A 111,751-nucleotide genomic window follows, 5' to 3' on the forward strand; every position below is an offset into this window, starting at 1 on the left:
TCTTCAACTCGGTCCACGAGGCGATGGACAAGACCGGCGCCAATGCGAGCGTCATCTACGTGCCGCCGCCCTTCGCCGCGGATTCGATCCTCGAGGCGCTGGATGCCGAGATGCCGCTGATCATCTGCATCACCGAGGGCATTCCGGTGCTCGACATGATGAAGGTCAAGAAGGCGCTCGAAGGCTCCTCCTCGCGCCTGATCGGGCCGAACTGCCCCGGCGTCATCACCCCCGGCGCCTGCAAGATCGGCATCATGCCGGGCCACATCCACAAGCGCGGCAGCGTCGGCGTCGTATCGCGCTCCGGCACACTGACCTACGAGGCGGTGAAACAGACCTCCGACAGCGGCCTTGGCCAGTCAACGGCGGTGGGCATCGGCGGCGACCCGATCAAGGGCACCGAGCATATCGACGTGCTCGAGATGTTCCTGGCCGATCCCGAGACCGAAAGCATCATCATGATCGGTGAAATCGGCGGCTCCGCCGAGGAAGACGCGGCGCAATTCCTCGCCGACGAAAAGAAAAAGGGCCGCTGGAAGCCCACCGCCGGCTTCATCGCCGGCCGCACCGCCCCTCCGGGCCGCCGCATGGGCCACGCCGGCGCGATCGTCGCCGGCGGCAAGGGCGGTGCAGACGACAAGATCGAAGCGATGAAGAGCGCCGGGATCGTCGTCGCCGACAGCCCTGCAGGGCTCGGCGAGGCAGTGCTCGAAGCGATCGCAAAGGGGTAACACGTCACGTTCCGCAACAGGGTGGGCATCATGGGACAGACAGAACGGTACTGGCACCGCGCCGCACGGCGCATTTCGACCCTCGGCAAGGGTCTTGGTCTGGCTGTCGCCACCCTGATGCTCGCTTCGGCGGCCGGGGCGCTGGAAATGGGCGCGCTCAAGGGGGCGGTCTACGGCTCCGGCAACCGGAACCTCGTGGTGTTTCTGCACGGTGACAGCGGGCCGGGATACATGGACCGCTTTGCCGCGAGCGTCGCGCAGCGCGCCCCGGGCACCACCACGGTCGCGCTGACCCGTCCCGCCTTTGCCGGCGCGACCGGGCGCAGCCCCGGTCAGAACCCCGACAGGGACCATTATACGCGGTCCAACAACAAGGCGCTGGCGGACTCGCTGGCGACGATGAAGCGCGCCGTCGGGGCCGCGAACCTGATCGTCGTCGGGCATTCCGGCGGCTCTGCGCAGCTTGGCACCGTGATCGGCAAATATCCCGGCATCGTCGATGTCGCCATCCTGGCCGCCTGCCCCTGTGACGTGCCGAACTGGCGCAAGCACCGGCGCGGCAACAACAGCTGGACCCAGAGCGAAAGCCCCCACACTTTCGCGCGCAAGGTTTCTCGGGCCACGCGGGTGATCGCCGTCACCGGGTCGCGCGACGACAACACCTTGCCGCGCTTCGCGGAATCCTACATCGGATTGGCGCGGCAGGCCGGAGTGCCCGCGCAAATGATCGTGCAGTCCGGTGCCACCCACGATTGGTCCAGCCTGCAAGGCACCGTGGACGCGGTGCTGCGGCAAACCCTCCGGTAACCCACCGGCCCAGATTCCTAGCGGGAGCCTTCCTATGACTGACCAAAGCCCCAACGACCAGTTCCACGCCTCCAGCTTCATGCAGGGCCACAATGCCGCGTATCTGGAGCAGATGTACGCCCGCTACGCCAACGACCCCGGCGCCGTGGACGAGGCGTGGCAGGCCTTCTTCCAGGCGCTTGGGGATGACGGCGTCGAGGTCAAGAAAGAGGCTTCCGGTCCCTCGTGGGCGCGCGGCGACTGGCCGCCGCAGCCCGCCGACGACCTGACCGCCGCGCTGACCGGCGAATGGGCGATGCCCGCCATGGCGCCCGAAGCCAAGGCCGCCGGCAAGAAGATTGCCGACAAGGCCGCGGAAAAGGGCGTCAGCCTGACCGACGACCAGATCAAGCGCGCGGTGCTGGACAGCATTCGGGCACTGATGATCATCCGCGCCCACCGCATCCGCGGCCACCTGGCCGCCGACCTCGACCCGCTGGGCATGCGCGAAAAGACCCATCACCCCGAGCTCGACCCTAAATCCTACGGCTTCACCGAGGCCGACATGGACCGCCCGATCTTCATCGACAACGTGCTGGGCCTGCAGATCGCGAGCCTGCGCGAGATCATCGAGATCGTGAAACGGACCTATTGCGGCACCTTCGCGCTGCAATACATGCACATCTCCGACCCCGAGCAATCCGCCTGGCTCAAGGAACGGATCGAGGGCTATGGCAAGGAGGTCAAGTTCACCCGCGAGGGCCGCAAGGCGATCCTGAACAAGATGGTCGAGGCCGAGGGCTTCGAAAAATTCCTGCACGTCAAGTACATGGGCACCAAGCGCTTTGGCCTGGACGGCGGCGAGTCGCTGATCCCCGCAATGGAGCAGATCATCAAGCGCGGCGGCGCTCTGGGCGTCAAGGAAATGGTCATCGGCATGCCGCACCGCGGCCGCCTGTCGGTGCTGGCCAACGTCATGGGCAAGCCCTACCGCGCCATCTTCAACGAATTCCAGGGCGGGTCCTTCAAACCCGAGGACGTGGACGGCTCGGGCGACGTGAAATACCACCTCGGCGCCAGTTCCGACCGCGAATTCGACGGCAACACCGTGCACCTGTCGCTGACCGCGAATCCCAGCCACCTCGAGGCAGTGAACCCCGTGGTGCTGGGCAAGGTCCGCGCCAAGCAGGACCAGTACGGCGACGACCGGCGCACGCAGGTCATGCCGATCCTGCTGCACGGCGACGCGGCCTTTGCGGGCCAGGGCGTGGTGGCGGAATGTTTCGCCCTGTCGGGCCTGCGCGGCCACCGCACCGGCGGCACCATGCATATCGTGGTGAACAACCAGATCGGCTTTACCACCGCGCCGCACTTCTCGCGCTCTTCCCCCTATCCCACCGACAACGCGCTGGTGGTCGAGGCGCCGATCTTCCACGTCAACGGCGACGACCCCGAGGCGGTGGTCCACGCCGCCAAGGTCGCGACCGAGTTTCGCCAGAAGTTCGGCAAGGACGTGGTGCTCGACATCTTCTGCTACCGCCGGTTCGGGCATAACGAGGGCGACGAGCCCATGTTCACCAACCCGGTGATGTACACCAAGATCAAGAAGCAGAAGACCACGCTGACGCTTTACACCGAGCGGCTGGTCAAGGACGGCCTGATCCCCGAGGGCGAGATCGAGGACATGAAGGCCTCGTTCCAGGCCAAGCTCGGCGACGAGTTCGAAGCCGGCAAGACCTACCGCCCGAACAAGGCCGACTGGCTCGACGGGCGCTGGTCGCATCTCGACCGGCAGAAGCAGGGCAAGTACCAGCGCGGCAAGACCTCGATCAAGCCCGAGACCATGGCAGAGATCGGCAGCGCGCTGACAACGGCGCCGGATGGCTTTCCGCTGCACAAGACCGTCGGCCGCCTGCTCGAGGCGCGGGCAAAGATGTTCGAAACCGGCGAAGGCTTCGACTGGGCGACGGCCGAGGCGCTGGCCTTCGGGTCGCTGCTGACCGAAGGCTACCCGGTGCGCCTGGCGGGTCAGGACAGCACCCGCGGCACCTTCTCGCAGCGCCATTCGGGCCTCATCAACCAGGAGACCGAGGAACGCTACTACCCGCTCAACAACATCCGCGAGGGCCAGGGCCGCTACGAGGTGATCGACAGCGCGCTCTCGGAATACGCGGTGCTGGGTTTCGAATACGGCTATTCGCTGGCCGAACCCAACGCGCTGACCCTCTGGGAGGCGCAGTTCGGAGATTTCGCCAACGGCGCGCAGATCATGTTCGACCAGTTCATCAGCTCGGGCGAAAGCAAGTGGCTGCGCATGTCGGGCCTCGTCTGCCTGCTGCCGCACGGCTACGAGGGCCAGGGGCCGGAGCATTCCTCGGCCCGCCTGGAACGGTTCCTGCAGATGTGCGGCCAGGACAACTGGATCGTCGCCAATTGCACGACGCCCGCAAACTACTTCCACATCCTGCGCCGGCAGCTGCACCGAAGCTTCCGCAAGCCGCTCATCATGATGACGCCCAAGTCGCTGCTGCGGCACAAGCTGGCGGTGAGCAAGGCCGAGGAATTCCAGACCGGGTCGAGCTTCCACCGCGTGCTCTGGGACGATGCCCAGCAGGGCAATTCCGACACCAAGCTGGTTGCCGACGACAAGATCCGGCGCGTCGTCATGTGTTCGGGCAAGGTCTATTACGACCTGCTCGAGGAACGCGACGAACGCGGCATCGACGACATCTACCTGATGCGGTTCGAGCAGTTTTATCCTTTCCCCGCCATTTCCGCCGTGAAGGAGCTGGAACGCTTCCCCAATGCCGACATGATCTGGTGCCAGGAAGAGCCCAAGAACCAGGGCGGCTGGTCCTTCATGGAACCGAACCTCGAATGGGTGCTGGGCCGCATCAAGGCCAAGTCGCCGCGCCCGGTCTATGTCGGCCGCGCCACCTCGGCCTCGCCGGCGACGGGTCTCGCCAGCCAGCACAAGGCACAACAACAGGCGCTCGTCGACGAAGCGCTGACGATCGAAGGAAAGTAACGCCATGACCACCGAAGTACGCGTCCCCATGCTGGGCGAATCCGTGACCGAGGCGACTGTTGCCACCTGGTTCAAGAAACCCGGCGATAGCGTCGCGGTCGACGAAATGCTCTGCGAACTGGAAACAGACAAGGTGACGGTCGAGGTGCCCTCGCCCGCCGCCGGAAAGCTGGCCGACATCGTCGCGCAAGAGGGCGAAACGGTCGGCGTCGACGCGCTCTTGGCCAATATCGCCGAAGCGGGCGATGCCGGCGCCACCACCCCCGAAAAGCGTCCCTCCGAAGCGAAAAAGACCGAAGAGGCCTCGAAAGGCTCCGATGAGGCCCCCGCGTCTGGCGGCGGCGGCAGCACCGACGTGATGGTGCCCACCCTGGGCGAGTCGGTCTCCGAGGCGACGGTCGCGTCGTGGTTCAAGAAGGTCGGCGACACCGTCGCGCAGGACGAGATGCTTTGCGAGCTCGAGACCGACAAGGTTTCGGTCGAGGTGCCCGCGCCCACGGCCGGCACGCTTTCGGAAATCCTCGCCGAAGAGGGCAGCACCGTGCAGGCGGGCGGCAAGCTCGGGGTGATCTCGGGCGGCGATGCCAAGCCAGCCCCGGCCCAAAAGACCGAAAGCGCCCCGGAAGGCACCCAGTACAGCACCCCCGAAGCCGGTAACGGCGGCCCGGGCAAGGACATCGAGGACGCGCCCTCGGCCAAGAAGGCGATGGCCGAGAAGGGCCTGAGCCGCGACCAGGTGACCGGCTCGGGCAAGGACGGCCGGGTGATGAAGGAAGACGTGGCCAAGGCCGCGGCCTCCGCGACATCCGCACCCGCCGCCGCGCCCGAGGCCAAGCAGGCGCCGCGCGCGCCCGTGCCCGCCGATGACGCCGCGCGCGAGGAACGGGTCAAGATGACCCGCCTGCGCCAGACCATCGCCCGCCGTCTCAAGGACGCGCAGAACACCGCCGCGATCCTGACCACCTACAACGAGGTGGATATGACCGAGACCATGGCGCTGCGTTCGCAATACAAGGACCTCTTCGAGAAGAAGCACGGCGTGCGCCTGGGCTTCATGTCCTTCTTCACCAAGGCCTGCTGCCACGCGCTGAAAGAAGTGCCCGAGGTCAACGCCGAGATCGACGGGACGGAAATCGTCTACAAGAATTTCGTGCACATGGGCATCGCCGCCGGAACTCCGCAAGGCCTCGTCGTGCCGGTGATCCGCGACGCGGATTCGATGTCCTTCGCCGAGATCGAGAAGGCGATCAACGAAAAGGGCAAGCGCGCCCGCGACGGCAAGCTTTCCATGGCCGAGATGCAGGGCGGCACCTTCACCATCTCGAACGGCGGCGTCTACGGCTCGCTCATGTCCTCGCCGATCCTCAACCCGCCGCAGTCGGGCATCCTCGGCATGCACAAGATCCAGGACCGCCCGATGGTGGTGAACGGCGAGATCAAGATTCGCCCGATGATGTACCTGGCGCTCAGCTACGACCACCGCATCGTCGACGGCAAGGGCGCCGTGACCTTCCTCGTGCGGGTGAAAGAGGCGCTCGAGGACCCGCGCCGGTTGCTCATGGACCTTTAAATGGTGGGTTGAAAACCCACCCTACGCCCTGCCCGATCCTCGGGCGGGGCCAAAGCCAGTTTCGACAGGCCGAATATGTCAACGCCAGATAGCACCGCCCTCACCGCCCGCCGCGCCTTCGCCCCCAAGGGCTACGCGACGCTGGTCGACGTGGGGCTCGACCTCGACATGGTGTCGCCCTACCAGATCGCCTGCGGCAATCCCGACGGGCCGGTTTTGATAACCTACAACTACCTTGATGAGCCGACCGCGCGCAGCAACGCCCACCTGCTCAAGACGCTGGGCTACCTGCCCGACATGCTCTTCAACCGGGTGCTGGACCGCGCCCTCGGCGTGGCCGGAATGCAGCGCGCCGACCTCTACGTCACCCATGCCTTCCACGCCCTGCCGCCGAAGCGTTCCTCGACCGTGCCGCAGCGGCTGGTCGAGGAAAGTTTCGACGCCATCACCCGCCACGAGATCGGCGACCGACCGGCGATCGCGCTCGGCAAATCCGCGGCGAAAGCCTGCAAACGCTTTGACATCCCGCATGTGGCGGTTTTCCATCCCAGCGCGCGCGGCCTGACCATCGCGGAAAAGGCGCAGCGCATCGCCACGGCGCTGGCGCCCCACACCGCCTGATCAGAGGATCCGACCATGACCCAGCAACTGCTTGTCCGCTACGACAGCTTCGACCGCGCCGCTTTCGACGGGGATGCCGAGAACCGCAGCAACGCCGGGGTGTCGCTCCTGCAACTCTGGCGCGGCGACGGCAGTCACTGGGCGCTCTTCGGGATCAACGACGCCGACAAGGCGCGCGACTGGCTCGACAAGACCGCCGCCCTCGGGCACGGCCCGTCGGAACACCACTTCCTGGAGACCGCATGACGCCCGAGCTCACTGCCCTCACCTTCGCCGCCCTGCTGCAGGTCGTGCAATTCGCGACCTTCGCGATTCCCGCCAACCGCGAACTGGGCGTGGGCTATACCTCGTCGGCCCGCGACAGGCCCCCGTCGCGCGCGCTTTCCGACAGGACCGCCCGCCTGCAACGGGCGATGAACAACCATTTCGAAGGGCTGATCCTCTTTTCCATCGCGGTGCTGGTCATCACCTTCTCGGACCAGGGCAGCCTCGTGACCGCCGCCTGCGCCGCGGCCTACCTCGTCGCCCGGGTGCTCTACATCCCGGCCTACTACTTCGGCTGGCGGCCCTGGCGGTCGCTGATCTGGTTCGTGGGCTTCGGCGCGACCGTCCTCATGCTTCTGGCGGCGCTCGTCTGATGTGTCTCCGGTTTCAAAATACCTCGGGGGAGTCGCGCACCGCGCGACGGCGGCAGCGCCCCCTCCCCCTTCATCGAAAGGACCAAACTCATGGCTAGTTACGACGTCATCGTCATCGGCTCCGGCCCCGGCGGCTACGTGGCCGCGATCCGCTGTGCCCAGCTGGGCCTGAAAACCGCATGCGTCGAAGGGCGCGAGACCCTGGGCGGCACCTGCCTCAACATCGGCTGCATCCCGTCCAAGGCGCTGCTGCACGCGACCCACCAGCTGCACGAGGCCGAGCACAACTTCGCCAAGATGGGCCTCAAGGGCAAATCGCCCTCGGTCGACTGGAAGCAGATGCTGTCCTACAAGGACGAGGTTATCGGCCAGAACACCAAGGGCATCGAGTTCCTGTTCAAGAAGAACAAGATCGACTGGCTCAAGGGCTGGGGATCGATCCCCGAGGCAGGGAAGGTCAAGGTCGGGGACGAGGTGCACGACGCCAAGAACATCATCATCGCCAGCGGCTCCGAACCCAGCAGCCTGCCGGGCGTGGAAATCGACGAGAAGGTCGTCGTGACCTCGACCGGCGCGCTGGAGCTGGGCAAGATCCCGAAAAAGATGGTGGTGATCGGCGCGGGCGTGATCGGGCTCGAGATGGGGTCCGTCTACGCCCGGCTCGGCGCCGAGGTGACGGTGGTGGAGTTCCTCGACACCATCACCCCCACGATGGACGGCGAGGTGCAGAAGAGCTTCCAGAAGCTGCTGCAGAAACAGGGGCTGAAATTTATCCTCGGGGCCGCGGTTCAGGGCGTGGAGGTCAGCAGATCCAAGGCCAAGGTCACCTACAAGCTGCGCAAGGACGACAGCGAGGAAACGCTCGACGCTGACACGGTTCTGGTCTCGACCGGCCGCAAGCCATTCACCGACGGTCTGGGTCTCGACGCGCTCGGGATCGAGATGACCGACCGCGGCCAGATCAGGACCGACGATCGCTGGCAGACCAACGTCAAGGGCATCTACGCCATCGGCGACGCCATCGAAGGGCCGATGCTGGCCCACAAGGCCGAGGACGAAGGCATGGCCGCGGCCGAGGTGATCGCGGGCAAGCATGGCCACGTGAATTACGGTGTCATCCCCAGCGTCATCTACACCCATCCCGAGGTGGCCAGCGTCGGCCAGACCGAGGAAGAGCTCAAGAAGGCGGACCGCGCCTACAAGGTGGGCAAGTTCTCCTTCATGGGCAACGGCCGGGCCAAGGCGAACTTCGCCGCCGACGGCTTCGTCAAGATCCTCGCGGATAAGGAAACCGACCGCATCCTCGGCGCGCATATCATCGGGCCGATGGCCGGGGACCTCATCCACGAGATCTGCGTCGCGATGGAATTCGGCGCGGCGGCAGAGGATCTGGCGATGACCTGCCACGCGCATCCGACCTATTCCGAAGCGGTGCGCGAGGCGGCGCTTGCCTGCGGCGACGGTCCGATCCACATGTGAGCGCCGCGTCGGGGCGGGTGCGTTTTCCTTGAGGAAAACGGATCGGAAAATTCGAATTTTCCGATCAAGGATGACCCGTCATCCTTGCCAAGAGTTTTCGTGAAAACTCTTGGCCGCCGCGCCGGTGACATGCGTCAGACCCTCCCGGGACGGGCCGGCACCGCGCCCTCCCCGGTTTACCAGAGCGTTTGCGCCGCGCGGTCCGGATAGCTCGTGTCCCAGTCCGTCGCGTCGATCTCGCCCTCGGTCATTTCAGACAGGATATCACCAAGGCTCGGCACGCCGTCACTATCGTCGCGCCGCCAGAGCCCCGAGCGCAGCAGCGCCTTGGGACATTGCGCATAGACCTCGCCCACCTCGATCACCATCACCGTGGCGGGCTGGGTCTTGCGCTGCACGAACCGCGCGCGCATCTCCGCATCGTCGGTCAGCGCCGCGCGGCCGTTCACCCGCACCACCACGTTTTCGCCCGGCACCATGAACATCAGCGACACGCGCCCGTCGGTCACGATATTGCGCAGGGAATCCAGCCGGTTGTTGCCGCGCCAGTCCGGCATCAGCAGCGTGCCGGGGTCCAGGATCTCGACCACCGGGCCGTCGTCGCCGCGCGGCGTGCCGTCGGTGCCGCTGTCGCCCACCGTGCTCAGGACGCAGAACCGCGACGCTTCGATCCAGCGCCGGTACATCGGGGTGATGCGCTTGGCCACCTTGCGGATCGCCGCCTCCGACGCCTCGCCGTACAGCGCCTCGAGCACCGCGATATCGTCAATCTTTCGCATGAAATCCCGCCTCCGCGTTGAGCCTGTCCGAGGCCGTTTCTATCTGCTCCTCGAGCAGCGAAAGAAAGGCGCGCGGATCCATCCCCGCCTTGATCCGCGGCAGGAATTCGACCACCGCCAGTCCCGGTTTGCGATAGATACCGCGTTTCGGCCAGAAGAGGCCGACGTTGGTAGCCACCGGCACGCAATCCTGGCCCAGCTGATCGTAGAGCACCGCCGTACCGACCTTGTAGGGCGCCTTGACGCCCGGGGCGGTGCGGGTGCCCTGCGGATAGATGATCAGCTGGCCGGGATGGTCGGCGCCGTCGCGCACCGCCTCCACCATCTGCTTGATCGCCTTGCCGCGCTTGCCGCGGTCGACCGGAATGCACCCGATGCGCAGACCGTACTGCCCGACGATGGGCGACCACATCAGCAGGCGCTTCATGATGAACCGGCCGGCGGGCAGGGCGCTGAAGACCACGAAGACGTCGAAGAAGCTCTGGTGTTTCGAGGCCACGAGGCAGGCATCGGTGGGCGGCGTACCGCGCACTTCGCTGCGCAACCCGATCATCCAGGCCGCCGACCAGCGCACGTAGCGGCAGACGCTGGAACAGGCCACCCAGGCGCCGCGCCGCGACACCAGTGCCCAGGGGAAAAGCAGGATGCCGACCACCGCGATCGACACGTAGACGTTGACGATGAAGATCAGCGACCGGACCCATTGCACCGCATATGCCATCAGGCCAACTCCTCGAGAACGCGGCGCGCGGCCATTTGCGTGGACAGGAACGCCACACCGGCGGCCATCGGCGGCACCAGCAGCGGAATGATCCAATGCCAGCCCTCGAACCGCAGCCCGGTAAGGAAACCGCCGGTCTCTCCGCCCGAGGGCATGAGCAGGATCGCCACCAGCCCCAGCGCCGCGCCGGTCGCCGCCCCGCCGAAGGCGCGCAGGGTAAAGCGCCGGACGAAGGCGCCGGCAATATAGGCATCGGTCGCCCCCACCAGCCGCAGCACCGCGATGACCTGCGCGTTGGCCGCCAGCGCCGCGTTGGCTGCCAGCGTCACCATCGCGCCCGTGGCCAGTGCGATGAGCGTGATCGACACCCAGCCCAGAAACCGCAGCCGGTCCGCCGCCGCGATCAGCGGCCGCCGCCAGCGGGTGTGATCGTCGAGCACCGCGCCCGGCACCTCGGCCGAGAGCCGCAGCCGCAGGCCCGCAGCGTCATAGCCCGCGTCGGTTTCGATCACGTCGATCAGCTGCGGCACCGGCAGGTCGGCCACCGGCAGGTCCGGGCCGAACCACGGCGCCAGCAGCGCCTGCTGTTCGTCGTCGCTGAGCGCGCGGGCATCGGCAATTCCGGGCGTCGTCTGCAGGACCCGCAGCGCCGCCGCGGTCTGCGCCGCCATCTGTTCCGCCGGGGCCGAGATCCGCACCGTCGAGGACCGCGCCAGCGCCTCGCCCCAGCTGTCCGCCAGCCGCCCCGCTGCCAGCGACAGGGCGAGCGCAAAGACCGCGAGAAAGGCCATCGCCGCCGCGGTGAACAGCGTCAGCCGCACGGTGAAGCCGGCGGGCGGCACCACCCGGTCGGCGCCCGCATCGGTCTTGAGCAGGCGTTTCAGCGTCGCGAGATCGGGTTTCATAGGTCCGCTCCCGCCAGTTGCAGGCGCCGCTGCGAAATCCGCAGCACCCGTGCCTGCACCTGCGCCTTGGCGGCGCGGATGAGGCTCAGGTCATGCGTGGCGATCATGATGGTCTTGCCCATGCGGTTGAGCTCCACCAGTAGCCGCAGCAGCCGCTGCGACATCTCCCAGTCGACGTTGCCGGTGGGTTCGTCCGCCAGGATCACTTCGGGCGACAGGATCAGCGCGCGGGCCAGCGCCGCACGCTGGCGTTCGCCGCCCGACAGCTCCGGCGGCAGCGCATGGGCACGGTTGGTCAGCCCCACCCAGGTCATCAGCTCTGCGAGGTTCTCCTGCTCGTCGGGGCTGGCCTGGCCCGACGCGATCAGCGGCAGCGCCACGTTTTCGTCCACCGGCAGGTGATCGAGGAACTGGCAGTCCTGGTGGACCACGCCGATCCGCCGCCGCGCAAGCGCGATGGCATCGCGGTCCATCTGCGTAACGTCCCGGTCGAACAGCCGCAGGTGTCCTCCGGTGGGTCGCAGCGCGCCGTAGCAGAGCTTCAGAAAGGTTGTCTTTCCCGCGCCGCTGGGGCCGGTGAGAAAGTGAAAGGACCCCGGCGCCAGCTTGAGCGAGATGTCGGTCAAAAGCTCGCCCCCGCCATAGCTGTAGGCCACGTTTTCCAGCTCGATCACACCTGCACCGCCCCGCCCCGGTTTCCGACTTGCCTTGTTGTGCAGCAGCATCGCACCGGATTCAATGCAAGGCTCCCGGATATTGGCCTTTTCCAAGCCTGCAGCGCAGCTTATGGTGGCTTCAGAGGTCCGAGCGGGACACAAAAGGCGATACAGGGTGGCAAGATGCGGCTGATATGCCCGAATTGCAGCGCGCAATACGAGGTTCCGTCCGAGGTCATTCCGACCGGCGGACGCGATGTTCAATGCTCCAACTGCGGGAACACCTGGTTCCAGAACCACCCCGACGACGATCCGGTCCTGGCCGAGGAGCTGAACCAGCCGGTGCCCGATGCCGAATGGCAGCCCGAAATCGAAGAGGCGGAGCCGGAACCCGATCCGGACATCGCCGCGCGACCTGAACCGGCCGCGGCTCCCGAACCGGAACCGGCGGCCGAACGGCCCCCTGCCGACGCCGAACCGGTGCGCCGGCGCGAACTCGATCCGTCGATTGCCGACGTGCTGCGCGAAGAGGCCGAGATCGAGGCGCGCGCCCGGGCCGCGGAAAGCGGCAGCCTGGAAAGCCAGCCCGAGCTGGGATTGCAGGCGCCCGACGAAGACGAGGCCGCCCGCCGCGCCCGCGAGGCCCGCGAGCGCATGGCGCGGATGCGCAGCGCTCAGACCGAGACTCCGCCGCCGCCTGCCGCCGCTGCCGCTGCCGCAGCCGCCAGTTCCCGGCGCGAGCTGCTGCCCGATATCGACGAAATCAACCAGACCCTGCGGTCCTCGTCCGAGCGCCGCGCGGTTGAAACCCCGCAGGGCCGCGCCCCGATCCAGGACACCGGCGGTGGCTTTGGCCGCGGCTTCGTTACCGTCCTGGTGATCGTCATCCTGCTGGCGACGCTCTATGTCTTCGCCCCGCGCCTCGCGGCCATGGTGCCCGCGCTCGAAGCGCCGCTCGGCGCCTATACGGAGGCGGTCGACGGCGCGCGGCTCTGGCTTGACCGGCAGGTCACCGGCCTGCTCACATCGCTGGACGGGATGAGCTCCGAAGCAGCGCCAGAAACCGAAGCGGACATCGCACCGCAGGATGGCAGCTAGGGCGGCCGGTACGCGCTACCGGATCGTCAGGGTCAGGCGAAAGGTCTCGGCCCCCGGCCTGCGAAAGAGCTGGAACACCCTCACCTGGTAGCTTTGCGCCCGTGTGCGAAAGCTGAAATCCTCCTGGCAGTCGACGATGCCGCCGACCGTAAAGCAGGTGTTGTCGCTGCCCGAAAGCTGAAGCCGCGCGGTCTGGCCATTGCCTGACCCGAAGCTGAAGCACAGCGGCGCGCCGTCCGAAACCTGTCCAGTGACGGACCCGGACACCGCACCGCGGTCGAACCGGATCTCGGAACAGGCCTGGGCGGCGGCTTGTCCGGCCCAGAGCGTCAGTGCGGCGGCGATCAGAAGGGATTTCATCGGCAATCTCCTTTGTGGCAATGACCGCAGCCTAGCATCCCGCGCGCGCCCTGCCGACAGGATTCATGCGGCGCCCTGCACGCTCCCGAAGGCGGCGGCCCGACAAAAGAAAGCCCCGGACCGACGGCCCGGGGCGTTCCCCCTTTCCGGCTGACCGAAAAGTCAGGACATCTCGTACCAGTCGCCCATCTTGACCTCGATATCGCCTTCCAGCATCGACGCGAATTCCGCCGGGTCCTGGGTGCCACCGTCGCGGCCGCGGTAATGGTAGGGATAGACGTAGGTCGGCGCGAATTCCGCCACGGCCGATGCAGCGGCTTCGGCATCCATGGTGAAGGGCAGGTTCATGCAGACGAAGGCCAGGTCGATGTTCTCCAGCGCGCGCATTTCGGGGATGTCCTCGGTATCGCCCGAAATGTAGACGCGGAAGCCGTCGAAGCTCAGCACATAGCCGTTGTCGCGGCCTTCGGGGTGAAAGTTCTTGCGCTCTTCGGTCAGGTTGTAGGCCGGGATCGCGTCGATGGTCAGGCCCGCCAGTTCGGTGCCGTCGCCGTTGGCGAGGCTGGTGGTCTTCGCCTTCACCTCTTCGGCCATCATGTCGTAGACCGCCGGGTTGGCGACCAGCTGGGTGTCCTCTCCGACCAGTGCGGCCAGCGTTTCGGCATTGTAATGGTCGCCGTGTTCGTGGGTGATCAGGATCATGTCCGGCGCCGGGAAGTCCCCGTATTGCCCGGCATCGCCGACCGGATCGACATAGATCACGCCCAACGGTGTCTCCATCACGAAAGACGCGTGGCTGATCGGATGTACGGTGATCGCGCCGGCGGGGGTTTCGAACATGTCTCCTCCGTGGGCCGCGGCGCGGGCGGTGAACGGCAGGAGCGTGACGGTGCCCGCGGCGGCGGCGCCCGTCAGGAAAGTCCGGCGAGTCGGGGTCATGGGGGTCTCCTTTTCATGATCTCTGTCTGGCAGGGCAGATAGGCCGGGCCGGCGGCCTGTCCAATGCCGCGTGCCGGCGTCAACGACCTGCTGCGGCGTGACCTATCCGGCTCTGGATTGCCATTTGTTTCCAGAATGGGTCATAATATCAACAAAGTTGGTGCTTAGGTCAGAGCCAAGCCCTAATCCGGGGTATAGTGTCAGTGCCAAAGGGCCGGGTATGCTCGAATTCGAGAACGTCAGCAAAAGCTTCTGGACCGGATCGCACCGCAAGGTGATCCTGGACCGGGTGTCGATGCGCGTGCCCCTGGGCGAGTCCCTTGGCGTGCTTGCCCCCAACGGCACTGGCAAGACCACCCTGATCCGGATGATGGCCGGCCTGGAAAAACCCGATGAGGGCGAGATCCGGCGCACCTGCCGCGTGTCGTTCCCGCTGGGCTTCATGGGCGGCGTGGTGTCCAAGCATTCGGCGATGGAAAACGCCCGCTTCATCGCGCGGCTCTACGGGCTCGACCCGGATTACGTGGAATCGTTCTGCCGCTGGCTCTGCGACCTGGGCGAGTATTTCGATCAGCCGCTCGGCACCTATTCGCAGGGCATGAAGGCGCGGTTCACCTTCTCGCTGATGCTGGCGCTGGATTTCGACATGTACCTGATCGACGAGGGCATGCCGGGATCGACCGACGTGAACTTCAACCGCAAGGCCGGGGACATCCTGGCCGAGCGGCTGCGCACGACGACGATCATCATCGTGTCCCACCAGCCGGAGATCCTGGCGAAATTCGCGCGCAAGGCGGCGGTCCTGATGGACGGCAAGCTGCACATGTTTGAAACCTTGGAAGAAGCGAAACAGCTGTATGACTACGAAACCCAAGGCTAAGAAATTCCGCATCCGCCGCAGCAGCGCCGAAACGGTGCCGCCGCCCGCGCCGGAACAGCACAGCGCCGCGCCCTCCGCGGTCGCGCGACCGCAAGCGGTGCCGACCCAGCCGGCCGCGCCCGATGCAACGTCCGGAAGCCAGTCCGTTCGGTCCGGAGAGGTGTCTTCGGCCGCGCAGGTCGCCGGTGAGACGGACATGCAGGCGATCCGGCAGGAGGGGCTGACCGGCCGCCAGCTGCGCATGGCCCGCCGCGTGGCGCAGAAGCATGGGCTCGCGCCGACCTCGGATTTCGACGCAGTGCGGCTGCTGCGCGCCCGTGGCATCGACCCGTTCCAGCGCACCAACATGCTCGAACTCGTGGTGCCGGAGTCCGACGCGCCCCAAGGACAGACGGCGCAATCGCCAGCCCAGGTGCCCGCACGCACCGATGGCGGCCGCGTGCAGCTGCCGCAGACCATCGACCCGAAAAAGCAGACCCTGCCATCGACCGAAACCGCGAGCCCGGCCGAACGCCGCGCCGCCGAGATCAGCAAGATCCAGCAGGACCTTGCCAAGCGCCGGCGCAAGAAATCGCTGCTGCTGCTGACACGGCTGGCCTTCTTCGTGTTCCTCCCGACGATCCTTGCGGGGTACTACTTCTACTCCGTGGCGACGCCGATGTATTCGACCAAGTCGGAATTCCTGATCCTCAAGGCCGAAAGCTCGGGCGGCGGCATGGGCGGCCTGTTCTCGGGCACGCAGTTCGCCACCAACCAGGACGCGATCGCGGTGCAAAGCTACCTGACCTCGAAGGACGCGATGCTGCGGCTGGACGAGGACGAAGGCTTCAAGGCGCATTTCACCCAGGAACAGATCGACCCGATCCAGCGCCTCGGCGACGATCCGTCCAACGAAGAGGCCTACAAGCTTTACTCGCGCAACATCGAGATCGGCTACGACCCGACCGAGGGCGTGATCAAGATGGAGGTGGTCGCCGCCGATCCCGACACCGCGGCAGAGTTTTCCCGCGCGCTGATCAGCTATGCCGAGGATCGCGTCGACAACTTGTCGCTGCGCAAGCGGTCGAACGCGGTGACGGACGCGCAGGCCGGGCTGCAAGAGGCCGAGGACGCCCGCCAGGAAGCGCAGGAGCGGCTGGTGCGCCTGCAGCAGGAGGGCGCCATCGTCGACCCCGAGGGCCGCATCGCCGCACTGCGCGGGCAGATCAACAACGTCGAGGTGCAGCTTCAGGAAAAGAACCTGCAACTGCAGGCGCTGCTGGACAACGCCCGCCCCAACCAGTCGCGTGTCGAAGGCGCCGAAGGCGACATCCGCCGGCTTGAAGCGCTGCTGGCCCAGCTCAACGGCGAAATGACCACCGCCGCCTCGGGCGAAAACTCCCTGGCCGAACTCGCGGTGCAGATCCAGCTGGCCCAGGCCGACCTCGCCACCCGCGACCTGATGATGCAGACGGCGCTGGAACGGCTCGACCAGGCCCGCCGCGACGCCGACAGCCAGGCGCGCTACCTGACCACGTCGGTGGTGCCGGTGCCCTCCGAAGACCCCAGCTATCCGCGCAGCTTCGAGAACACGATGCTGGCCTTCCTGATCTTCTCGGGCATCTACCTGATGATCTCGCTGACCGCCTCGATCCTGCGCGAACAGGTCTCGTCCTAGGTCAGTCCGCCTTCATGCGCGAACGGGGGCCCTCGCGGCCCCCGATTCGCTCTTGATCCGTCCCCCGCTCCTGCCTATACCCCGCCCATCCGGGGCTCTGACCGAGTCGACCGGACCTTTTTCTGTTGGCTGGCGCGGTTTTCTTCGGCCCGCATCCCGGCCCTGGAAAAGGCTCATAAAGGCAAAGACGACCTGAACTCTGGCGGGCGCCGCGGCGGACCCGGAAGAAGACCGAGAGCTCTGAGGACGCGACACACACTTTGCGGACCAACCGCAAGCAGCATTAGGAGATGATCAGATGGACCTGATCGCACAGCTGGAGGCCGAACAGATCGCCTCCCTCGGGAAGACCATTCCCGACTTCAAGGCCGGCGACACCATTCGCGTCGGCTACAAGGTGACCGAAGGCACCCGCACCCGTGTGCAGGCCTACGAAGGCGTCTGCATCGCACGCAATAACGGCAAGGGCATCGCCGGGTCGTTCACCGTCCGCAAGATTTCCTTTGGCGAAGGCGTGGAGCGCGTGTTCCCGCTCTACTCGACCAACATCGACAGCATCGAAGTGGTCCGCCGCGGCAAGGTCCGCCGCGCCAAGCTATACTACCTCCGCTCGCGTCGCGGCAAATCGGCGCGTATCGCGGAAGTCACGAACTACAAGGCCCCCAAGGGCGCCGAAGCGTAAGGACCGGACCGATGAAAAAAGACATCCATCCCGATTACCACACGGTGACCGTCAAGATGACCGACGGCACCACCTTCGAGACCAAGACCACCTGGGGCAAGGAAGGCGACACGCTGTCGCTCGACATCGACCCGACGGTGCACCCGGCCTGGACCGGCGGCTCTTCGCGCCTGATGGACGCCGGCGGCCGCGTGTCGAAGTTCAAGAAAAAGTACGAAGGCCTGGGCTTCTAAGAGCCATCAGCCTTTCCGAGACCGGAACGCCGCCCCATCGGGGCGGCGTTTTCGTATGCGAAGTATGAAGACGTATTCGCTCCAGCCTATGGCATCGCCCCCCATAGCGGGACGCCCGCCGGGCCGCTCGCAACGAACGCGACTGACATCGAGGCCTGCTATACGGACAAAGCCTCCCGAAACCCTTGCAGCGAAAACCACCTCCGCGTGGGTGCCGAGTATCCAAAAAAACGGCCGCGACGGTGCTGCAGGGTCCTTTGCGGACGTCGTGCGAACATCGCCAAATGTGCCAGAGCGGAAACAGGTTACGTCCCGGCCGACGTCCAATCCGCAGCTCGGCGCGGCAATCGCAGGGGCGACATTCAATCGGCGCGATCTTGCTCAGCCGCCCTTCCTGTGAATGCAAGTCTCGACAATCCGCCGAAAATGCAGCGAAGCAGGTCGGAGGACAACGCCCAGAGCGTGAGTCAGGAGCACACTGCTTCCCTCTTCCTCACCGGCCGATCCGCACCCCGAAGAAGGACCCCCCTGATGCGACCGCAATTTGTTCATCTGCGCTGCCTTTGCGGCCTTCTCGCCGCAGTCGCCCTCGCGGCCTGCGGCACCGACACCTCGCGGTTCGATCCGTTGACCGATGCCCTGACCCCGCTTTCCGGCGTCGGTGCCGAGACACAGGCGATGTATGCCGCTGTTCCGGACGGGGATATAACCGTTCCGGCAGTGCCGCCGGAGTACCTGTCCGAAGACAAGGCCCGGCAGCTTGTGGATTATGCGACCTCCGAGCCAACCGGTACCATCATCGTCGATCCATATGCCCGGCGGCTCTACCACGTGCAGGACGGCGGCAAGGCGATGCGCTATTCCGTCGCCGTCGGGGAGGCGGGCTATGGCTTCTCCGGCACGGCGCGGGTCGCCTATGTGCGGAAATGGCCGGGCTGGACCCCGACGCAGAACATGATCCGCCGGGAACCCGAAAAATTCCAGCAATATGCGGGGGGCGTGGAAGGCGGACTGGAAAACCCGCTGGGTGCACGGGCTCTCTACCTTTACAGGGGCGGTCGCGACACGTTCTACCGCATCCACGGCACGCCCAGTCCCTGGACCATCGGCCACCAGGCCTCGTCGGGATGCATCCGAATGTTCAACCAGGACGTGATACACCTCGCGGAGCGGGTCGAGAATGGAGCGCGCGTCGTGGTTCTGACCGAAGCGCAATCCAACGCGGGCAACACGGTGGGCCTCTGAGGTTCCGGCACGTCGAACTCCCCTCTCAGGAGTCACGCAAGGCGACTCCTGCAAGGCATTCATCCGGGCCGGGTAGAGCCAATCCGCCATAGGGCTTGGATCATTCGCTGGGTGGGGCCAACGCCGTTCTGTATATGCAAGTGACTGGGAAAGACGACGTCCGCATCGGGCTCGTAGCACACCTTTGCCACGATCAGACCTGTCGCAGCCGAAACGCGACCGTGCATCGACAGCCGCACACCATCCAAGGTCCACACCTGCGGCATGCACATCACAACGGACCGCATCCCGCACCCCCGGTCTTTTCATGGACACGCGCCCAAGATACTGTATGCCGAAACGCACCACGGACAAACATGTGGGCATCGCGGCTAGGGGCGAAGGGGTCGGCAGTTGGCACATATCATCGTTGTCGGAAACGAAAAGGGCGGTGCGGGCAAGTCCACCGTGTCGATGCACGTCGCCACGGCGCTGGCGCGCATGGGGCACCGGACCGGCTGTCTCGACCTCGACCTGCGGCAAAAGACGATGGGCCGCTATACCAACAACCGCACGCGGTTCCTTGCCGCCGAGAACATGGACCTGCCCAGCCCCGTCTACATGGAGTTGCCCGAGGTCGATCCCGGCACGCTCGGCCCAGGCGAGAACGTCTACGACCACCGCCTGTCCGCCGCGGTCGCCGCGCTCGAGTCGCAGAGCGACTTCATCCTGATCGACTGTCCCGGCTCGCACACCCGGCTGAGCCAGGTGGCCCACAGCCTCGCGGACACGCTGATCACGCCGCTCAACGACAGCTTTGTCGATTTCGACCTGCTGGCGCATATCGACGCCGAGGGCGAAAAGATCTCCGGCCCCTCGGTCTATTCCGAAATGGTCTGGAACGCCCGGCAGCTGCGCGCGCAGGCGGGATTGCAGCCGATCGACTGGATCGTGCTGCGCAACCGGCTCGGGGCGCAGAACATGGTCAACAAGATGAAGATGGAAAAGGCGCTGGAACGGCTGTCCAAGCGCATCGGCTTCCGCATCGCGCCGGGGTTCAACGAACGGGTGATCTTCCGCGAGCTGTTCCCTCGCGGGCTGACCCTGCTCGACCTCAAGGATATCGGGGTCAAGCAGCTCAACATCTCCAACATCGCCGCGCGGCAGGAGCTGCGCGACCTGATCAAGGCGCTGAACCTGCCCGGCGTCACGGTCAAGTTCTGACCCGCCCGTTGTGCGGGACGTGATCTGCGTCTAGCCTGATCCGGCGCCGATCCGGAGGGACAGAGATGCAAAAGGGCCCCGACCGTTCCGAACACTGGTTCCGGTTTCTCTTCAGCCTCGCGGGGCTGGCCCTGCTGATCGTGGCCGTCGCGATCCGGGGCATCCCGAGCGGCCCGGCGCTGTTCGAGGTGATCGGCATTGCGGGGCTCTTCTTCGGGGCGAGCGCCGTTTGGTCAGGGCTGAAGCTCTTTCGGCGCAGCGACGGCGACAGCTGAGATGAGCGTGTCGGGCATCGTCTTCCTGTCGCTCGGCGGGCTGATCTTCGCGGCCTGGGCCTTCCAGATGTTCGCCTTGCTCTTTGCCATGCGCCGCCGGGTCGCGGCTCGCACCGGCAGGATGTTTCCCGGGGTGGGCGACAGCTTGGCCGGATGGCGCGAGTTCCTGACCGCACCGGAGCATCGCGTCACGCGCAGGCGGCTGGGGCTGACGACGCTGGCGCTCTTTGCCTGGATCGCGCTGAACGCGCTGGCCCTGCGGCCGTGAAGCCAGGCGCGGCAACGATTTGTTAACCATGATTGCCGCAGAGTCGGGGCATGCGCCTCATCCCGCTCCTTCTAATTCTCTCTGCCTGTACGGTCGCCGGACCGGGCTTTCGCGGCATCGACCCGGTGCCGCGCAGTCTGGGCGGCAATGATTTCCTGATCCGGCAAAAGGGCACCGTGGCCGAGGTGATCCGCACCGACCGCAAGATGCTGCCGCGCTTCGTGCCCATCGCCACCCGCGCGGGCCTCGTGGTGCAGGAACTGACCGGCTGTTCGGCCGACTGGATCGTCGGTGACGTGTCGATGCTGCTCGTGGGGGTGCGCTGCGATGGTGCGCCGGTACCAAAGAAACCCAGGCGCCCGAAAAGCTATTCCTGCGACGTGCTGGATGCATACCGGGGGGCCGGTGGCATCGACCTCGCGCTGGATTGCACGCAGACCTGACGGCCTGCCCTTGCACTTGGCAAACGCGCAATATCTTGTGGATATCCGCCCGCACTCATCCATATGAAGCGCAAATGCGTTGACTCGGGTCCGGCCCGGCCAGCACACTCGGGTTCAGAGCAGAATCACGAGGCCCCACAGGTGCGCTTTTCCAAACTCCGATTGACCGGCTTCAAGAGCTTCGTCGACCCGACCGACCTGATCATCGCGGACGGGCTCACCGGCGTCGTTGGCCCCAACGGCTGTGGCAAGTCCAACCTGCTCGAGGCGCTGCGCTGGGTGATGGGCGAAAACCGCCCGACGGCGATGCGCGGCGGCGGGATGGAAGACGTGATCTTTGCCGGCGCCGCCTCGCGCCCGGCCCGCAACTTCGCCGAGGTCAGCCTTCAGATCGACAATACGGAACGGCTGGCACCCGCGGGGTTCAACGATCAGGACCAGCTCGACATCGTGCGCCGCGTGACCCGCGACATCGGGTCGAGCTACAAGGCCAACGGCAAGGACACCCGCGCCCGCGACGTGCAGATGCTGTTCGCCGATGCCTCCACCGGCGCGCATTCGCCCGCGCTGGTCCGGCAGGGCCAGATCGCCGAGCTGATCAACGCCAAGCCGAAAAGCCGCCGCCGCATCCTCGAAGAGGCCGCCGGCATCTCGGGCCTTTACCAGCGCCGCCACGAGGCCGAGCTCAAGCTCAAGAGCACCGAGGCGAACCTGACCCGCGTCGACGACGTGGTCGAACAGCTGGCGGCGCAGTTGGCCACCCTGGCCCGGCAGGCCCGCCAGGCGGCGCGCTACCGCGCCATCGGCGAGGACCTGCGCCGGGCCGAGGGCATGCTGCTCTACCGCCGCTGGCGCGAGGCCGACGAGGCGCGCGCCAGCGCCGAAGAGGTGCTGCGCACCCGCACCACCGCCGCCGCGCAGGCCGAAACCGCCGCGCGCACCGCCACCAAGGCGCGGACCGAGGCGGAGGAGAAATTGCCCCCCCTGCGCGAGGAAGAGGCGATCGCCGCCGCGGTGCTGCAACGGCTCACCGTGCAGCGCGACACGCTCGACGCCGAGGAAAAGCGCGCCGCCGAGCTGATCGAGACGCTGAAGCGCCGGATCGACCAGCTGAGCCACGACATCGAGCGCGAGACCGGCCTCAACCGTGACGCCGGAGAGACGATCGAACGGCTGGAATGGGAAGCGCGCGAGCTGGAAAAGGCGGGCGAGGGCCATGACGACCGGCTGGCCGCCGCCGCCGAGGCCGCGCGCGAGGCTGCTGCCGTGTTGCAGGAACGCGAGGGCGATCTGGCGCAGCTGACCGAAGACGTCGCCCGGCTGGCCGCGCGGCATCAGTCGGCGCACCGTTACCTCGCCGACACCCGCAAGACGCTCGAGAAATCCGAAGCCGAGGCCCGTCGCGCCCGCGAGGCCGTCGCCACCGCCAAGGCCACCGTGGCGGAGGCTGGCGAGGCGATGCAGGCCGCCGAACGCGACGCCGCCGCGGCGCAGACCATGGCCGACCGCGCCGAAAAGGTTCTGGCCGATGCCGAAGCCGCCCGCGCCGAGACGCAATCGCGCGAGGCCGATGCCCGCGCCGAACGCTCCGAGGCCGAAGGCGAGGCCAACGCCCTGCGCGCCGAGGTCTCGGCCCTCGCGCGGCTTCTGGAACGGGACACCGCCGAGGGCGGGCAGATCCTCGACCGGTTGCAGGTCGAACAGGGGTTCGAGAAGGCGCTTGGTGCCGCGCTGGCCGACGACCTGCGCGCCCCGCAGGTGGACGAGGAAGGCCCCTCGGGCTGGACCGTGCTGCCCGCCTATGACACCAGCCAGCCGCTGCCCGAGGGCGTCACTGCGCTGTCGCATCACGTCTCGGTGCCAGAGGTTCTGGAACGACGGATGAGCCAGATCGGCCTGATCGACCCCGAGGATGCGGCGCGTCTGCAACCGCTGCTGCGCCCCGGCCAGCGGCTGGTGAGCGTCGAAGGCGATCTCTGGCGCTGGGACGGCTACCGCGCCTGGGCCGAGGATGCGCCGTCTGCCGCCGCCCTGCGGCTGGAACAGCTCAACCGGCTGGAGGCGTTGAAACAGGAGATGTCCCGCGCCACCGCGCGCATGGACGGCGCCCGCGGCGCGCATGAGGCGCTGACCGCGCGGCTGGCAGAGCTGACGCGCGCCGACAAGGCAGCCCGCGACGCGCGGCGCGAAGCCGATGCGGCGCTTACTCAGGCGACCCGTGCCCTTGGCCGGGCCGAGGCCGACCGCAACATGGCGCAGGGCAAGCTGGAGAGCCTCGGGATGGCCGTGACCCGGCACGAGGATGACGCCACCCAAGCTCGAAAACAGGTGCAGGAGGCCGAGCGCGCCGTCGCCGACCTGGGCGATCTGGACAGCGCCCGCGCCGGGGTCGAGGACATCAAGATGACCGTCGAAGCCGCGCGCATGACCATGATGGCGCGCCGGTCGGCCCATGACGAGCTGCGCCGCGAAGGCGACGCCCGCACCGCCCGCGCCCAGCAGGTGACCAAGGATCTCAGCGGCTGGCGCCACCGGCTCGACACCGCCAAGACCCGCAGCGGCGAACTGCTCGAACGGCGCGACAGCACCGAGGCGGAGCTGGCGGAGGCTTCCAGCACACCCGCTGAGCTTTCCGCCAAGCGCGCCGAGCTCAACCAGTCGATCGGCGCGGCCGAAGCGCGCCGCGCCACCGCCGCCGACGCGCTGAGCCAGGGCGATTCCGCCCTGCGCCAGGCCACAGACGCGGAGCGCGAGGCCGAACGCGCCGCGGGTGAAGCGCGCGAAGCCCGCGCCGCCGCCGGCGCCCGTGCCGAAGCCGCGCGCGAAGCCGTGACCGCCGCCGCCGAGCGCATCGAGGACGAGTTGGAAAGCACGCCTGCGAAACTGCTCGACGCGCTCGATGCCGATCCCGAGAAGATGCCCGGATCGGACGAGATCGAAGCGCAGGTAAGCATGCTCAAACGCCAGCGCGACGCGCTGGGCGCGGTGAACCTGCGCGCCGAGGAGGACGCCCGCGAGGTGCAGGAAGAGCACGACACGCTGGTCAATGAAAAGGTCGACCTCGAAGAGGCGATCAAGACCCTGCGCGCCGGCATCGCCTCGCTGAACCGCGAGGGGCGCGAGCGGCTGCTGACCGCCTTCGAGCAGGTGAACGCCAACTTCAGCCTGCTGTTCACACACCTTTTCAACGGTGGCGAGGCGAAGCTGGTGATGGTGGAATCCGAGGACCCGCTCGAAGCGGGGCTGGAACTGCTCTGCCAGCCGCCGGGCAAGAAGCTGTCGACCCTGTCGCTGCTTTCGGGTGGGGAACAGACGCTGACCGCCATGGCGCTGATCTTTGCGGTGTTCCTGGCCAACCCCGCCCCGATCTGCGTGCTGGACGAGGTCGACGCGCCGCTGGACGACGCCAACGTCACACGCTTCTGCGACATGCTGGACGAGATGTGCCGCCGCACCGACACGCGGTTCCTGATCATCACCCACCATGCCGTCACCATGAGCCGGATGGACCGCCTGTTCGGTGTCACCATGCAGGAGCAGGGCGTGAGCCAGCTGGTGTCGGTTGACCTGAAACGCGCCGAAAAGCTGGTCGCCTGACCGCCGGATACTCCGAACGGTTTGTTAACTCATCGCACCTAGGGTGGGAAAGCGTCGGCGAAGCCCGATGTGGAATCCGGGGCTGTGCGCAGAAACGTCCGCGCCTCGCGAAGTAACCGGAGCGATCATGGCGTTCTTCCCCATCGTGACGGGCAGCGGCCTCAACGCTTGGGCCTTTCTGACCGGCACGCGCGAAAAACAGATGGCCGCGTTCGAATCCTCGCCGCTCATTGCGCGGGATACCGAACGCTTTGCGGCGCGGATCCAGTCGGTGCAGACCTCCGAACAGCTGATGAGCGATCGCGCCCTGCTGCGCGTGGCACTCGGCGCCTTCGGGCTTGACGACGACATCGACAACCGCGCCTTCATTCAGCGGGTACTGGATTCGGACCTGACCGATGACCGGTCACTGGCCAATCGGCTGGCCGACAAACGCTACCTCGCGCTGGCGCAGACCTTCAACTTCGCCGGTCCCGGCGGTCCCCAGATGGGCGGTTCGGACTCCGCTTCGATCCTGTCCGACAAGCTCGCCGCGATACAGACCGCCGACGACCTGCTGTCGGACCCCGGCCTGCTGCGCGCCGCACTCAAGACCTTTGGTCTGGAGTCCGACCGTGGCAACGTCTTCTTCCTGCAAAAGGTGCTCGAGTCCGATCTCGAAGACCCCGCCTCCTTTGCAAATCGTCTGTCGGACACGCGCTATGCCGACATGGCGCGGGCCTTCGATTTCCAGACGAGGGCGCAGTCTGCCAGCGGCGTTCAGGGTTTCGCCGCCGTTTTTGCCGATGTCCTGCCAGACCTGGAGACCGCGCAGGACCTGCTTGACGCGCCCGAATTGCGCGAGGCGGCGCTCAAGGTCTTTGGTCTCGAAAAGGATTTCGTCAATATCGACCGGCCGGATTTCCTGCTCGATATGCTGTCCTCGGATCCCTATGACGCGGAATCCCTCGCCGCGCAGCAGGACGACCCGCGCTACCTCGCCCTGTCGGGCGCTTTCGCCTTCGGCGACCCGGACACCGCAACCGTGGACAGCCCCGCGGGCCAGATGATCGCCGCGCTGACTGGGCGCGCGGCGCCGGTCGAGACGGCCGCCGACCTCTTCGACGATGTATCCCTGACCTTGAAGGTCATGGAGTTCTTCGACCTGCCGCAGGGTCCGGGAAAGATCGACACCGCGCGCCGGTACATCGAGTCCGACCCCGAGGACCCGATTTCCCTGCGCAACGCCTTGCCGGAACCGCGCTACGAGGCCTTCGCCAACGCCTTCAGCTTTGCCGAACCGTCGACGGGAAGGAGCTATTCACCGGACTTCGTCGACACGATCACCCGCAACTACGTCGAGCGCCAGTTCGAAGCCGGCGTCGGCGAGAGCGACCCGAACATGCGCATCGCCCTGTCGATGGAACGCGAGATCACGCAGCTGGTCGCGCGGGTGCAAAGCACGGATTCCCAATGGTTTTCAGTGATGGCCTCCGCCCCGCTGCGCGCGGCCTTCGAAGGGGCATTCCGCCTGCCGTCGAGCTTTGGGTCGCTCGACGTGGACCAGCAGCTTTCGATTCTCAAGGACCGGTCGGAACGCTTCTTCGGCACCGACCGCGTCTCCGACTACACCGATCCGGATCGGCTCGAGTCTCTGCGCCGGAGTTTCCTCGTGAACAGCAATCTGTCCGGCAGCGGCGGGCCGCTGACCAGCGCCGGGATCGTCTTTACCCTCTTGTCGGCAAGCGGTTGAGACACACGAAAAGCCGGTCAGGGTGAGAAATCCTGGCCGGCTTCGTGAGCAATGCGACGGTGTCTACGGTCACCGGTATCTAGTTCAAATTTTACCGGTCACGCAACGCAAACCGGTCGACATGATTAACGCGCCAGTCGCGCCAGAAGTTCGGGCGTCGGCCAGGCATCGGCCGGCAGGCCAAGCTCGCGCTGGACATCGCGCACGGCCGAGCGCGTGCCCGCGCCCAGGATGCCGTCGATCTTGCCCACGTCGTAGCCGCGCGCCTGCAGCAGCCGCTGCAATTCCTTCATCTGCGCGTCGTTCAGCCCGGGCGCCGGGCTGCCTGCATCGTACACCGGCGCACCTTCAAGACGGGTGGCGAAATAGGCGGCGGTCAGCACGTAGGTAAAGCTCTGGTTCCACTCGAAATAGACCCGGAAATTCGGGTAGGCGATAAACGCCGGGCCGCCGCGTCCCTGCGGCAGCAGGATCGACGCCTCGAGCCCCTGCTCGAGCGACCCGTTGCGGGCCGTGACACCCAGCGCCTGCCATTCCGACGCCGGTTTCCTGGTCTCGAGCCCGGTCAGGTAGAGATCCAGATCCTCCGGCAGAACCACTTCCTGCAGCCAGGGCTCGTTCGGGCGCCAGCCCAGCTCCGACAGCATTTTCGCCCCCGACAAAAGCGCATCCGGCGCCGATGTCTTGAGGGAAACATGCCCGTCGCCATCCCCGTCCATGCCGTTCTCGAGGATGTCGCGCGGCAACATCTGCACCATGCCGATTTCCCCCGCCCAGGCGCCGGTCGTGGTGCGCGGATCGAAGTCGCCGCGTTCGAAAAGGGTCACGGCCGAAAGCACCTGCGGCCGGAACAGGTCGGGCCGGCGGCAGTCATGGGCCAGTGTCACCAGCGCGTTCGCGGTGTTGAAATCGCCCTGGAAGCTGCCGTAATCGGTTTCGAACGCCCAGAAGGCCAGCAGGACACCGCGGTCGATGCCGTAATCCGCTTCGATCCGGTTGAACACGCTGTCCCACTTTTCGGCCATCGCCCGGCCCCGGTCGATCCGGTTCTGGCTAATCAGCTTGCGCGAGAATTCGATGAAACCGGACTGGAAAATGCCCTGATTTCGGTCGGCACGCAGCACCGACTGGTCCTGGCTGACGCCCGAAAAGAATCGCTCCGCGACCTCGGGCGCGCGTCCTTCGGCGACCGCTTCGGCCTCGAGCGCTTCGACAAAGGCACCGAAATCGCCGCCGCAATTTTGCGCACTCAGCACAGTTGGCACGCTGAGCGCCATAAACAGACACAAACCTGATGTGGGAAACCGCATGAGAATGCCTTAAAATGATGTGATCGAAGGCGCTTATGCAGAGTCGGCGCCGCTTCCGCAAACATGACGGGCAACTTTTCGCCTGTCTTTACCCTTGAATGACCTACGTTACCGTAAACTTAACTTTCTGTTATATGTTCACGCCAGTCGCCTCTAAGACTGCGTTTGTGCATTCGTTAACGAATACCGGAGCCCGGATGAACGTCCTCATCGTCGAAAGCCGCGCCGAACTCGGCGCTCTTTGGAAGCGCCACCTGGAGCGCCATGGGACAATTGTGACTCTCGTTCACTCGCAAGACGATGCCATCGAACGGCTGGGCGTCGACAGCTTCAACATCATCATTCTGGACCTGGTCCTCGAAGGCGGCAGCGCGCTGGCAGTGGCGGATTTCGCCAGCTTCCGCCACCCTGAGACGCGGGTGATCTTTGTCACCAACACCAGCTTCTTTTCTGACGGGTCGATCTTCCAGCACTGTGCCAACGCCTGCGCGTTCCTGCCCTCGGCAACGGCGCCCGCGGACCTGGCCGCCATGGTCGAGCATTATGCGACCCCGCCGGAGAGCCGCCGCCGCAACACGAACTGACGAAACGTCAGGCCGCCTTCAGCGCCTCGCGCCCGTGCGGCGCATCGAGCTCCAGGTCCGGTCCGATCGGCAGGATCCGGTGCGGATTGATGCTTTCGTGGCTGCAGTGATAGTGCCGCTCGATATGGTCGAAGTGCACGGTGTCCGACACCCCCGGCCATTGGTACAGTTCCCGGGTAAAGCCCCAGATGTTCGGATAGTCGACGATCCGCCGCTTGTTGCATTTGAAATGGCCGTGGTAGACCTTGTCGAACCGGATCAGCGTGGTGAAGAGCCGCCAGTCCGCTTCGGTGATCCGCGCGCCCATCAAGTAGCGAGAGCCCGCCAGCCGGTCCTCGATCCAATCCAGAGACTCGAAGAGCGGCACGACCGCCTGGTCATAAGCCTCTTGCGAGGTGGCGAAGCCGGCCTTGTAGACGCCGTTGTTGACCGTGTCGTAAATCCGCGCGTTCACCGGCTCGATCGCCTCGCGCAGGTCTTCGGGCCAATAGTCGTCGTGGTTGCCGGTGATCCCGTCGAAGGCCGAATTCAGCATCCGGATAATCTCGGCGCTTTCGTTCGACACGATGGTCTCGCGCTCCTTGTCCCAGAGGATCGGCACCGTCACGCGGCCCGACACCTTGGGATCGGCGCGCAGATAGATATCGCGGGCAAAGGGCAGGCCATAGAGCCTGTCACCGGTGGCCCCGTCGAAATCCGTGTCGAAGGTCCAGCCGTCGCTCAGCATGTCGGGATGGACAACCGAAACGCCGATGTGGTCCTCGAGCCCCTTGAGCTTGCGGAAGACCAGCGACCGGTGCGCCCAGGGGCAGGCATAGGAAACGTAGAGGTGATAGCGCCCGCTCTCGGCCTTGAACCCGCCCTCACCTGACGGGCCCGCGCTGCCGTCCGCGGTGATCCAATTGCGAAATCCGGCTGTGGAGCGTTCGAATTTCCCGCCGGTGGACTCGGTGTCGTATCCCTTGTCCTGCCATTCTCCGTCGACCAAGAGGCCCATCTGCTGTCTCCTTCTCTCTTGGAGAAACAGCTAGCCTCGGGTCGCGAATTCTCAATACACCGCTGCCGCGCAGCCCCCGCGCGGAGACGCACAACTTAGCCGCCGCGTATCCGCCGCCAGATCCAGATCAGCAGCATCGCGCCCAGAACCGCCCCCACAAGGCCGCCCACCAGCGACCCCACAGTCAGGAGAAAGCGCAGCACCAGCCCCCCGATCACCGCCCCCGCCATGCCAATCGCGACGGTCTCGACGATGCCCGTCTCCAGGCGCATCAGCCGCGTGGCGAGAAACCCCGCCGCGGCGCCCACGATCACCAGCCAGAGGATCGGCATGTCTGTCCTTTCCGCGGCTCAGCGCCGCCGCCAGTGGGTGGGCACGATGATCAACGCCCCGATAGACGAGGCAATGGCGTTCAGTCCCGGCGACCCGAAGCCTATGCCGAACATCAGCCGAACGAAATAGGCCAGGAACGCGCCGCCGATACAGATGATGATGCTCTGCAAGATGCCGTTGCGGGTGAACCCCGTGCGCTCCGAGACATAGCCGACGATGCCCGCGATCACGATGGTGCCGATCATAACTGGAAACATCGCCTAGCCTCCCAGTACCGTGCCCGCAGGCACCGGCAGACCGTTCAGGAACACCGCCGCCGCCTGCGCGCCCTTGCCGGCCCGCTGCGCCCGTGTGATCTCGACCGCGCCTTCGCCACAGGCGATGCGCAGATCTCCGGTCAACGCCTCGCCCGGTTGGCCTCTGCCCTCCGCCAGACGCGACCCCAGAAGTTTGACCCGCTCGCCCCCGATCAGGGTCCAGGCGCCGGGAAAGGGCGACAGCCCGCGGATTTGCCGGTCGACTTCGATCGCCGGGCGCGTCCAGTCGACCGCCGCCTCGGCCTTGTCGATCTTCGCGGCATAGGTCACGCCCTCCTCCGGTTGCGGCTCCGGCGTCAGGCTTTCAAGCCGCGCCAGCGCCTCGACAACCGCTTCGGCGCCCAGCACGCTCAGCCGGTCGTGCAATGCTCCGGTCGTCTCTTCCGCGCCGATCTCCATCTCGCGGCGCAAGAGCACGGGCCCGGTGTCCAGCCCCGCCTCCATCTGCATGATGCAGACGCCGGTACGCGAGTCCCCGGCCATCACCGCCCGATGGATCGGCGCCGCCCCGCGCCAGCGCGGCAACAGCGAGGCATGGATGTTGAGGCAGCCGAGCCGCGGCGCGTCCAGCACCGCCTGCGGCAGGATCAACCCGTAGGCCACGACGACCGCAGCATCCGCATCGAGATCGGCAAAGGCCTCCTGCGCCTCCTCACCTTTCAGCGACACCGGATGCCGGACCTCAAGCCCCATCTCCAGCGCGCGCGCGTGCACCGGCGTCGGGCGATCCTTCTTGCCCCGCCCGGCGGGTCGGGGCGGCTGGCAATAGACCGCCGCGACATCGTGCCCCGCCGCCACCAGCGCCTCCAGCACCGGCACCGAGAATTCGGGCGTTCCCATGAAGATCAGCCGCATCCGCACCTCTCCCCTGCTTCTTCGGTTTCAAAATACCTCAGAGAGCGCGAGAGACTGGTCTCTCGCAGCCCGCATCGCGGGCTCACCCCTTACGCGCCCGGCGCAACAGCATGTCGCGTTTGACCTTGCTCAGCCGGTCGAAATACATCCGTCCCTCCAGGTGGTCGATCTGGTGCTGCACGGAGGTCGCCCAGAGCCCGACAAAATCGCGCTCCTGCACCGTGCCCTCGGCATCGAGAAACCGCACCGTCACCGCCCGTGGCCGCTCGATGCTGGCCCAGACACCGGGCAGGTTGGGGCTGCCTTCCTCGTGGGCGCGCAGCTCGACACTGGCATGCAGCACCTCGGGGTTGGCCATGCGCACCGCCTGCCCGCGTTCGCTGCTGGCATCGACCACGGCGAGCCGTTGAAGGACACCGATCTGCGGCGCGGCAAGGCCGACGCCCGGCATCGCCTCCATCGTGTCGATCATGTCATCCCAGAGCGCCCGGATCTCGTCGGTGATCTCGGTCACCGGTGCGGCGCGGCTGCGCAGCCGCGTATCGGGCCAGGGAATGCAGCGCCGCGCCGTCACGCAGGCATCCCGTAAGCCGCTTCGAGCGCGGCGCGCTGATCCGCATCGACGCGGTCGAAGGTGACGATCCCGTCGAGGTGGTCCAGCTCGTGCTGCGCACAGGCGGCGGCGAACCCCGTCAGCCGGGTCTCTCGCTGCCGTCCCGCGGCATCGGTATAGGCCAGTGTCACGGCATCGGGCCGGGTCACATCGGCCATAACGCCGGGGATCGACAGGCAGCCCTCTTCGCGGGTCACGACCGTTTCGCATGCATCGACGACTTCCGGGTTGATGCAGACCATCGGCGTCCGCGTCCCCTCTTTCCAGCCGACATCCATGACGAAGAGGCGCAGAAGCTTGCCCACCTGCGGCGCCGCCAGGCCCCGTCCGGGTGCGGCGTACATCGTGTCGAACATGTCGCCGATGAGCGCATCGACGGCAGCCACGTCGCACACGGGCGTGCAAACCTGCTGCAACACCGGGTCCGGCCAGCGCAGGATCTTCAGAACGCTCATACCCGCGCCCGGTCGCGCTTGAGCTTGACCATCTTGCGGGTGATGAGCTGGCGCTTCAGAGGCTTGAGGTAGTCTATGAAGAGCTTGCCATCCAGGTGATCGATCTCGTGCTGCACGCAGGTGGCCCAGAGCCCGTCGAAATCCTCCTCGCGCGGGGTGCCGGTCTCGTCGATCCAGGCCACGCGGACCTCGGCGGGGCGCTCGACATCGGCATACTGGTCGGGGATCGACAGGCAGCCTTCCTCGTAGACGTTGCGATCGGCCGAGGACTCCAGCACCTCGGGATTGAACATCACCAATGGCCGCGGCGTCGCGCCCTCTTCCTTGACGCAGTCGAGCACGATCAGGCGGCTCATCACGCCAACCTGCGGCGCCGCCAGCCCGATGCCCGGCGCGTCGTACATGGTCTCGAGCATGTCCGACGCCAGCGCGCGCAGCTCGTCCGTGAGGTCGGGCACGGGGGCGCAGACCTTTTTCAGGCGCGGATCGGGGTGCAGTAGGATGGGCCGTTTCATGGCCGTCCATGTAGGACATGCGACCCGGGCGCGCAATATGCCGCTTGGCCACCCTTGCACTCGGCGACCGCGTCGCTAGCGTGTCCAGCAACAGAAACAGGGGATTTCGCAGGCATGGTATTCGATTTCGAAACGCCCATCGACCGCCGCGGCACCGGGTCGAGCAAGTGGGACAAGATGGAGGCGCTGTTCGGCGTCTCGGCCGAGGACGGGCTGGCCATGTGGACCGCCGACAGCGACTATGCCACCGCGCCCTGCGTCATCGAAAAGCTGCGCGCCGCCGCCGAGCACGGCGTCTTCGGCTACATGCCGGAATACGACGGCTACCTGAACTCGGTGGCCTGGTGGATGACCAACCGCCACGGCTGGCAGGTGGAACCCGACTGGGTGCTGACGACACAGGGGCTGGGCAATGCCGTGGCGCTGTGCATCGACGTCTGGAGCGCGCCGAACGAAGGCGTCGTGACCTTCAACCCCGTCTACCACGAATTCGCCAACAAGATCCGCAAGACCGGCCGGCGCGTCGTCGAATGTCCGCTGGCGCGGGACGGTGACACCTATGTGCTCGACCTCGAGGATGCGCAGGAGCGGCTTTCGGGCGACGAACGGGTGCTGCTCTGGTGTTCGCCGCAGAACCCCTCGGGCCGGGTCTGGAGCGCGGAGGAGCTGCGCGCGGTCGCGGAGTTCGCCGAGCGCAACGACCTGATCCTGGTCTCGGACGAGATCCACCATGACCTGGTGTTTCCCGGCGCGGCCTTCGTGCCGATGCACGTCGCGGCACCAGAGGCGGAACACCGCATGGTGATCCTCACCGCCGCGTCCAAGACCTTCAACATCGCCGGGCTGCGCACCGGCAACATGATCATCCCCGACGCCACCCTGCGCGCCGCCATGCGCGCGCGGCTCAAGACCCTGGACTACCAGCCCGGCACCCTGGGCATGATGATGATCGAGGCCGCCTATTCGCCCGAGGGTGCGGCCTGGGTCGATGCGCAGATCGCCCATCTGGCGCGCAACCGCGACGCCTTTGACGCCGCGGTCAACGCCATTCCCGGCGTGCGGTCGATGCCGCTGCAGGGCACCTACCTCGCCTGGGTCGATTTCTCGGGCACCGGGATGAGCCAGGAGGAGATCACCCGCCGCGTCCACGAGGACGCCCGCATCGCGCCCAGCCCCGGCCCGGGATTCGGAACGGGCGGCGAGGGATTCCTGCGTTTCAATCTCGCCACCACGCACGCCCGGGTGGTCGAGGCCGGACGGCGGTTGCACAAGGCGTTTTCCGATCTGCAGTGACCATGGCTTGAGACTCGAGAGATCGGAACCGACGTCATGACGGGACCAACACCGGGGGGCCAGCCCCCCGGACCGCGCCATAACCGGGGGGCCAGCCCCCCGGACCCCCCGGAGGTTTATTGGCAAGATGAAGGGGGATCGTCACACCCGGGGCGGTTTGCGGTGCGCGCAGGATGGCGGCTGTGCAGTCTTTGACGGGTCAGGCGCGGGGCGGGCGGGATTTGTAGACCGGCAGCCGCCAGCCGAAGGACAGGGATCCGGCGCGCAGGCCGATGGTGACCGCGGCGCATGCGAGGGCCGCGAGGCCCGGAGTGGCACCGAGCGTCCAGGCCAGCGCGGTGGCGGCGGAGCCGGCGAAGGCGCAGGTGACGTAAAGCTCGCCCTGGTTCAGGATCAGCGGCACCTCGTTCGACACCACGTCGCGCATCAGCCCGCCCATGCAGCCAGTGATCATACCCATCACCAGCACCACGGCCACGCTGTGTCCCAGCGCCGCCGCGACACCCGATCCGGCGGCCACGGCGATGCCCAGCGCGCAGGCATCGAGCCAGAGCAGCACCCGGTATCGGCTCTCGAACCGGTGCGCGGTGAAGAAGACCAGCACCGCCGCGGCGCAGGCCACCGCGAGGTAGGCCGGGTCGGCGATCCAGAACACCGGGTTGCGGTCCAGAAGCACGTCGCGCAGCGTGCCGCCGCCCACCGCCGTGAGGCAGGCAAAGAAGAAGAACCCCACGATATCGAGTTGCGCGCGGCTGGCGACCAGCGCCCCGGTCAGGGCGAAGACCAGCACCGCGGCATAGTCGAGCAGGGTGAAAAGCGTCATGGTGGCCTCTAGTGGCTGTCGGTGCCCGGGGGCTTAGCCAAGCGCCGCGCCGATGTCACGCCCCGTTGGACTTGCCCGGCTTGAACGGCGCCATCCCGGTCCGCGCCAGTTCGTCGGCGCGCTCGTTCTCGGGATGGCCGGCGTGGCCCTTGACCCATTGCCAGGTGACGTCGTGGGTACGCTGGGCCTCGTCGAGGCGCTGCCAGAGCTCCACGTTCTTGACCGGCTTCTTCGAGGCGGTTTTCCAGCCGTTGCGCTTCCAGCCGTGGATCCAGCCGGTGACGCCGTTCTTCACATAGGCGCTGTCGGTCACGATGGTGATGCGCGTCGGGCGCGACAGGGTTTCCAGCGCGTGGATCGCCGCCAGAAGCTCCATCCGGTTGTTGGTGGTGCCCGCCTCGCCGCCGCAAAGCTCGCGTTCCTTGACGACCCGGTCGCCATCCATGGCGCGCATCAGCACACCCCAGCCGCCCGGGCCGGGATTGCCCGAACAGGCGCCATCGGTATAGGCGAAAAGCTCAGGCATCGGCGACAGCACTCAGGGTAAAGAAGGAGGCGACGCTGCCGTCGAGACCTGGCCCTTCGCCGCGGGTGGCGGGGCCGGGGCTGAAACCTGCGGCGCGCAGCATCGCCTCCATCTCCGGCAGGGTGAAATAGGTGTAGCGGCGGCCGAGGCTGTCGCGGGACTCGCCCGTGCCGTCCTTCACGCCGACGTGCAGCAGACCGCCCGGGACCAGCGCGCGGCGGATCGCCGCGAGGTGTCCGGGCACGTCGGCGCGGTCGGCGTGCAGGAGGCTGAAGTTGGCCCAGACGCCGTCGTATTGCGCCACCGCGTCGAGCGCGTCGAAGGACGCCTGCCAGGCCGTCACGCCGGGGTGCTGCGCGGCGAGGCCGACCATCGTGGCCGAGCCATCGGTGGCATCGACCCGCAGCCCCGCGCGCGCCATGTGCATCGCCGACCGGCCCGGACCGCAGCCGAAGTCGAGCACGCGGCCATCGGCGGGCATCGCGGCGATGAAGGCCAGCAGGGTGGCATCGGCCGCCTTGTCCGAGAACACTTTTTGATAGGTCAGCGCCATGTCGTCGTAGACGCGCAGGGTGTCGCGGTCGGTCACAGGAACACCCCGACAGAAAGGCAGGCCACGACGACGGCGGTGAGCAGGAGACGCAGGCGCATCCACCAGTCCGGCGCGAGGCCCCAGCGGGCGAATTGCGCATCGAGGATCAAGAGGCCCAGGAACCCGAAGATCAGGTTCATGCCGGCGCTGACCGGCCCGCCGCCGACCATGAAGAACGCCCAAAGCGCCGGGATCACCGACAAGGCATAGCCTGTCGCCGCCCGCGCACCGCCCGCGCGCGCGGCAAAGCCCCAGAGCACACCCGACATGAACGCCAGGATCACCGTGCCGTAGCTCAGCTGCACATAAGGCCCGACGAACCGCGGGCCGAGCACTTCGAGCCCGAAATCCGCAAGCGACGGCACCAGCAGCGTCAGCGCCCCCCATACAAAGGGGATCAGGCCGGCAAGGCCGAGGGTCAGGGCAGAGCGTGGGATCGGCATCAGGCGCGTTCGAGGGCCAGACGTCCCGCCAGCGCGCAGAAGAGCGCGGCAAAGGAGCGGTTGAGCCAGCGCATGATCCGCGCGCTCGACAGCAGCCAGTCGCGCGCCTGCGCGGCAAAGAGACCGTAGAGGACGAAAACCACGAAGGTCATGGCCATGAAGATCGCGCCCATCGCCACCATCTCGAGCGTCGCGGTGGCCGGGTTTCCCGACAGGAAGGGCGGCAGCAGGGCCAAGAAGAAGATCGACAGCTTGGGGTTCAGGATGTTGATCAACGCCCCGCGCCGCGCCGTGCGCCAGAAACTGTCCGCCTGACGGTCGGCGCTGACCGAAAGCGAACCGTCGGATTTCAGCGCCTGCCAGGCGAGGTAGAGCAGGTAGGCGACCCCGGCGAATTTCACCGCGTTGAAAAGCAGCGCCGAGGTGTGCAGCACCGCCGCGAGGCCCAGCGTCGCCGCCAGCAGGTGCGGCAGGATGCCAAGGGTGCAGCCCAGCGCCGCCGCCACGGAAGGCCAGCGCCCCTGCCCGAGGCCGATGGCCAGCGTGTAGATCACGCCGGTGCCGGGGGCGAGGACGACGACCAGGGCGGTCAGGAGGAAGTGCAGGCTGATCATCGGCGGTCCCTCATGTTGCCGGCCCCTTGTCGGGCAAACCGGGTTGCAGGGTCAAGAGCCCGCGCCGCCGTCGCGGGCCAGATTCGGGCCCGTGCGGAAATAGCTGACATCGTTGGTGAAGGTGCTGTCGGGCACCAGCCGGATCAGGCGGCCGTCGGGGGCGTCGATCCGGGCGACGGTCTCGATGAACCACGGATTCCAGGTCTCGGGCGCCCCGAGGTAGCGCGTCAGCAGACGACGGAAGAGCGCGGTGTCCATCGGCTCGACCGTGGCGGTGCCGTGCAGGCCGAGGTGGCGCAGGCGGCCGGCAGGATTGTCGTACTCCACGATCTCGACCGAGGCGCGGGCGTCGCGGGCCAGCCGCCGGGCCGAACTGGCACTCTCATCGGACAGCATCCAGAGCGCGTCGTCCTTCCAGGCGTACCAGCAGGGGGCGCTGCGTGGCGCGCCGTCTTCGGAGAGCGTGCAGAGGATCGCCATCAGCGGCAGGCGCAGGACCTCCTGCGGGTCGAAGCCCTGCGGCATCAGGCCGGTTCGCGCAGCACGCGGGGGACCTTGAACTCGACGTTTTCCTGCGCCGTCTCGACCTTCTTCACCGTCACGTCGTAGCGCGCGCGGAAGGCGTCGATCACCTCGTCGATCAGCACCTCGGGGGCGCTGGCCCCGGCGGTGATACCCACCGACGCGATGCCTTCGAGCGCCCGCCAGTCGATGTTCTCGGCCCGCATCACCAGCTGGCTGTAGGCGCAGCCGGCCTTGCGGCCGACCTCGACCAGCCGTTGCGAATTGGAGGAATTGGGTGCACCGACCACCAGCATGGCATCGCAGTCGGGCGCCATCGCCTTGACCGCTTCCTGCCGGTTGGTGGTGGCATAGCAGATGTCTTCCTTGTGCGGGCCAACGATCGCCGGGAACCGGTCCTTCAGCGCCGCAACGATATCGGACGTGTCATCGACCGACAGCGTGGTCTGAGTGACGAAGGCGAGCTTTTCCGGATCACGCACCTCGACCGTCGCCACGTCCTCGACGGTTTCCACCAGCAGCACCTCGCCAGGAGGCAACTGGCCCATCGTGCCGATGGTTTCGGGATGGCCCGCATGGCCGATCATGATCATCTGCAACCCGTTCTCGGCATGGCGCGCGGCCTCTATGTGGACCTTGCTGACCAGCGGACAGGTAGCGTCGACATAGACCATTTCGCGCTTCGCCGCCTCGGCGGGCACGGCCTTGGGCACGCCGTGGGCGGAAAAGATCACTGGCCGGTCCGGCGGACAGTCGTCCAGCTCCTCGACGAATACCGCGCCCTGGTCACGCAGGGCATCCACCACGAACTTGTTGTGCACGATCTCGTGGCGCACGTAGACCGGAGCGCCCCATTTCTGCAGCGCCATCTCGACGATCTTGATCGCGCGGTCCACGCCGGCGCAGAATCCGCGCGGTGCGGCAAGGTAAAGGGTCAGCGGTGGCTTGGTCATTTCTGGCCTCCTGAGTTCCTCCAGACCTAAGCAAAGCGGGTCCACCCGTCCAGAGGCATTGCCGGTCACGGCGATGTGAGTGGCCTGCCCCCTGCTGGAAGCTGCAAAGCTGCGTTGGTTCCAACCTCAGGAGTGACCATGCTGCGCCCGATCCTCGCCACCGTTGCGATTTTTGCCCCGTCCACCGTGCTGGCCCAGGGGCTTCTGCCCTATACCGATGCCGCGCGCGTGGCCGCCGGAGCGGAACTCTACGCAGAGAACTGCGCGTCCTGCCACGGCGCGGACCTGCAGGGGCAGCCGAACTGGAAGGTGCGCGACGCCGACGGCTACCTGCCGGCCCCGCCGCACGACGTGACCGGGCACACCTGGCACCATCCCGATACGCAGTTGATCGACATCGTGTCGCGCGGCACCGAGGCAATCGTCGGCAACGGCTACGCATCCCGGATGATCGGTTACGGCGAGATCCTGTCGGACCAGGAGATTCGCGACGTTCTGGCCTATATCAAGAGCACCTGGCCTGCCGAGGTGATCGAGATGCACAACGACATCAACGCGCGGTCGGGCAGCTGAGCCGTCAGGCACCCGAGGCCGACGCCGTGGCCCAGGCCACCGCGATATAGCGGCCGGTCTTGGCAAGGCTCACCAGCAGCACGAACAGCCAGACCGGCGTACGCATCATGCCCGCGACGACGGTGAAGGCGTCCCCAAGCGGCGCCCAGCTCAGCAACAGCGTCCAGACGCCCCAGCGGCGGTACCAGCCCTGCGCGCGGTCCAGCTGCGCCGGCGTCACCGGGAACCAGCGGCGGTCGCGGAACCGCTCTATCCCCGCGCCCATCACGTAGTTCACGCAGGCGCCAAGGATGTTGCCGACGCTGGCAAACAGTACCAGCAGCCACACCGCCGCGTCTTCACGCAACTGCATGGCCACGAACACGATTTCGGACTGGAACGGCAGCAGGGTGGCCGCGCCGAAGGCCGTTGCGAACAGCACCCCGAGCGCGGTCAACTCTGCCATCATCGCGGGAAACCCGCGTCAGGCCGGGCGATCAATTGCCGCCGCTGGCCACTTCGAAGTTACGCTCTTGCGGCACGTCGCGAGGCGGGCGGCCGATCACGTCCTTGAGCTCGTCGAGTTCGATGAAGTTGTCGGCCTGGCGACGCAACTCGTCGGCGATCATCGGCGGCTGGCTGCGGATGGTCGACACGACCGACACGCGCACGCCCTGGCGCTGCAGCGATTCGACCAGCGGACGGAAATCCCCATCGCCCGAGAACAGCACGATGTGATCGACGCGCGGCGCCAGTTCCATCGCGTCGACGGTCAGCTCGATGTCCATGTTGCCCTTGACCTTACGCCGACCCTGGCTGTCGGTGTATTCCTTGGCCGGTTTGGTCACCATGGTGAAACCGTTGTAGTGCAGCCAGTCTACCAGCGGGCGGATCGGAGAATACTCGTCATTTTCCAAAAGAGCCGTGTAGTAGAAGGCGCGCAGCATCTTGCCCCGACGCACGAATTCCTGGCGCAGAAGCTTGTAGTCGATATCGAACCCAAGCGCCTTGGCTGCGGCGTAGAGGTTCGACCCGTCTATGAACAGCGCCAGCCGTTCGTCCTTGTAAAACATCAAAATGTCCTTTCGATAAATAGGGAAAGCCGGGGGTCCGTGAGTGGCGATGTTCGTGAGTGAGTATTGGCCTTCCACTGTGGCGGAAAATAGGTAAAAGCAAATCCGCTTCAAGTAATCTAATGAGAAAAGGATACGCATATTCCACCCGACGGACAAGAAATTCTGATTGCCCTAGGGTCAAACCTTGGGGTGAGCGCAAGATCGCCGACACAAACACTGGTTGCATGCCTCGCGGCTTTTCCTGCGGCTGGACTGCGCTTGAGACGGCTGAGCCGTTTTTTTTCAACACCTTGCTTTCCGCCGGGCGCGGGCCCCGATTACGTGAACGCCGCGGCCGTGCTGACCGCTTCGGGAACCGCTGGCGAAATTCTGCGCAAATTGCATGACGTGGAGGCATCTTTTGGGCGGGAGCGCTGCGAACGATGGGGCATGCGGACGCTCGACCTCGATCTTCTGGGCGTCGGATCGCAGGTTTTGCCCGACCGCGCGACTTACGAATCATGGTCCAGCCTGCCCTTGGACCAGCAGCGGGAGCGCACGCCCGACCGGCTGATCCTGCCGCATCCGCGTTTGCACGAACGCGCATTCGTGCTTGTGCCCCTGGCCGATGTTGCGCCAGACTGGGTGCATCCGGTCTTGCACCGGTCCGTGTCGGCCCTGTGCGACGCGCTTCCTCCCGAAGCGCGCGCAGAGGTGGTGCCGAGCGCCGATATCGGCTTGTAAATCCGGCAGTCGCGCGTTAGGTATTCACCTTCTGACGGCGACCCGACTGATATTGGAGTGTTCCATGGCCCGCGTGACGGTAGAAGATTGCGTTGACAAAGTTCCCAACCGGTTCGAGCTGGTGATGCTTGCCGCGCACCGTGCCCGCGAAATTTCCTCGGGCGCCGCGATCACCGTGGACCGCGACAACGACAAGAACCCGGTCGTGTCGCTGCGCGAAATCGCTGACGAGACCCAGTCCGCCGACGAGCTGCGCGAGCGTCTGATCGAATCGAACCAGACCCAGATCGAGGTCGACGAACCCGAAGAGGACGCAATGGCGCTGCTCATGGGATCCGAACCCGACAAGCCCGCCGACGACGACATGTCCGAGGAAAAGCTGCTGCGCGCCCTGATGGAGGCGCAAGGCCAGGGGTGATCCCGCGCCGAGGCTCAGGTTGAGGACCTCCCATGATCGCGGCCGAAGACCTGATTGCCCTCGTACGCAACTACAATCCAAAGACCGACGAAAAACGCATCCGCGCCGCCTATGATTACGGCAAGCGGATGCACGAAGGCCAGCAACGCCAATCGGGCGAGCCGTACTTCACCCATCCGGTGTCGGTGGCGGCGATCCTGACAGAGCAACAGCTCGACGATGCCACGATCATCACCGCGCTGTTGCACGACACGATCGAAGACACCAAATCGACCTATGCCGAGATCGCTGAGCGTTTCGGCACCGAGGTGGCCGACCTCGTCGACGGCGTGACCAAGCTGACCAACCTGCAACTCTCCAGCTCCGAGACCAAGCAGGCCGAGAACTTCCGCAAGCTTTTCATGGCCATGTCCAAGGACCTGCGGGTGATCCTGGTCAAGCTCGCCGACCGGCTACACAACATGCGCACGATCAAGGCGATGCGCAGCGAAAAGCAGGTGCAGAAGGCGCGCGAGACCATGGATATCTATGCGCCGCTCGCGGGTCGCATGGGCATGCAGTGGATGCGCGAGGAACTCGAGGACCTGGCGTTCCGGGTGCTCAATCCCGAGGGCCGCGCGTCGATCATCCGGCGCTTCATCACCCTGCAAAAAGAGGCCGGCGACGTGATCCACCGGATCACCAGCGACATGCGCGCCGAACTCGACAAGGCCAAGATCGAGGCAGACGTCTTCGGCCGCGCGAAAAAGCCCTATTCGATCTGGCGTAAGATGCAGGAAAAGGACATGGGCTTTTCGCGCCTGTCCGACATCTACGGGTTTCGCGTCATCACCCGGACCGAGATGGACTGCTACCGTGCGCTCGGCACGATCCACCAGCGCTGGCGCGCCGTGCCGGGGCGGTTCAAGGATTACGTCAGCCAGCCCAAGTCGAACGGCTACCGCAGCATCCACACCACCGTGTCGGGCCGCGACGGCAAGCGGGTCGAGGTGCAGATTCGCACCCGCCAGATGCACGATGTCGCCGAAACCGGCGTCGCCGCGCATTGGTCCTACCGCGACGGCGTGCGGTCCAAGAACCCGTTTGCCGTCGACCCGGCGCGCTGGATCTCGTCGCTCACAGAACAGTTCACCGCCGAAGAGGATCACGAGGATTTCCTCGAGGCGGTCAAGCTCGAGATGTACACCGACCAGGTGTTCTGCTTCACCCCCAAGGGCGACGTGGTGAAACTGCCGCGCGGCGCGACGCCGCTGGATTTCGCCTATGCGATTCACACCCGCATCGGGTCCGCTTGCGTCGGCGCCAAGGTCGACGGGCTGCGGGTGCCGCTCTGGACCCGGATGAAGAACGGCCAGTCGGTCGAGATCATCACCGCCGAAGGCCAGACACCGCAGGCGACCTGGCTCGACATTGCCACCACCGGCAAAGCAAAAAGCGCCATTCGCCGCGCCCTGCGCGAGGCCAACCGCGAACGCTTCATCAAGCTGGGGCACGAACTGGCGCGCTCGGCCTTCGAACATGTCGGCAAGAAGGCCAGCGACAAGGTGCTGGAACGCGCCGCCCGCACCCTGCGGCTCGACGATGCCGACACGGTGCTGGCGCGGCTGGGCAGCGCCGAACTGACCGCGCGCGAGGTGGTGCAGGCGGTCTATCCCGATCTCGCGCCGCAGAAATCCGGCGACGTGGACATCAACCGCGCCGTCATCGGCCTGACCCACGGGCAGGGTTTCACCCGGGCGCGCTGCTGCCAGCCGCTGCCGGGCGAACGAATCGTCGGACTGACCCATCGCGGCAGCGGCGTGATCGTGCACACCATCGACTGCGCCGCCCTGGCCGAGGCCGAGGAACAGCCCGGCCGCTGGATCGACCTGCACTGGGCCTCGGGCAACCATCCGGCAGGCTACGCCGTGACCCTCGATCTGACCATCGGCAACGATGCCGGCGTCCTGGGACGGATTTGCACATTGATCGGAGAGCAGAAGGCCAATATCTCGAACCTGCAATTCGTGGACCGCAAACCCGATTTCTTCCGATTGCTGCTGGATGTCGAACTGCGCGACGTTGAGCATCTGCATTCGCTGATGTCGGCCCTGGACGCGGAGAGCGATGTCGCTTCGATCGAACGCAGGCGCGATCCGGCTCTGGCCCTGGGCGCCGCGGCCGCGGCCGAGTAGCGCGGGAAAGAAAGGACAGGGCACTTCGTGTTCAAGCGCCGGGACAGACGGCCCCTTTGGAAGGCACTCCTGCAAGCGCTCTGGCCGCGTGGCGGCTGGGGGCGTGCGGCGCGCTATGTCCAGCATCGGCTGCACCGGCTGCCCGATCCGCCGGAAAAGATCGCCCGCGGCATCTTCGCCGGCGTGTTCACCACGTTCACGCCCTTCTACGGCCTGCATTTCTTTATCGCCGCCGGGCTGGCCTGGATCATGCGCGGCAATATCGTCGCCGCCCTGCTGGGCACATTCTTCGGCAACCCGCTGACCTACGTGCCCATCGGCGTCGTCGCGATGAAGACCGGGCACTGGATGCTGGGGCTCGACCATCCCGAGGGCGTGCACCGGTCGATCGGGCGCAAGTTCGTCGAGGCCGGGCGCGACCTGACCGACAATTTCTACGCCATCTTCACCGACAAGACCGCCAATTGGCAGGACCTGTCGATCTTCTACTACGAGGTCTTCTGGCCCTACCTGGTCGGCGGCATCGTGCCCGGCATCGTCACCGCGCTGATCTGCTACTATGTCTCGGTGCCGCTGATCCGCGTCTACCAGAAGCGCCGCCGCGGCGCGATCATGGCCAAGTTCGTGGCGCTCAAGAAAAAGAAGAAACAGGCTGACGGCGGCGCCTCGTCGGACTAGGTTCGCGGCAAACCTCTTGAGGGCCGCCATGACTGAATTTGCCGGACGCCTGCGCCTGGGCGTCAACATCGACCACGTCGCCACCGTGCGCAACGCCCGCGGCAGCGCCTATCCCGACCCCCTGCGCGCCGCGAAGCTGGCCGAAGAGGCCGGCGCCGACGGCATCACCGCGCATCTGCGCGAAGACCGACGCCACATCTCGGATGCGGACATCGAAGGCTTGGTTGAGAGGCTGACCGTTCCGCTCAACTTCGAGATGGCCGCCACCGACGAGATGCAGAAGATCGCCCTGCGCCACAAACCGCACGCGGTCTGCATCGTCCCGGAAAAGCGCGAGGAACGCACCACCGAAGGCGGGCTCGAGGTCGCGCGCGAGGAAAACCGTCTGGCGCATTTTATCGCTCCCCTGCGCGAGGCCGGCTGCCGCGTCTCGATCTTCATCGCCGCCGATCCCGCCCAGATCGAAGCGGCGCACCGCATCGGCGCCGAGGTGATCGAACTGCACACCGGCGCCTATTGCGACTTCCACGCCGAGGGCGACTTTGCCGCCCGCGACGCCGAACTCGACCGGCTGAGCGACATGGCCGCCATGGCCCACGACCTCGGACTCGAGGTCCATGCCGGCCACGGGCTGACCTACGACACCGTCACCCCCATCGCAGCGCTGCCGCAGGTGATGGAGCTCAACATCGGCCATTTCCTGATCGGCGAATCGATCTTCCGCGGCTTGCAACCCGCCATTGCCGAGATGCGCCGCCTGATGGACGCGGCCCGCGCCTGAGCCATGTCGCTGACCGTCCTCGAACAGCAGGCGCTCGACGCGGTGATCGACATGGCCTGCGCCCGTTTCGTCCCGGGGCAGGGGCCGGTCTTCACCGCCGCCGTCGTGCAGGGCGACACCGTGCTGACGCTCGATGCCAACGAGGTCTCGGAAAGCTGCGACCCCTCGCGCCATGCCGAAGTCGCGGCCATCGCCCGTGCCGCCGAACGCCTTGGCCGGACGGATCTTTCGGGCTGCACGCTGATCGCCTCCATGCAACCCTGCGAGATGTGCCTTGCCGCCATGCGCTGGTCGGGCATCGACCGGCTGGTCTTCGCCATGCCGCAGGAAGACGCGCCCGCGTTCTTCCAGTTTCCCGGCCTCACGCTCGACGACTTCGCCCGCGCCGCAAAAACCCCGTTCCACTGGCATGGCGGCATCGGCAAGGACCGCGTCGCGCATATCTACAAGGACGCGCCATGATCCTCGGCATCGGCACCGATCTGGCGAACATCGACCGCATCGCCGCGACGCTCGACCGCTTCGGCGACCGCTTTCGCAACCGCGTCTTCACCGACACCGAGCAGCGCAAGGCCGAGCGCCGCGCCGACACGCCCGGCACCTACGCCAAACGCTGGGCCGCGAAGGAAGCCTGCTCCAAGGCCCTGGGCACCGGCCTGCGCATGGGCATCGCCTGGAAGGACATGGCGGTGAGCAACCTTTCCACCGGTCAGCCGGTGATGCAGGTCACCGGCTGGGCCGCCGACCGGCTGGCGGCCATGACCCCGCCCGGCCACGTTGCGATCATCCACGTCACGCTCACCGACGACCATCCCTGGGCGCAGGCCTTTATCCTGATCGAGGCGCGTCCCATCGCCCAGGCCCCCGACTGACCCCGTTTCCGCCCCCAAGACCCCTGCGCGCGCAGAAGACGCTGCATCGCCGCTGGACCGGTCGCCCGACACCCGCCGCCCCTTCATCTTGCCGATAAACTCCAGAGAGCACGAGAGACAGCGTCTCTCGTACCCGCGCGCCGCGCGGGTCACACTCGGCAAAATTCAACGATGCGATTTTCCTGCCACAGGTCCCCGAATCCAAAGCGTTTTTCTGGACGCCTGCCCACCCTTTGCGTATCCTGATCCAAAGCGGGACGGCCATGATCCCGCAATCTGAGGCAGTCGAATATGTTTCCCGAGCGGTTTTCGAACCTACCGGCCTATGCGTTTCCGCGCCTGCGGAGCCTTTTGGACGCCCATGATCCGGGCGGCCCTGTCACGCATATGAGCATCGGAGAGCCGAAACATGCCTTTCCGCCCTGGATCACCGAGATCATCGTGCAATCCGCGCAGGACTTCGGCCGTTACCCGACGAACGAAGGCACGCCCGAACTGCTGGACGCCATCGCCGCCTGGCTCCACCGCCGCTACGGCGTGACCCAGCCGGCCGAGCAGATCATGGTGCTCAACGGCACGCGCGAAGGGCTCTACAACGCCGCCATGGCGCTCTGCCCCGAAACCAAGCGCGGCAAGACGCCGGCGGTTCTGACGCCCAACCCCTTCTACCAGGTCTATGCGGTCGCCGCGGCCTCGGTCGGCGCCGAGCCGGTCTTTGTGCCCGCGACCGACGCCACCGGACACCTGCCCGACTACACCGGCCTCCCGGCAGAGGTGCTCGACCGCACCGCGCTGGCCTACATCTGTTCACCGGCGAATCCGCAGGGCGCCGTGGCCAGCCGCGCCTACTGGCAGGAGCTGATCGCGCTGGCCGAAAAGCACGATTTCCGCATCCTCGCCGACGAATGCTATTCCGAGATCTACCGCGACGACCCGCCGGTGGGCGCCCTGCAGGTGGCGCGCGACATGGGCGCGGACCCCGAGCGCGTGGCAATCTTCCATTCCCTGTCGAAACGCTCGAACCTGCCGGGTCTGCGCTCGGGCTTCGTCGCAGGCGGGCCGGAGACCATCCGCCGCATCCGCCAGTTGCGCAACTACGCCGGCGCGCCGCTGCCACTGCCGCTTCAGCACGTGGCGGAAAAGGTCTGGGCGGACGAGGCGCACGTGGTCGAGAACCGCGCGCTCTATGCCGAGAAATTCGCGCTGGCCGACCGCATCCTGGGCAACGTGCCGGGCTACCGTGCGCCGCAGGCCGGGTTCTTCCTGTGGCTGCCGGTCGAGGACGGCGAGGCGGCGGCGCTGAAGCTCTGGCGCGAGACCGGCGTGCGGGTGCTGCCCGGCGCGTACCTGTCGCGCGACGTGGGCGGCGGCAACCCCGGCGCGGGCTACATACGGGTCGCCATGGTGGCCCCCAAGGATGAAACGCAGCGCGGGCTCGAGACGCTCCGCGACTGTCTCTATGCATAAGAAGAAACGAGGCGAGGACGTAATGGCTTATCAGGCACGGGGGCGCGATCCCCTCTTCGACAGCAACATGCAGGCCGCGATCGAAAAGCGGGGCAAGGAACTGATGGGCCTTGCACTTGTGGTGCTGGGGCTGATGGCCGCCGCAATGATCGCCTCCTACACGCCCGAAGACCCAAGCTGGCTGTCGGCCACGGACGCACCTGTGCAGAACTGGATGGGCCGGCTGGGCGCCTCCATCGCGGCGCCGCTGTTCATGATCGTGGGGCTGGGCAGCTGGGGGCTCGCGCTGGTGCTGATGGTCTGGGGTGTGCGCATGGTCGTGCACCAGGGCGACGACCGCGCCCTGTCCTGCCTCATCTTCGCGCCGATCTGGGTCGCCCTCTCGGCGGTCTATGCCGCCGGTCAGCCGGTCGATGCGAGCTGGAGCCATTCCTTCGGACTGGGCGGCCTTTTCGGCGACATGATGCTGGGATCGCTCCTGAACCTGCTGCCGCTCAGCGCAAGCCTCGGCCTGAAAATGGCCATGCTGCTGCTCGGCGCCGGGATCGTCGCGCTGGGGGCGTTCGTGCTGGGCTTCACCAAGCCCGAGCTGCGCGCCATTGCACGGTTTCTCGTGCTGGGCGTGGTGATGGTCTATGCGACGCTGCTGTCTGTGCTGGGCCGCGGCGCGTCGGGCGCCGTGCAGGCAGCCATGTCGATGCAGGATGCTCATGCCGCGCGCCGCGAACGCCGCAAGGCCGAAGCCGCCGAAGCCGCCGCCTGGGCCGCGGCGCAAGAGGCGGTGCCGGCCCCGCCGGTGTCGCGCCGGCGCGTGCAGCCGAGCGTGACAGCCGCCCCCTCCCCTGCCCCGGCCGAGGACGATTATCCCGAGGCCCCGCGCGCCGAAAAGACCGGCTTCCTTGCGCGGATGCCGCAGCTGATCAAGCGCCCGGACCCGCTTCCCGAGCCGGAACTCGTGGAGGCAGAGACCTTTGCCGGCGAAGCCGAGATGCCCGGCGACGACCGCATCCGCGCCAAGATCGCCGATGTGATCAAGTCTCGCATCCGCCAGCCCGAGCCGCCCATCGAAGAGACCGCACCGCTCACCAAGGGCCGCGGCCGCCGTCCCGAGCCGCTGATCGTCCATACCACACGGGGCCATGCCCTGCCGCCCGAACCGCCGCTGACCGCGCGCCACGCCGCCGCACAAGCCACCCCGACGGCAGACGACCGTCTGGCTGCGCCGATGACGGCAGCGGGCGCCGCCACCGCTGCCGCCGCGACGGTCGCGCGCGCCGCGGCCCCCTCCCCTGCCCTGTCGCGGGTCGCGGCACCGTCCGCCGTCCCCCCTGCCCCGTCGATGCACGACCACGAGGATGGCCGCGACGAGGTGTTGACCGATTTCGAGGATGACGACGACGACGGCTATGACGTGCAGTCCTACATCGCCGACCAGGCCCAGGCGCCGCGCGTACCCGGGGCCGAGCCCCGGAAGGTGGTGCAGCAACCGGCGCGCAAACCCGTCCAGACCTCGCGCCGCGCCCAGGAAGAGGCGCAGCCGCGGCTCAAGTTCGAAGAGCCCGAGGTCGAATACGAACTGCCGCCGCTGTCGCTCTTGATGAACCCCGACACCATCACCCGCCACCACCTGAGCGACGACGCGCTCGAGGAGAACGCGCGGATGCTGGAATCGGTGCTGGACGACTACGGCGTCAAGGGCGAGATCGTCAGCGTCCGCCCCGGCCCCGTCGTCACCATGTACGAACTGGAACCGGCGCCGGGCCTCAAGGCCAGCCGCGTGATCGGCCTGGCCGACGACATCGCCCGGTCGATGTCGGCGCTGTCGGCGCGTGTCTCGACCGTGCCGGGACGCAGCGTGATCGGTATTGAACTGCCCAACGACAACCGCGAGATGGTGGGCTTCCGCGAGATCCTGTCGACCCGCGACTTCGGCGACGGCAACCAGAAGCTGCCGCTGGCGCTCGGCAAGGACATCGGCGGCGATCCGATCGTCGCCAACCTCGCCAAGATGCCCCACCTGCTGATCGCCGGGACCACCGGGTCAGGCAAATCCGTGGCGATCAACACCATGATCCTGTCGCTGCTCTACAAGCTGACGCCCAACGACCTGCGGCTGGTGATGATCGACCCCAAGATGCTCGAACTTTCCGTCTATGACGGCATTCCGCACCTGCTGTCGCCGGTGGTGACCGACCCGAAAAAGGCCGTCGTGGCGCTCAAGTGGGTCGTGGGCGAGATGGAGGAACGCTATCGCAAGATGTCCAAGATGGGCGTCCGCAACATCGACGGCTACAACGGCCGCGTCGCCGACGCGCTGAAGAAGGGCGAAATGTTCAGCCGTACCGTCCAGACCGGGTTCGACGACGACACCGGTGAGCCTGTGTTCGAGACCGAGGAATTCGAACCCAAGAAGATGCCCTACATCGTCGTCATCGTGGACGAGATGGCCGACCTGATGATGGTCGCGGGCAAGGAGATTGAAGCCTGCATCCAGCGCCTCGCGCAGATGGCGCGGGCGAGCGGCATTCACCTGATCATGGCGACGCAGCGCCCGTCCGTGGACGTCATCACCGGCACGATCAAGGCCAACTTCCCCACGCGGATCAGCTTCCAGGTGACCTCCAAGATCGACAGCCGCACCATCCTGGGCGAGATGGGGGCGGAGCAGCTTCTCGGCATGGGCGACATGCTCTACATGGCCGGCGGCGCCAAGATCACCCGCTGCCACGGGCCGTTCGTCAGCGATGAAGAGGTCGAGGAGGTGGTCAACCACCTCAAGGCCTTCGGCCCGCCCTCCTATGTCGGCGGCGTCGTCGAAGGCCCGGACGAGGAAAAGGCCGATGGCATCGACGCGGTGCTGGGACTGTCCACCGGCGGCAACACTGACGGCGAGGACGCGCTCTACGACCAGGCCGTCGCCATCGTCATCAAGGACCGCAAGTGTTCGACCTCCTACATCCAGCGCAAGCTGGCCATCGGCTACAACAAGGCCGCGCGGCTGGTCGAGCAGATGGAGGACGAGGGCGTCGTCAGCGCCGCCAACCACGTCGGCAAGCGCGAGATCCTGGTGCCGGAACAGCACTGAGCCGGGCGAAGACAGCTTTGGACATGCACAACGCCGGGCCCCTGGTCCGGCGTTTTCCGTTTGCAGCGCTGTGCCCGGGACCCGCATGTCGTGAAGGTCGAGATGAACCAAAGCCTCCGGCGGGAGTTTAGGGGCAAGATGAAGCCTGGAGCCTTGCGCGCGAGCGGTGGCGTGGACCCCGGAAAAGGCCGGGAGTCGCCCATGACACGGAGCTGCTATCGCATATCAGCGCCCCAGGCCCCATATGAAACCGAGACGACACGAGCAGACAGGACCGAATCCATGAGACTTGCCCCCCTTTTCGCCGCCGCGGTGCTGAGCATCGCCACTGCCCTTCCGGCCGCGGCCGCCAAGCTGTCGCTGAACGAGATTTCCGGCTATCTCAACCAGCTGCAATCGGCGACCGGCAGCTTTACCCAGATCAACGGCGACGGTACGATCAGCACCGGCACGATTTACATCAAGCGGCCGGGCAAGGTGCGGTTCGAATACAAGCCGCCCGAACAGGCGCTGGTCATGGCCAATTCCGGGCAGGTGGCGATCTTCGACAAGAAGCTGGGCGGCCAGCCCGACAGCTATCCGCTGAGCCAGACGCCGCTGTCGATCATCCTCGCGCGCAACGTCAATCTTGCACAGGCGGGCATGGTGCAGGGTCACAGCTATGACGGCACCGCGACGATCGTGACGGCGCAGGATCCGAAGCGGCCCGAATACGGGTCGATCCAGCTCAAGTTCACCGACAACCCGGTGGAGTTGCGCCAGTGGATCATCACCGATCAGAACGGCGGACAGACCACCGTCGTGCTGGGTGGCCTGAACCGCGGCGAGGTCAGCAACCGGATGTTCGACATCCGCGGCGAGATCGCCCGGCAGTGATGCAACCGGCGGGGCGCGCGTCGCCCCGCCAACTGCATTTCCGGATCAGCGCGCCGCGCGACAGGACGCAAGCTGCGCCTGGTAAAGCCGCGACCGGTTGTCGACCTCGCCGGCGACCCGAACCAGCCACGCCTTGCTGTTGTAGCTGCCGCGGGAATAGCCGGTCCGGCCCTCGTGATAGGCCAGGTAGTGGTTGCGCGCGTCGTACATCTGCAGGCCGAGGCTGTCGCGGCTCTTGGCCATATACCAGCCCATGAAATCGGTGGCGTCGCGGATGTCGTCCCGCTTGGCGCGCCGGTTGCCGGTTTCCTCCAGGTATTCGTCCCAGGTGCCGTCCAGCGCCTGGCTGTATCCGAAGGCCGAACTTTGCCGGCCCATCGGGATCACGCCCAGCGTATAGCGGAACGGCGTCCGGGCGTTGCCGATGAATTTGCTTTCCTGGTAGATCGTCGCCATCTGGACATGCATCGGTACGCCCCATTTGCGCTCTGCGGCACGGAAGGCGCGGGTGTAATGCGGGCGCTCGGTGAGAATCGCGCAGGCATTGTCCAGGTCGCGCGGCGCGGAAAAGTCTCCGCCGCCGCCCCCGCAGGACGCCGCCAACAACACGATCACCAATGCGCGAAGAGTTCTGCTCATCTGCCTCTCGCTCGTTTTCTTGGTTTTTTATTGCGAATACCCTACCTGATAAGAGCAGCCGGGGAAATCACAATTCCCGTGACCGGCGGGGCCTTGCGCGCCCGGACCGTCGTGGGATCGGGCTCAGACGCCACTGTGCCGTGCAGGTTCACAGAGTGTTTCCTCTGAATTATGTCCAAAAGTTGGACAACCGGCCATTGAAAGGTCTAAAACGGGGCTGTAGGGGCTCGAAATGATGAATATGCACAGTCAGCGCGCGAAATATCACCTCGGCCAGGTTGTCCGGCACCGCAAACATCCCTTTCGGGGTGTGGTCTTTGACGTCGACCCGGAATTCAACAATACCGAGGAGTGGTACGAGGCGATCCCCGAGGACAGCCGCCCGTCGAAAGAGCAGCCGTTCTATCATCTGCTGGCCGAGAACGATCAGAGCTTTTACGTGGCCTATGTGTCCGAACAAAACCTCGTCGCCGACTATTCCGGCGAACCGGTGGACCATCCGGACATCCCGGATCTCTTCGGCGCGTTCCACGACGGCAGCTACGAGCTTCATTTCCAGATGAACTGAGCCCATCGGGCGTAGGGTGGGTTTTTCAACCCACCATCCGGCTCAGCCCGCACGCGCTAGGTCAACGAATGCCTTCACCGCCGCCGGGTCCAGCGACCAGTCGCAGACCAGCCGCGCGGTGAGCATCTCGTCCGGGCCGTCGCCGTCGAGACTGTCCCCCCACAGGTGATACTGCGCCCCTCCCGCCAAAAGCCGCTTGTGCACCGCCCGCGGCATCGCGGCGAAGAGCATGTTCGCGCGTGCATCATTGCGCGGCTCGGCGATACCTTTCAGCCCGTCCACCAACTCTGCGCAGCGCGCATTGGCCCGCTCGGCGAGGTCGCGCCACAGGTCGTCCTGCAGATAGGCCGCCATCTGAGCCGCCAGGTAGCGGTGCTTGGAGAAAAGCTGCGCCCCGCGCTTGCGGCGGTAGCCGAAGGCCGCGGCCTTTGCCGGGTCGAAGAAGATCACCGCCTCGACCCCCATCAGCCCGTTCTTGGTGCCGCCGAAGACGGCGACATCGACGCCTGCCTTCCAAGTCATCTCGGCCGGGGTGCAGCCCAGCGCCACGCAGGCATTGGCGAACCGCGCGCCATCGAGATGCACCGGCAGGCCGAACTCCGACGCCACCGCCGTCAGGGCGCGCAGATCGTCAAGGCCGTAGACATTGCCGTATTCCGTCACCTGCGTCAGCGACACCGGCCCGCGCTGCGGTCCGTGCACGCCGCGGGTCTCTTCGCCAAGGATCGTGGCGCGCAATGCGTCGGGCGACATCCGGTCCGATCCGGGCACCAGCGTCAGCTTCGCCCCGCCGGTGAAGAACTCGGGCGCGTTGCATTCGTCCATGTGGATATGCGCCTGCGGCGAACAGAACACCGTCTGAAAGGGCTGGCACAGGGTCGAGAGCGCCAGCACGTTCGCCGCCGTTCCGGTCGCCACCAGGAACACCTCGGCCTCGGGCGCCTCGAACAGCGCGCGCAACCGCGCCGTGACCTCCTGGCTCAGCGCGTCGGCGCCATAGGCATCGGCATGGCCGGCATTGGCCGTGGCCAGACGATCCAGAACCTGGGGCGGCACCGGGCCGCCGTTGTCGGATGCGAAGTACATGGGCTCTCCTGCGTCTCAGACCGGCTCTTCGATGATGTGGTCTTCCCAGTCGTCCTCGTCGACCTCGAACTCTGCGACGGTGCGGTGCTGCATCGACACGCCCGCCGCGTGCACCGTGTCTGGCGTGCCCGAGATCAGCGGATGCCAGTCGTAAAGCGGCTTGCCCTCCCACAGCAGCCGGTAGGCGCAGGTGGCGGGCATCCAGTAGGCGTGATCGTCGATGTTGGAGGGTTTCAGGACGATGCATTCCGGCACGAACTGGTGACGGATATCGTATTGCGCGCAGCGGCAGGTGGTGTCGTCGAACAGGCGGCAGGCCACGCGGGTCAGCTCCACCTGCCCGGTGTCTTCGTCCTCGAGCTTGTTGAGGCAGCATTTGCCGCAGCCGTCGCAGAGCGCCTCCCACTCGGTCGGGCTCATCTTCGACAGCGGCTTGCGCTCCCAGAACCGCGGCGCGAGGCCGGTGCGGGGGATCGGATCGTCGCTCATGATGCGCTCAGGATCTCGCGCGCGCGGGCGCAATCCGCTTCCATCTGCGCGATCAGCGCGTCGAGGCTGTCGAATTTCTCTTCCGGCCGCAGGAAGTCGACCAGGGCCACCGACAGCGTGGTGCCGTAAAGATCGCCCTTGAAGTCGAAGAGGAAGGTTTCGAGGTTCGCGCGGTTTTCGCCGAACATCGGCCGCACGCCGATCGAAGCCGCACCGTGATAGGTGCCCCGATGCGGCCCCTCGGTCACGTCCACGAGTACGGCATAGACGCCAAAGCGCGGCGGATGCAGCCCGTCGATGGACATGTTGGCGGTGGGAAAGCCCAGCTCGCGCCCGCGCTGTTCTCCGCCGATCACCGGGCCTTCGATGCGGTGCCAATGGCCCAGCTGTGCCGCGGCATCCCGCGGCCGGCCGTCGCTCAGCGCCTCCCGGATCGAGGTCGAACTCACCTGCCCGCCCTCGCCTTCGACCAGTTCGGCCACGGTCACGCCAAAGCCCATCTCCCTGCCGAACCCCTGCAAATCCGAAACCGTGCCGGCACGGCCCTTGCCGAAGCAGAAATCCGCCCCCACGACGACGTGGCGCAGACCCAGCCCGTCGGTGATGACCCTCTGCGCGAAGTCGCGCGGGGTCAGGGCCGCCAAGGCCGCGTTGAAGGGCAGCTCGTACAACCGCTCGACCCCCAGCTTGGCCAGCCGCGACGCCCGCGCCTCGCGCCCCATCAGACGGAAGGGCGGCGCTTCGGGTGCAAAGACCTGGCGCGGGTGCGGCTCGAAGGTCAGCACGCCCAGCGGTGCATCGGGCATCGCCGCGCGCGCCTGCCGGATCACCGCTTGGTGGCCGATATGCACGCCATCGAAGTTGCCGATCGCGGCGCTGGCGCCCCGGTCCTGCGCTTCGACGAAATGGTAATCCCGAACGATCCTCATGCGCCGCAGCGTTAGCGCCTCCGGCGACCCGGCACAAGAAGATGGCCCGCTTCTGTGGTCTCAAAATGCAGCGGGCTGTTGGGCTGTGTTCGCTCCGGCGGAGGCCGCGGGCGAAAGGGTGGGGCTTGAGGACTGCGCGTGCAGGACTCCGCAGAAACGCGTGGCGTTTCCGCTCTGTCCTGCCAAGCGCGTTTCCACTGGAAACGCGCTTTAATCGAACTTCCTGGACGGGGCGAGCACCACGGCCTCGCCGATCAGCACCTTCTTGCCATCGACGGCACAGTGGCAATCCAGCTTCACCCGGCGTTTGGCCATGTCGATATCGACGACCTTGACCTCGGCATAGACCATGTCGCCCGGGCGCACGGGAGCCAGGAACTTCAGCGTCTGACCCATGTAGACCGTGCCGTGGCCCGGCAGCTGTTCCCCGATCACGGCAGAGATCAGCCCGGCGGTCAGCATGCCATGGGCGATGCGTCCTTCGAAAATCGTGTCCTGGGCATAGTCCTCGTCCAGATGCACAGGATTGCGGTCGGTCGAGACCTCGGCAAACAGTTCGATGTCGCGATCCGTCACCTCTTTGCGCAGGTACCGGGTCATCCCCATCTCGATATCCTCGATGCAGATGGTCCCGCGCGGCAGGTTGTCGAACATGTCAGCCTCCATGATGATCGGCCCGGTAATAAATAGCCGGGCACATGCCCGCTTCAAGCAACTTTATTACTTCGCAGGCGCAGAAAATCAAGTGCTACTTACGGACAGACGCCAATAGCGCGGGTTTCATGGCCGTTTTGTCGCAGGATGCACGGCGCACCCGCAAAGCGTGACCGAACCGGGCAGGCAATGACCACCCGCCGGCCCCCGAATCCCACCCGTGCAGGGGACGTTACCGCAGAAAACCCATGGCGAAGGAGGGGTACACGCCTTCGGCCGCAAGATACGCCGTCAGCGCATCGGGCTCGGGCTGGTCGGTCGTGCGGGTCTCGGCGGCGGCGAGTCCGCCGGTGATGAAGAGCGAGTCGACGTCCTCGCCGACGGCCCCTGCGATGTCGGTATGCACACCGTCGCCGATGGCCAGGATGCCCGCGCTCTCCACCTCCCGGCCCAGCGCCGCCAGCCTGCGGCGCGCCAGATCGTAGATCGGCGGATGCGGCTTGCCGAAATAGAGGCTCTCGCCGCCCATCTCGGTATAAAGCCGCGCCAGCGCCCCGGCGCACCATTCCCGCGCGCCGCCGCGGTCCACGACGATATCCGGGTTGGCGCAGAGCAGCTTCAGCCCGCGCTGTTTGGCCAACAGGAACTGCGGGCGATAGTGCTCCGGGTCGGCGTGCGGATCCTCGGGTCCGCAGCAGACGATGCCCTGCGCGTCGTCCAGCGGCACCTGGGTTATCTCGACAGGGTCCTCGACCACCTGCAGCGGATGAAAGAACCCCTGGTCGTGCGGCTGGCCGACGAACCAGACCTTTTCGCCCACCGCCCCGGTGAACATCGCCGCCCGCGCGGCATCGCCGCTGGTGGCGATGGTGTCCCAGGCGTCCTCGGCCACGCCGAAGCGCGCCAGCTGTTTCTCGACATTGACGCGCGGCTGCGGAGAATTCGTCACCAGCACCACCGTGCCGCCGCTTCGGCGATACGCCTGCAAGGCTGACACCGCTGACGGGATCGCCTTGACCCCGTCGTGCACGCAGCCCCAAAGGTCGACGAAAAGCGCGTCGTAACGGGCGGAAATCTCGGACAGGGACTGGATCAGCTGGGTCATCGGGGATCTTTCGCAGGCTTCGCAATGCCCCTGATATGCCCTGCTCGTGCGCGCTTGACCACAGGCGCTTTTCCTGTGCCGGCTCAGGCGGCGTTAACAGGCTGCCAATCTTTTCGCGGCAGAGTTTGTCCGAGCGAAGGGAAAGGTCCGCAATGAACGAACACACGAATGTCTTTGCCTGCGCGCCAATCGAGCGCAACCGCGACCAATTCCTGCGCGAATTGCTGCGCGAACTCTCGGCCGTACTCGAGAACACGGTCGGCCTCGACGAGGCGGAGGGATTCATTTCGCTGGTCGGCGCGCGGGTGGGCGAGATGATGAACGGCGAATATCGCGGCGCCGCGGGGCAAAGCCCGCTGACGCTGGAACAGGTCGCCGATGCGCTGGTCGATCTGAAACGCCGGATCGGCGGCGGTTTTTCGGTCGAAAGCCTGGACGAAAGCGGCATCACCCTCGTGAACACCGCCTGCCCCTTCGGCGCCTACGTCCGCGACCGGGTGTCCCTGTGCATGATGACCTCGAACGTCTTTGGCAGAATCGCGGCGGACAACCTGGGCTACGCGAACGTCGCCCTGGAACAGACTCTCGCCCGCGGCGATCCGGGCTGCCGGGTCGTCATCCGTTTCGACACCACCGGCAGCGGTCGTGACTATTTCGGATAGCCCCCAGGCAGCGCGCGTTCGGACCGACGCCGTCTTTGCCGCGCTGCGCCGGTCTGCGCTGATTCTCGACCGGGACGGCTGCGTGCTGGCGGCGAACCCGGCGGCGAAACGGATGTTCGGCGCGCAGCTTTCGCAGGCGGGGCGGCACGGACCGCATCTGGACGCGCTGTTCGAGGGGCCGCGCGACGGCCTGGCCCGCGACCTGCGCGCCGGTGCTTCGTTGGGCTTCATGACGCTGACGCACAAGGGCGTATCGGGAAAGGAACCGCGAACCCGCAGGTTTCAGGTCTCTGGCCTGCGCGGCGAGGCTGGACAGAACAACCAGTTCCTGATGGTCGAAACCCGGGCCGAACAGGTCAGCGGAAAGTTCCACGCGCTCAACCGCCAGCTTCATATCGCCAACAAGCGGGTCGAGATGCAGCGCAGGACGCTGGACGAACTGTCCAGCAGCTACGAGGAACTTGATCGCTTCAGCGCCTTCGCTGCCCACGACTTGCAGGCACCGCTGCGCGGCATTTCGAACTGGCTGCGGTTCCTGCGCGAGGATTTCGCAGATCTTCTCCCGCCCGACGGGGTGGAGTGCCTCGAGATGGCCGAAGGATCTGCCAACCGCCTGGGCGCCCTTATCTCGTCGCTGCTGACGCTGTCCCGGTCGGACCACGCCGAAATGCACCGCACCGAAGTGTCCTTGCCCACATTGATCGGCGAGGTCACCGCAACCCTCGCCGCGGATATCGCCGATACCGGCGCGCGGGTGATCAGGGAGGCCGGCCTGGGCACATTGCGGGCCGACCGCGATCTGTTGCTGCTGCTGTTGCAGAACCTCATCGGCAATGCGCTGCGGTACCGCAGCCCCGACCGGGCGCCGGTCGTGCGGATCACGCGCACCCCGACCGAAGACGGCGGCGAAGAGATTGCGGTGATCGACAACGGCCGCGGTTTCGAGAACGGCTACGCCGAACAGATCCTCAAGCCATTCCAGAGGCTGTATTCGGCATCGGAAATCCCCGGCAGCGGCATCGGCCTCGCGATCTGCGCCAACATTTGCGACCGTCACGGCTGGCGGCTGAGCGCGGCGGGCGTGCCGGACGTCGGCGCGACCTTCCGCATTTCTATGCCCGCGGCCCGGCAATCGGACCGCGAAGCGGCTGCACGGGCGCCGAACGCCTCCTGCATTCCGCGCCAGCCCCGCAGGGATGCCTCCCGGCCAATCAGACCTTGAGGTTCGGGATGATCTGCTTCTTGCGGCTCATCACGCCGGGCAGGACCACGATGTCGCCCTCGACCACGGCGCCAAAGCTCTTTTCGGCCACGCCCTTGACCATGTCGTTGGGCACCAGCAGCGTCGCCTCTTCCTTGAGGATGTCGACGACGAACAGCAGAACCTGGTCGGCGCCGTCCTCTTTCGCCACATCCTCCATCGACTTCATCAGGCTGTCCTTGCGGTCCAGCACGGTCTGCGGCGCGGTGGTCTCGAGCACAGAGACGCGGAATTCCTTGCCGTCGACGGTATATTCCTTGGAGTCCATGCGCAGCAGTTCGGCATCCGAAAACGCCGACACATCGGATTTCGCCGCGAACATCTCGGCGGCGTAGCTTTCGATATCGACGCCCAGATCCTTGGCCAGCCCGTGGGCGATGGCCTTGTCTTCCTGCGTGGTGGTCGGCGAGCGGAATTCGAGCGTGTCGGACAAGATGCAGGTCAGCATCGCGCCCTTGATGCTCTTCGGCGCCTGGGCGAGGTCGTCGCCGATCATCTTCCACATGATCGTGGCGGTGCAGGCGAGCGGTTCGATGCGGATGTCGATCGGGCCCTTGGTCTCCAGCCCGCCGACCAGCTTGTGATGGTCAATGATGCCCCGAATATCGGCCTCGTTGATGTTGTCGGGCAGTTCCGCCGGGTTGTTGGTGTCGACGATCACCACCGGCGCGCCGCTTTCGAGCTTGCCCAGAACGCGCGGCATGGTCAGGCCCCAGTGGTCCAGCATGAACTTGGCTTCGGTGTTGGGTTCGCCCAGCAGCACCGCCTCTGCCGGGGTGCCCTTGATCTCGGACAGGTACCAGGCCCAGATGATCGGGCTGCCGGTGCTGTCGGTGTCAGGGGATTTGTGGCCGAAAACCTGAATGGTCATGTGACTGTCCTCTTGTTCGAAATGGCGTTTTCGCGCGCCTTATAGGTCCGCACAAAGACAATGTCACCCCGCGTCGGCGGGGTCTTCAACACGGTTCGAAAGGGCGCGCGGCGCGCGCGATGCACGCCGCGCCCCAGTGGTCAGCGGATGCGCTGACCGTTGGCCAGAACGTGCCCCTGGTCATTGACCTCGATGGTGGATTCGAGCGCATCGTCCCCGGCCGGGACGGTGAACATGCTCATCATCATCCGCGCGCCCATCGCGTCCTCTTCGGCCAGAAGGCCCATGCCGATCAGCTTGTCGATCAGCGCATTGGCCCCGGTCAAAGACAAGTCGACCGACCCTTCGGGTTTGGGAAAGCCGTCGAAGGTCTCCCTGTCGCTGTTGTCGAAGGTGAAATCGCCCTCGCCGGTCAGCCGCGCCCCGACCGCCGCCACTTCGAGGCTTTCGAGCGTCAGCGCGTTGAGCTCCGCCGGCGGCTCGCCGCTGGTCTCGAGGTTCTCCATGGCCTGCGGGTCGAGGATATTGACGAAGGGCGTCGCCTCGCCGCTCAGCGCGATGGCGATGGTCGCCGGGTCGCGCGGCAGGTCGCCGTTCGGGTCGATCATGCCCCAAAGACTTTCCGAGGTCGTGAACCCGCCCAGCGTCAGGCCCAGGGCAAAGTCCTGCGGATCCTCGGAGGCGGCCACGGGCATGGCGATGTTGAAGCTCGACCGCTCCATCTGCCCGGTGATCGGAAACGGCACGTCGGGAGCGGTGATATTGACGTCAAGACCGGTGTTGCCAATCTCGTAGCTCAGCGCCTCGGGGCTGAGCGACACCGTAAGGCGGGCGCTGTCCGAGGACATCTTGCCGGTGGTGGTCTGCCCCTCTTCGGTGACGGTGAAATCGGTCTGGCCGTTCTCGTAGCTGATGCTGCCGTCGCCCGACAGGCCCGCGGCCATCATCGCCTCCATGTCGCTGGCGTCGAAATCCGCGGGGACAGAGCTGCTGCCCTCGAACCGCAGGTTGGCCATGCTGCCGGTGAACGACCCGGTGCCGCCGCTGTCGGGATCGGTGAACCCGAAATCGTAGGTCGCGCCGGCGGCCGTCATGGTCTGCGCGATCTCGCGCCCGTCGCCCGACGCCGCCGAGGTCGACTGCCCCACCAGGTCGCTGAGCGACAGGCTGCCGCGCGCCATGTCGCGGCTGACGGTTTCGCCGTCGACGACCAGCTCGCCCAAGGCGATCCGCAGGGTATCGGCGGTGTAGTCGTAGACCATGTCGTCCGGATCGCCGGACACGATCATTTCAAGCCCCGACTGTTCGTAGCTGAGCGCGGTGCTGACCTCTTCGCCTTCCGACCCGGTCATGTCGAAAACCATCGGCATCTCGGGCGGGAACGCGACAAGCACGCTGCCATCGCCGCGGTCGGTCAGAACGATCTCGTCCATCTGGATGCCAAAGCTGCCCTCTTCCTCGGGGATGTCCATCGCGATGGTCACGTCCGACACCACGAGGTCGGATCCGGTTTCGGTCTGGGTCGCCGTGACGGAATAGCCGAAGTTCTGCATGTATGCGCTCAGATCGTCCCAGACCTGCTGGGGCGTCACATCGGCCATCGCCGCCGGGGCCGAGACGGCCAGCAGGGCAACGGCGCTGGCGGCGGTTCTGGTGAAGCTCGACTGCATAATAAATCCTTTCGATTCCCAAACGAATTGGGCTCAGCATCATTCCGCAAACTAGTCCGGTCAAGGGGCTGGACCAGATCGATGTGAGGCTTTACCACCTGCTGCAAAGCAGCGAAGGAAGCAGGCCATGACGGATTTCAACGGCAAGACCGTGATGATCACCGGCGCCAGCCGCGGCATCGGTGCCTCGGCTGCGCGGCATTTCGCCGACGCGGGCGCGCGGGTGGCGCTGGTCGCCCGCAGTGCCGATGCCATCGCAGAGCTGGCGGGCGAGATCGGCCCGAACGCGGTCGCCATCCCCTGCGACATCTCGCGGTACTGGGAGGTCGAGCAGGCGGTCGAGAATTGCCTGACCGCCTTCGGCTCGCTCGACGTGCTGGTCAACAACGCCGGCGTGATCGAACCGATCTCGCACATGGCCACTGCCGATCCGGACGACTGGGGCACGGTCATTGACATCAACCTCAAGGGCGTGTTCCACGGCATGCGCGCCGCGCTGCCGGTGATGATCGAGGCGGGCGGCGGCACGATCCTGACCATCGGGTCGGGCGCCGCGCACGGCCCGGTCGAGGCCTGGTCGCACTACTGCGCGTCGAAGGCCGCGGCGCTGATGCTGACGCGCATGGCCGACAAGGAAAACCGCGACAAGGGCATCCGCGCCCTTTCGTTGTCGCCTGGCACCGTCGCCACCCAGATGCAACGCGAGATCAAGGCGTCGGGCGTGAACCCGGTCAGCCAGCTTGACTGGTCCGATCACATTCCGCCCGATTGGCCCGCCCGCGCGCTGCTTTGGATGTGCGGGCCCGAAGCCGACGACTGGCTGGGCGCCGAGATTTCCCTGCGCGACGAAGAGATTCGCAAAAAGGTCGGCCTCGCGTGATCGGCCTCGACCGCGCCGACGGCGTCTGGACGGTGACGCTAGACCGCCCCGACAAGGCCAATGCCCTGACCGAGGACATGTTGCGCCGCCTTGCAGAGATCGCCGAAGAGGCGCAGGAGGCGCGCGCTTTCGTGCTGACCGGCACCGGCCCGGTGTTCAGCGCCGGGGCCGATCTCGAGGCCGCCCGCGCCGGGCTGGCGCGCTCGCCGCTTTGGGAACGGCTCTCCGGCGCCATCGCGGCGCTGCCCTGCCTGTCCATCGCGGCGCTGAACGGCACGGCGGCGGGCGGATGCATGGGGATGGTCCTGGCCTGCGATCTGCGCGTCGCGGTGCCGTCGGCCAAGTTCTTCTACCCGGTGATGAAGCTCGGCTTCCTGCCGCAGCCATCGGATCCGGCGCGGCTGGTGGCGCTGGTCGGCCCGGCGCGGGCCAAGATGATCCTCGTGGCCGGTCAGAAGATCACGGCAGACGAAGCGCAGGCCTGGGGCCTTGTCGACCGCATCGCGGAACCCGAGGCGCTGATCGACACCGCGCTTTCGCTGGCCTCCGATGCCCGCGCGGCGACGCCCGAACATGCGGCAGCGGTCAAGGCGATGATCCCTGCCGGCTGAGCCGGACTTGCACCTCTCGGCCCAAGGGCGCACAACCCCCGCATTGGCCGGTGCGAGGATTACCATGGACAAACGCAGCTTTGCCTCCCCCCTGGCGGGACTGCTGCTCTGCGCCATCACCTTCCTGGTGATCTTCGACGAATGGGGCGTGATGGCCTGGACCGCGCCCGCCAAGCCGGTGTTGGTGCTGGCGGTGGTGGCGATCCTGACCGTGCAGGTGCCCCGGACCCGGCAGGCCTTCGTCGCCGTGGCCCTGGCGCTGACGCTGGCGCTGGCCCTGACCGATCCGGGCTGGACGGACGCGGTGCTGCGCGGACTGGGGTCGGCGGCATTCATTGCGGCCTTCTTCTCGGCGCTCTCGACATTGCGCAACGTCGCGCAGTCCTCTCCGGCGATCCAGGCGGCAGGCACCTTCCTGTCCGGCCAGAAGCCCGGCCGGCGCTACGTCGCGCTGACCGTCGGCGGGCAGATGTTCGCGCTGCTGCTGAACTACGGCGCGATCCAGTTGCTGGGGTCGCTGGCGCTGACCAACGCCCGGACCGAACCCAATGCTGAAATCCGCGGCCACCGCATCCGCCGCATGCTGCTGGCGATCCAGCGCGCCTTCATCTCGACCCTGCCGTGGTCGCCGCTGTCCTTTGCCATGGCGATCACGATCAGCGTCGTACCCGGCAGCAGCTGGGCACAGGCGCTGGTCCCGGGGCTCGTCACCTCGGCACTGCTGGCGGGGATCGGCTGGGCGCTCGACACGATCTTCAAACCACGGCTGAGCGTGCCGGCGCCGCGCAGCGAACCGGAGGGCACCTGGGCCACGATGGTGCCGCTGCTGGTGCTGCTGGGCGTGCTGGTCGCGGGCGTGGTCACGCTGCACGAGCTGACCTCGGTTCGCATCGTCGGGCTGGTGGCGGTACTGGTGCCGCTGATCGCTCTTGCGTGGCTGGTGATCCAGAACCGGGAGGGCGCCCCGCTGGCCGACACCGGGCAAAGGGTGCGCGACTACGTGCTGCGCGAATTGCCGGGCTATCGCGGTGAGTTGGTGCTGCTGATGATGGCGGGATACATCGGCACCATAGGGTCGCGGCTGCTGGGGCCGCTGATGGTGCAGGCGGGGCTCGACCTTGGCGGCATCCCGCCCTGGCTGATCCTCGTCTCCTTCGTCTGGATCATCCCGGCGGCGGGCCAGATCGGCATGAACCCAATCCTCGCCGTCACCCTGCTGGCCCCGCTCATCCCGGATGCGGCGAGCCTCGGCGTCACGCCCATCGCCATCGTCGCTGGGATCACCGCGGGCTGGGCGCTGAGCGGCGCAAGCTCGCCCTTCACCGCGACGACGCTGCTCATCGGCAGCTTCGGCAGCATCAGCGCCCTGCGCGTGGGCTGGGTCTGGAACGGCGTCTACACCGGGCTTTGCGCCGTGGTGCTGTCGGGCTGGGTGCTGGTCTACGCCTTCCTGTTCTAGGCCGGAGCCGCCGCTGCCGCCTTTTCCGCGCTGCGCTTGAGGAACAGCGAATAAAGCACCGGTGCCGCGATCAGCGTGAGGATGGTGGCAAAGGCCAGCCCGCCCATGATCGTCACCGCCATGCTGGCAAAGAACGCATCCGACAAGAGCGGGATCATCCCCAGGATCGTCGTCGCCGCCGCCAGCAGAACCGGGCGGACACGGCTGACGCAGGCATCGACCACCGCCTGGGTGAACTCCACCCCCTCGGCGCGGACAAGGTCGATTTCCTCGACGAGCACGATGCCGTTCTTGATCAGCATGCCCGACAGGCTGAGCAAGCCCAGAAGCGCCGTGAAGGTGAAGGGCAGCCCGGTGCCGAGAAGCCCGATCGCCACGCCGTTGACCGACATCGGCACCAGCAGCCAGATCACCAGCGGCTGACGGAGCCTGCCGAACAGGAAGATCGAGATCAGCACCATCACCAGGAAGCTGAGCGGCAGCTGCTGGCCAAGGCTCGCCTGCGCCTCGGTCGAATTCTCATATTCGCCGCCCCATTCGAAGCCGTAGCCCACCGGCAGGTCCATCGCCTCGACCGCGCCGCGGATCTCGGAATGCACCTGTGCGGCAGTGACATCGGCCGGGATGCCCGCCTCGACCGTGATCGTGGGCAGGCGGTCGCGGCGGTGGATCAGCGTGTCCTGCGGGACATGGCGGAATCCGTCGATGACCTGTTCGAGCGGCACAAAGGCCTCGGCGGCATCGGAATAGACCACCTGGCTGATAAGATCCGCCTCGTCCGGCTGTTCGCGCACGATGATCGGGATCAGACGCTCGCCCTCGCGGTATTCGCCGGCGCGGGTGCCGTCGGTGGCGAACTGCAGCACGTCGGCGATGTCCTGGCGTTCGATCCCCGCGGTCTGCGCCCGTTCGGTGGCAAAGATCGGCTGCATCACCAGCTCCTGCTCGCGCCAGTTGGTGCGCAGGTGGCGCAGGTTGTCGGACGCGTCGGACATGCGCGCCGCAGCCTCTTCGGCCAGCTGGCGCAGCACCACCGGATCGGGGCCGCTGAACCGCGCCGCGATGGGGGCGCCGCCGCCGGGGCCGAAGACCAGCCGTTCGGTGCGGAAGAGCCCCGCAGGCAGCGCCTCGGCGGCAAAGTCGATCAGGTCCTGCCGCAGCGCCGGGATCTCTTCGATCGTTTCGGTGCGGATGATCAGCAGGCCATAGCCCGGGTTGGCCTCTTCGGGGCCGTAGGTCAGCATGAAGCGCGTTGCGCCCTGGCCGATGAAACTGGCGACCGACACCGCGTCCTCGCGCTCGGCCAGCCACGCCTCGACCTTGGCCAGCTCGTCTGCCGTCTGGTGGATCGGCGTGCCCTGCGGCAGGGTCAGATGCGCGTAAAAGAGCGGCGTGTTCGAATTGGGAAAGAACTGCTGGCTGATCAGGCCAAAGCCGATGTAGCAGGCGACCGTCACGCCGATCAGCGCCGCCACCACAAGCAGCCGCACCCGCAGCGCACCGCGCAGGATCGCCGCATAGGCGCGGAAGAAAGACCCGCCGTAGGCGTCGTGCTGTCCGTCGCCGCTGCCGACCTTGAAGAGGTAATGCCCCAGAAGCGGCGTCGCGGTGATCGCAAGCACCCAGCTCAGCAGCAGCGAGATACCGATGACCGCGAACAGCGAGAACAGGAACTCGCCGGTGGCATCCGGGCTGAGCCCGATGCCCGCAAAGGCCATTATGCCGATCACAGTGGCCCCCAGCAGCGGGATCTGCGTCTTGCCGCCGACGTCGTCGGCGGCATCGCGCGACTTCATCCCCTGGGCCATCTTGATCTGCATGCCCTCGGCCACGACGATGGCGTTGTCGACCAGCATGCCCATGGCGATGATCAGCGCGCCAAGCGAAATCCGCTCCATCTCGATGGCGAAGATCGCCATGAAGAAAAGCGTCCCCACCACCGTCAGCAGCAGGGTCGTGCCCACCACCACCGCGGCGCGCCAGCCCATGGCGACGGCCAGCACCAGCACCACGATGGCCACCGACATGGCCAGGTTCACGAGAAAGGCGTTGCTGGCCTCGTCGACGACCTCGTGCTGCTGGTAGATCGGCATAAGCTCGACCCCCACGGGGATCTCGTCCTCGAGCGCGGCCAAGCGCGCGTCGACGCGCTGGCCGACCTCGACGATGTTCTCGCTCGACAGCCCCGCCACGCCGAGCGTGAACGCCTCCTGTCCGTTGAAGCGGATGATCTGCTGCGGATAGGCCTCGCGTTCGCGCACCACCTGGGCGATGTCGAACAGGTTCACCACCTCGCCGCCGACGCCGATGGACAGGCCCGCGATGTCGTCGACGCTGTCGGTGCCTTCGGGCGCTTGGATGTCGATGCGGCGGCCCTCGCGTTGGACCGACCCGGCCTGACTGACCATGTTGGCGTCGCTGACGGCCTGGGCGATGACGCCCGGCGGCACGCCAAGGTTGTAGGTCAGTGCCAGCGACGGTTCGACAAAGATCGCCTCGGGCGGCAGGCCCTGCGTTTCCACGTCGGCCACACCGTCCACGGCCAGCAGCTCGCGGCGCAGGAATGTGGCGATGCGGTGTTTCTCGGCGTCCGAAAAGCCTTCGGCGGTGATCGCGTAGAAGATGCCGAAGACGTCGCCGAAGCTGTCGTTGACCAGCGGCTCCTGCGCGCCCGCGGGCAAGTCGCGTGCGGCGTCCCGGATGCGGGCGCGCAGCTTGGTCCAGATCGCGGGCAGTTCGTCGCCGCCGAAGGTGGACTTGATCTCCACGTTGATGGTCGACAGACCGGGGCGGTTGGTGGAGCGGATCGTGTCGACCTCGCCCATCTGCTGGATCGCGGATTCCAGCGGCTCCGACACTTCGACCGCCACCTGCGCCGCAGACGCGCCGGGGTATCGGGTCACAACCACGGCTTCCTTGATGGTAAAGGCCGGGTCTTCCAGCCGACCCACGTCGAAGAACCCCCAGACGCCGCCCAGCAGGCAGCCCAGCATCAGGATCCAGGTGAGCAGCGATTTCTCGATGGACGCGCGCGCGATGCCCATGGGATCAATCTCCGAAGCCGGTAAAGCGGCGCACCGCCTGACCGTCGCTCAGCCGGTTGGCCCCGGCGACGACGATTTCCAGCGGCTCCTGCGGCGGCTCTGCCAGGGTCAGACTGCCGTCCTCTTCGGTATTGAGCGTGACCGGCATCCGGCGAATCGTGCCGGTGTCGTCACCATTCGGCTCGAACACCATGACATAGGCCTGCCGGTCCGCCCCGAACACAACGGCCGAGGCGGGCAAGGGCACGATGGCGTCTTCGCGCGGCTGCACCGCGATCACCGTGGCCGAGGCACCGGGGATGATCGTCGGATCCGCGGAGCCGTTGTTCAGCGCCAGTGTCACCGTGTAGGTCTGCCCCACCGACGAGGTCTGCGCCTGGAATTCGCGGATGCTCAGCGGGATCGACCCGTCGCGGCCCGGAAAGATCGCGCTCAGTTCCAGCGCGTCGGGGTCCTTCGCGCGCCGAAACAGGATTTCCGGCACGTCGATCTCGATCCGGGTTTCGGACATGTCGTGTAGGCGCACCACCGGGGTTCCGGCGCTGACGGTCGAGAAATTCGCCACCAGCCGTTCCGCCACCAGCGCGTCGAAAGGCGCTTCGAGCGTTGCGCGCTCCAGCGCCAGTTCCGCGTCGCGGACGGCGATCTGCGCCAGGTTGGCGGCGGTCTGCGCGTCTTCGAGCGACGCCTCGGACACCGCGGCGCGGCTCAGTGCCTGCTGGCGGTCCAGGCGCCGGTCGGCCTGCTGCTTTTCCAGCTGCGCCTGTTCCAGCCGCAGTTCGAACGGTTCGAGATCCAGTTGCGCAATGAGCCCGCCCGCGGTCAGCCGTTCGCCTTCGATCACCGGCAGCTCGACCACCTGACCGGCCACCTGGAACGCCAGATCGACGGTCTGGCGCGCCACGACCTGGCCGAAGAATTCACGCTCCATGGCGTTCTGTTCGGTGGCCAGGGTCATCAGCTTGACCGGCCGCGGCGCTTGATCCTGCGCGGCGAGCGCTGCGGGAAGGCACGACAGGATGAGAAGGATCGAAAGGGCAAGACGGGTCATGAACGCCTCCGGCGACACCAACCGCGCGGCACGACCCGCAGCGGCAAATTTCTAAACTGTTCGGTTCAGATTAATCACAGAAAGGGCAGCGGCACAAGACGTGCCGCTGCCCGAAATAAATGCGTTTTTTGAAAGGGTCTAGGCGTCAGGGCACATGGCGCCCGTGTCGATCCAGCTTTGCGTCAGCTCGCCCAGGATTTCCTGCGTTCCCGGCGCCGGGGTGCGGCCTTCGCCCGGTTCCCAACCCCAACCGACAAGCCCGTCTTCGGCCATGTGTTCATGCAACGCGGCAAGGTCCTTGCCGCCGTTGCGCTCGGGATCCTTGATCTGCGCGCAGATCTCGGCGGGCGATTTGCCGACCCAAGCCATTTCCACCGGCGCCAGCTGCCAGGGAGAATGGCCGGGAATCGACCCTTCGCCGGTGACGAAGGCAACGTTCTCGGACCCGTGGCAGGTGGTGCAATACATGCCCGGCGCGCCGAAATCGGCCTCACCGCGGATCACCGGCGGCATGTGCGGCTGCATCTCGTCACCCTGCAGGGGGGTATCCCCGGCGGGATGACAGTTGAGACAGCGCGGATGTTCGATCACCTTCAGCATCTCTTCGAAGAGCGCGACCGACCGCGCCTCTTCCTCTGCGATGCCGTCGAATTCATCGACGGTCTTCAGGCCGTTCACGGTCTCGGCCACGGCGGGGGTGACCATCAGCATCAGGGCTATCAGAAAACGCATGGATCACACTCCTGCCGAGGTAAAGGGAAGGCGGCGCACGGCGGTGCCTGTCAGCGCGCGCCAGGCATTGGCCACGGCGGGCGCGATGGGCGGCGTGCCCGGCTCCCCGATGCCCGTGGGGTCGGCGTCGCTCTGGATGATCGCGACCTCGACCTCGGGCATCTCGTTGATGCGCAGCATCCGGTAGGTGTCGAAATTGCGCTGCTGCACGACGCCGCCTTCGCCGAGCGTCAGCTCGTTGAAGAGCGCGGTGCCAAGGCCGTAGCCGATACCGCCTTCGATCTGCGCGCGGATGACGTTCGGGTTGACGGCAACGCCGCAATCCACCGCGACCCAGACCTTGTGCACGCGGGGCATGCCGCCCTCGTCCGACACTTCGGCGATCTGCGCGGTGTAGGTGCTGAAGCTTTCGTGCAGCGCCACGCCATAGGCGCGGTCGCCCTTGACCCGGTTGCCGTCCCAGCCGGCGATCTCGGCCACCTTTTCCAGCACGGCGCGGTCACGCCCCATGTCGGGCTTGAGCAGATCGAGCCGCCCCTGCACCGGGTCCTTGCCGGCCATCTCGAGCAACTCGTCGAGAAAGGTCTCGGTCGCATAGGCGGTGTGGGTGTGGCCCACCGACCGCCACCAGAGCACCGACACCGGGCTTTTCTGGCGCACCCAGTTCACCTTGAGCGCGGGCAGGTCGTAGGGCATCTTGGTCGATCCCTCGTAAGAGGTCGGGTCCTTCCCCTCGGAGTTGCCCTGGTCCATGAAGGTGTCGAGCATGATCGACTGGTTGACGATGGTGTTTTCCCAGCCGGTGATGTTGCCCTCTGCGTCCAGACCGCCGCGCAGGGTATGCACGGTCAGCGGGCGGTAATAGCCGCCGGTCAGGTCATCCTCGCGGGTCCAGACCAGCTTCCAGGCGCCGTCGCCGCCCGCAGCCTTCGCGATCTGCGAAACCTCGAGGCCGATCTGCGGCGAGGTCTGCGCGCGACGCCCGAAGGATCCGCCGGCAAGCATGACGTTCATCGAAACGTTCTCGGCGCCGATGCCAAGCACCTCGCCGATGGCGCCCGAGTCGATCCCGGGAAACTGCGCCCCCATCCAGACCTCGGCCTTGCCGTCCTTGAGTTCCAGAACCGCGTCGAGCGGCTCCATCGGGGCATGGGCGAGATAAGGGAAGTGATATTCCGCCTCCAGCGTCTGCGCGGCGTCCGACAGGGCCGCGGCGCTGTCGCCCGATTCTTCGACCACGACACCCGGTTCGGATGCGGCGGCAGAGAAATCGGCCATGATCTGGTCGGTTGTGCGGGTCTCGGCGTTGCTGGTGTCCCATTCCACCGTGAGCTTGCTGCGCCCCTTGAGCGCGGCACCGGTGGAGTTGGCATAGACCGCGATGCCCTGCGGAATCTGCCGCACCGCGACGACGCCCGGCACTTCAAGCGCGGCGCTGTCGTCATAGCTGGTCACGGTCGCGCCGATCACCTCGGGGCGCTTGACCACGACGGTCTGCATGCCCTCGCGGGCGATATCCATGGTGAAGATCGCCTTGCCGGTGGACTTCTCCTGCGTGTCGAGCTTGGGCAGGTCCTGTCCGATCAGCTTGAACTCGGACGGGTTCTTCAGCGCCGGTTCGACCGGCACCGACTGCTGCGCGGCGGCATCGGCGAGCGATCCGAAGCTGGCGTTCTGGCCGCTGGCCTCGTGCCGGACTTCGCCATCCGAGACGGTGATCTCGCCCAGCGGCACGTCCCATTGCTCGGCCGCGGCCGCGACCAGCATGGCGCGGGCGGCGGCCCCGGCCTGACGCATCTGGGTGTAGGAATTGGCCATGGCGGTCGATCCGCCGGTGCCTTGCAGACCAAAGAAGAGATTGGCGTAAAGCTCCTGGTTGGCCGGGGCCGACACGGCGCGCATCTGGTCCCAGCGGGCGTCAAGCTCTTCGGCGACCAGGGTGGCAAGCCCGGTGTAGGGTCCCTGTCCGAACTCGATGTGCTTGCAGATGATCGTCACGGTGTCGTCGGCGCTGATCCGGACGAATGCGTTGGGCGCAAAGGCGCCTTCGCTGACGTCATCGCGGGTCAGGACGGCGGCGGCACCGGATTGTGCCCTGGCGCCCAGGGGCAGCGACAGGCCGATCACCAGCCCCGCGCCGGTGGACAGGAATTGGCGGCGTGTTTGATGGGTCATGGGTTCAGCCCTCCAGAGCTGCGGCAGCGTCGTGGATCGCCTTGCGGATGCGCACGTAGGTGGCACAGCGGCAGACGTTCCCGGCCATGGCGTTGTCGATGTCTTCATCGGTGGGCTGGCGCGTCATCTGCAGCAGCGCCGCGGCGCTGACCACCTGGCCCGACTGGCACCAGCCGCATTGCGGCACGTCCAGCTTTTCCCAAGCGGCCTGCACGGCCTTCGCCTCGGGGCTGTCCATCGCCTCGATCGTCTGGATGTCGGAGCCGTCGACTGACCCGACCGGCGTCACGCAGGACCGGCGCGGCATGCCGTCGACCATCACGGTGCAGGCGCCGCATTGCGCGATGCCGCAGCCGAATTTCGTACCTGTCAGGTTCAATTCGTCCCGGATGACCCAGAGCAGCGGAATGTCATCCTCCGACTCGATGGTCACGTCCTGTCCATTCACGGTGAGTGTCGTCATGCTGGGTCTCCCTGGCTGTTTTGCAAGGCTAACTAGCGCGGAGACCAACAGCAGCCACCGTCAAAACGAAATGTTTTGGAAAGAGCCGGGGACGGGCGGCCGCGCATGGCCGTTTTCCGGTAACCACCCGAAGCGGGGTAGGTTCCGGTCATGCGCGGTTGACCTGACATCTACGCAAGACCGCGGCGGTTTCGGGCGCGGTAACGACCGGCGGAACGAGGGCGCGCCCGGAGCCGCATAGCGATTCCCGCTTGTCCCAAAGCGATTGCCGCGCCAGTGTCTGGTCCATGACCGCGACCATTCCACAGCCCGAGACCCTGCCAGACGGCCGTGCCGCCCTTCCGATCCGGCTGAGCGGCGGCGGGCTGTCGCTGCGGCTGTCGCCGTTCGGCGCGCGCGTGCAGGACCTGCGTATGGACGGGGTCGATCACCCGCTTGTCCTGGGCAGCGACCATCTGGCCCCTTACGTAGGTGACATGATCTATCACGGCGCGCTGGTCGGACGGTTCGCCAACCGGATCGCGGATGGCCGCTTCACGCTCGATGGCAGGAATCACCTCACCGACCGCAACGAAGGCGGCGCCACCACGCTGCACGGCGGCAGCGAAGGGAGCGCCGCGCAACTCTGGACCGTGGAGGCGCAGAGCGAGAGCAGCGCCACCCTGACCCTGCGGATGCCGGACGGGCACATGGGCTTTCCCGGCACGCTCGATGTCCGTGTCGTGCACAGCCTGCCCGGCGACGGCACGCTGGCCATCGAGATCACCGCTACGACAGACGCGCCGACGCCCTGCAATTTCGCCCACCACGGCTATTTCGCGCTCGACGGCGGCGATGACGTGACGACCCAGACCCTGCGTATCGACGCCGACCGTTACCTGCCGGTCGACGCGCGGATGATTCCCCTGCCCGAGGCCCCGGCGCCGGTCGACGGCACGCGGTTCGATTTCCGTACGCCGCGCCCGATCGGCGACGCCGGGATCGACCACAACTTCTGCCTGAACGGCAGCGGGATGCGGCGGGTGCTGCGGCTCGAGGCGGTGAACGGCCTGAGCCTCGATGTCGAGACCGACCAGCCCGGCCTGCAGGTCTACGACGCCCGCAACCAGGAGCCGATCCTCGGGCTGGACGGCCGCCGCTATGGGCCTTTCGCGGGATTGGCGCTGGAAACGCAAGCCTGGCCCGATGCGCCCAACCGCGCGGATTTCCCCGATGCCATCCTTCGCCCGGGCGAGACCTACCGCCACCGCGTCAGCTATATCTTCGCCCGCGGCTGACCCGGCGCGACGCATTCCCCTTGCAGTTTCCCGGACCGAGGCGTATATCCCGCCCAACAGCGGCGCGTCGGGGTCCACACCCGAGGCTCCACCGGGAAACATCGACGGGCCGCAGCGCCCGTTTTTTTGTGCCCGATCACACCGAACCGAAGACCAGAGGCTTATGACCGACCTGATCGCCAAATCCGCCATGGACCGCCGCCTGGCCGAGATCGTCACCCCCGTCATCGAGGACATGGGGTTCGAACTGGTGCGCATCCGCCTGATGGGCGGCAACACGCCCACGCTTCAGATCATGGCCGAACGCACCGAGGGCGGCATCGAAGTCGATGAATGTGCCGATATCTCCAACGCCGTGAGCGCGGTTCTGGATGTCGAAGACCCGATCCTCGATGCCTACACGCTCGAGGTGTCGAGCCCCGGCATCGACCGCCCGCTGACCCGGCTCAAGGATTTTGACACCTTCGAAGGCTACGAGGCGAAGCTGGAAACGGCAGAGCTGATCGACGGGCGCAAGCGCTTCAAGGGTGAACTGGCCGGTGTCGAGGGCAGTGAAGTGCTGATCAACATCGCCGAGGGCACGGTCGGGCTGCAGTTCGACTGGCTGACCGAGGCCAAGCTGGTGCTGACCGACGAGCTGATCAAGGAAATGCTCCGCGCGCGGAAGGCCGCCGCGGTGGACGAAACCAAGTATGACGCGATCGAGGCCGACGACGGCCCCCAGGAGGAGTAAGACAGATGGCGATTACCTCTGCCAACCAGCTTGAGCTGCTGCAAACCGCCGAAGCCGTGGCGCGCGAAAAGATGATCGACCCCGGCCTCGTGGTCGAGGCGATGGAGGAAAGCCTCGCCCGCGCCGCCAAATCCCGCTACGGCGCCGAGATGGACATCCGCGTCAGCATCGACCGCAAGACCGGCCGCGCGCAGTTCACCCGCGTCCGCACCGTGGTCGACGACGAGGAATTCGAGAACTACCAGGCCGAGTTCACCACCGAATCCGCCAAGCCCTATTTCGAGCCGCCGAAGCCCAACCAGAACGGCACTTGGGTCCGCGACGGCCAGCAGATCACCGATTTCGCCGGCGGTCCGCAGGTCGGCGACCGCTTCACAGAAGAGGTGCCGCCGGTGGACATGGGCCGCATCGCCGCGCAATCGGCCAAGCAGGTGATCCTGCAAAAGGTGCGCGAAGCCGAGCGTGACCGCCAGTACGAGGAATTCAAGGACCGCGCCGGCACCATCATCAACGGCCAGGTCAAGCGCGAGGAATACGGCAACGTCATCGTCGACGTGGGCCGCGGCGAAGCTATCCTGCGCCGCAACGAGAAGATCGGCCGCGAAAGCTACCGCCCCAACGACCGCATCCGCGTCTATATCAAGGACGTGCGCCGCGAGGCGCGCGGGCCGCAGATCTTCCTGTCGCGCACCGATCCGCAGTTCATGGCCGAGCTTTTCAAGATGGAAGTGCCGGAAATCTACGACGGCATCATCGAGATCAAGGCGGTGGCCCGCGACCCCGGCTCGCGCGCCAAGATCGCGGTCATCTCCTATGACAACTCCATCGACCCCGTGGGCGCCTGCGTCGGCATGCGCGGCAGCCGCGTGCAGGCGGTCGTGAACGAGCTTCAGGGCGAAAAGATCGACATCATCCCGTGGAACGAGGACATGCCGACCTTCCTCGTCAACGCCCTGCAGCCCGCCGAAGTGTCCAAGGTGGTTCTCGACGAAGAGGCCGAGCGCATCGAGGTCGTAGTGCCCGACGAGCAGCTGAGCCTCGCCATCGGGCGCCGCGGTCAGAACGTGCGCCTCGCGTCGCAGCTCACCGGTCTCGACATCGACATCATGACCGAGGAAGAAGAGTCGAAGCGCCGCCAGGCCGAGTTCGAAGAGCGCACCAAGCTCTTTGTCGACGCGCTGGACCTCGATGAATTCTTCGCCCAGCTGCTGGTCGCCGAGGGCTTCACCAATCTCGAAGAGGTGGCCTATGTGGACCTCGACGAGCTGACTGTGATCGACGGCGTCGACGAGGACACCGCGCAGGAACTACAGACCCGTGCGCGCGAGCAGCTCGAAGAGCAAGCCCGCAAGGCGCTGGAGCGGGCGCGCGAACTGGGTGCCGAGGACAGCCTTATTGAATTCGAAGGGCTGAGCCCCCAAATGCTCGAAGTGCTGGCAGAGGACGGCGTCAAGACGCTCGAGGATTTCGCCACCTGCGCCGACTGGGAACTGGCTGGCGGCTGGACCACGGAGAACGGTCAGCGGGTCAAGGACGACGGTCTGCTCGAGAAATTCGATGTCAGCCTCGAAGAAGCGCAGACCATGGTCATGACCGCGCGGGTGCTGCTGGGCTGGGTCGATCCGACCGAGCTTGAAGCGGAAGAAGAACCCGCCGAAGACGAACAGACCGTTTAAGGCAGCGCATGACCCGAGGTGGCCGAGACAAGGACCGCGAGGCCGGTCCGGAACGCAAATGCATCGCCACCGGGACCGTGCGCCCGGCGGCGGAAATGCTGCGCTTCGTGGTCGGCCCCGACAACCAGATCGTGCCAGACCTGCTGGGCAAGCTGCCCGGGCGCGGCATCTGGGTCAGCGCGGATCGCTCCGCACTGGAAAAGGCAGCGGGCAAGAACCTTTTTGCCCGCGCCGCCAAACAACCCGTCACGGTGCCCGAGGGCATGGTGGAGACATTGGAACCGATGCTGGCGCGGCGCGTTGTGGATCTTATCAGCCTTGCGCGCAAATCCGGTGCCGCGGTTTCCGGCTACGAAAAGGTCAAGGACTGGCTGTCGAAAGAGGTGGCCGAGGTTCTGATCCAATCCAGCGACGGATCCGAGCGGGGCAAGAGCAAGCTGAGCACACCGCATTTCGGGCGGTTTATCGGCTGGTTGACCTCGGACGAGCTGGGGTTGGCCTTTGGACGACAAACTGTGATACACGCCGCCCTTGGCACTGGTGGACTCACGCAACGTGTTGTAGAGGAGGCCCAACGACTGAAGGGCCTACGCGTCGGAACGTCCGACGCTCAAGTCGGCGGCAGGGGCCGCCCGAGAGGATAAGAGAGCTTTATGAGCGATAACGACGGCAAAAAGACTTTGGGACTGCGCGGCGGTGGCCCCCGTTCGGGGAATGTGAAGCAGAGCTTCAGCCATGGCCGCACAAAGAATGTCGTGGTGGAAACCAAGCGCAAACGCGTCGTCGTGCCCAAGCCGGGCGCGGCCAAGCCGGCTGGCAGCGGCACCGCAGCCTCGGCGGCCAGCGCCTCCAGCAAACGCCCCGCGGGCATCTCGGATGCCGAGATGGAACGCCGCCTGAAGGCGTTGCAGGCCGCGAAGGCGCGCGAAGCAGATGAGGCCGCTCAGCGCGAGGCTGAAGAGCGCGAGCGCGCCGAGGAACGTGACCGCCGCCGGGCAGAGCAGGAAGCCAAGGAGCGCGAACAGCGCGAGGCTGCCGAAGCCGCCAAGGCCAAGGCCGAGGAAGAAGAACGCAAGGCCCGCGAAGCGGCCGAAGCTGCCAAGGTGGCCGCTCAGCCGGGGGCCGCAGCCGCGGCAACGCCGAAGGCGGACGACCAGGGCGGCGCCCGTCCGGGAGCCAAGCCCGCGTCGGCGCCCCGCAAGGCCGAGCGCGAGCGCGAGGATCGCGGCCGCGGCGTCAAGGCGCGCGAGGACGGCAACCGCCGCTCCGGCAAGCTGACGCTGAACCAGGCGCTGTCCGGCGGCGAAGGCGGTCGGCAGAAATCCATGGCCGCGATGAAGCGCAAGCAGGAGCGTGCGCGCCAGAAGGCGATGGGAGGACAGGTCCAGCGCGAGAAGGTCGTGCGCGACGTGCAGCTGCCCGAAGCGATCATGGTCTCCGAACTGGCCAACCGCATGGCCGAACGCGTCGGCGACGTCGTCAAGGCGCTGATGCAGAACGGCCTGATGGTCACGCAGAACGAAAGCATCGACGCCGACACCGCTGAACTCATCATCGAGGAATTCGGCCACAACGTGGTGCGCGTGTCCGACGCCGACGTCGAAGACGTCATCAAGGAAGTCGCGGACGCGCCCGAGGATCTGCAGCCGCGGCCGCCGGTGGTCACCATCATGGGCCACGTCGACCACGGCAAGACCTCGCTGCTGGATGCGATCCGCAAGACCAAGGTCGTGTCGGGCGAAGCCGGCGGGATCACGCAGCACATCGGCGCCTACCAGGTGACCACGGATTCGGGTGCGACGCTGTCGTTCCTCGACACTCCGGGCCACGCGGCCTTTACCTCGATGCGGTCGCGCGGTGCGCATGTCACTGACATCGTCGTGCTGGTGGTGGCCGCGGACGACGCGGTGATGCCGCAGACCGTCGAGGCGATCAATCACGCCAAGGCCGCGAAGGTCCCGATGATTGTCGCGATCAACAAGATCGACAAGCACGAGGCGAACCCGACCAAGGTGCGCACCGACCTGCTCCAGCACGAAGTGGTGGTCGAGCAGATGTCCGGTGACGTGCAGGATGTCGAAGTCTCTGCCCATACCGGTAAGGGTCTTGATGAACTGCTCGAAGCCATCGCGCTGCAGGCCGAGATCCTCGAACTCAAGGCCAACCCGAACCGCGCTGCCCAAGGCGCCGTGATCGAGGCACAGCTGGACGTGGGCCGCGGCCCGGTGGCGACCGTTCTGGTGCAGAACGGCACGCTCAAGCAGGGCGACATCTTTGTCGTGGGCGAGCAGTACGGCAAGGTCCGCGCGCTCATCAACGACAAGGGCGAGCGTGTGAAAGAAGCCGGACCGTCGGTCCCGGTCGAGGTGCTGGGTCTCAACGGCACACCAGAGGCCGGCGACGTGCTGAACGTGACCGAGACCGAAGCGCAGGCGCGCGAGATCGCCGAATACCGCGCCAACACGGCCAAGGAAAAGCGCGCCGCCGCCGGTGCCGCGACCTCACTCGAACAGCTGATGCAGAAAGCCAAGGACGACCAGAACGTGTCCGAGCTGCCGGTCATCGTGAAGGCCGACGTGCAGGGTTCGTCCGAGGCGATCGTGCAGGCCCTGGAAAAGGTCGGCAACGACGAGGTGCGCGTGCGCGTCATCCACTACGGCGTGGGTGCGATCACCGAGACCGACATCGGCCTGGCCGAAGCGTCGGGCTGCCCGGTCATCGGCTTCAACGTCCGTGCCAACGCCAGCGCCCGCAACACGGCGAACCAGAAAGGCGTGGAAATCCGCTATTACAGCGTGATCTACGATCTTGTGGACGATGTGAAGGCGGCGGCCTCGGGCCTGTTGTCGAACGAGATCCGCGAGAAGTTCATCGGCTACGCCACGATCAAGGAGGTCTTCAAGGTCTCCAACGTCGGCAAGGTCGCGGGCTGCCTGGTCACCGAAGGCGTGGCGCGCCGCTCTGCCGGTGTGCGCCTGCTGCGCGACGACGTGGTGATCCACGAAGGCACGCTGAAGACGCTCAAGCGCTTCAAGGACGAGGTGCCCGAGGTGCAGTCCGGCCAGGAATGCGGCATGGCCTTCGAGAACTACGAGGACATCCGCCCGGACGATGTGATCGAAATCTTCGAGCGCGAGGAAATCGAGCGTAATCTCTGATCCGGAGACTGTGCCAAAAACTGAAAAAGGGAGGCTGTCGCCTCCCTTTTTTCGTATCCCGGTGGTGTTGGTCTGCTCGGCCGGATCAGACCGGCAGGCCGGTAAAGAGCTGTGAGCCCACCCGCACGGAAATGCGGCCATCCGGCAGCGTGTTTTCCAGTATCCCCTGGACCATCACGCAGCTTCCCATAGCGATTGTTCGCAACATGTCATTTCCTCCCCAAGTCAATGATAGAGAAGAGCTAGCGCGAAACCGTTAGAAAAACCATAACAAATTATAGACGCTTAATCATAATTGTTCACGAAATAGGCAGAATAGGAAACTTTATTATCCGAAAGTCTTAGAGCCAATCGCGCAGAATCGGGATCAGCGGCACATCGGCCGCAGGCATCGGGTAGTGCGCGAGGTCGCGCGCCCGCACCCACTTGAGGGCCTGATTCTCTTTGGGCTGCGGGCGACCCTCCCATTTGCGGCAGGCAAAGAGCGGCATCAGAAGATGGAAATCGTCGTAGCTGTGGCTGGCGAAGGTCAGCGGCGCGAGGCAGGAGGCCCAGGTGTCGATCCCCAGTTCTTCGCGCAGTTCGCGGATCAGCGCGGCCTCGGGCGTCTCGCCGGGTTCGACCTTGCCGCCGGGAAATTCCCACAGCCCTGCCATGGCCTTGCCTGCGGGCCGCTGTGCAAGGAGCACACGGCCATCGACATCTATCAGCGCGACGGCGGAGACGAGGATCATTTTCATCGGCTGACGGCCCGCCTGCGGTCAATAAAAGACGCCCGCACGCGGGCGACGAGAGACGCTGTCTCTCGTGCTCTCTGAGGTATTTTGAAACCGAAGAAGGGCAGGATGGTCATCGCGCGGGCCCCCTGGTCAGGAGCGGTAATCGGCGTTGATGCTGATATAGCCGTGGGTCAGGTCGCAGGTCCAGACCGTGGCGGCGCCGGATCCGAGGCCCAGGTCCACGTTGATCGCGATCTCGGGCTGCTTCATCTGCGCGGCGCCCTGTTCTTCATGGTAGCCCGGCGCGACCCAGCCGTTTTCGGCGACCAGCACCTCGCCAAAGCGGATGGACAGCAGGTCGCGGTCGGCCCTGGCGCCGGATTTTCCGATGGCCATGACGATACGGCCCCAGTTCGGATCCTCTCCCGCGAGCGCCGTCTTGACCAGCGGCGAATTGGCGATAGAGAGCGCGTGGGTGCGCGCATCGGCATCGCTTTCGGCGCCGGTCACCGCGACGGTGACGAATTTCGTCGCCCCCTCGCCGTCCTTCACCACCTGCTGCGCAAGGTCCAGCATGACCTCTTCGAGCGCCGACTCGAAGGCGCCATCCTCTGCCGTGACCGCGACGTCCGAGGCCCCGGTCGCGCCCATGAGCAGCGTGTCCGAAGTCGAGGTGTCGCTGTCGACGGTGATGCAGTTGAAGGTCCGGTCGTTGATGCGGCTGACCAGGGTCTGCAGGTCGGCGCGGCTGATCGCGGCATCGGTGAAGATGTAGACCAGCATCGTCGCCATGTCGGGCGCGATCATGCCCGACCCCTTGGCGATGCCGGCGATCCGCACTTGGCCGCCGGCCATCTCGACCGTGGCCGTGGCGCCCTTGGGAAAGGTGTCGGTGGTCATGATGGCATGGGCCGCACCAGCAATGCCGTCTTCGTCCAGCGCCGCCACCAGCTCGTCGATCTTGGCGGTGATACGGGCATGCGGGAGCGGTTCGCCAATCACGCCCGTGGAGGACGAGAATACCCGGCCTTCGGGCAAGCTCATCGCCGCCGCCACAGCAGAGGTGACGGCGCGCGTCGCCTCGACCCCGTTCCGCCCGGTAAAGGCGTTGGAATTGCCGGAGTTGACGATGATCGCGGCACCGTCCGGCGACTCCGCACCGATCTTTTCCTGGCAGTCGAGCACCGGGGCGGACCGGGTGGCGGAGCGGGTGAACACCCCCGCCACCACCGATCCCGGCGCCAGGTGCGCCAGCATCACGTCGGTGCGTCCGGCATAGCGAACGCCCGCCGCGACGGAGGAAAACCGCACGCCCTTGATCACGGGCAGCTCGGGAAAACGCTCGGGCGCCAGCGGCGAGCGCGCGGTGATCTTGGCCACGGGGGGTTACTCCTCCAGAAGGTCGAGCTGGTTCAGCACCGAGGCGTCGATGCTGCCGGGTTCGGTCCGCGAAACATCGGCTTCGGCGACCAAGCCGTCAATATACTCCTTGAGCCGCGCGTCGCGCAGCTCTGCTGTCAGCTCTTCGCGGACCTCGTCCAGCGGCGGCGCTTCGGCGGTGCGTGTGTCGTTGAGCTTGATCACGTGCCAGCCGAACTGGGTCTGCACCGGGGCCGAGATCGTGCCGACCTCCATGCCCTCGACCGCTTCCTGGAACGGGGCGACCATCATGCCGGCACCGAACCAGCCCAGGGACCCGCCGTTGGGACCTGACGGTCCGGTCGATTTTTCCTTGGCGACGGCGGCGAAGTCGGCACCGCCCTCGAGTTCGGCCACGACGGCCTGTGCCTCTTCCTCGGTTTCGACGAGGATGTGCGAGGCATCGAATTCCTTGCCCATCTCGGCATTGGCGTACTTGGCGTCATAGGCCTCCTGGATCGCCGCGTCGGACAGGTCCTGGCTGGCGGCGGCGGCCACCGCTTCGGACGCCAGAAGTGCGCGGCGCTCGTTCTCGAGCGCGATGGTCACGCGCTTGGTCTCGGTCGCGTCGTCGCTTTGGCTCAGCGCTTCCTGCTGCACCAGCTGGTCGAGGATCCCGGTCCAGAGCACGTCCGGCGGCAGCTGCTGGTATTGCTCGGGCAGACCGGCACGGACCATCAGCATGTGACCAAGGGTGATGTCTGTGCCGCCCACGGTAGCGACCACGGTGTCGGCGGTGGGGGCGTCGTCCTGTGCGACGGCCGGCAGCGCCAGCGTCACGGCCACCGCGGCGGCCGACAGGTGAGTGATGAAATTCGGCATTGATTCGTCCTTCCTTGCCCGCTCGGATCCCGGGGGCAGCGTTGACAGTCTCAGACCCGCCCCTTACATCGCGACGTGGCGCATGAAGGCTGGTCCCTCACCCCCCGTGTCTATGGGCTGTGTTCGAGCCGGGCAAGCAGATGCCGCACACGAAGACGTCAAACCACGAAAGTGAGACCATGCTGGGTATCGGAAAAATCGCGCGCAAGGTGTTCGGGACGCCGAACGACCGCAAAGTCAAGGCGACGCGCCCGCTGGTCGAGCGGATCAATGCGCTGGAACCCGAGTTCCAGGCGCTGGACGATGCCGGTCTGATCGCCAAGACGGAAGAGTTCCGCAAGCGCATCGACGCGGGCGAGAGCCTCGATGCGCTGCTGCCCGAAGCCTTTGCCAACTGCCGCGAGGCCGCCTGGCGGGCGCTGGGGCTGCGCGCCTTCGACGTGCAGCTGATGGGCGGCATCTTCATGCACCAGGGCAACATCTCGGAAATGAAGACCGGCGAGGGCAAGACGCTCGTCGCGACCTTCCCGGCCTATTTGAACGCGCTGTCGGGCAAGGGTGTGCATATCGTCACCGTCAACGACTACCTTGCCAAGCGCGACGCCGACTGGATGTCCAAGGTCTACGGCGCGCTGGGGCTGACCACCGGCGTGGTCTATCCACGCCAGGAGGATGCCGAGAAGAAAGCGGCCTATGCCGCCGACATCACCTATGCCACCAACAACGAACTGGGCTTCGACTACCTGCGCGACAACATGAAGTCCGAGCTCAGCCAGATGTATCAGCGCGGCCACAACTTCGCCATCGTGGACGAAGTGGACAGCATCCTGATCGACGAGGCGCGCACGCCATTGATCATTTCCGGCCCGGCCCAGGACCGGTCGGAGCTGTATCTCTCCATCGACAAGGTGATCCCGCTGCTGTCGGACGATCACTTCACGCTGGACGAGAAGACCCGCAACGTCACCTTCACCGACGACGGCAACGAATTCCTCGAAGAGCAACTGCATGCGCACGGGCTGCTCGAGGAAGGCCAGACGCTCTATGATCCGGAAAGCACCACCGTCGTGCACCACGTCAACCAGGGCCTGCGCGCGCACAAGCTGTTCCAGAAGGACAAGGACTACATCGTCCGCGACGGCGAAGTGGTTCTGATCGACGAATTCACCGGCCGGATGATGGCCGGGCGGCGTCTGTCCGAAGGTCTGCACCAGGCCATCGAGGCCAAGGAAGGCTGCAAGATCCAGCCCGAGAACGTGACGCTCGCGCAGGTGACCTTCCAGAACTACTTCCGGCTTTACGACAAGCTTTCGGGGATGACCGGCACCGCCTCGACCGAGGCCGAGGAATTCGCCGAGATTTACGGGCTGGGCGTGGTCGAGGTGCCGACCAACCGGCCGATCGCCCGCATCGACGAGGACGACAAGGTCTACCGCACTGCGCGCGAGAAATACGATGCCATCGTCGAAGAGATCAAGGCGGCCCATGAAAAGGGCACGCCCGTGCTGGTCGGCACGACGTCGATCGAGAAATCCGAGATGCTGTCAGAGTTGCTGACCAAGGCGGACCTTAAGCACAATGTCCTGAACGCGCGCCAGCACGAGCAGGAAGCGCAGATCGTCGGCGACGCGGGCAAGCTGGGGGCGGTGACCATCGCCACCAACATGGCCGGGCGCGGCACCGACATCAAGCTGGGCGGAAACGTCGAGTTCAAGATCATGGAGGCCATCGCCGCCGATCCCGAGGGCGACCCCGACGAAATCCGGAAACGGATCGAGGAGGGCCATGCCTCAGACGAAAAGGCCGTTATCGACGCCGGCGGGCTTTTCGTCCTGGCCACCGAACGCCACGAATCCCGCCGCATCGACAATCAGCTGCGCGGCCGTTCGGGCCGTCAGGGCGACCCGGGCAAGTCGTCCTTCTTCCTGTCGCTCGAAGACGACCTGATGCGCATCTTCGGGTCTGAACGGCTGGAAAAGGTGCTGGCCTCGCTGGGCATGAAGGAAGGCGAGGCGATCATCCACCCGTGGGTGAACAAGTCCCTGGAACGTGCCCAGGCCAAGGTCGAGGGGCGCAACTTCGACATCCGCAAGCAACTGCTCAAGTTCGACGACGTGATGAACGACCAGCGCAAGGTGATCTTTTCCCAGCGCCGCGAGATCATGGAGGCCGAGGACGTCTCCGAAATCACCCAGGACATGCGCCACCAGGTCATCGACGATCTGGTTACAACATATATCCCGCCCAAGACCTATGCCGACCAGTGGAACATGCGCGGGCTCTATGCCGCCTGTATCGAGAAGCTGGGCATCGACCTGCCGGTGATCGGCTGGGAGGACGAGGAAGGCGTGGACGCCGACGTGGTGCGCGAGCGCATCGAGGAGGCCACCGACAAACAGATGGCCGACAAGGCCGACGCCTTCGGGCCCGAGACGATGCGCCAGATCGAAAAGCAGATCCTGCTGCAAACCATCGACGGCAAGTGGCGCGAGCATCTACTGACGCTGGAACACCTGCGCTCGGTCGTGGGCTTCCGCGGTTATGCGCAGCGCGATCCGCTCAATGAATACAAGAACGAGGCCTTCCAGCTTTTTGAATCGATGCTCGATGGCCTGCGTGTCGACGTCACCCAGACCCTGGGCCAGATCAGGCCCCGCACCGAGGAGGAGCAGCAGGAGCTGCTGCGCCAGTTCGCCCAACAGCAGGCCAAGAGCCAGGCCGCCGCAGAGGCCGCCGCGACCAAGGCCCCGGCCGGGGCGGCGCGCGACGGAGCCGAGGCCGCCGGTCCCGTCGTGGCCGCGTCGGAGCCGCTGGTGGACGGGTTCGACGAAACCAACCCCGACACCTGGGGCAACCCGGGCCGGAACGATCCCTGCCCCTGCGGTTCGGGCAACAAGTTCAAGCATTGCCACGGGCGACTGGCCTGACACCCAGCACCCGGATACCGGAAAACGTCAGAAATCGACCATAGCGGCGCCCCAGTGGCGCCGCTTTCTTCAGGCACTTGAGAGGCTGAACGGAACCGCGCTCCGGAGGCACTCATGGCCCGCAAACAGACCCGTATTCTCGCCCTTGGCACCCTTGGCTGCGCTCTGGCCATCGGCTACGTGATGCAATTCGGCTTCGGCCTGCCCGGCGGCGGCACAAGCGCTGCGGTCAAGAATGTGACCGTATCGGGCATCGTCCCGACCTCTTCCAGCGTGCCCAAGCCGCCGCTCGACCTGCAACAGCTGCCGAAACTGCCCGAGCCAACGGTGCAACTGGCCCGGGTCGAGGCGCCCGCCGCGCCCCAGACCGCGGACCTGCCGAAGGACGATGTGGGCGCCGGCTTCGACTGCGCGGTCGATCTGATGGCGGAACCGGCCGCCGGGGCGATGGTCTCCCTCACGCTCACCGCGCCGTGCAATGGCAGCGAACGCGTGACGTTCCACCATCACGGCCTGATGTTCACCGAAGTGACCCAGCCCGACGGCACGCTGATGGTGGATGTGCCCGCCCTGACCGAAAGCGCCATGTTCATCGCCTCTTTCGGCAACGGCGCCAGCGCCGTGGGCCGGGCCCAGGTCACCTCTTTGCCGTTCTACGACCGCGTCGCGGTGCAATGGAAAGGCGACAGCGGCCTGCAACTGCACGCCCGCGAATTCAGCGCCGAATACTTCGGCGAAGGCCATGTCTGGAGCGCCGCCGCCGGTGACGTCAGCCGCGCGGCCAGCGGCGACGGCGGCTTTATCACGACGCTCGGGTCGGGCACCAGCCCCGACGCCCTGCGCGCCGAGGTCTATAGCTTCCCGGCAGGCACCGCCCGCCGCAGCGGCGAAATCGCCCTCACCGTCGAGGCCGAGATCACCGCGGTCAACTGCACCTCGGACGTCGAGGCGCAGACGCTGGAACTGCACAAAGGCGGCGACCTGCGGGTCCGTGACCTGACGCTGGCCATGCCCGACTGCGACTCGGTCGGCGACTTTCTGGTGTTGAAAAACCTCGTCGAAGACCTGACAATCGCGTCCAACTGACGGACACGACGCGAGGGCCTTCATGGGCAGACTTTGTGCGGCGATCATCGCCGCACTTTTCTTTGGACTCTGGGGTTTTGCCGCAGCAGCTCAGGACGTAACCCTGACCTCGCGCGATGGCGCGATCGAGGTGTCGGGTACGCTTCTGGGCTTCGACGGGGAATTCTACCGCGTCGCCACGCAATACGGCGAATTGACGGTCGACGGGTCGGGCGTGCTCTGCGACGGGCCGGGCTGCCCCTCGCTCACCGATTTCGTCGCCGAGATGTCGGTCTCGGGCTCCGCCACCGCGGGCGAAGTTCTGATGCCGGCGCTGATCGAAAGTTTCGCGCTCCGGCAGGGTATGACCGCCACCAGGCGCACAACGGACGATACGCATTTCGTCTATGAACTGGTGGATGGTAGCGGCAAGGTCGTGGGCAAGTTCAGCTTTCGCGTCACCAACACCGACGAAGGCTTTGCCGACCTGCTCGCCGACGAGGCCGACATGGTGATGGCCCTGCGCGAAATCCGTCCGTCCGAGCTGCGGCTGGCGCGCGAGGCGGGACTGGGCGACCTCAAGGCGCCAAACCGCAGCCGCGTTCTGGCGCTCGATGCGCTGGTGCCGATCGTCTCGCCGCGCAATCCGCTGCGGGCAATTTCCCTCGCCGACCTCGCCCGCGTCGCGACCGGAGAAATTGACAATTGGCGCGCCTTGGGCGGACCGGATGCGCCGGTGATCCTGCATCTGCGCGACGCGGCCTCGGGCCTGTCGCAAGGGATCGAGGACCGGCTGATCGCACCCGCGCGCGGCGAACTGCGCGACGAGGTGGAACGCCATGCGACCAACGCCGATCTCGCCGATGCCGTGGCGCGCGATCCCTTCGGCATCGGCATCGCCAGCTTTTCCGAGACGGGAAATGCCCGTCCGCTGGTCCTGACCGGGCGCTGCGGCTTTTCGCTGTCCAGCACCCGGCGCAACATCAAGACCGAGGATTATCCCCTGACGGCGCCGATGTTCCTGTATTTGCCGGCCCGCCGGCTGCCGGCGCTGGCCCGCGACTTCCTCACGTTCACACGCTCCGCACCGGCCCAGATCGTGATCCGCCGCGCCGGGTTCGTGGATCAGGACCCCGAAGAGATTTCGCTCGACCTGCAAGGCGACCGGCTGGCCAACGCGATCCGCGTCGCAGAGGACGGCACCGCCCTCTCCAACCTGCGCGACATGGTGCAGACCCTGGTTCCGATGCGCCGCCTGACGACCTCGTTCCGGTTCGAGACCGGGTCGACCCGGCTCGACGCGCAATCGCGGTCGAATGTGGAACAGCTCGCCCGGGCGCTTGAGGATGGGCAGTACAACGGCCGGCGGCTGGTCTTCGTGGGCTTCTCAGACGGAGAAGGCCCGGCAGCCAGCAACCTTGCCATTGCAGAGCGCCGCGCCGAAACGGTGCGCACCGCCGTCATCACCGCCGCCGAAACCGCCGACCTAGAACAGATCGACATCGCCACCGACGCCTTCGGTGAGGCCATGCCCATGGCTTGCGACGACACCGCCTGGGGCCGCCAGGTGAACCGGCGGGTCGAGGTCTGGGTCGAATGACCGTCGATCAAAGCAAACCTTCGCTTCGGAAACTCAACTCGGTGGATTTGCCGACGATCAGGTGATCGTGCAGCGTCAGGCCCAGCGCCTGCGCCGCCGCGTCGATCTGCGCCGTCATGTCGATATCCGCGGCCGAGGGCGTGGGGTCGCCCGAGGGATGGTTGTGCACCAGAATGAGCGCGCTGGCATTGAGTTCGAGCGCCCGCTTCACCACCTCGCGCGGGTAGACCGGCACGTGGTCCACCGTGCCCCGCGCCTGCGCCTCGTCGGCGATCAGCACGTTCTTTCGGTCGAGGTAGAGCACGCGGAATTCCTCGATCTCGCGGTGGGCCATGGCGGTGTGGCAATAGTCCAGCAGCGCCTCCCAGGAGCTGACCACCTGCCGCTGCATCACCCGGCTGCGCGACAGCCGCACCGCCGCCGCCGCGACGATCTTGAGTTCCGTCACCACGGCGGGGCCCACACCCGGCACCTCGGACAGGCGCGCGGCGGGGGCAGAAAGCACCCGGTTGAAGTCGCCGAAGGTCTCGATCAGCGCCCGCGCCAGCGGTTTCACATCGCGGCGCGGGATGGCGCGGAACAGCACGAGTTCCAGCAGTTCGTAATCGGGCAGCGCATCGGGGCCGCCGTTGAGAAAGCGTTCGCGCAACCGGGCGCGGTGGTCGCGGATATAGGACGGCTGCGGCTGGCCACGCGGCAAGGAGGGCGCCTCATCCACATCGAAGAGGGCCGCTTGCACGTCGGAGAACTGGCGCGTGTCGCTCATGGGCCAACTGTCACACCGCGACGGTTAGCAAAGCGTTAAGGCGCAGCCGTCGGCTCAGGCGGCAGAGGACCGCGTTAGCGATAGGAAAACATCTTCGAGGTCGGCCTGTTCGGTTCGGACATCGCGGATGCGGATGCCGCTCTTGCGCACCGCCTCGATCACCTCGTCGGCCGAGGTCTGGCCCGCCGAATAGCTCAGGGCCAGCGTCCCGTCGGCGCGTTTTTCGACCGACACGCCCGGCGCTTCGGGCAGGGTGTCGGGCATTTCGGCGGGATCGATCACCAGGGTCTTGGAATCGATCTGGCCCAGCAGGTTGCGGGTGCTGTCCTGCGCCACCAGCGCGCCCTGGTGCATGATCGCGATCTGGTCACACATCTCCTCGGCCTCTTCGAGGTAATGGGTGGTGAGGATGATCGTCATGCCGCGATCCCGGTTCAGTTTGCGGACATTCTCCCAAAGCATCTTGCGCAGTTCGATGTCGACGCCCGCCGTGGGTTCGTCCAGCACCAGCACCGACGGGCTGTGCACCAGCGCCTTGCCCAGCAAGAGCCGCCGCCGCATCCCGCCCGACAGCGTGCGCGCATAGGCTTCGGCTTTGTCGGCGAGACCGATCATATCGAGGATCTCGTCGCTGCGGCGCTGCGCCTTGGGCACGCCGTAAAGCCCCGCCTGCACCTCGAGCGCGCCGCGCGGGGTGAAGAACGGATCGAGGTTCAGTTCTTGCGGCATCACGCCGATGGCGGCCCTAGACTGGCGCGGGTTCACGTCCTGGTCCCAGCCACAGATCTCGACCCGGCCCGCGGATTTGACCACCAGCCCGGCCAGGATGTTGATCAGCGTCGATTTGCCCGCACCGTTGGCCCCCAGAAGCCCGAAGACCGATCCGCGCGGCACCACCAGGTCGATGCCCTTGAGCGCCTCTTGCGCGGGCTCGTTCTTGGCGCCGCGATAGGTCTTGCGCAGGCCCTCGATCCGGATCGCGTCGTGGCTCATCGCTCTCTTGCTCCTTTGGTGGCCTTCGCTCATAACGCAGGTAGTGCAACCGCAGCCAAAAGGGAATGTGCCCGATGACAGATGCCCCCGAAACCAAGATCGTGGACAGCTACCGGATCGCCTGCGACGGCGGCGAAGGCGCGTTGGGGCATCCCCGGGTGTGGCTGCAGATTCCGCAGGACAAGGGGTTCGTGGAGTGCGGATATTGCGACGCGAAGTTCATCCACAAGGATTTCGAAGGCAAGTTCTGACCCCCCGCGCCCCGCCAAACGGGAAAGCCCGCCATGACCAAACTCGTCGTGTCGCTGACCACCATCCCGTCTCGGCTGCCGTCCCTGGCCCGGACCCTTCAGAGCCTGCACCGGCAGGACACGGTCCCGGACGTCATCGAGCTCAATCTTCCGCGCAGTTACAGCAAACGGTCCCTGGGCCGGATCGACCCCGACCTGATCCCCGGCGGTTGTACGGTGCGCTGGGTGCCGCAGGACATGGGACCGGCAACAAAGGTCCTGCCGACGGTCCGGCGCTACCGCGGCATGGACGCCTGGATCGTCTATTGCGACGATGACCAGTCGTACGATCCTCAGTGGCTGACGCGCCTGACCCGCACCGCGCGCAAGCACCCGGACCGGGTGATCGCCGACCGCTGCCGATCCTCGCTGAAATGGGAGAACCGCGCGCATTGGAAAGACCGGGCGCTGACCTACAAACTGTGGCGCCTGGCGTCGCTGGGCCTGTGGAAGCCGGTGCGTCCGGACGGCTATGTCTGGGACGTGGCCGAGGGCATGGGCGGCGTGCTGATCCGCCCCGAGTTCGTCGACGACGCGGCGTTCGACATTCCGGAAACGCTCTGGTGCGTGGACGATGTCTGGCTGTCGGGCATTTACCTCAAGAACGGCCACGCCATCCAGCCCACCGGCGTCGACTGGCGGGCGCTCGAAAAAAGGTCCGCCACCTCCGCAGAGGCTCCGCGGGCGCGGGATCCGCTTTATGACTGCACCGTCGACGGGCTGACGCGGATGCAGGCGAACCTGGCCTGCATCCGCCACATGCGCGACCGCTTCGGCGTCTTCAGCGGGCAGCGTAGCACCCGATGGCAGGACCGGCTGTTTTCGTCCATCTGAAAGCGGAAGCGGCCCCACCGCTCGCCACGCGCCTCGGCCGCCGCTTTCTGGGCTGGCACCCGCATGCGGGCCGTGGCACATCTGGACCCGAAACAAGAGGAGCGCGCCCATGGCCTTCGGCAAAGGATGTCACCTGCACCTGATCGACGGATCGGCCTTCATCTTCCGCGCCTATCACGCGCTGCCGCCGCTCACGCGCAAATCCGACGGGCTGCCCATCGGCGCGGTCTCGGGCTTCTGCAACATGCTCCAGCGCTACGTGGAGGGGAATGCGGGCGGCGACGTCACGCATCTGGCGGTGATCTTCGACAAGGGCAGCCACACCTTCCGCAACGACATGTATGACCTCTACAAGGCCAACCGCGAAGAGATGCCCGAGGACCTGCGCCCGCAGATCCCGCTGACCCGCCGCGCGACCGAGGCGTTCAACATCGCCTGCAAGGAGCTTGAAGGCTATGAGGCCGACGACATCATCGCCACCCTGTCGGTTCAGGCGCGCGAGGCCGGCGGGCAGGTCACGATCATCAGTTCCGACAAGGACCTGATGCAACTGGTGGGCGACGGCGTCGAAATGCTTGACGCCATGAAGAACAAGCGCATCGATCGCGAGGGCGTGTTCGAAAAATTCGGCGTCTACCCCGACCGGGTGGTGGACGTGCAGGCGCTGGCAGGGGATTCGGTCGACAACGTGCCGGGCGCGCCGGGCATCGGCATCAAGACCGCCGCGCTGCTGATCAACGAATTCGGCTCGCTCGAAGAGCTTCTGGACCGCGCCGAGGAGATCAAGCAGCCCAAGCGCCGCGAGACGCTGATCGAAAAGCGCGACCAGATCGAGCTGTCGAAAAAGCTGGTGCAGCTCGATTGCGAGACGCCGCTCGATTTCACGCTGGACGATCTTGAGGTGAAGGACCCCGACCCGGACACGCTGCTGGGCTTTCTCAAGGAGATGGAATTCCGCACCCTGACCAAGCGCATCTCTGATGCTCTGGGCGTCGAGGCGCCGGTGATCCCAGACACCACGCCCGAAGGCGCGGACCCGGGAGGCGAGGACGCGCCCGAGATGCCCGCAATCGACCCGGAAAAATACGAATGCGTGTCCGACATGGCGGCGCTGGAGCGCTGGATCGCCAAGGCCCACGACCGCGGCTGGGTCGCTGTCGACACCGAAACCACCGGCCTCAACGAGATGACCGCGGACCTTGTCGGCATCTCGCTCTGCGTTGAGGCCGGAGAGGCCTGCTATGTCCCGCTCACCCACAAGACCGGCAAGGGCGGCGACGACGACTTGTTTGCCGACAAAGACCAGGATGCGCTGGCCGAGGGGCAAATTCCGCTCGATGACGCGCTGGCGGCGCTCAAACCGCTGCTGGAAGACCCGAGCGTGATGAAGATCGGGCAGAACATGAAATACGATGCCAAGATCTTTGCCCGCAACGGCATCGCCATCGCCCCCATCGACGACACCATGCTCATGTCCTACGCGATGAACGCAGGCCAGCACGGGCACGGCATGGACACGCTGGCCGAACGCTACCTGAGCCACACGCCGATCCCGATCAAGGACCTGCTTGGCTCGGGTAAGAGCATGATCACCTTCGACCGGGTGCCGATCGCCGACGCGGTGAAATACGCCGGCGAGGATGCCGACATCACCCTTCGGCTCTGGCAGCTCTTCAAGCCGCAGCTGCACCGCGCCCGCGTCACCCGCGTCTACGAGTCGATGGAACGGCCCCTCGTACCGGTGCTGGCCGAGATGGAGATGGCGGGCATCAAGGTCGACCGCAACACGCTCAGCCGCATGTCGAGCGCCTTTGCGCAGAAGATGGCGGGGCTCGAGGCGGAAATCCACGAACTGGCGGGCGAGACCTTCAACGTCGGATCGCCCAAGCAGCTGGGCGAGATCCTCTTTGACAAGATGAGCCTCGAGGGCGGCAAGAAGGGCAAGACCGGGGCCTATGCCACCGGCGCGGACGTGCTCGAGGACCTCGCCACCGAACACGAATTGCCGCGTCGGGTGCTCGACTGGCGGCAGCTGTCGAAACTGAAATCCACCTACACCGACGCGCTGCAGGAGCACATCAACAAGGATACGGGCCGGGTCCACACGTCTTACGTCATTTCAGGGGCGGCGACCGGGCGGCTGGCCTCGACCGATCCGAACCTGCAGAACATCCCCGTGCGCTCCGAGGAAGGCCGCCGCATCCGCGAAGCCTTTGTCGCCGAAACGGGCAAGGTGCTGGTGTCGCTGGACTACAGCCAGATCGAACTGCGCATCCTCGCGCATGTGGCGGGCATCGACGCGTTGAAAAGCGCCTTCCGCGACGGGCAGGACATCCACGCCATGACCGCGTCCGAAATGTTCAACGTGCCCATGGAAGACATGACGCCGGACGTGCGGCGGCAGGCCAAGGCGATCAACTTCGGCGTGATCTACGGCATCAGCGGCTTCGGCCTTGCCCGGAACCTGCGGATTCCTCGGTCCGAGGCGCAGGGCTTCATCGACCGCTATTTCGAACGCTTCCCGGGCATCAAGGACTACATGGACGACACGGTGGAGTTCGCCAGGAAACACAACCGCGTGGAGACGCTGTTCGGCCGCGTGATCCACACGCCCGAGATCAACGCCAAGGGCCCGCGCGCAGGCTTTGCCAAGCGCGCCGCCATCAACGCGCCGATCCAGGGCACCGCCGCCGACATCATCCGCCGCGCGATGATCCGCATGCCGGACGCGATCCGGGGCATGCCCGCGAAGATGCTGCTACAGGTGCATGACGAACTGTTGTTCGAAGTCGAGGAAGACGGTGTCGACGCCCTGATCGCCGCAGCCCGCGACGTCATGGAAGGTGCCGCCGATCCGGTGGTCAAGCTGGACGTGCCGCTGGTCGTGGACGCGGGTCAGGGCGCCAACTGGGCTGCGGCACACTAGCGACCGCGCTCATTCCGGCGGGGCCGTCACCAGCCCCGCCCCCCAATCGAGGCTCGCACTCTTGCCGCCGCGCGCATGGCGCATCATGTGGTCGGCCACCATCGCCGCATCCGCGCCCTGCCCGGCCAGCGCCTCCCACCACAGCGCCGCGGTGCCCGCTGCCAGACCCGCCGCACTCGAGGTGCCGTTGAGCGCGACAAGGCCCCCGCCCGGCGCCGCCGAGACGATGCCGCTGCCCGGCGCCGCGATCCGGGCGCCGGTGTTCGAAAAGGGCGCAGTGACAAGGCCCGGCGCCACCTCGGTCAGCGCCGCGACAGACAGCACGCCGCGCGCCGAGGCCGGGGCAGGCACGCCGGTTTCGAAATCCGGGCTGACGGTGCGGCGGCTGTCGTTGCCTGCCGCAGCCACCACCACCGGCCCGCCCGCCGCCTGGAGCCGCGCCAGCAGACGCTCCATCAGGCGCAGGTTGGCGTTATAGGCCTCGAGCGCGACGGAGGCAGCCAAAAGTTCCGGCAGGTCTTCCTCTGTGACCAGCGCCCGGGCCAGCGCCGGAGTATCGAAGGCAAGTGCAAAGGCCACGACCCGCGCCCGTTCGACCGCCGCCCAAAGCAGCCCGTCAAAGAGCATGTCACTGCGGCCCGGACCGGAATCGGGCAGCACCTTTGCGATCAGCGCCTCGGTCACCCCCGGCGCGGCGCCGACCGGCCGGCCGTCCACGGGCCGACCGAGGATGCAGCCCGCGAAATGGGTACCATGCCCGTGCGCATCGTCATTGCCCGATCCGGCGAAGTCCCGGCGCGACAGGGACACACCGGCAAAGGCCGGATGCGTGACCGACACGCCGGTGTCGAGCACCGCGACCCTGACCCCGGCGCCGGTCCAGCGTCCCGCACCGGCGCCGATCGCCTTCAGGCCCCAGCCCGGCACGGCCTCGTCGGGGCGGATGTCGTCGAGAGGCTCGGGCGCGATCAGCCGTGTCGGCATGACGCGCGCCAGGTCGAGGATGTCGGGAGCGTTCAGACAGGCGCGCAGATCGGCAGCGCCAAGATCGGCCACCTCGAGCGCGAGGCCTGCCACAGGACCGGCGGCGACATCCACCTCGCGCAGCACAGAAAATGTCGCCATGAAGGCACCCCGATACAGCCGCTGCGCGACACGTCCGGTAGCAGATCAAAATCCCGCATCGCGCCCGTTCAGCGTACCGTCACGGGGTATGTGCCCAAAGAATTTAACTGTGAATCCGGCGTTAATAACGCCGGTCGGTCAGAGCAGGCCCTCGGCGCGGAAAAGCTCCGGGAGGCTGGTCTCGGGCCGCGGTCCCATATGGCCGATCACCTCGCCCGCGGCGACGCAGCCCATGCGCCCCGCGGTTTCCATGTCCGCGCCCGCGGCCAGGCCGTAAAGGAACCCGGCGGCGAACTGGTCCCCGGCCCCGGTTGCGTCCACCGGCGTCACCCGCGTCACCGGCACGTCGATGCGCCTGCCCTCGTGCAGGATGGTGACCCCATCACCGGACCGCGTGCAGACCACCAATGGACAGATCGCGGCCACGGCGGCCAGATCGCCTTCGAGGTCGTCGTTCTGATACAGCGCGCGGATCTCGGCCTCGTTGCCGATGACGTAGTCGAGTTCGTTCTCGATCAGCGCAAGGAAATCGGCGCGGTGCCGTTCGACGCAGAACGGATCGGAAATGGCGATCCCGGCGCGCCCTCCGGCGGCGCGGCAGGCGCGGGCGGTGCGCTTGAACGCGTCCTTGCCCTTGTCCTTGTCGAAGAGATAGCCCTCGAGAAAGACGATATCCGCCTCTGCGGCAACGTCTTCAGAGACGTCGTCCGGCCCAAGCTCGGCGGAAATGCCCAGGTAGGTGTTCATCGACCGCTCGCCGTCCGGAGAGACGAAAATCATCGACCGCGAGGTCGGCAACTCGCCGCCGGCAACAGGGGGGTTGGCGAAGACGGTGCCGATCTGCTCCATTTCCTGCGCGTAAAAGCGTCCGAGCGCGTCGTCGCGCACCCGCCCGATGAAGGCCGTCTTGAGACCCAGGTTCCCCAGCCCGGCAAGCGTGTTGGCCACCGATCCGCCGGGCGCCTGTACGCGACCCTCCATCGCCGCATACAGCACCTCGGCACGGTCCTTTTCGACCAGCTGCATGATGCCTTTCTGGATGCCCATATGATCGAGAAAGCTGTCATCGGACCGGGACAGCACGTCGACGATGGCATTGCCGATACCGACAACCTGATACTTCTTCATGTCTTGCTCGCTTTCACTTTTTGGCTCCGCGCGCTGCGGCTATAAGGTCTTGTCTTCAAAAGGGCAAAGGTCGCGGATCAGGCAGGCGCCGCATTTGGGTTTGCGCGCCACGCAGATGTACCGGCCGTGCAGGATAAGCCAGTGATGGGCGTGCTGCTGGTAATCGACAGGGATGTTGTCCTCGATCGCGCGTTCGACGGCGACCACGTCCTTGCCGGGGCAGATGCCGGTGCGGTTGCCGACGCGGAAGATATGCGTGTCGACCGCCTGCGCCGGATAGCGCCACCACATGTTCAGCACCACGTTGGCGGTCTTTCGGCCCACTCCCGGCAGCGATTGCAGCGCGGCGCGGGAATTCGGCACCTCGCCACCGTAGTCTTCGACCAGGATCTGGCTCAGCTTGATGACGTTCTTGGCCTTCTGGCGGAACAGACCGATGGTCTTGATATGCTCGGTCACGCCCTCGACGCCCAGTGCCAGCATCTTTTCCGGCGTGTCGGCGATCTGGAAGAGCGTCCTGGTGGCCTTGTTCACCCCCGCATCGGTCGCCTGCGCCGACAGCGCCACGGCCACCACCAGCGTAAAGGCGTTCACATGCGCCAGTTCCCCCTCGGGCGCCGGGTCCGCCGCGTGGAAGCGGTCAAAGATCTCGCGGATCGTGTGATAGTCCAGCTGCTTGGCCATGCGCGCCTTGATGCATGACTACGGCGGGATGCGCAATATTCGGGTCGCACCGGTCGGCACCGCGAGGCTAGAGTCTTGCCAGGTACAGCAGAGCGAGGACCGCCCGATGTCCGGGATGCAGCAAGACGGATACCATTTTCACGTGATGCGCCGCGCGATCGACCTGATCGACGCGCAGGGGCCGACCCAGTCGCTCGACACCCTGGCGCGCGACATGAACATGAGTCCGGCGCATTTCCAGCGTGTGTTCTCTCGCTGGGTTGGGGTCAGTCCGAAACGCTACCAGCAATACCTGACGCTGGGCCATGCCAAGGCGCTGCTGGCGGACCGCTTCACCACGCTTGACACCGCCCATGCCACAGGGCTGTCGGGCGGCGGACGGCTGCACGACCTGTTCCTGCGGTGGGAGGCGATGGCGCCGGGCGAGTTTGCCCGTGGCGGCGCGGGTCTTGACATCGCTTGGGGCCGGTTCGACAGCCCGTTCGGCCCGGCGCTTGTGATGGGCACCGACCGCGGCATCTGCGGCATCGCGTTTGAATCGGAATACGGCCCAGACGCCGCGATGGCCGACCTGCGCAGCCGCTGGCCCGAAGCGCGCTATACCGAGGCACCGGTCCGCCTGCGCCCCTGGATCGAGGCGGCCTTTGGCGAGAGCGGCGGCGAGGTGCCTGTCTTCATGATCGGTGCGCCGTTCCAGATCAAGGTCTGGGAGGCGCTGATGCGCGTCCCCTCGGGGCATGTCACCACCTATTCGGAGATCGCGCAGGCCGTGGGCAGCCCGCGCGCGGTGCGCGCCGTGGGCACGGCGGTAGGGCGCAACCCGGTCAGCTACCTGATCCCCTGCCACCGGGCGCTGCGCAAGTCCGGGGGCCTTGGCGGCTACCATTGGGGCCTGCCGGTGAAACGCGCGATCCTGGCCTGGGAAGCCGCCCGCGCCGAGGCTTGACCAAGGGTTTCATCACGCGATCACGATGCGCGGATTGATGCCGATTTCCCCGTGACGCCGCTTTGGTTGTCTGGAACAATCTCTGTATATGGCAGTTTGACCCCCGCAACGGGGTGACAGTAAAAGAGGCACTATAATGATCCGAGCCAAGACTTCCGCGATGTTCGCAGCCGCGTCGCTGCTGGGCCTGACGGCCTGCACTACCGGCCCGCTGATGGACCCGAACGATCCCAACCGTCAGGCCAAGCAAGGCGCCCTGATCGGTGCCGGTGTCGGCGCCGTGGCCGGCGCGCTAGCTGGCAACGACCCCGAGGAACGCCGCGCCAACGCCCTGGGTGGCGCCATCGTCGGTGCCGGGGCCGGCGCCCTGATCGGCAACCGTCTGGACCGCCAGGAAGCCGACCTGCGCGCACAGCTGGGCAACGACAACGTCACCATCCAGAACACCGGTGACCGCCTGATCGTGACCCTGCCGCAGGACATCCTGTTCGCCACCGACAGCGCCACCGTGCGCCCCGACCTGCAGCGCGACCTGCGCACCGTGGCGCAGAACCTGAACGCCTATCCGAACACCTCCGTTCAGGTCATCGGCCATACCGACAACACCGGCGACGCGGGTTACAACCAGGCGCTGTCGCAGCGCCGCGCGCAGTCGGTCTCGGGCATCCTGATTTCCGAAGGCGTGTCCTCGAGCCGCATCCAGAGCATTGGTCGTGGCGAAGACGCCCCCATCGCCAGCAACCTGACGCCGGAAGGCCGCCAGCAGAACCGGCGCGTGGAAATCGTCATTCTGCCTAACGCCTGATCCTGCACAGACGATCTGAACTCATGCACAGCGCCGCGGCTTGCCGCGGCGCTTTTGCGTTGTATGTGATGAGGCAACTGGAAGACGGAGAACCTTATGTCTGATTTGAAACTCGTGGGCCTCTGCGGGTCGCTGCGCAAGGACTCGACCAATCTCATGCTGCTCAAGGAAGCGGGCCGTGTCTTTGACGCCGCCGAATTCGTGATCGGCGACATCGACTTCCCACTCTACAACGAAGACGTCGAAAACGGCGAGGGCATCCCTGAGAAGGTCCAGACGCTTTCCGAGCAGATCGCCGCCGCCGATGCGGTGATCCTGTCGACGCCGGAATACAACAAGGGCACCTCGGGCGCGATGAAGAACGCGCTGGACTGGATCAGCCGCACCAAGCCGAACCCGTGGAAGGACAAGCCCGTTGCGGTCCTGTCGGCCTCTCCGGGCGCGCAGGGCGCGGCGCGGGCCCATTCGATGCTGCGCACGATGCTGCTGCCGTTCTTTCCGCGCCTGATCCCGGGCCCCGAGGTCATGGTCGGTCAGGTCAAAAGCCAGTTCGACGATAACGGCGTTCTGGTCAACGAACGTGGAGCAGAGCTTCTCGCCGGACTGATGGACGAGGTACGGCGCGCGGCGCTGCAGGCGAAGGGCTGACCGACCGCTTCGGGCTGCGCGTCTTCTGCATCGGCAGCTTGCGGATATAGCGTCGCGCAGGAGGTCCGTAGACCCGCTCTGCACCGCGCCGGGTCGTGATCGCCTGGAATTGCGGAAAGACCGCGAACAGACTGGCGCGATCCTCCGGCGTCAGACCGCGCAGAGCCAGCGGGCCGGGGTACATCGATTCAGCGGCAACGCCTTCGGCAAAGACAATCTCGTGCCGGTCGAACATCAGGTGGTGGTAATGCAGCTCGCGCTTGCCTCGGGCGATGCGAACACCGCGCCAGTCGTTGCTGACCAGATGCGTCGCCCGCGCCAACCGTTCCTCTCCGGCGTCCAGCAGGATTGCATGCTGCGCCGAGACCAGCAAATCCCGCGTGCCGCCGAACAGCCCCCGGCGCAGACGGATTGCGCGCAGCGACGCGTTCCGGTCGATCTGCCCGGGCGACACGTGGCGCGCCCCGGTCCAGCGGACGGGCTGCGCACCGTTGTCGTGAGTGACCACCAGCGACCCGACGCGCAGCTCTTCGATCGGAACCTCGCCATCCGGGGTCAGGATCATCGTCCCTCGCAGGAAACAGGCGACGCCGATGTTATCGGTCGAGAAGCTTGACGGCGAGGCCGACAGGAAGGTCAGCGACCCCGAGCCGAACTGGCTGTTGTCGCTGTAGTCGTAGTCGTTCGACTGGTTCAGGACGCTGTCGTCGGCAAAGTCCTTACGGATCTCGAAAACCGAGTCGTAGAACGCCGACAGGTTGATGAAATCATTGTTGGTCGTGTTGCCGTCGTTCAGGGAGCCGGTGTTGCCGGTGTTGAAATCGGCAATGGTGTCGGCGCCGCCTCCGGCATTGTAGACAAAGACATCGTTGCCGCCACCGCCGGTCAGGATGTCGTTGCCGGTGCCGCCCGCGAGCGTGTCGTTGCCCGCCCCGCCCGAGAGCACGTCCGCGCCGCTGCCGCCGGACAGGCTGTCGGCTGCGCTGCCGCCGGTGATCGTGTCGTTCCCGGCGCCGCCCGCCACGGTGACAGACGAGGTCATGGCCGAGAGGTTGGCGCTATCGTTGAAACCGCTGAGGTTGAAGCGCTCGATCTCGGTGAAATTGAGCGTGCTGGTGCCGTCGGTCGCGATGCCGCTGTCGGCCCCGGTGGCGCTCAGGGTGACGCCGGTACCCATGCCGGAAAAGTCGAGCAGGTCGCCTTGGGTCTCGCCGATTTCGCCGCCGATGACCGTGTCGCTGCCGTAGGGACCGAAGGTCGTATTCACCGCGAAGGTGTCGTCGCCCGATCCGCCGTCAAGCAAATCCGACCCTTGGTCGGCATAGATCAGGTCGTTGCCGTCGCCGCCATAAGCGCTGTCGTCGCCCGCGCCGTTCCAGATCGTGTCGTTGCCCGCATCGCCGAAGGACACGTTGCCGGTCCCTGCCGATCCCATGATCGAATCGTTGCCGTCGCCGCTGCGGATCGTATCCGCGCCGCCACCGCCCGAGATCGTGTCGTTACCGCCATAGCCATAGATCGCATCGTTGGTCGCGGTGATGGAATCGCCCTGGGCATCGACATAGCCGGGGGCCATGCTGTCGCCGCCCGCAGTGCCGTCGACCACGCCCTTGAAATCCCCGGGGATCCGGTCACCCGCCATGTCGCCGGAGGCATCACCCGTGGCGCTTTGCACCGAGGTGAGTTGCATCGACTCGATCGGCTTGGACGTCAGCGCCGCCTGATCGGCGTTGTTGCCGATCTCGGGCGCGAGGTAGGTGTTGCCGTTGACGTCCTGGAACACGACCGCCGTGACGGTTGCCGTGGTGCCGTCGATATAGGTGATCGTGGCGTTGTAGATCGCCACGGCGTCGAAGTTCTGAAGGCTGCCGCCATTGATGCGAAAACTGTCGTAGCCGCCGCCGTTGTCGACGTCATAGGTATCGTTGTCATCTTCCGACAGATCACCCGCGGTCAGGTTCTGGATATGACTGGCCAGCGGATCGGCGCTCGATCCGTAGGTGCCCAGGATCCCCGCCGCGTTTTCGGCGATTTCGTCATCCGTGTCGGTGTCGATCAACGGCAATGTGCCGAGAAAGATCACCTCGTAGTTCTGCGCCATCCCGGCTCCTGCAACGCAAAGACAGACGCCGGCCCCTCACCCAAGCGGCTTTGTCGTAACAGATTTGCTTTGGACGACATGATTTCAGAAAGCGTTGAAACTGCGGCGCTGGCACGGAGAAAACACGGCGGATTTGATGCAATTCGCCGCGCACGGGGGTGTTCCGTGACCGCGGCGCGCTAAAGCACGTTCGAAATTTCGACAAGGTTTCCATCGGGATCGCGCAGGTAGATCGACAGCAGCGGCCCCTGCGCTCCGGTGCGTTGCACAGGCCCTGCCTCGATGGCGACCGCGTGACCCGCCAGGTGGGCCTGCCAGTCCGGCAAAGGCGTGTCGCTGAGAAAACAGAGGTCGGCACTGCCGGGGCCGGGCGCCCGCGCATGGGGTGTGAACTCGGACCCCGCCACATGCAGGTTGATCTTCTGCACGCCGAATTTGAGCGCCAGGCGCGGCGGGCCGTCGGTGGGGAAAAAGGTCTGGGCTGTCATGCCGAGAACGGTAGTGTAGAACCCGATTGCCGCCTCCGGATCGCGCACCGTGAGCACGAGATGGTCGAGCGAGTGGACGGACGGCGCCATGTCGGAAATAGTCCTGTGCAGTGAAGCCAGAGGAGACCCCCATGCAGTCTGATCCCCCGCGCGAAGCGAGTCAAAGCGATCTCATCGACCCGGCCCGCGCGCGCGCCTTGCAGGCGACGCTGGGGATGGCGCCGGATATCGAGGCGGGGATGCCGCTGCCGCCCTTCTTCCATTATATCTATTTCTGGGAGATCGAGGTGCCCGCAAAGCTGGGCCGCGACGGCCATCCGCGCGTCGGCGAAGGGCTGATCCCGGACATGGGCCTGCCGCGGCGGATGTGGGCCGGGGACACGCTCGACTTCCATGCGCCGCTCATCGCCGGTGTTCCTGCGGTGCAGACCGTCCGCGTGCTCAAGGCCGAACGCAAGGAGGGCCGCACCGGCCCGCTGGCCTTTGTCACGGTGGAATATGCGGTGCAGCAGGACGGCGCCGCGATCTGCACCGAGGTGCGCGACATCGTCTACCGCGAGGATGCTGACCCCGACGCGCCGAAGCCGACCCCGCCCGAGGCCCGTACCGACGAGGACGAGGCGCGCGAGGTCGGTTTCGACTCCACCATGCTGTTCCGGTACTCGGCGCTCACTTTCAACGGCCACCGCATCCATTACGACGCCGAGTATGCCGCCCGCGTCGAAGGCTATGACGGCCTTGTGGTGCACGGGCCGCTGCAGGCGCAGCTCTTGATGCTGATGGTGGACCGGCCCGAGGATCCGCTGCGCCGGTTCAGGTTCCGCATGACCGCGCCGCTGATGCATACCGAGACCGCCACGCTTTGCCGCAAGGGGCCCGACGCCTGGGTGCGCGGGCCGAACGGGCGGCAGTGTCTGACGGCGGTGATCAACGGATGAGGATCGCCCGGCGCGCCGGGCGATACGAGAGACCAGTCTCTCGTGCTCTCTGAGGGTTATTGAGAACCGAAGAAGGGGCGGACGGAAAAGACCCCGGTGAGAGGCCGGGGTCTTTTTCGCCAGGTCTACGTGAGCGCGTAGAGAATTCTTGCGAGTGTCAGCAGCCGGTGCCGTTGACCACGACCTTCACGGTGCGCAGCAGCACCCGCAGGTCGGTGGCGAAGGACAGCTTGCGCAGGTAGTCGGTGTCGAACCCGGCGCGTTCGGCGAAGCTCGATTCATTGCGCACCGAGGTCTGCCAGAAACCGGTGATGCCGGGACGCAGCGCGTAATAGGCGGTGCCGGGATAGAGATCCTGCTGGTCGATCATCATTGGACGCGGCCCGACCAGCGACATGTCCCCGCGCAGCACGTTCCAGAGCTGCGGCAGTTCGTCGAGCGAGGTCTTGCGGATGATCCGGCCGATGCGGGTGATGCGCGGATCATGGCGCAGCTTCTGAGTGTGGTTCCATTCGCGGCGCAGGGCGGGATCGCGGGCAAGATGCTGTTCCAGCAGGGCGTCTGCGTTCATGACCATGCTGCGCAGCTTCCACATGTGGAACACCCGGCCCGACCGGCCGACTCGCTTTTGCAGGTAGATCGGCGACCCGCCATCGAGGCTGATCAGCGCCGCCAGGACCATGAGGATGATCAGCACCGGCAGCGCGGCGATCAGTACCAGCGTCACATCCAGCGCGCGTTTCAGCCCGTCGCGGTAGATTTGGCCGCGGCTGCGCGAGACGAGGGCATCGTCGATCAGCTTTTCAAGTTCCGCGGTCGGCAGTGGTTGGCGCAGGTGCATCGTCATGGCGACCCCCTTAGAGGCATGGGCTCGAGCCGATGGCCGCAACTGGTGCGCGTCAACGTCTGGCATACCGATTGGGTTCGCAGCCTGCGCTGCGTTGGGCCCTAATATGTCCGGAGCGATCCGGAACCGGTCATGTCAGTCAGTGTTCAGCAGCGTACAGCAGACAAACCTTCAACTCACAAAAACTAAGCACCAACCCCCCAGTGCCTTTCGCCGAATAAGGTCAAATTGTGTTCAAAATCATTCGGCTAAAATCGTTATGATCTTTGGTCGGCGTCCAGTCAACTAACAGTTCCGAACACACGTTAAGGTTGATTGAAGGCTGGCGAACACTCGGGAAACCATCGCTCTGGACGCAACCTAATGACGCTGCGTCACGTCCTGCCGCGCGAGGGTGGCCGTCCGGCGAAGCGACCCGTAACGGCGGGAGTTCGGCAAAAAACCGTCTCCTCGGACACGAAACAGCGGCGCTTCGAACCGTCCCCATCCGGGCGCCAATCAGGACCTCGGAGGCGATTGTCTCTCAACTTTGTCCAATCCGCCTGGCAGCCCTTTGTGACGATGCGGGAATTCGGAACCTGGGGGAAACAATGGCCCAAGTTCCCACCCGGGCCGTCGCCCGACAAATGCGCCGCCGCGGCCTGCCGATGTCGACGCAACGTCATGCGTTCGGCGTTCGCGGACCCGCTCGCGGCAAGGTGGATAACCGACACGTTTAGGCAGAGCGAAGGCGCTCACGAAATATTACAAACGCGGTGCCAAGACGATTTTCGCGCCGAATCAATACCCGGAAGACGCCCCGACTTTGCCTCATTCGAGCCGAATCGCGCCACATTTCGGTGGCGGTTTCCGGCAATTGTGGCAACCTGTTGCGGGTTGCGCGGCTGCGGGCGACGCTCTATGTGATCCGCGATGCAAGGACGGTGACAGGGGGCGACATGGCCAACCATCTTTACCAGGGAGACCTGCCGGACGGGCTGGACCTTGGCCCCGTGGTGGCCATCGACTGCGAGGCGATGGGCCTGCATGCGCACCGCGACCGGCTGTGCCTGGTGCAGATGTCGGGCGGCGATGGCGAGGCACATATGGTGCAGGTCGCGCGCGGCCAGACCGAGGCACCGAACCTCTGCCGGATGCTCGAGGATCCGCAGGTGCTGAAGCTCTTCCACTTCGGGCGCTTCGACATCGCGCTGATGTATCACAGCTTTGGCGCGCTGACCGCGCCGGTCTATTGCACCAAGATCGCCAGCAAGCTCGTACGGACCTATACCGACCGCCACGGGCTGAAATACCTGCTTCAGGAACTGCTGGGGGTCGACATCTCCAAGCACCAGCAAAGCAGCGACTGGGGCGCCGCAGAGCTGAGCGCGGCGCAGCTCGATTACGCCGCGTCCGACGTGCTGCACCTGCATCGCCTGCGTGACGCGCTCGACGAGATGCTGACGCGCGAGGGCCGCGCGGAGCTGGCGCAGGCCTGTTTCGACTTCCTCCCGGTACGGGCCAAGCTGGACATCGCCGGCTGGCCCGACACCGATATCTTCGCGCATTCCTGAGGCGGGGCGCGACTGGCATGGTGCGCACCTACAGCCGGTACTCCCGCATGATCGCCTGGCTCAAGATCCTGCTGCCGATGGCAGCCCTGGGTCTGCTGTCGACGATTTTCCTGCTGTCGGGCGACTCGGACCCGGCATCGCGCGTGCCGTTCTCGCAGGTGGGGATCGACGGCGATATCGCCCGCGAAGAGGTCCGCAGCCCCCGCTTTTCCGGCACCACCAACACCGGCGCCGCGCTGACCATGACGGCGCGCGTCGCACGTCCTTCGGAAAACGAGGACGGACGCATGGAAGCCGAAGTGCTCGAGGCCAGCATCCTGTCCCAGGACGGCAGCCGGATCGACCTCAGCGCCCCCGCCGCATCGCTGCGGGACGCCACCGCAGAGGCGGAGTTGACCGGCGGGGTCGAGATCGAAAGCTCCACCGGCTACACTCTCAATACTCAGAGCATGCTGACCTCGCTGGAACGGATCGAGGCGGAAAGCCGCGGCCGGGTGACCGGGAAAGGGCCGCTTGGCACGCTGGAGGCCGGCCGTATGCAGATCACCACCGCCCCGGACAGCGATGACATCCAATTGCTTTTCACCGGCGGTGTTAAGCTGGTATATATCCCGCAACCCGATTGAAAGCTGCCCCATGTTCAAGACTTTTCTTTCCGCTCTTGCGCTCTGCGCAATCGTGTCCGCGGCCTCGGCGCAGTCGCAGGTCGCCTTCGGCAGCATGGCGCAGGACACCTCTGCCCCGGTCGAGGTGAGCGCCGACAGCCTGTCGGTGAACCAGAGCGACGGCACCGCGCTTTATACCGGCAACGTGGTGATCGGGCAGGGCGACATGCGCCTGTCGGCCCCGCGGGTGCTGGTGGTCTACGGCGAACAGCAGAACCGCATCGACCGGCTCGAGGCGACGGGCGGCGTCACGCTGGTGAGCGGCGACGAGGCCGCCGAAGCCGAGCGTGCCGATTACAACATCGAAGCCGGCACCGTGGTGATGCGCGGCAACGTGCTGGTCACGCAAGGCCCCAACGCCATCACCTCGGAAGAAATGACCGTGGACCTCGACACCGGCACGGCGCAATTGACAGGCCGTGTGCGGACGGTCCTGCAGCAGCAAAGCACCGGGGACCAGTAGTGGTCGGCCCCGACCTGACCGTCACCGAGGGCGACAGCGGCCTGCGCGTCGCGCATCTGCGCAAGAGCTATCGCAAGCGCGTGGTGATCCGCGACGTCAGCATGGAGCTGATGCGCGGCGAGGTGGTGGCGCTGCTGGGACCGAACGGGTCGGGCAAGACCACCTGTTTCTACGCCATCGCGGGTCTCGTGAACCCCGAGGGCGGCCAGGTCCTGATCGACGGGCGCGACGCGACCTATCTGCCGATGTACCGCCGCGCGCGGCTGGGCATCGGATATCTGCCGCAGGAAACCTCGATCTTCCGCGGTCTCAGCGTCGAAGACAACATCGCCGCCATCCTCGACATCAGCCAGCCCGACCGGTCGTCGCGGCGCGAACGGCTCGAGGAACTGCTGAGCGAATTTTCCATCGAACACCTGCGCCGCGCACCGGCGCTGGCGCTCTCGGGCGGCGAACGGCGCCGGGTGGAAATCGCCCGCTGCCTCGCCGCCGATCCGAAATACCTGCTGCTGGACGAACCCTTTGCCGGGGTCGATCCGATCAGCGTGGGCGACATCCGGCACCTTGTCGCCGACCTCAAGAAACGCGGTATCGGCGTGCTGATTACCGACCATAACGTACGGGAAACGCTGGAAATTGTCGACCGCGCCTACATCCTGCACGACGGCACCATGCTGATGTCGGGCACGCCCGACGAGGTAGTGCGCAACGAAAACGTCAGGCGTGTGTACTTGGGCGACAACTTTCGCATTGGTTGATACAGATGCAGGTCGGATTGTCGGGTCTTTTCGGCCCGCCTCTGCCGGATTCAATTGACACGGGGGCGGATTGGGCGCTCAAATAAAGCCATGACGCTTCCGTTGGTTCGCATGTCTGGCCGCCTTGATCCCTTGACCGGGGCGGCCCGGTTCAAGCCGAAGGCGGGCGCGTTTTTCCAGAGTTAGGCGCAAAGTGGCTGGCCGGGATACGTCCCCGGTCCGTGTCGGCGCGCCTCGCCACAAGATAAAGGATGTACCATGCGCTATCAGATCACGGGAAAGCAGATCGACATTGGCGAAGCCCTTCAGACGCATGTGAAGACCGAACTGGGATCGGTCGTCGAGAAATACGCAGGCCGCCCCACCGACGCCGCGGTGATCTTTTCCAAGAGCGGGCACGAACATGTCTGCGAGGCGACCGTGCACCTGTCGACCGGCCTGACCGCGACGGCGAAGGCCCATGCCACTGAAATCTATGCCGCTTTCGACGGCTGCACCGAGAAGCTGGACAAGCAGCTGCGCCGCTACAAGCGCCGTCTCAAGGACCATCACAAGGTCCGGGCGGAACCCGTTGAACTCTTTGGCGCTTCCTCGTATATCCTCGCCAGCGAATCCGACGTGGCAGAGGATCTGGAACCGGACTCGCTCCAGCCCATCATCGTGGCCGAGATGGAAACCAAGATCCCGTCCCTGACCGTGGGCGAGGCGGTCATGCAGATGGAACTCGCGGGGGCACCGGTTCTGGTGTTCCGGAACGAAAAGAAGGACGGAGTGAACGTGGTGTACCGCCGCGACGACGGCAATATCGGGTGGATCGACCCGTAAACACCTCTCCAGAGCAGTGAGACCGCTCCGCCATTCAGAAGCAGGCAGCCGATGAAATTTGTCGACTTGATCAAACCTTCGGCCATCAAGGTCATCAACACCGCGTCCAGCAAGAAGCGCCTGCTGCATGACGTGGCTGATCTTGCCATGGCGGCTTATGGCATCGACGCCGACACGGCGGTCGAGGCCCTGATGGAGCGGGAAAGCCTGGGACCGACCGGCGTGGGGCACGGCGTCGCCCTGCCCCATGCGCGTATCGCCGGGATCGACGATGTGCTCGGCGTCTTCCTGTTGCTGGAAAAGCCGATCAACTTCGACTCGGTGGACCGGCAGCCGGTGGACGTGGTCTTTGGCCTCTTCGCCCCGGAGGACGCGGGCGTGGAGCACCTCAAGGCGCTGGCACTGGTGTCCCGCACCCTGCGCGAGGAAAGCGTCTGCGCCAAGCTGCGCGCCAACCACGATCCGGCGACGCTCTACACCATTCTGACGGAATCGCATTCGGTCCAGGCCGCCTGAGAGGGACGAACGCCTTTTAGCCCCAGTCCGAAAAGCCGAAGACGAGATAGTCACGCTGGTACGCGTCGCGGGCCAGATGTTCGATCTCGTCGTCGTAGATCTCGGCCAGCGAATAGGGCGCCCGGATCGGCACGCGCTCAGGGTCCGGCGGGCTGGGATGGCCGACCTGCATCGCCAGGGCTGGCAGGTAATCCGACATCTCGTCTTCGCGGATGACCATGTCCGGTAGCGCGAATTCCGACATGCCCTGAAGACATTGCGCCTGCGTCGCCCAATGAGCATCCACCCGCACGCCTGTCTGGCCCGACAGGCACGCTTTGACGAAGGCAAGCCAGGCGGTAAACGCCGTGCGATGCGCGGCAAGGTCGTACCCGTCGCCCGGCCCCTCCTCGGGCAGCGGCATGTTGTGGGCGCGGATCAGGGTCCTGCGGATCGCGGCGAAACTGCCGGGACCCGTGGTCAGGATCTTGGAACAGAAGGCTTCGTGGGCGCGAGCGACGGGATGGCGCAGCACCGTGAAACTGCGGTGGCCTTCGCGTTCGCGCATCCATTGCCGCAGGGATTTCTGGTTGAAATCCCGCAACAGACCGTCCTTGTCGACACCGTCCAGGGACGCCAGCCAGTCGGTCACCACGCCTTCGGGGCCGGACCGGATCGGCAGGTACAGAAGCGGCGACCGGGCCGCTGCGACGTAGGATGGCACCACCGGCCCGCGCCGCGGCTCGAAATTCGGTGTGCGGTTCAGGTTGAAGCGGTCGAGCCGCGCCAGCGCCGCCTCCATTTCGGGAAAATTCTCGACCTTGCTCTCGACCGGCTCGGGATTCTGACGCTTCAGCGACTTGTTGAGGCTGTCGAGCCGGGTCGGCACGCCCAGCCACTTGGCCAGCCCGTTCATCACCGCGACGTCCTGCAGATCCTCGTAGGCCACGTAGAACGCGGTCTGACCCGAGGTCTGCAGCGCGTTCATCAGCTGCACCTGGAAGTCCTGCAACTTGCCCAGGTGTTCCTCGAAATCGTCGGTGTCGAACCGCGCCTGCGCATCCTTGCGCTTTTTCACGTTGGTCAGTTTCCACTGCCCCGTCGCCTGCGCGATCTTCCAGCTGACGTAGCTGTCCACCGGGTTGCGGGTGAGGATGATCTTGGCACAGCGGTCGTCTTCGAGGATACGCGGCAGAACCCGTGCGTCGTGGTCGTGGAAGAACCGGAACCCGCCAATGCCGCCCGGCGTCGCCTTTGCGATGGTGCCGAGAAGTTCCTCGGGGTCGATGTTGCGCCGATGCTCGGTCACGCCGAGGATGTCGCGGGTATTGGGATAGCCGATGAAATGCGGGTTGAACGCCTCTCCATGACACGTGATGCCGTCGAAGGCATTAAGGTTCGCTTCCAGAAAGTTCGATCCGGTGCGCATCTCGGCAAAGACGACGAAATAGTCGAAGCGGTCGGTCATGGCGGGTTATTTCTTGACCAGGTACGGCTTGCGCGGGCGCGCGCCGTGCAGTTTCGGGATCGGGTCGACGGGGAAGTCGCCCATGAGATAGGGATGCATCCCCTGGTTCTTGAGGTTCTGCAGGAACTGGCCGAACCCGGTCAGGTCCTCCATCAGCGGTGCCTCGGCCAGGCGGCGCAGGCTCTTGTGGCCGATCTCGTCGATGATGACTTGCAAGGGCTCCATCGGGGATTCGATGAATTCGGCCATGGTCCAGATGCGGATGCGGGCCTTGGAATATGGGCTGCGCAACTCGTCCAGCATCTTGCTTTCGATCTTTTGCAGCGCCGCCGCCTCGGCCCGGATGTCGGCGAAATTGGCGTTGGACTTGAACAGCGGCACCGCCCAGGCGCCGGTGATGACAGACACCTGCGCATTGGGGTCCTCGGCGATCTGCCGGTTGATCTTGACGTTGTCGCGCGGACCGAACTGGAAACACTGTCGCTCCCCGCGGGTATTCCACAGCAGGTTGGTCAGAAAGGCGCGCGGATTGGCGTCGCGCAGCAGCGCGGTGTCGGGCAGCGCGCCGTTGATGATCGTCTGACCGCCGGCGAATTCCGCCCGCTCCGGCGCAAAGAGATGGCCGTGCACCTGCGCGCCTGTGGCCCGGGCCAGCCAGGCTTCGAAATCCTGGAACAGCTCGGAAAAGCCCTGAAAGACGGAATACTTAGCCGCCGTCACGCCGTTTTCCCAGCCGGGATTGGGATAGCGCGACTGCATGTAGAGCCCCGCGCGCCCGCGCGTCCGACGGTCCACCGCCTTGGCAAAGATGCGGTCGATCTTGCCGGGGTTGGGTTCCTGCCGGCTCATGGCGCCGTCGGGATCGGTCAGGAACGCCTGGTACAGACGCTCTGCATGCGGCCAGATCTTGCGCGCGACGAAACAGTCCGACCGGCGCAGAAGCTGCAAATGGTCGTCGTAGAAGATGTGCGGCTTGCCCTGGAAGTCGAACTTGGACAGCGTCAGCGACCGGCTTTCGATATTGGTGGAATAGAGCCGCGACAGGGTCTGGAAGTACGACTCGTCGGGAATCCAGACGTGCCGGAAATAGGCATCGTATCGCGTGCGCTCCGGATCCTGCAGGATGGCCGAAAGGGTCTGCCGCGTCAGGCACCACCACTGGCTGCCCATGTGCGGCACCACGCCCTTCGGCACACGGCGCCGGTAGCCGATCTTGCGCTGGAATTCGACGAAACGGTCGAAAAGGTAGCGGTTCTTGCGCCACGAGAAGGGGAACCGCATGGTAAAGCGTTCGTGATCCAGGCCGCCCACGGTCCAGGGCACGTCGGCGGTCGTGGCGCTTTCGATGAAATCGGTGCGCGGTCGGTCGGCAAGGTAGTCGATCAGCTCCTGAACCGGGCGCAGGGGCAGGCACGACCCCGAGGCCAGGTAGACATGGCGCACGTCCGGGAAATTCGCCAGCATCATCTCGGACGCGTCCTGGCTCGCGGCAACAAGCCCCCAGGTGCCCCATTCGCAGCGGTGCCGGCGCGAGAACAGGATCTCCGGCACGTCCGACACCGATTGCACGAACCCCTCGTAGACCTTGCGCGAGACCGATTTGTCGACGTGAATGACCACCGGGCAGCCGGCGCGGGTCCAGTGCCGCGCGACCTGTTCGGCCCGGCCCAGTGCGGTGTGCACCAGCATCACGATCCCGACGCTCATGCCCAGTTTCCCTTGGACATGAGACCCAGAATTTCGAGCTGACGCCAGTTGATGTACTTCTCGCTCCACTTGCACCAGAGGTCCGGGTTGTCCCGGATGCCCGCCGCATAGGCGAGGTATTCCTTGGACCCGGCGTAGTGCTGTTTCCGCTCCAGCTCTTCCTGCGCCTTGATCGAGAAGGTGTCGAGGAACTTGGTGTGCAAAAGCACGCCGCTTGCTTTCTCTCCACCCCATTCATCGTAGACAAGGTTCAGGCCGCGCGGCAGAAGGTTGTGGGTCGAGGACACGTAGGCATAGCGCCGGTCCCATTTCACCAGCGGAATCTTGTTGAGCGCCGGCGCGCGTTCGGGCTGATCGGCAAAGAACATGCGCGCCCGCGGCCCGCCCTGGATCCACAGGTTGCCGAACTTGGGGTTCTTCTTGATCGTGTAGTTTCCGGCATCGAACCACGACGCGATCTCGATAGGGTTCTGGCCGGGGCGGTAGGGTTCCGCGTCGATCCGGCCCTTGGGATACATGTCCAGCAGCATCGCCGAGAACGACTTGATCGACGAGGCGTCGAGCCAGTCTGTCAGTGCCCGCAGCGGACGGGTGTCGCAGAACGGGTAAAGAAAAAGCTCGTCGGGATCGACCACCAGCGTCCAGTGGCCGTGGGCGTATCTCATCTGCAGCCAGTTCAGCCAGTCGACCCCGAAGCGCGCACGCTTGTAGCTGGCGCGCGTCGTCCAGACCGACACGTCATCCTGGCGGGCAAGGTAGTCGAGCGATCCGTCGGTGGAATCGTTGTCCACGAAAAAGAAGTGGTTGACCCCCATGTCGCGGTAATACTGAAGGAAATACGGCAGCCGCACGCCTTCGTTGCGCTGGGTCGAGAACAGCAGGATGTCAGACGGCGCGATCCGGTCCGTGCGGTTGGCCACGGGCCGCAGGTTCCGCCGCTTGCGGAAGGCACGAATACGCCATCGCCTGCGCTGAAGCCTCAGCCTGTAGGACTGCCATGCGCCCAAACTCGTCTACCTCGTACCGGCCGGCGTCCCGGCCCCAGTTTCCGCCCTATCAGATCGAGCTTAACACCGTCTTGAAATGCGCCGCCCAGCCGGGCGGGGAAAATGCCGGTGCCCGTCGCTGCCCGGCCGCGTGATCCCGGGCCATCTGATTGATTTTGTTGATCCAGAGATACCGATCCGAGACGCTTGCGTAAATGGGAATGTCGCCCAGCACCTCCCGATAGATCGGCAGCGTGTTGCACAGGACAGGGGTTCCCAGCGCCGCGGCCTCGACCGGGGGCAGGCCGTAGCCTTCGTAGAAGCTCGGGAAAAGGAAGCCGGCCGCGTCGCGGATCAGGCCGAACACAGCCGCATCGTCCATCCCCGGCAGTTCGTGCACCCGGTCGGGGGCCGCGTCGAGCCGGGCAAAGACCTCAGCGTTCTGCCAGCCGCGCGATCCGCAGATCAGCAGGTGCGCGTCGTCGATCTCGGGCCAGATGTCCAGCAGCAGCGCGTGGTTCTTTCGCGGCTCGATGGTGCCCAGCGTCACGAAATAAGGCGCGCCGGACCAAGCACCCTGCGGCGGCGTTCCGG

112 protein-coding genes (2 of these 112 only partly in view) are annotated in these 111,751 nt (G+C 66.0%); 60 read left to right on the forward strand and 52 right to left on the reverse strand.

Features of this window, described 5'->3' with window-relative positions; translation table 11 throughout:
* From sucD to lpdA, 8 genes are all read left to right on the forward strand, one after another.
* Positions 1 to 731 carry the 3' portion of a succinate--CoA ligase subunit alpha gene (sucD, locus tag DU478_RS03130; RefSeq protein ID WP_114509474.1) on the forward strand. The gene continues 157 nt to the left of window position 1, outside the view, so 731 of the gene's 888 nt are visible here — the last part of the coding sequence; the start codon falls outside the window, past its left edge; it ends in the stop codon at positions 729 to 731.
* A 30-nt stretch (positions 732 to 761) separates the two neighbouring features.
* On the forward strand, positions 762 to 1,538 hold the full coding sequence (locus DU478_RS03135; protein WP_114509475.1) for an alpha/beta hydrolase family protein: 777 nt from the start codon (positions 762 to 764) through the stop codon (positions 1,536 to 1,538).
* Positions 1,539 to 1,572: 34 nt separating this feature from the next.
* The gene (locus DU478_RS03140) at positions 1,573 to 4,545 is read left to right on the forward strand and encodes a 2-oxoglutarate dehydrogenase E1 component (protein WP_114509476.1); all 2,973 of its coding nucleotides are present in this window, start codon (positions 1,573 to 1,575) and stop codon (positions 4,543 to 4,545) included.
* A gap of 4 nt (positions 4,546 to 4,549) precedes the next feature.
* Positions 4,550 to 6,115: a 2-oxoglutarate dehydrogenase complex dihydrolipoyllysine-residue succinyltransferase gene (odhB, locus tag DU478_RS03145; protein WP_114509477.1), complete on the forward strand. Its 1,566-nt coding sequence runs from the start codon at positions 4,550 to 4,552 to the stop codon at positions 6,113 to 6,115.
* A gap of 75 nt (positions 6,116 to 6,190) precedes the next feature.
* A complete protein-coding gene (locus tag DU478_RS03150; protein WP_114509478.1) occupies positions 6,191 to 6,736 on the forward strand; it encodes a hypothetical protein in 546 nt (181 codons plus the stop codon).
* 15 nt (positions 6,737 to 6,751) lie between these two features.
* Entirely contained in the window at positions 6,752 to 6,982 is a 231-nt protein-coding gene (locus DU478_RS03155; RefSeq protein WP_114509479.1) for a hypothetical protein, read from the forward strand.
* Entirely contained in the window at positions 6,979 to 7,374 is a 396-nt protein-coding gene (locus DU478_RS03160; RefSeq protein ID WP_114509480.1) for an MAPEG family protein, read from the forward strand. The genes DU478_RS03155 and DU478_RS03160 overlap by 4 nt, the downstream gene beginning before the upstream one ends.
* A gap of 90 nt (positions 7,375 to 7,464) precedes the next feature.
* Positions 7,465 to 8,853, forward strand: coding sequence for a dihydrolipoyl dehydrogenase (gene lpdA, locus DU478_RS03165; RefSeq protein WP_114509481.1), 1,389 nt, complete (start codon positions 7,465 to 7,467; stop codon positions 8,851 to 8,853).
* A gap of 176 nt (positions 8,854 to 9,029) precedes the next feature.
* Here the strand turns inward: lpdA and DU478_RS03170 are convergent, their stop codons facing one another.
* The 4 genes from DU478_RS03170 to DU478_RS03185 are packed head-to-tail and all read right to left on the reverse strand — an operon-like array spanning position 9,030 to position 11,932.
* Complete coding sequence (locus tag DU478_RS03170) at positions 9,030 to 9,632, reverse strand: pyridoxamine 5'-phosphate oxidase family protein (protein ID WP_114509482.1); 603 nt, start codon at positions 9,630 to 9,632, stop codon at positions 9,030 to 9,032.
* Positions 9,619 to 10,353 (reverse strand): lysophospholipid acyltransferase family protein, encoded by a 735-nt coding sequence (locus tag DU478_RS03175; RefSeq protein WP_114509483.1) that lies wholly within the window; start codon positions 10,351 to 10,353, stop codon positions 9,619 to 9,621. Before DU478_RS03175 ends, DU478_RS03170 begins: the two co-directional genes overlap by 14 nt.
* Positions 10,353 to 11,258 carry a cell division protein FtsX gene (locus DU478_RS03180; RefSeq protein WP_114509484.1) on the reverse strand — a complete coding sequence of 302 codons (906 nt, stop codon included), beginning with the start codon at positions 11,256 to 11,258 and terminating at the stop codon, positions 10,353 to 10,355. The genes DU478_RS03175 and DU478_RS03180 overlap by 1 nt, the downstream gene beginning before the upstream one ends.
* Entirely contained in the window at positions 11,255 to 11,932 is a 678-nt protein-coding gene (locus DU478_RS03185; protein ID WP_114509711.1) for a cell division ATP-binding protein FtsE, read from the reverse strand. The genes DU478_RS03180 and DU478_RS03185 overlap by 4 nt, the downstream gene beginning before the upstream one ends.
* 165 nt (positions 11,933 to 12,097) lie before the next feature.
* Between DU478_RS03185 and DU478_RS03190 the strand changes: the two genes are divergently transcribed.
* Positions 12,098 to 13,012 carry a zinc-ribbon domain-containing protein gene (locus DU478_RS03190; protein WP_114509485.1) on the forward strand — a complete coding sequence of 305 codons (915 nt, stop codon included), beginning with the start codon at positions 12,098 to 12,100 and terminating at the stop codon, positions 13,010 to 13,012.
* A gap of 15 nt (positions 13,013 to 13,027) precedes the next feature.
* On the opposite strand, the gene DU478_RS03195 is transcribed toward DU478_RS03190, so the two are convergent.
* Entirely contained in the window at positions 13,028 to 13,372 is a 345-nt protein-coding gene (locus DU478_RS03195; RefSeq protein ID WP_114509486.1) for a hypothetical protein, read from the reverse strand.
* Positions 13,373 to 13,534: 162 nt separating this feature from the next.
* Positions 13,535 to 14,311 (reverse strand): MBL fold metallo-hydrolase, encoded by a 777-nt coding sequence (locus DU478_RS03200; protein WP_114509487.1) that lies wholly within the window; start codon positions 14,309 to 14,311, stop codon positions 13,535 to 13,537.
* 220 nt (positions 14,312 to 14,531) lie between these two features.
* On the opposite strand from DU478_RS03200, the gene DU478_RS03205 reads away from it, so the two are divergent.
* The 11 genes from DU478_RS03205 (at position 14,532) to DU478_RS03260 (ending at position 26,526) form a co-directional block, all read left to right on the forward strand.
* Entirely contained in the window at positions 14,532 to 15,191 is a 660-nt protein-coding gene (locus DU478_RS03205; protein WP_114509488.1) for an ABC transporter ATP-binding protein, read from the forward strand.
* Positions 15,169 to 16,848, forward strand: a complete 1,680-nt coding sequence (locus DU478_RS03210) for a capsule biosynthesis protein (protein ID WP_114509489.1) — start codon at positions 15,169 to 15,171, stop codon at positions 16,846 to 16,848. Before DU478_RS03205 ends, DU478_RS03210 begins: the two co-directional genes overlap by 23 nt.
* A gap of 298 nt (positions 16,849 to 17,146) precedes the next feature.
* Positions 17,147 to 17,530 carry a 50S ribosomal protein L19 gene (rplS, locus tag DU478_RS03215; protein WP_114509490.1) on the forward strand — a complete coding sequence of 128 codons (384 nt, stop codon included), beginning with the start codon at positions 17,147 to 17,149 and terminating at the stop codon, positions 17,528 to 17,530.
* A gap of 11 nt (positions 17,531 to 17,541) precedes the next feature.
* Complete coding sequence (rpmE, locus tag DU478_RS03220; RefSeq protein WP_114509491.1) at positions 17,542 to 17,763, forward strand: 50S ribosomal protein L31; 222 nt, start codon at positions 17,542 to 17,544, stop codon at positions 17,761 to 17,763.
* 531 nt (positions 17,764 to 18,294) lie between these two features.
* Positions 18,295 to 19,008: a L,D-transpeptidase gene (locus DU478_RS03225; protein WP_114509492.1), complete on the forward strand. Its 714-nt coding sequence runs from the start codon at positions 18,295 to 18,297 to the stop codon at positions 19,006 to 19,008.
* Positions 19,009 to 19,401: 393 nt separating this feature from the next.
* Positions 19,402 to 20,211: a division plane positioning ATPase MipZ gene (locus tag DU478_RS03235; protein WP_114509494.1), complete on the forward strand. Its 810-nt coding sequence runs from the start codon at positions 19,402 to 19,404 to the stop codon at positions 20,209 to 20,211.
* A gap of 65 nt (positions 20,212 to 20,276) precedes the next feature.
* Positions 20,277 to 20,486: a hypothetical protein gene (locus DU478_RS03240; protein ID WP_114509495.1), complete on the forward strand. Its 210-nt coding sequence runs from the start codon at positions 20,277 to 20,279 to the stop codon at positions 20,484 to 20,486.
* A gap of 1 nt (position 20,487) precedes the next feature.
* Positions 20,488 to 20,754: a hypothetical protein gene (locus tag DU478_RS03245; RefSeq protein ID WP_114509496.1), complete on the forward strand. Its 267-nt coding sequence runs from the start codon at positions 20,488 to 20,490 to the stop codon at positions 20,752 to 20,754.
* Between the two features lie 50 nt (positions 20,755 to 20,804).
* Positions 20,805 to 21,197 (forward strand): hypothetical protein, encoded by a 393-nt coding sequence (locus DU478_RS03250; protein WP_114509497.1) that lies wholly within the window; start codon positions 20,805 to 20,807, stop codon positions 21,195 to 21,197.
* Between the two features lie 141 nt (positions 21,198 to 21,338).
* Positions 21,339 to 24,794 carry a chromosome segregation protein SMC gene (gene smc / locus DU478_RS03255; protein ID WP_114509498.1) on the forward strand — a complete coding sequence of 1,152 codons (3,456 nt, stop codon included), beginning with the start codon at positions 21,339 to 21,341 and terminating at the stop codon, positions 24,792 to 24,794.
* Positions 24,795 to 24,921: 127 nt separating this feature from the next.
* On the forward strand, positions 24,922 to 26,526 hold the full coding sequence (locus DU478_RS03260) for a DUF1217 domain-containing protein (protein WP_158545732.1): 1,605 nt from the start codon (positions 24,922 to 24,924) through the stop codon (positions 26,524 to 26,526).
* Between the two features lie 125 nt (positions 26,527 to 26,651).
* Here DU478_RS03260 and DU478_RS03265 read toward each other — a convergent pair whose 3' ends face one another.
* Positions 26,652 to 27,836 carry a lytic murein transglycosylase gene (locus tag DU478_RS03265; protein WP_114509500.1) on the reverse strand — a complete coding sequence of 395 codons (1,185 nt, stop codon included), beginning with the start codon at positions 27,834 to 27,836 and terminating at the stop codon, positions 26,652 to 26,654.
* Positions 27,837 to 28,033: 197 nt separating this feature from the next.
* Between DU478_RS03265 and DU478_RS03270 the strand changes: the two genes are divergently transcribed.
* Entirely contained in the window at positions 28,034 to 28,420 is a 387-nt protein-coding gene (locus DU478_RS03270) for a response regulator transcription factor (RefSeq protein WP_114509501.1), read from the forward strand.
* 7 nt (positions 28,421 to 28,427) lie between these two features.
* Here DU478_RS03270 and DU478_RS03275 read toward each other — a convergent pair whose 3' ends face one another.
* From DU478_RS03275 to def (DU478_RS03305), 7 genes are all read right to left on the reverse strand, one after another.
* Positions 28,428 to 29,417: a glutathione S-transferase family protein gene (locus DU478_RS03275; RefSeq protein WP_114509502.1), complete on the reverse strand. Its 990-nt coding sequence runs from the start codon at positions 29,415 to 29,417 to the stop codon at positions 28,428 to 28,430.
* 95 nt (positions 29,418 to 29,512) lie between these two features.
* Positions 29,513 to 29,749 carry a GlsB/YeaQ/YmgE family stress response membrane protein gene (locus tag DU478_RS03280; protein ID WP_114509503.1) on the reverse strand — a complete coding sequence of 79 codons (237 nt, stop codon included), beginning with the start codon at positions 29,747 to 29,749 and terminating at the stop codon, positions 29,513 to 29,515.
* Between the two features lie 18 nt (positions 29,750 to 29,767).
* Positions 29,768 to 30,007 (reverse strand): hypothetical protein, encoded by a 240-nt coding sequence (locus DU478_RS03285; protein WP_114509504.1) that lies wholly within the window; start codon positions 30,005 to 30,007, stop codon positions 29,768 to 29,770.
* Positions 30,008 to 30,010: 3 nt separating this feature from the next.
* On the reverse strand, positions 30,011 to 30,922 hold the full coding sequence (gene fmt, locus DU478_RS03290) for a methionyl-tRNA formyltransferase (RefSeq protein WP_114509505.1): 912 nt from the start codon (positions 30,920 to 30,922) through the stop codon (positions 30,011 to 30,013).
* An 82-nt stretch (positions 30,923 to 31,004) separates the two neighbouring features.
* On the reverse strand, positions 31,005 to 31,496 hold the full coding sequence (gene def / locus DU478_RS03295) for a peptide deformylase (protein ID WP_114509506.1): 492 nt from the start codon (positions 31,494 to 31,496) through the stop codon (positions 31,005 to 31,007).
* Positions 31,493 to 31,990: a peptide deformylase gene (gene def, locus DU478_RS03300; protein ID WP_114509507.1), complete on the reverse strand. Its 498-nt coding sequence runs from the start codon at positions 31,988 to 31,990 to the stop codon at positions 31,493 to 31,495. Before def (DU478_RS03300) ends, def (DU478_RS03295) begins: the two co-directional genes overlap by 4 nt.
* The gene (def, locus tag DU478_RS03305; protein WP_114509508.1) at positions 31,987 to 32,505 is read right to left on the reverse strand and encodes a peptide deformylase; all 519 of its coding nucleotides are present in this window, start codon (positions 32,503 to 32,505) and stop codon (positions 31,987 to 31,989) included. The genes def (DU478_RS03300) and def (DU478_RS03305) overlap by 4 nt, the downstream gene beginning before the upstream one ends.
* 114 nt (positions 32,506 to 32,619) lie before the next feature.
* Here def (DU478_RS03305) and DU478_RS03310 point away from each other — a divergent pair, with 114 nt between their 5' ends.
* Positions 32,620 to 33,798 carry a MalY/PatB family protein gene (locus DU478_RS03310; protein WP_114509509.1) on the forward strand — a complete coding sequence of 393 codons (1,179 nt, stop codon included), beginning with the start codon at positions 32,620 to 32,622 and terminating at the stop codon, positions 33,796 to 33,798.
* A gap of 199 nt (positions 33,799 to 33,997) precedes the next feature.
* Here the strand turns inward: DU478_RS03310 and DU478_RS03315 are convergent, their stop codons facing one another.
* From DU478_RS03315 to ispH, 7 genes are read right to left on the reverse strand one after another with little or no spacing between them, the layout of a single operon-like run.
* A complete protein-coding gene (locus tag DU478_RS03315) occupies positions 33,998 to 34,621 on the reverse strand; it encodes a trimeric intracellular cation channel family protein (protein ID WP_114509510.1) in 624 nt (207 codons plus the stop codon).
* A 55-nt stretch (positions 34,622 to 34,676) separates the two neighbouring features.
* The gene (gene rnhA, locus DU478_RS03320; RefSeq protein WP_114509712.1) at positions 34,677 to 35,147 is read right to left on the reverse strand and encodes a ribonuclease HI; all 471 of its coding nucleotides are present in this window, start codon (positions 35,145 to 35,147) and stop codon (positions 34,677 to 34,679) included.
* The gene (locus tag DU478_RS03325; protein WP_114509511.1) at positions 35,140 to 35,736 is read right to left on the reverse strand and encodes a class I SAM-dependent methyltransferase; all 597 of its coding nucleotides are present in this window, start codon (positions 35,734 to 35,736) and stop codon (positions 35,140 to 35,142) included. Before DU478_RS03325 ends, rnhA begins: the two co-directional genes overlap by 8 nt.
* Complete coding sequence (locus DU478_RS03330) at positions 35,733 to 36,182, reverse strand: DUF3429 domain-containing protein (RefSeq protein WP_114509512.1); 450 nt, start codon at positions 36,180 to 36,182, stop codon at positions 35,733 to 35,735. The genes DU478_RS03325 and DU478_RS03330 overlap by 4 nt, the downstream gene beginning before the upstream one ends.
* Entirely contained in the window at positions 36,182 to 36,796 is a 615-nt protein-coding gene (locus tag DU478_RS03335; protein ID WP_114509513.1) for a LysE family translocator, read from the reverse strand. Before DU478_RS03335 ends, DU478_RS03330 begins: the two co-directional genes overlap by 1 nt.
* Before the next feature lie 51 nt (positions 36,797 to 36,847).
* Positions 36,848 to 37,321: a pyridoxamine 5'-phosphate oxidase family protein gene (locus DU478_RS03340; RefSeq protein WP_114509514.1), complete on the reverse strand. Its 474-nt coding sequence runs from the start codon at positions 37,319 to 37,321 to the stop codon at positions 36,848 to 36,850.
* Entirely contained in the window at positions 37,321 to 38,271 is a 951-nt protein-coding gene (gene ispH / locus DU478_RS03345; protein ID WP_114509515.1) for a 4-hydroxy-3-methylbut-2-enyl diphosphate reductase, read from the reverse strand. Before ispH ends, DU478_RS03340 begins: the two co-directional genes overlap by 1 nt.
* Positions 38,272 to 38,409: 138 nt before the next feature.
* Between ispH and DU478_RS03350 the strand changes: the two genes are divergently transcribed.
* A complete protein-coding gene (locus DU478_RS03350) occupies positions 38,410 to 38,844 on the forward strand; it encodes a c-type cytochrome (protein ID WP_114509516.1) in 435 nt (144 codons plus the stop codon).
* 4 nt (positions 38,845 to 38,848) lie between these two features.
* On the opposite strand, the gene DU478_RS03355 is transcribed toward DU478_RS03350, so the two are convergent.
* Together DU478_RS03355 and DU478_RS03360 are read right to left on the reverse strand one after the other, a co-directional pair.
* Positions 38,849 to 39,292 carry a YqaA family protein gene (locus tag DU478_RS03355; protein WP_114509517.1) on the reverse strand — a complete coding sequence of 148 codons (444 nt, stop codon included), beginning with the start codon at positions 39,290 to 39,292 and terminating at the stop codon, positions 38,849 to 38,851.
* Positions 39,293 to 39,320: 28 nt separating this feature from the next.
* Positions 39,321 to 39,896 carry a LabA-like NYN domain-containing protein gene (locus DU478_RS03360; RefSeq protein ID WP_114509518.1) on the reverse strand — a complete coding sequence of 192 codons (576 nt, stop codon included), beginning with the start codon at positions 39,894 to 39,896 and terminating at the stop codon, positions 39,321 to 39,323.
* A 168-nt stretch (positions 39,897 to 40,064) separates the two neighbouring features.
* Here DU478_RS03360 and folK point away from each other — a divergent pair, with 168 nt between their 5' ends.
* The 10 genes from folK to DU478_RS03410 all read left to right on the forward strand — a co-directional run bounded on the left by folK (position 40,065) and on the right by DU478_RS03410 (position 50,973).
* Positions 40,065 to 40,622, forward strand: coding sequence for a 2-amino-4-hydroxy-6-hydroxymethyldihydropteridine diphosphokinase (gene folK / locus DU478_RS03365; RefSeq protein ID WP_325048086.1), 558 nt, complete (start codon positions 40,065 to 40,067; stop codon positions 40,620 to 40,622).
* 64 nt (positions 40,623 to 40,686) lie between these two features.
* On the forward strand, positions 40,687 to 41,040 hold the full coding sequence (rpoZ, locus tag DU478_RS03370) for a DNA-directed RNA polymerase subunit omega (RefSeq protein ID WP_114509520.1): 354 nt from the start codon (positions 40,687 to 40,689) through the stop codon (positions 41,038 to 41,040).
* A gap of 32 nt (positions 41,041 to 41,072) precedes the next feature.
* Positions 41,073 to 43,214, forward strand: a complete 2,142-nt coding sequence (locus tag DU478_RS03375) for a RelA/SpoT family protein (protein ID WP_114509521.1) — start codon at positions 41,073 to 41,075, stop codon at positions 43,212 to 43,214.
* A gap of 27 nt (positions 43,215 to 43,241) precedes the next feature.
* Positions 43,242 to 43,892: a DUF2062 domain-containing protein gene (locus DU478_RS03380; RefSeq protein WP_114509522.1), complete on the forward strand. Its 651-nt coding sequence runs from the start codon at positions 43,242 to 43,244 to the stop codon at positions 43,890 to 43,892.
* 28 nt (positions 43,893 to 43,920) lie between these two features.
* Positions 43,921 to 44,673: a pyridoxine 5'-phosphate synthase gene (locus DU478_RS03385; protein WP_114509523.1), complete on the forward strand. Its 753-nt coding sequence runs from the start codon at positions 43,921 to 43,923 to the stop codon at positions 44,671 to 44,673.
* Positions 44,674 to 44,676: 3 nt separating this feature from the next.
* Positions 44,677 to 45,135: a nucleoside deaminase gene (locus DU478_RS03390; RefSeq protein WP_114509524.1), complete on the forward strand. Its 459-nt coding sequence runs from the start codon at positions 44,677 to 44,679 to the stop codon at positions 45,133 to 45,135.
* Positions 45,132 to 45,545, forward strand: coding sequence for a holo-ACP synthase (gene acpS, locus DU478_RS03395; RefSeq protein WP_114509525.1), 414 nt, complete (start codon positions 45,132 to 45,134; stop codon positions 45,543 to 45,545). The genes DU478_RS03390 and acpS overlap by 4 nt, the downstream gene beginning before the upstream one ends.
* Before the next feature lie 291 nt (positions 45,546 to 45,836).
* Positions 45,837 to 47,012: an aminotransferase class I/II-fold pyridoxal phosphate-dependent enzyme gene (locus tag DU478_RS03400; RefSeq protein WP_114509526.1), complete on the forward strand. Its 1,176-nt coding sequence runs from the start codon at positions 45,837 to 45,839 to the stop codon at positions 47,010 to 47,012.
* A gap of 22 nt (positions 47,013 to 47,034) precedes the next feature.
* Positions 47,035 to 50,097 carry a DNA translocase FtsK gene (locus DU478_RS03405; protein ID WP_114509527.1) on the forward strand — a complete coding sequence of 1,021 codons (3,063 nt, stop codon included), beginning with the start codon at positions 47,035 to 47,037 and terminating at the stop codon, positions 50,095 to 50,097.
* 282 nt (positions 50,098 to 50,379) lie between these two features.
* Complete coding sequence (locus DU478_RS03410) at positions 50,380 to 50,973, forward strand: LolA family protein (protein ID WP_114509528.1); 594 nt, start codon at positions 50,380 to 50,382, stop codon at positions 50,971 to 50,973.
* A 45-nt stretch (positions 50,974 to 51,018) separates the two neighbouring features.
* On the opposite strand, the gene DU478_RS03415 is transcribed toward DU478_RS03410, so the two are convergent.
* Positions 51,019 to 51,612: a transglycosylase SLT domain-containing protein gene (locus tag DU478_RS03415; RefSeq protein ID WP_114509529.1), complete on the reverse strand. Its 594-nt coding sequence runs from the start codon at positions 51,610 to 51,612 to the stop codon at positions 51,019 to 51,021.
* Between the two features lie 241 nt (positions 51,613 to 51,853).
* On the opposite strand from DU478_RS03415, the gene hspQ reads away from it, so the two are divergent.
* Positions 51,854 to 52,180 (forward strand): heat shock protein HspQ, encoded by a 327-nt coding sequence (hspQ, locus tag DU478_RS03420; RefSeq protein WP_114509530.1) that lies wholly within the window; start codon positions 51,854 to 51,856, stop codon positions 52,178 to 52,180.
* 42 nt (positions 52,181 to 52,222) lie between these two features.
* On the opposite strand, the gene DU478_RS03425 is transcribed toward hspQ, so the two are convergent.
* The 5 genes from DU478_RS03425 to DU478_RS03445 form a co-directional block, all read right to left on the reverse strand.
* Positions 52,223 to 53,266 carry a threonine aldolase family protein gene (locus DU478_RS03425; protein ID WP_114509531.1) on the reverse strand — a complete coding sequence of 348 codons (1,044 nt, stop codon included), beginning with the start codon at positions 53,264 to 53,266 and terminating at the stop codon, positions 52,223 to 52,225.
* A 15-nt stretch (positions 53,267 to 53,281) separates the two neighbouring features.
* Positions 53,282 to 53,755: a YcgN family cysteine cluster protein gene (locus DU478_RS03430; RefSeq protein ID WP_114509532.1), complete on the reverse strand. Its 474-nt coding sequence runs from the start codon at positions 53,753 to 53,755 to the stop codon at positions 53,282 to 53,284.
* The gene (locus DU478_RS03435; RefSeq protein WP_114509533.1) at positions 53,752 to 54,684 is read right to left on the reverse strand and encodes a bifunctional riboflavin kinase/FAD synthetase; all 933 of its coding nucleotides are present in this window, start codon (positions 54,682 to 54,684) and stop codon (positions 53,752 to 53,754) included. The genes DU478_RS03430 and DU478_RS03435 overlap by 4 nt, the downstream gene beginning before the upstream one ends.
* Before the next feature lie 210 nt (positions 54,685 to 54,894).
* Positions 54,895 to 55,338 (reverse strand): MaoC family dehydratase, encoded by a 444-nt coding sequence (locus tag DU478_RS03440; protein WP_114509534.1) that lies wholly within the window; start codon positions 55,336 to 55,338, stop codon positions 54,895 to 54,897.
* Positions 55,339 to 55,570: 232 nt separating this feature from the next.
* Entirely contained in the window at positions 55,571 to 56,443 is an 873-nt protein-coding gene (locus DU478_RS03445; protein WP_114509535.1) for a TIGR01459 family HAD-type hydrolase, read from the reverse strand.
* Between the two features lie 152 nt (positions 56,444 to 56,595).
* Between DU478_RS03445 and DU478_RS03450 the strand changes: the two genes are divergently transcribed.
* Together DU478_RS03450 and DU478_RS03455 are read left to right on the forward strand one after the other, a co-directional pair.
* The gene (locus tag DU478_RS03450; RefSeq protein WP_114509536.1) at positions 56,596 to 57,105 is read left to right on the forward strand and encodes a methanogen output domain 1-containing protein; all 510 of its coding nucleotides are present in this window, start codon (positions 56,596 to 56,598) and stop codon (positions 57,103 to 57,105) included.
* Complete coding sequence (locus tag DU478_RS03455) at positions 57,089 to 58,327, forward strand: sensor histidine kinase (RefSeq protein WP_114509537.1); 1,239 nt, start codon at positions 57,089 to 57,091, stop codon at positions 58,325 to 58,327. The genes DU478_RS03450 and DU478_RS03455 overlap by 17 nt, the downstream gene beginning before the upstream one ends.
* On the opposite strand, the gene DU478_RS03460 is transcribed toward DU478_RS03455, so the two are convergent.
* On the reverse strand, positions 58,317 to 59,237 hold the full coding sequence (locus DU478_RS03460; RefSeq protein WP_114509538.1) for a manganese-dependent inorganic pyrophosphatase: 921 nt from the start codon (positions 59,235 to 59,237) through the stop codon (positions 58,317 to 58,319). The two genes, DU478_RS03455 and DU478_RS03460, sit on opposite strands and share 11 nt — an antisense overlap.
* A 140-nt stretch (positions 59,238 to 59,377) precedes the next feature.
* Positions 59,378 to 60,907 (reverse strand): DUF2125 domain-containing protein, encoded by a 1,530-nt coding sequence (locus DU478_RS03465; protein WP_114509539.1) that lies wholly within the window; start codon positions 60,905 to 60,907, stop codon positions 59,378 to 59,380.
* Between the two features lie 127 nt (positions 60,908 to 61,034).
* On the opposite strand from DU478_RS03465, the gene DU478_RS03470 reads away from it, so the two are divergent.
* The 3 genes from DU478_RS03470 to DU478_RS03480 all read left to right on the forward strand — a co-directional run bounded on the left by DU478_RS03470 (position 61,035) and on the right by DU478_RS03480 (position 63,857).
* Entirely contained in the window at positions 61,035 to 61,787 is a 753-nt protein-coding gene (locus DU478_RS03470) for an SDR family oxidoreductase (protein WP_114509540.1), read from the forward strand.
* The gene (locus DU478_RS03475) at positions 61,784 to 62,398 is read left to right on the forward strand and encodes an enoyl-CoA hydratase/isomerase family protein (protein ID WP_114509541.1); all 615 of its coding nucleotides are present in this window, start codon (positions 61,784 to 61,786) and stop codon (positions 62,396 to 62,398) included. The genes DU478_RS03470 and DU478_RS03475 overlap by 4 nt, the downstream gene beginning before the upstream one ends.
* A 64-nt stretch (positions 62,399 to 62,462) precedes the next feature.
* Positions 62,463 to 63,857 carry a hypothetical protein gene (locus DU478_RS03480; protein ID WP_114509542.1) on the forward strand — a complete coding sequence of 465 codons (1,395 nt, stop codon included), beginning with the start codon at positions 62,463 to 62,465 and terminating at the stop codon, positions 63,855 to 63,857.
* On the opposite strand, the gene DU478_RS03485 is transcribed toward DU478_RS03480, so the two are convergent.
* The 5 genes from DU478_RS03485 to DU478_RS03505 all read right to left on the reverse strand — a co-directional run bounded on the left by DU478_RS03485 (position 63,854) and on the right by DU478_RS03505 (position 71,322).
* Positions 63,854 to 66,901 carry an efflux RND transporter permease subunit gene (locus DU478_RS03485; protein WP_114509543.1) on the reverse strand — a complete coding sequence of 1,016 codons (3,048 nt, stop codon included), beginning with the start codon at positions 66,899 to 66,901 and terminating at the stop codon, positions 63,854 to 63,856. The genes DU478_RS03480 and DU478_RS03485 overlap by 4 nt on opposite strands.
* A gap of 4 nt (positions 66,902 to 66,905) precedes the next feature.
* Positions 66,906 to 67,952, reverse strand: a complete 1,047-nt coding sequence (locus tag DU478_RS03490; RefSeq protein ID WP_114509544.1) for an efflux RND transporter periplasmic adaptor subunit — start codon at positions 67,950 to 67,952, stop codon at positions 66,906 to 66,908.
* Between the two features lie 138 nt (positions 67,953 to 68,090).
* Positions 68,091 to 68,684, reverse strand: a complete 594-nt coding sequence (locus DU478_RS03495) for an Isoquinoline 1-oxidoreductase subunit (RefSeq protein ID WP_114509545.1) — start codon at positions 68,682 to 68,684, stop codon at positions 68,091 to 68,093.
* A gap of 3 nt (positions 68,685 to 68,687) precedes the next feature.
* On the reverse strand, positions 68,688 to 70,859 hold the full coding sequence (locus DU478_RS03500) for a xanthine dehydrogenase family protein molybdopterin-binding subunit (protein ID WP_114509546.1): 2,172 nt from the start codon (positions 70,857 to 70,859) through the stop codon (positions 68,688 to 68,690).
* Positions 70,860 to 70,863: 4 nt separating this feature from the next.
* Positions 70,864 to 71,322 carry a (2Fe-2S)-binding protein gene (locus DU478_RS03505; RefSeq protein WP_114509547.1) on the reverse strand — a complete coding sequence of 153 codons (459 nt, stop codon included), beginning with the start codon at positions 71,320 to 71,322 and terminating at the stop codon, positions 70,864 to 70,866.
* Between the two features lie 287 nt (positions 71,323 to 71,609).
* Here DU478_RS03505 and DU478_RS03510 point away from each other — a divergent pair, with 287 nt between their 5' ends.
* The 5 genes from DU478_RS03510 (at position 71,610) to infB (ending at position 78,166) form a co-directional block, all read left to right on the forward strand.
* Positions 71,610 to 72,599 (forward strand): aldose epimerase family protein, encoded by a 990-nt coding sequence (locus tag DU478_RS03510; RefSeq protein ID WP_114509548.1) that lies wholly within the window; start codon positions 71,610 to 71,612, stop codon positions 72,597 to 72,599.
* Positions 72,600 to 72,762: 163 nt separating this feature from the next.
* Positions 72,763 to 73,332, forward strand: coding sequence for a ribosome maturation factor RimP (gene rimP, locus DU478_RS03515; RefSeq protein ID WP_114509549.1), 570 nt, complete (start codon positions 72,763 to 72,765; stop codon positions 73,330 to 73,332).
* Positions 73,333 to 73,337: 5 nt separating this feature from the next.
* Entirely contained in the window at positions 73,338 to 75,008 is a 1,671-nt protein-coding gene (nusA, locus tag DU478_RS03520) for a transcription termination factor NusA (protein ID WP_114509550.1), read from the forward strand.
* An 8-nt stretch (positions 75,009 to 75,016) separates the two neighbouring features.
* Entirely contained in the window at positions 75,017 to 75,652 is a 636-nt protein-coding gene (locus DU478_RS03525) for an RNA-binding protein (protein ID WP_114509551.1), read from the forward strand.
* Positions 75,653 to 75,661: 9 nt separating this feature from the next.
* Positions 75,662 to 78,166: a translation initiation factor IF-2 gene (infB, locus tag DU478_RS03530; RefSeq protein ID WP_114509552.1), complete on the forward strand. Its 2,505-nt coding sequence runs from the start codon at positions 75,662 to 75,664 to the stop codon at positions 78,164 to 78,166.
* Positions 78,167 to 78,251: 85 nt separating this feature from the next.
* Here infB and DU478_RS23535 read toward each other — a convergent pair whose 3' ends face one another.
* From DU478_RS23535 to DU478_RS03545, 4 genes are all read right to left on the reverse strand, one after another.
* Positions 78,252 to 78,374, reverse strand: a complete 123-nt coding sequence (locus DU478_RS23535) for a hypothetical protein (protein ID WP_267897075.1) — start codon at positions 78,372 to 78,374, stop codon at positions 78,252 to 78,254.
* Between the two features lie 133 nt (positions 78,375 to 78,507).
* Complete coding sequence (locus DU478_RS03535) at positions 78,508 to 78,906, reverse strand: (deoxy)nucleoside triphosphate pyrophosphohydrolase (protein ID WP_114509553.1); 399 nt, start codon at positions 78,904 to 78,906, stop codon at positions 78,508 to 78,510.
* A 129-nt stretch (positions 78,907 to 79,035) separates the two neighbouring features.
* Positions 79,036 to 80,265 carry a bifunctional glutamate N-acetyltransferase/amino-acid acetyltransferase ArgJ gene (gene argJ / locus DU478_RS03540; RefSeq protein ID WP_114509554.1) on the reverse strand — a complete coding sequence of 410 codons (1,230 nt, stop codon included), beginning with the start codon at positions 80,263 to 80,265 and terminating at the stop codon, positions 79,036 to 79,038.
* Between the two features lie 6 nt (positions 80,266 to 80,271).
* Positions 80,272 to 81,126 carry a peptidylprolyl isomerase gene (locus DU478_RS03545; protein WP_114509555.1) on the reverse strand — a complete coding sequence of 285 codons (855 nt, stop codon included), beginning with the start codon at positions 81,124 to 81,126 and terminating at the stop codon, positions 80,272 to 80,274.
* 179 nt (positions 81,127 to 81,305) lie between these two features.
* Here DU478_RS03545 and secA point away from each other — a divergent pair, with 179 nt between their 5' ends.
* From secA to DU478_RS03560, 3 genes are all read left to right on the forward strand, one after another.
* Entirely contained in the window at positions 81,306 to 84,053 is a 2,748-nt protein-coding gene (secA, locus tag DU478_RS03550) for a preprotein translocase subunit SecA (RefSeq protein WP_114509713.1), read from the forward strand.
* Between the two features lie 114 nt (positions 84,054 to 84,167).
* Positions 84,168 to 85,139, forward strand: coding sequence for a translocase (locus tag DU478_RS03555; protein ID WP_114509556.1), 972 nt, complete (start codon positions 84,168 to 84,170; stop codon positions 85,137 to 85,139).
* A 22-nt stretch (positions 85,140 to 85,161) separates the two neighbouring features.
* Positions 85,162 to 86,718, forward strand: a complete 1,557-nt coding sequence (locus DU478_RS03560; RefSeq protein ID WP_114509557.1) for a phosphate ABC transporter substrate-binding/OmpA family protein — start codon at positions 85,162 to 85,164, stop codon at positions 86,716 to 86,718.
* 7 nt (positions 86,719 to 86,725) lie between these two features.
* Here the strand turns inward: DU478_RS03560 and radC are convergent, their stop codons facing one another.
* On the reverse strand, positions 86,726 to 87,484 hold the full coding sequence (gene radC, locus DU478_RS03565) for a RadC family protein (RefSeq protein ID WP_114509558.1): 759 nt from the start codon (positions 87,482 to 87,484) through the stop codon (positions 86,726 to 86,728).
* A gap of 54 nt (positions 87,485 to 87,538) precedes the next feature.
* Positions 87,539 to 88,477, reverse strand: coding sequence for an ABC transporter ATP-binding protein (locus DU478_RS03570; RefSeq protein WP_114509559.1), 939 nt, complete (start codon positions 88,475 to 88,477; stop codon positions 87,539 to 87,541).
* Between the two features lie 74 nt (positions 88,478 to 88,551).
* On the opposite strand from DU478_RS03570, the gene DU478_RS03575 reads away from it, so the two are divergent.
* The 3 genes from DU478_RS03575 (at position 88,552) to polA (ending at position 92,527) form a co-directional block, all read left to right on the forward strand.
* Positions 88,552 to 88,728: a zinc-finger domain-containing protein gene (locus tag DU478_RS03575; protein ID WP_114509560.1), complete on the forward strand. Its 177-nt coding sequence runs from the start codon at positions 88,552 to 88,554 to the stop codon at positions 88,726 to 88,728.
* A gap of 33 nt (positions 88,729 to 88,761) precedes the next feature.
* Positions 88,762 to 89,601 carry a glycosyltransferase gene (locus tag DU478_RS03580; RefSeq protein ID WP_114509561.1) on the forward strand — a complete coding sequence of 280 codons (840 nt, stop codon included), beginning with the start codon at positions 88,762 to 88,764 and terminating at the stop codon, positions 89,599 to 89,601.
* Positions 89,602 to 89,710: 109 nt separating this feature from the next.
* Positions 89,711 to 92,527: a DNA polymerase I gene (gene polA / locus DU478_RS03585; protein WP_114509562.1), complete on the forward strand. Its 2,817-nt coding sequence runs from the start codon at positions 89,711 to 89,713 to the stop codon at positions 92,525 to 92,527.
* A gap of 9 nt (positions 92,528 to 92,536) precedes the next feature.
* Here the strand turns inward: polA and DU478_RS03590 are convergent, their stop codons facing one another.
* From DU478_RS03590 to nth, 3 genes are all read right to left on the reverse strand, one after another.
* Positions 92,537 to 93,652: a S8 family serine peptidase gene (locus tag DU478_RS03590; RefSeq protein WP_114509563.1), complete on the reverse strand. Its 1,116-nt coding sequence runs from the start codon at positions 93,650 to 93,652 to the stop codon at positions 92,537 to 92,539.
* 138 nt (positions 93,653 to 93,790) lie between these two features.
* The gene (locus DU478_RS03595) at positions 93,791 to 94,780 is read right to left on the reverse strand and encodes an adenosine kinase (protein WP_114509564.1); all 990 of its coding nucleotides are present in this window, start codon (positions 94,778 to 94,780) and stop codon (positions 93,791 to 93,793) included.
* 39 nt (positions 94,781 to 94,819) lie between these two features.
* Complete coding sequence (nth, locus tag DU478_RS03600) at positions 94,820 to 95,464, reverse strand: endonuclease III (RefSeq protein ID WP_114509565.1); 645 nt, start codon at positions 95,462 to 95,464, stop codon at positions 94,820 to 94,822.
* 115 nt (positions 95,465 to 95,579) lie between these two features.
* Between nth and DU478_RS03605 the strand changes: the two genes are divergently transcribed.
* The 3 genes from DU478_RS03605 to DU478_RS03615 all read left to right on the forward strand — a co-directional run bounded on the left by DU478_RS03605 (position 95,580) and on the right by DU478_RS03615 (position 97,863).
* On the forward strand, positions 95,580 to 96,410 hold the full coding sequence (locus DU478_RS03605; RefSeq protein ID WP_407703146.1) for a methylated-DNA--[protein]-cysteine S-methyltransferase: 831 nt from the start codon (positions 95,580 to 95,582) through the stop codon (positions 96,408 to 96,410).
* A 136-nt stretch (positions 96,411 to 96,546) separates the two neighbouring features.
* The gene (locus DU478_RS03610; protein WP_114509567.1) at positions 96,547 to 97,215 is read left to right on the forward strand and encodes an OmpA family protein; all 669 of its coding nucleotides are present in this window, start codon (positions 96,547 to 96,549) and stop codon (positions 97,213 to 97,215) included.
* A 96-nt stretch (positions 97,216 to 97,311) separates the two neighbouring features.
* Complete coding sequence (locus DU478_RS03615; protein WP_114509568.1) at positions 97,312 to 97,863, forward strand: NADPH-dependent FMN reductase; 552 nt, start codon at positions 97,312 to 97,314, stop codon at positions 97,861 to 97,863.
* On the opposite strand, the gene DU478_RS03620 is transcribed toward DU478_RS03615, so the two are convergent.
* Positions 97,787 to 99,964 carry a Hint domain-containing protein gene (locus tag DU478_RS03620; protein ID WP_114509569.1) on the reverse strand — a complete coding sequence of 726 codons (2,178 nt, stop codon included), beginning with the start codon at positions 99,962 to 99,964 and terminating at the stop codon, positions 97,787 to 97,789. The two genes, DU478_RS03615 and DU478_RS03620, sit on opposite strands and share 77 nt — an antisense overlap.
* A 179-nt stretch (positions 99,965 to 100,143) precedes the next feature.
* On the reverse strand, positions 100,144 to 100,542 hold the full coding sequence (locus tag DU478_RS03625; protein WP_114509570.1) for a VOC family protein: 399 nt from the start codon (positions 100,540 to 100,542) through the stop codon (positions 100,144 to 100,146).
* A 41-nt stretch (positions 100,543 to 100,583) separates the two neighbouring features.
* Between DU478_RS03625 and DU478_RS03630 the strand changes: the two genes are divergently transcribed.
* On the forward strand, positions 100,584 to 101,390 hold the full coding sequence (locus tag DU478_RS03630; protein ID WP_114509571.1) for an FAS1-like dehydratase domain-containing protein: 807 nt from the start codon (positions 100,584 to 100,586) through the stop codon (positions 101,388 to 101,390).
* Positions 101,391 to 101,547: 157 nt separating this feature from the next.
* Here the strand turns inward: DU478_RS03630 and DU478_RS03635 are convergent, their stop codons facing one another.
* Positions 101,548 to 102,237, reverse strand: a complete 690-nt coding sequence (locus DU478_RS03635) for a sugar transferase (protein WP_114509572.1) — start codon at positions 102,235 to 102,237, stop codon at positions 101,548 to 101,550.
* A gap of 938 nt (positions 102,238 to 103,175) precedes the next feature.
* Between DU478_RS03635 and DU478_RS03640 the strand changes: the two genes are divergently transcribed.
* From DU478_RS03640 to DU478_RS03665, 6 genes are all read left to right on the forward strand, one after another.
* Positions 103,176 to 103,790 carry a ribonuclease D gene (locus tag DU478_RS03640; RefSeq protein WP_114509573.1) on the forward strand — a complete coding sequence of 205 codons (615 nt, stop codon included), beginning with the start codon at positions 103,176 to 103,178 and terminating at the stop codon, positions 103,788 to 103,790.
* A gap of 17 nt (positions 103,791 to 103,807) precedes the next feature.
* Positions 103,808 to 104,416 (forward strand): LPS export ABC transporter periplasmic protein LptC, encoded by a 609-nt coding sequence (gene lptC / locus DU478_RS03645; protein WP_114509574.1) that lies wholly within the window; start codon positions 103,808 to 103,810, stop codon positions 104,414 to 104,416.
* 10 nt (positions 104,417 to 104,426) lie between these two features.
* Entirely contained in the window at positions 104,427 to 104,918 is a 492-nt protein-coding gene (gene lptA / locus DU478_RS03650) for a lipopolysaccharide transport periplasmic protein LptA (RefSeq protein ID WP_114509575.1), read from the forward strand.
* A complete protein-coding gene (gene lptB, locus DU478_RS03655; RefSeq protein ID WP_114509576.1) occupies positions 104,918 to 105,676 on the forward strand; it encodes an LPS export ABC transporter ATP-binding protein in 759 nt (252 codons plus the stop codon). Before lptA ends, lptB begins: the two co-directional genes overlap by 1 nt.
* A gap of 258 nt (positions 105,677 to 105,934) precedes the next feature.
* Complete coding sequence (gene hpf, locus DU478_RS03660) at positions 105,935 to 106,501, forward strand: ribosome hibernation-promoting factor, HPF/YfiA family (RefSeq protein WP_114509577.1); 567 nt, start codon at positions 105,935 to 105,937, stop codon at positions 106,499 to 106,501.
* Positions 106,502 to 106,552: 51 nt separating this feature from the next.
* On the forward strand, positions 106,553 to 107,017 hold the full coding sequence (locus DU478_RS03665; protein WP_114509578.1) for a PTS sugar transporter subunit IIA: 465 nt from the start codon (positions 106,553 to 106,555) through the stop codon (positions 107,015 to 107,017).
* A 16-nt stretch (positions 107,018 to 107,033) separates the two neighbouring features.
* Here DU478_RS03665 and DU478_RS03670 read toward each other — a convergent pair whose 3' ends face one another.
* The 4 genes from DU478_RS03670 to DU478_RS03685 all read right to left on the reverse strand — a co-directional run.
* Positions 107,034 to 108,464, reverse strand: coding sequence for a sulfotransferase family 2 domain-containing protein (locus DU478_RS03670; protein WP_114509579.1), 1,431 nt, complete (start codon positions 108,462 to 108,464; stop codon positions 107,034 to 107,036).
* 6 nt (positions 108,465 to 108,470) lie between these two features.
* The gene (locus DU478_RS03675) at positions 108,471 to 110,171 is read right to left on the reverse strand and encodes a DUF5927 domain-containing protein (protein WP_114509580.1); all 1,701 of its coding nucleotides are present in this window, start codon (positions 110,169 to 110,171) and stop codon (positions 108,471 to 108,473) included.
* Positions 110,168 to 111,154: a glycosyltransferase family 2 protein gene (locus DU478_RS03680; RefSeq protein WP_199488283.1), complete on the reverse strand. Its 987-nt coding sequence runs from the start codon at positions 111,152 to 111,154 to the stop codon at positions 110,168 to 110,170. Before DU478_RS03680 ends, DU478_RS03675 begins: the two co-directional genes overlap by 4 nt.
* Before the next feature lie 73 nt (positions 111,155 to 111,227).
* On the reverse strand, positions 111,228 to 111,751 hold the end of the coding sequence (locus DU478_RS03685) for a glycosyltransferase family 4 protein (RefSeq protein ID WP_114509582.1). 655 nt of this gene lie beyond the right edge of the window; the window shows 524 of its 1,179 coding nt (coding positions 656–1,179); its start codon lies off the right edge, out of view — the gene reads right to left on this strand; the stop codon is at positions 111,228 to 111,230.

This window comes from Thalassococcus profundi, from assembly GCF_003344785.1.
GTDB classification, from domain to species: domain Bacteria; phylum Pseudomonadota; class Alphaproteobacteria; order Rhodobacterales; family Rhodobacteraceae; genus Puniceibacterium; species Puniceibacterium profundi.

Bases quoted from the DNA above. Each gene is read 5' to 3' on its own strand.
- DU478_RS03135 (WP_114509475.1), top strand. From the start codon at position 762: ATGGGACAGACAGAACGGTACTGGCACCGCGCCGCACGGCGCATTTCG.
- DU478_RS03140 (WP_114509476.1), top strand. From the start codon at position 1,573: ATGACTGACCAAAGCCCCAACGACCAGTTCCACGCCTCCAGCTTCATG.
- odhB (WP_114509477.1), top strand. From the start codon at position 4,550: ATGACCACCGAAGTACGCGTCCCCATGCTGGGCGAATCCGTGACCGAG.
- DU478_RS03150 (WP_114509478.1), top strand. From the start codon at position 6,191: ATGTCAACGCCAGATAGCACCGCCCTCACCGCCCGCCGCGCCTTCGCC.
- DU478_RS03155 (WP_114509479.1), top strand. From the start codon at position 6,752: ATGACCCAGCAACTGCTTGTCCGCTACGACAGCTTCGACCGCGCCGCT.
- DU478_RS03160 (WP_114509480.1), top strand. From the start codon at position 6,979: ATGACGCCCGAGCTCACTGCCCTCACCTTCGCCGCCCTGCTGCAGGTC.
- lpdA (WP_114509481.1), top strand. From the start codon at position 7,465: ATGGCTAGTTACGACGTCATCGTCATCGGCTCCGGCCCCGGCGGCTAC.
- DU478_RS03170 (WP_114509482.1), bottom strand. From the start codon at position 9,632: ATGCGAAAGATTGACGATATCGCGGTGCTCGAGGCGCTGTACGGCGAG.
- DU478_RS03175 (WP_114509483.1), bottom strand. From the start codon at position 10,353: ATGGCATATGCGGTGCAATGGGTCCGGTCGCTGATCTTCATCGTCAAC.
- DU478_RS03180 (WP_114509484.1), bottom strand. From the start codon at position 11,258: ATGAAACCCGATCTCGCGACGCTGAAACGCCTGCTCAAGACCGATGCG.
- DU478_RS03190 (WP_114509485.1), top strand. From the start codon at position 12,098: ATGCGGCTGATATGCCCGAATTGCAGCGCGCAATACGAGGTTCCGTCC.
- DU478_RS03195 (WP_114509486.1), bottom strand. From the start codon at position 13,372: ATGAAATCCCTTCTGATCGCCGCCGCACTGACGCTCTGGGCCGGACAA.
- DU478_RS03200 (WP_114509487.1), bottom strand. From the start codon at position 14,311: ATGACCCCGACTCGCCGGACTTTCCTGACGGGCGCCGCCGCCGCGGGC.
- DU478_RS03205 (WP_114509488.1), top strand. From the start codon at position 14,532: ATGCTCGAATTCGAGAACGTCAGCAAAAGCTTCTGGACCGGATCGCAC.
- DU478_RS03210 (WP_114509489.1), top strand. From the start codon at position 15,169: ATGACTACGAAACCCAAGGCTAAGAAATTCCGCATCCGCCGCAGCAGC.
- rplS (WP_114509490.1), top strand. From the start codon at position 17,147: ATGGACCTGATCGCACAGCTGGAGGCCGAACAGATCGCCTCCCTCGGG.
- rpmE (WP_114509491.1), top strand. From the start codon at position 17,542: ATGAAAAAAGACATCCATCCCGATTACCACACGGTGACCGTCAAGATG.
- DU478_RS03225 (WP_114509492.1), top strand. From the start codon at position 18,295: ATGCGACCGCAATTTGTTCATCTGCGCTGCCTTTGCGGCCTTCTCGCC.
- DU478_RS03240 (WP_114509495.1), top strand. From the start codon at position 20,277: ATGCAAAAGGGCCCCGACCGTTCCGAACACTGGTTCCGGTTTCTCTTC.
- DU478_RS03245 (WP_114509496.1), top strand. From the start codon at position 20,488: ATGAGCGTGTCGGGCATCGTCTTCCTGTCGCTCGGCGGGCTGATCTTC.
- DU478_RS03250 (WP_114509497.1), top strand. From the start codon at position 20,805: ATGCGCCTCATCCCGCTCCTTCTAATTCTCTCTGCCTGTACGGTCGCC.
- DU478_RS03260 (WP_158545732.1), top strand. From the start codon at position 24,922: ATGGCGTTCTTCCCCATCGTGACGGGCAGCGGCCTCAACGCTTGGGCC.
- DU478_RS03265 (WP_114509500.1), bottom strand. From the start codon at position 27,836: ATGCGGTTTCCCACATCAGGTTTGTGTCTGTTTATGGCGCTCAGCGTG.
- DU478_RS03270 (WP_114509501.1), top strand. From the start codon at position 28,034: ATGAACGTCCTCATCGTCGAAAGCCGCGCCGAACTCGGCGCTCTTTGG.
- DU478_RS03275 (WP_114509502.1), bottom strand. From the start codon at position 29,417: ATGGGCCTCTTGGTCGACGGAGAATGGCAGGACAAGGGATACGACACC.
- DU478_RS03280 (WP_114509503.1), bottom strand. From the start codon at position 29,749: ATGCCGATCCTCTGGCTGGTGATCGTGGGCGCCGCGGCGGGGTTTCTC.
- DU478_RS03285 (WP_114509504.1), bottom strand. From the start codon at position 30,007: ATGTTTCCAGTTATGATCGGCACCATCGTGATCGCGGGCATCGTCGGC.
- fmt (WP_114509505.1), bottom strand. From the start codon at position 30,922: ATGCGGCTGATCTTCATGGGAACGCCCGAATTCTCGGTGCCGGTGCTG.
- def (WP_114509507.1), bottom strand. From the start codon at position 31,990: ATGAGCGTTCTGAAGATCCTGCGCTGGCCGGACCCGGTGTTGCAGCAG.
- def (WP_114509508.1), bottom strand. From the start codon at position 32,505: ATGAAACGGCCCATCCTACTGCACCCCGATCCGCGCCTGAAAAAGGTC.
- DU478_RS03310 (WP_114509509.1), top strand. From the start codon at position 32,620: ATGGTATTCGATTTCGAAACGCCCATCGACCGCCGCGGCACCGGGTCG.
- DU478_RS03315 (WP_114509510.1), bottom strand. From the start codon at position 34,621: ATGACGCTTTTCACCCTGCTCGACTATGCCGCGGTGCTGGTCTTCGCC.
- rnhA (WP_114509712.1), bottom strand. From the start codon at position 35,147: ATGCCTGAGCTTTTCGCCTATACCGATGGCGCCTGTTCGGGCAATCCC.
- DU478_RS03330 (WP_114509512.1), bottom strand. From the start codon at position 36,182: ATGCCGATCCCACGCTCTGCCCTGACCCTCGGCCTTGCCGGCCTGATC.
- DU478_RS03335 (WP_114509513.1), bottom strand. From the start codon at position 36,796: ATGATCAGCCTGCACTTCCTCCTGACCGCCCTGGTCGTCGTCCTCGCC.
- DU478_RS03340 (WP_114509514.1), bottom strand. From the start codon at position 37,321: ATGCCGCAGGGCTTCGACCCGCAGGAGGTCCTGCGCCTGCCGCTGATG.
- ispH (WP_114509515.1), bottom strand. From the start codon at position 38,271: ATGACCAAGCCACCGCTGACCCTTTACCTTGCCGCACCGCGCGGATTC.
- DU478_RS03350 (WP_114509516.1), top strand. From the start codon at position 38,410: ATGCTGCGCCCGATCCTCGCCACCGTTGCGATTTTTGCCCCGTCCACC.
- DU478_RS03355 (WP_114509517.1), bottom strand. From the start codon at position 39,292: ATGATGGCAGAGTTGACCGCGCTCGGGGTGCTGTTCGCAACGGCCTTC.
- DU478_RS03360 (WP_114509518.1), bottom strand. From the start codon at position 39,896: ATGTTTTACAAGGACGAACGGCTGGCGCTGTTCATAGACGGGTCGAAC.
- rpoZ (WP_114509520.1), top strand. From the start codon at position 40,687: ATGGCCCGCGTGACGGTAGAAGATTGCGTTGACAAAGTTCCCAACCGG.
- DU478_RS03375 (WP_114509521.1), top strand. From the start codon at position 41,073: ATGATCGCGGCCGAAGACCTGATTGCCCTCGTACGCAACTACAATCCA.
- DU478_RS03385 (WP_114509523.1), top strand. From the start codon at position 43,921: ATGACTGAATTTGCCGGACGCCTGCGCCTGGGCGTCAACATCGACCAC.
- DU478_RS03390 (WP_114509524.1), top strand. From the start codon at position 44,677: ATGTCGCTGACCGTCCTCGAACAGCAGGCGCTCGACGCGGTGATCGAC.
- acpS (WP_114509525.1), top strand. From the start codon at position 45,132: ATGATCCTCGGCATCGGCACCGATCTGGCGAACATCGACCGCATCGCC.
- DU478_RS03400 (WP_114509526.1), top strand. From the start codon at position 45,837: ATGTTTCCCGAGCGGTTTTCGAACCTACCGGCCTATGCGTTTCCGCGC.
- DU478_RS03405 (WP_114509527.1), top strand. From the start codon at position 47,035: ATGGCTTATCAGGCACGGGGGCGCGATCCCCTCTTCGACAGCAACATG.
- DU478_RS03410 (WP_114509528.1), top strand. From the start codon at position 50,380: ATGAGACTTGCCCCCCTTTTCGCCGCCGCGGTGCTGAGCATCGCCACT.
- DU478_RS03415 (WP_114509529.1), bottom strand. From the start codon at position 51,612: ATGAGCAGAACTCTTCGCGCATTGGTGATCGTGTTGTTGGCGGCGTCC.
- hspQ (WP_114509530.1), top strand. From the start codon at position 51,854: ATGCACAGTCAGCGCGCGAAATATCACCTCGGCCAGGTTGTCCGGCAC.
- DU478_RS03425 (WP_114509531.1), bottom strand. From the start codon at position 53,266: ATGTACTTCGCATCCGACAACGGCGGCCCGGTGCCGCCCCAGGTTCTG.
- DU478_RS03430 (WP_114509532.1), bottom strand. From the start codon at position 53,755: ATGAGCGACGATCCGATCCCCCGCACCGGCCTCGCGCCGCGGTTCTGG.
- DU478_RS03435 (WP_114509533.1), bottom strand. From the start codon at position 54,684: ATGAGGATCGTTCGGGATTACCATTTCGTCGAAGCGCAGGACCGGGGC.
- DU478_RS03440 (WP_114509534.1), bottom strand. From the start codon at position 55,338: ATGTTCGACAACCTGCCGCGCGGGACCATCTGCATCGAGGATATCGAG.
- DU478_RS03445 (WP_114509535.1), bottom strand. From the start codon at position 56,443: ATGACCCAGCTGATCCAGTCCCTGTCCGAGATTTCCGCCCGTTACGAC.
- DU478_RS03450 (WP_114509536.1), top strand. From the start codon at position 56,596: ATGAACGAACACACGAATGTCTTTGCCTGCGCGCCAATCGAGCGCAAC.
- DU478_RS03460 (WP_114509538.1), bottom strand. From the start codon at position 59,237: ATGACCATTCAGGTTTTCGGCCACAAATCCCCTGACACCGACAGCACC.
- DU478_RS03465 (WP_114509539.1), bottom strand. From the start codon at position 60,907: ATGCAGTCGAGCTTCACCAGAACCGCCGCCAGCGCCGTTGCCCTGCTG.
- DU478_RS03470 (WP_114509540.1), top strand. From the start codon at position 61,035: ATGACGGATTTCAACGGCAAGACCGTGATGATCACCGGCGCCAGCCGC.
- DU478_RS03480 (WP_114509542.1), top strand. From the start codon at position 62,463: ATGGACAAACGCAGCTTTGCCTCCCCCCTGGCGGGACTGCTGCTCTGC.
- DU478_RS03485 (WP_114509543.1), bottom strand. From the start codon at position 66,901: ATGGGCATCGCGCGCGCGTCCATCGAGAAATCGCTGCTCACCTGGATC.
- DU478_RS03490 (WP_114509544.1), bottom strand. From the start codon at position 67,952: ATGACCCGTCTTGCCCTTTCGATCCTTCTCATCCTGTCGTGCCTTCCC.
- DU478_RS03495 (WP_114509545.1), bottom strand. From the start codon at position 68,684: ATGCGTTTTCTGATAGCCCTGATGCTGATGGTCACCCCCGCCGTGGCC.
- DU478_RS03500 (WP_114509546.1), bottom strand. From the start codon at position 70,859: ATGACCCATCAAACACGCCGCCAATTCCTGTCCACCGGCGCGGGGCTG.
- DU478_RS03505 (WP_114509547.1), bottom strand. From the start codon at position 71,322: ATGACGACACTCACCGTGAATGGACAGGACGTGACCATCGAGTCGGAG.
- DU478_RS03510 (WP_114509548.1), top strand. From the start codon at position 71,610: ATGACCGCGACCATTCCACAGCCCGAGACCCTGCCAGACGGCCGTGCC.
- rimP (WP_114509549.1), top strand. From the start codon at position 72,763: ATGACCGACCTGATCGCCAAATCCGCCATGGACCGCCGCCTGGCCGAG.
- nusA (WP_114509550.1), top strand. From the start codon at position 73,338: ATGGCGATTACCTCTGCCAACCAGCTTGAGCTGCTGCAAACCGCCGAA.
- DU478_RS03525 (WP_114509551.1), top strand. From the start codon at position 75,017: ATGACCCGAGGTGGCCGAGACAAGGACCGCGAGGCCGGTCCGGAACGC.
- infB (WP_114509552.1), top strand. From the start codon at position 75,662: ATGAGCGATAACGACGGCAAAAAGACTTTGGGACTGCGCGGCGGTGGC.
- DU478_RS23535 (WP_267897075.1), bottom strand. From the start codon at position 78,374: ATGTTGCGAACAATCGCTATGGGAAGCTGCGTGATGGTCCAGGGGATA.
- DU478_RS03535 (WP_114509553.1), bottom strand. From the start codon at position 78,906: ATGAAAATGATCCTCGTCTCCGCCGTCGCGCTGATAGATGTCGATGGC.
- DU478_RS03545 (WP_114509555.1), bottom strand. From the start codon at position 81,126: ATGCCGAATTTCATCACTCACCTGTCGGCCGCCGCGGTGGCCGTGACG.
- secA (WP_114509713.1), top strand. From the start codon at position 81,306: ATGCTGGGTATCGGAAAAATCGCGCGCAAGGTGTTCGGGACGCCGAAC.
- DU478_RS03555 (WP_114509556.1), top strand. From the start codon at position 84,168: ATGGCCCGCAAACAGACCCGTATTCTCGCCCTTGGCACCCTTGGCTGC.
- DU478_RS03560 (WP_114509557.1), top strand. From the start codon at position 85,162: ATGGGCAGACTTTGTGCGGCGATCATCGCCGCACTTTTCTTTGGACTC.
- radC (WP_114509558.1), bottom strand. From the start codon at position 87,484: ATGAGCGACACGCGCCAGTTCTCCGACGTGCAAGCGGCCCTCTTCGAT.
- DU478_RS03570 (WP_114509559.1), bottom strand. From the start codon at position 88,477: ATGAGCCACGACGCGATCCGGATCGAGGGCCTGCGCAAGACCTATCGC.
- DU478_RS03575 (WP_114509560.1), top strand. From the start codon at position 88,552: ATGACAGATGCCCCCGAAACCAAGATCGTGGACAGCTACCGGATCGCC.
- DU478_RS03580 (WP_114509561.1), top strand. From the start codon at position 88,762: ATGACCAAACTCGTCGTGTCGCTGACCACCATCCCGTCTCGGCTGCCG.
- polA (WP_114509562.1), top strand. From the start codon at position 89,711: ATGGCCTTCGGCAAAGGATGTCACCTGCACCTGATCGACGGATCGGCC.
- DU478_RS03590 (WP_114509563.1), bottom strand. From the start codon at position 93,652: ATGGCGACATTTTCTGTGCTGCGCGAGGTGGATGTCGCCGCCGGTCCT.
- DU478_RS03595 (WP_114509564.1), bottom strand. From the start codon at position 94,780: ATGAAGAAGTATCAGGTTGTCGGTATCGGCAATGCCATCGTCGACGTG.
- nth (WP_114509565.1), bottom strand. From the start codon at position 95,464: ATGGCCAAGCAGCTGGACTATCACACGATCCGCGAGATCTTTGACCGC.
- DU478_RS03605 (WP_407703146.1), top strand. From the start codon at position 95,580: ATGCAGCAAGACGGATACCATTTTCACGTGATGCGCCGCGCGATCGAC.
- DU478_RS03610 (WP_114509567.1), top strand. From the start codon at position 96,547: ATGATCCGAGCCAAGACTTCCGCGATGTTCGCAGCCGCGTCGCTGCTG.
- DU478_RS03615 (WP_114509568.1), top strand. From the start codon at position 97,312: ATGTCTGATTTGAAACTCGTGGGCCTCTGCGGGTCGCTGCGCAAGGAC.
- DU478_RS03620 (WP_114509569.1), bottom strand. From the start codon at position 99,964: ATGGCGCAGAACTACGAGGTGATCTTTCTCGGCACATTGCCGTTGATC.
- DU478_RS03625 (WP_114509570.1), bottom strand. From the start codon at position 100,542: ATGGCGCCGTCCGTCCACTCGCTCGACCATCTCGTGCTCACGGTGCGC.
- DU478_RS03630 (WP_114509571.1), top strand. From the start codon at position 100,584: ATGCAGTCTGATCCCCCGCGCGAAGCGAGTCAAAGCGATCTCATCGAC.
- DU478_RS03635 (WP_114509572.1), bottom strand. From the start codon at position 102,237: ATGACGATGCACCTGCGCCAACCACTGCCGACCGCGGAACTTGAAAAG.
- DU478_RS03640 (WP_114509573.1), top strand. From the start codon at position 103,176: ATGGCCAACCATCTTTACCAGGGAGACCTGCCGGACGGGCTGGACCTT.
- lptC (WP_114509574.1), top strand. From the start codon at position 103,808: ATGGTGCGCACCTACAGCCGGTACTCCCGCATGATCGCCTGGCTCAAG.
- lptA (WP_114509575.1), top strand. From the start codon at position 104,427: ATGTTCAAGACTTTTCTTTCCGCTCTTGCGCTCTGCGCAATCGTGTCC.
- hpf (WP_114509577.1), top strand. From the start codon at position 105,935: ATGCGCTATCAGATCACGGGAAAGCAGATCGACATTGGCGAAGCCCTT.
- DU478_RS03665 (WP_114509578.1), top strand. From the start codon at position 106,553: ATGAAATTTGTCGACTTGATCAAACCTTCGGCCATCAAGGTCATCAAC.
- DU478_RS03670 (WP_114509579.1), bottom strand. From the start codon at position 108,464: ATGACCGACCGCTTCGACTATTTCGTCGTCTTTGCCGAGATGCGCACC.
- DU478_RS03675 (WP_114509580.1), bottom strand. From the start codon at position 110,171: ATGAGCGTCGGGATCGTGATGCTGGTGCACACCGCACTGGGCCGGGCC.